The following is a 115,343-nucleotide window of genomic DNA, read 5'->3' on the forward strand; positions in this document are numbered from 1 at the left end:
CCTTCGCGCGACAGCGCGTAGAGCGTCGAGCCGACCCGGCCGCCGTTCTCGATCAGGTCGCGCTCGCTGCAGCTGCCCGCGATCGCGACCGCCAGCGAATGCAAATGGCTGCGGCGATAGCAGAACAGCGCCAGCTTCGCGCGTGCGTCAGGGGAAACACTCTCAACCAACCTCGGCAGGCCACTCTCGCTGGCGCGATACATCTCGCCAAGGAGCTCGTCGCGAACCGGGCAGAAATCGCTTTCAAAGGCGTCGCGGCTTGAAAACATTGCAGTTCTCCCTCGTGTGGGGAAGATGCAGCGCAATTCTCTAACGGAAGGTTAACCACCCCTGACGGTAGTCACCCGGGGTTCCTTGCGCCCTCCCCGCGAATCGGAGGCGGCGAGAATTGCCACTTGCCGTCATTCCGGGGCTCGCGAAGCGAGAACCCGGAATCTCGAGATCCCGGGTTCGGTCCTGCGGACCGCCCCGGAATGACCGGTGCAAGCAATCAGTTCGCCGCCATGAAGATGGAGAGGCCGAAGCCGGTCAGGTGATGGAGCGCCTGGTCGACGCCGATCAGGGTCCAGAACCAGGGGTGCGCAAGGTCGACCCCGAAATTGGCGGAGACGAACCCCTTGGCGCGGTCGATCGTGATGTGGATCACGAAATCGATGAAGGCCACGAACCAGAATTTCGGCGCGACGATCAGGATCAGCGGCAGCGCAACCGCAAGGTGAATCAGGCAATGCACCAGGAGCGGCAGGGCCCAGCCGTGCTTCTGGTCCTTGCCATGCGCCATCCAGGCGGTCTGCAGGACGAAATCAGCGATGATGTGCTTGAACGTGAGCAACAACATCCAGCCAATGAGCGCCTCAACCGGAACCGCCGATGACATGGGTGGAAACGACAAAGCTGACGCCCTCATTGAGGTGACAAGAAAAGATTGGAGCGTTCAGCGCAACTTCTTCTCGGACCGGTCAAATCGCCGGGACCTCTGATTTATGACACCTCCCGCACCGGAATGCAGCCGGGGGGAACCGGAAAATCGCCAACTGTGGCTAACTGGTGATAGGATGACCAATCGCCGCGTCGGCGTGGAGTAAGGTTACCTCCGGCTCGAAATTTGCATTCCGGTACCGGCAAGCTATCATTGACGATAGAGAATATCGTTCTTTTTTCAGGCGTTTAAGAATTGCAGGGGCGCACGCAGCGATCGGATCCGCGAGCCGCCCGCGACCCAGAATAAGGCCAGAGTGCTGCCATGAGTACTGAAGGCCCGACCACATCGTCGGTCGAACCGCCGCCCCGGCGCCCCAAGGTGATCAAGACCAATCAGCAGCAGGTCCTGCTGTACGTCGTGCTGACCCTGCTGCTGTCGCTTGCCACCGTCTGGGCCGGCCGCGCGCTGGTGCACAATTCGGAGACGCTGACCTTTGCCGTCGGCGCACCCAACAGCGACGAGGCGCTGTTCGCGGCCAAGCTCGCCGCACTCCTGAAGAACAACGCCTCGCGCTTCCGCATCAAGATCGTCAACAACCCTGACAATGCCAAGGCGCTTGCCCAGTTCGACCGCAAGCAGGCCGACCTCGCCGTGCTGCGCACCGACGCCAAGGTCCCGCTGCGGGCGCGCACGCTCGCGATCCTCGAGCACGACCTCGTGCTCCTGCTTGGACCCGGCAACAAGAAGATCAAGTCGCTTGCCGAGCTGAAGAAGAAGAAGGTCGCAGTCCTCGCCGAGAACGAGTCCTCGCTTGCCTTCGTCCGCCGCATCCTCGACATCCCCGACGGTCCGGACGCCGCCAGGATACAGATGGCGCCGCAGGGCGCAACACTCGACAAGCTGCTTGCGCCGGGAAACGGCTTCGGTGCGGTGATCGCCATCGTCCACGCCTCGAAAGCGGTGCGGGACAAGGCCTATGAGCAGGTCGCCAAACGCGGCGGCTTCACGCTCAACGCAATCGACGAGACCAAGGCGCTGGCACGCAAATTCCCCGGCATTGCCGACGAGACGCTGACGGCAGGGACGCTGTCGGTCTCGCCTGAAATTCCCGACGACGATCTCGAAACGATCGGGCTGGAATGGCTGCTGGTCGCGCAATCCAGGATGTCGGCGGCCACGGCGGGCGAACTCGCGCGCACCGTCTACGAGAACAAGTCGGCCCTCGGGCTCGACAGCGGCTTCGCCAGCAGGATCGAGCCGGCCTCGGTCGAGAAGGACGCCTATGTGATGGCGCATCAGGGCGCGGCCGATTACATCAACGACGACACCAAGTCGTTCATGGATAAATACAGCGACCTGATGTATCTCGGCGCCGCGGCGCTCAGCGTCATCGGATCGATCTTCGCCGCCATCTACGCCAAGATCACCCGGATCGCACCGGAGAAGGCCAGCGAGCTCTCCACCGCCATCCTCGACATCGGCGAGCGCATCGAGCACGCCCACTCCCTGGATCAGCTCGAATGTCTCCAGGACGAGCTGGAAGGCATCCTGCGCGGCGCGGTCATCGGCCTCCGGGACGGCACGATCAGTACCGACGGGCTCGACACCTTCAAGCTCGGCTACGAATTCGTCCGCGACGAGATCGGCATGCGTCGCGACTACCTGAAGCGCCATGCCGGCGAGATCGACGAGACCGCCCAGGATGCCGGCCCTCCCCAGCACGACGACAGCAACGTTGTGGTGGTCAAGACCGCGCAGAGCGCTTGACCCGCCCACCTGGCACTCTCGGGGCAGGCCGGGCGGACGTCTTCCGGGAGGATCAACCGCCGGAACTCGGGAACCCTCCCCATCCGCAACCATTGGTTTCCGGATACAACCGGAGAACGCGCCATGCGTACACTCCTCATGATCTTCCTCGTGGGAATGCTGGCAGCGGTTGGCTATTTCGCTTATTCCGCGATGGCGGTCGAAGGCGAGCCGATCCCGACGGAAGGCTATGTGGCTCTCGCGCTGGGGGCGGGATTTTCCGTCGTCGTGGGCATCGGCCTGATGGTCCTGCTGTTCTTCAGCAGCCGCCGCGGCTACGACGAGCCGCCGCATTTCAGGTAGCGGCGGGACCGGCTGCCGCCCCCCGCCTTCGTCTTCCCATTTGCCGCGGCCCGCGCCCGTCGTTGACGGCCTCGGCCCGGGCAGGCACTTTGACACCGAGGTCCCAGCCGGGACCGCAAAAGCCAAGACTGCTGAAGCGAAGACCGCTAAAGCCAAGACCGCTAAAGCCAAGACCGAGCCACCTTCCCGCATGTTCAAGCCGCTGATCTCCGCTCTGGCCCAGTTCGTGGCCGCCACGGCCGGCCGCAACATGACCAAGGCGGCCTATGTTGCGGTCGGCGTCGGCCTGCTCAGCATGGTGCTGCTGACGGTTGGCCCGGCCTATGAGACGGCGCCCCGCTGGGTCGATGCCCTGCTCTGGGCCTGCCTCGCCTATTTCGTGTTCGAATGGGTCGTCCGGCTGCGCCACATGAGGCGAACCGAGCGCCTTGCGCTCTACATGTCCTCCTCCGCCGGCATCGTCGATGCGATCGGAGCGCTGGCCGTGCCGGTCGCGCTGGTTCTCGGCGTCGAGCTTCGGACGGCCTGGCTGCTCAGCGTGCTCTGGGTGCTGAAGGTGGTGCCGGGCATTCCGGGCCTGCGCCAGCTCCGCCGTGTCCTGGTGCTGGAATCGGGGCCGCTGGTCAGCGTGCTCGTGATCTTCCTGATGGTGGTCTTCCTCGCCTCCGTCGCCGAATATTTCCTGGAGCGGGACGTGCAGCCTCAGACCTTCGGCAGCGTGCCGGCGGCGCTGTGGTGGGCGGTGGTGACCTTGACGACGACCGGCTATGGCGACGTCGTGCCGGTGACGCCTCTGGGGCGCATGGTGGCGGCGCTGGTGATGATCTCCGGCCTCGGCGTGTTCGGCCTCTGGACCGGTATCCTGGCAACCGGCTTTGCCGCGGAGACCCGGCGCGACAATTTCCTCAAGACCTGGGAATCCGTCAGCAAGGTGCCGTTCTTCGCGGCGCTTGGACCGGCGGCCATCGCCGACGTCACCCATATGCTGCGGACCATGGAGCTGCCGGCGCGCACCATGATCATCCGCAAGGGCACGCAGGGCGACTGCATGTATTTCATCGCTGCCGGCGCGGTCGAGGTCGACCTGCCCGGCAAGAAGGTTCAGCTCGGCGAAGGCGCCTTCTTCGGCGAGATGGCGCTGCTCGGCAACAACATGCGCGGCGCCAACGTCTCGACCACGAAGGTGTCGCGGCTCCTGGTGCTCGATCTCGTCGATTTCCGCGTGCTGATGGCGCGGCATCCCGACCTCGCCGAGACCATCGACGCCGAGGCGAAACGGCGCACGCTCGAAAACAGGTAAAGGGAGACAAGAATGTCGGATATAGCCGACGCAGCCTCTGGCCCCGTGCTCGAACGCGACGGCGCGCGGGCCACCATCCGCCTCAATCGTCCCAAGCATCTCAACCGGCTCCAGGCCGAAGATCTAGGCGAACTCGTCGAACTGTTCGACCGGATCGAGGCTGATCCCGCGATCCGCGTGCTGGTGCTGACCGGGACCGGGCGTGCCTTCTCGGCGGGCTATGATCTGAATTCGGTCGCCGAGCGCGCGGTGAGCGCAAGCGAGCAGCAGAGCGCGGGCTCGGCCTTCGAAGCGGTCGTCAACCGGCTGGAGGATCTCGGCGTGCCGACCATCTGCCGGCTCAATGGCGGCGTCTATGGCGGCTCGACCGACCTCGCGCTCGCTTGCGATTTCCGCATCGGCGTCGACACCGCCGAGATGTTCATGCCGGCGGCGCGGCTCGGGCTGCACTATTACCGGAGCGGCATCAAACGCTACGTGACGCGGCTCGGCGTCGACAATGCGAAAAGGCTGTTTTTGACCGCGCAAAAGATCAGCGCGCCGGAGATGCTGCGGATCGGCTATCTCACCGCCATGGTGGCGGTGGAATTCCTCGACGAGGAGGTCGACAAGCTTGCCGGCGTCCTCGCCGGCAACGCGCCACAGGCGATGCGCGGCATGAAGCGCGCCATCAACGAATTCGCCCGCGGCGAATTGGATGAACAAGCCGCCGACCAGCGCCACCGCGACAGCATGCGCGGCGACGAGATCAAGGAAGGCATCAAGGCGTTCGCGGAAAAGCGGCCGCCAAAATTCTGATCACGCCCGCTTCGACCGCATCGCGCGCACCTGCGTGAGCTTGGGATCGCGGACGAGCGCCTGGTAGCGTTTGCTGTCGACGGCGTAAATCGCGATCCGGCCCTCACTGTCGGCATGAACGCCCCAGCCAAAACGCTTGCCCAGGCTCGATGCCCTCATGCACGCCTGCCCCCGGGAGAAGAACGCTTCACGAGCCGCACGCTTCTCCGTCTTCGTCGCCTTCACATCGAGCTCGCGTCCGGGCGCAGACGTCGCGAAGATCACGTCGTCGGACGTGTGTTTGTAGGGTGCCTTGGCGATCATCTCGTATTGCAGGGACGCCACCGTCGGCTTTCCCGCGCGCAGCGGCGGCTCCTCGCCAGTATGCGCCGGACAGTCTTCAGCGACCCGGATGAAGGTGTTGAAGCAGTTGGTCGTGTGAATTGTCATCTGCAACCCTGGATCATTCAACCGCCAGCAGCCGCAGCATGCTGCGCCGCCATCTCGTCATCCGCCGCATTGATCCGCTGGAACGCAGGCCGTGACGTCATCCGCTCGGCATAGCGGACGAAGACGTCCTTTTTCGGCACGATGCCGAACATCATCGTCCAGCTGAACGCGACGCCCCATAGCACGTCTGCTGCTGTCATGCGCTCGCCGAGCAGATACGGCCCCTTCGACAATTGCGCCTCGAGCGCACCCAGCATGGTGTCGTAATCGGCATAGGGCGATTGCGTGATCGGTGCCGGCTCGCGCTGCATGAACTTGTCGATTAAAGCCGGCTCGAACGATGCGCCGTAATAGGCGATCCAGCGCAGATAGGGGCCGCGCAGCGGATCGCCCAGCGCGGGCGTCAATCCCGCCTGCGGAAACAGGTCGCCGAGATAAATGGTGATGGCGACCTGCTCGGTCACCAGCGCATCGCCGTGGCGGATCGCCGGCACCTTGCCGAGCGGGTTGATCGCGAGATAGGCGCCCTGCCGCTGCTCGCCCGCCTTCATGTTGAGGACATGGAGATCGTAGGGCGCCCCCAACTCCTCCAGCAGCACCCGCGTGCCGGTGGCGCGGCTTTGCGGCGAGTAATACAGCGTGATGCGGTTCGGATCGGTCATGGCAGGTCTCCTCGGGCGCCGTCTGGCGATGCGCGCCTTGTAGCGGACCATACCTGACATCCTGTGTCAGGTATGGTTTAAGGGGTCATGCGCGCGAGCCGGATGCTGTCGATCCTCACCACCCTCCAGGCCAGGGGGCAAGTCACCGCGCCCGAGCTCGCGCAAGCCTGCGAGGTGTCGGTGCGCACGATCTATCGCGACATCGACGCGCTCGCGGCATCGGGCGTCCCTGTTTATGCCGACCGCGGCGCGGAGGGCGGCTACCGCCTGCTCGACGGCTATCGCGTGCGGCTGAACGGCCTGTCGCAGAACGAGGCGGAAGCGCTGTTCCTGACCGGTTTGCCGGGGCCGGCGGCAGCACTCGGGCTGGATGCGGCGATGATCGCCGCGCAGAACAAGCTGATGGCGGCACTGCCCGCCAATCTGCGCGCGGACGCCGGGCGGATGCAGGAGCGTTTTCACCTGGACGCTCCCGGCTGGTTCGGCGAGGCGGAAGAACCAAAGCACCTGCGCACGATTGCCGGTGCGGCCCTGCGCGGGACGCTGATCAAGATCCGCTACCAGAGCTGGCGCGCCGAAAAGCAGCGCCGCGTGGCGCCGCTCGGGCTCGTGCTGAAGGGCGGCGGCTGGTATCTCGCAGGGCAGGTCGACGGCAGCGTGCGCACCTATCGTGTCGCGCGCGTGCTCGATTGCACGGCGCTCGACGAGCGCTTCGATCGTCCCGCCGATTTCGATCTCGCCGCCTATTGGCAGGCCGCCACGCTGCGCCTCGAGGCCGAGATGCATCCGAATGTCGCGATCGTGCGGCTGTCGCCGTTCGGCGTGAAACTGCTCGACGCGCTGAGCCAGCCTTACGTCCGGGCGCGCACTCAGATCGAGGACGCCGCCGACGCGGACGGCTGGCGCGTTGCCAGGGTGCCGACCGGCAAGACGTCATGGCACGCCGCGGCCGAATTGCTCCGGCTCGGTCCGGAGGCCGAGGTGCTGGAGCCCGCCGATCTCCGCGAAAAGATGGCCGAGCTGACGCAGGCCATGGCCGCGCGCTATCGCGCGGCGCGGAAAGCATGACGGCGGCGCGACTCGCCGCAGTCGACGAAACAATCCTGAAACACGATTCTCCCCTCGCCCCGTGAACGCATTCGCGTTTCGACCCGACCGAGATGCAGGGACACAACAACGGCCTCGCGCCAACTGGAGAATGAAGATGTTTCGTAAGCTTGCACTCGGTCTGATCGCTGCCGGCTCGCTCGGTGTTGCCGCTCTCGCCCCCACCGCCGCTTCGGCCCACGGTTTCCACCATCACTGGGGTCCCGGCTGGGGCTTTGGCGGAATCTACGTCAACACCGGCGTCAACAACTGCTACCAGGAGCGCGTCGTCCAGACCCGCCACGGCCTGCGCGTCCGCGTCGTGAATGTCTGCGCCTACGGAATCTACTGATATCTCGCGCCGTCGACAAAGCCCCGATCGCTCCGCGATCGGGGTTTTGCATTTGCCTAGCCGGCCTGCCGCTGCCGGCGAAACCAGGCCCAGGTCTCGCGCGTCGTCGCGATATAGCCGCGGCCGCGATAGACGATCTCGCCGTCGACGATCTCGTTCAGCTTCGGCAGCGCGTGGAAGGGTATCGAGGGATAGGCGTGATGCTCGACGTGGTAGGGCATGTTCCACGCGAACCATTTGACGAGCGCGCCGGTGTAGGTGGTGCGCGTGTTCTGGAAGGCGCTGCGGGTGCGGTCGCAGCCGGTGTGCTCGGCATAGAGATAGGGCCGCAGGAAGAACTGCCCGATGACAAGCGGCACGATCCAGACCCAGAGCAGCAGCGCCGAGGAGAACCACAGCGAGAGCGCGAGCAGGAGCGCATAGAGCGCAGCATAGGCGCGCGCCTCACGCACGATGGTGGCGCGCTTGTTTTCGGGAATCCAGGGCACCGTGACCTTGCCGGTCACGGCGTGGCCGAGCATCAGCCAGAGGCGGCCGGCGACCTGGAGCAGGCCGCTATAAGCGAGCGCCAGCTGCGTATCGGATTTCGGCTTCACGCCGACGATCAGCTCCGGGTCCTTCTCAGGATCCTGGGTGTAGCGGTGATGGTCCCAGTGAAACAGGCAGTAATATTCGTAAGGTTGTCCGATGATGAAGCCCGAAGGATAGCCGACCGCAAGGTTGAGGCCACGGCTCCTGAACGCGGTCTTGTGCGCGGTCTCGTGCAACGCCATGAACAGGAAGGCGACGAAATAGCCCTGCACCGCCATCAGCGGCAGGGCCCATAACACGCCCCAGGCCGAAGAGACCTTCCAGACCAGCGCGCCGACCAGCACGACCAGGCCGTAATGGCTGAGGCTTTTCGCGGCCCCCCTGAGATTGGAGCGCACCGACAATTCACGCAGCATCGCCGGCGTGAGCGGCTTCAGGCGGTGGCCCGGCTCTGAAACGGTTGCGTCAGTCATGATCGGATGCCTGTCTTACTTGCTGAGGAGCTGTGCGATCTCGGCCTTGATGAAGGCCTGGTCGGGTGGATTGTTGACGGGATTTCCGGCGCGATGGCCGTGCAGCGACGGGATCGGATGCAGCACCGCCGACTTTGCGTTGACCAGCCGACCGAGTTCGTCCTCGTTGTCGCGGACGTCGAAATAGCGATCGGTGGCGCCCGGCATCAGCAGCATGTGCGCCTTGATCGCGGCGAGCGCCCGATCGAGATCGCCGCCGAATGCGGCGCAGCGGCTGATATCGCCGCTCTGCCAGATTCCGATCTGCGCCAGCAGGTCGTTGGCATCGCGCCGCGCGAACGTCGCGTCCCACCCACGGACGAGATAGTCCTCAAGCGAGCTGAAACCGGCATCGCGCCAGAGCTCGTTGCGATAGAAGCCGTGCGACATCGCCCAGCCGGCATAGACGCGCCCCATCGCGCGGTAGCCGACGGTGGGCTTCTCGACGAAACGGCCGTTACGGAAGGCGGGATCGCCGGTCAGCGCGGCCTTCACGCTTTCGAGGAAAACACGATTATAGGGCGCGCAGCGCGCACTGCCGCAGACCACCGCGGCGCGCTCGACCATCTCGGGATGGCGGGCGGCCCAGTGATAGGCCTGCATGCCGCCCATCGACCAGCCATAAACCAGCGCGAGCTTCGAGATGCCGAAGCGCCCGGTGAGAAGGCGGTGCTGGACCGCGATGGCGTCGTGGTAGGTCGGCTCAGGGAACGGGCCAGCCGTGTTCGAGGGCGAGGACGACAGGCCGTTGCCGAACAGATTCGGGATGACGATGAAGTAGCGTTCGGGATCGAGCACGCCGCCGGCCCCGATCAGCCATTCGGTGTCGTAATGCTGCGCGCTGAACGAGGTCGGGTAGAGGATGACGTTGTCTTTGGCCGGGCTCAGCGCGCCGTACGTCTTGTAGGCGAGCGTCATCGAGGGGAAGATGGCCCCGGACTGGAGCGTGACGTCGCCGGCCTCGAAGGTCTCATAGTCGCGCTGCGCCGTCATGCGTTCAACTCCGCTCACGCGGTCGCAGAACGCGCCGCTGAAATGGCGATGCATCGATCATGCCGGGCCGCTCACGCATCATTGCGTCACGATTAATAACTGTACGAATAGTACATATATTAGCAGGTGGCAAGATGTATCTGGCCGGTTCGCTGGCTCAAGCGATGGCCGCCAGATAGCGCGCGACCGACGCCGCGAATGCGGCCTTGGCCCCCGCGGCGATGTTGCGCCCCCACCAGGCGCCGTAGATGCGATCGAAGGCGAGCGGCTCGACCGCGGCCGCGATCCGCCGCACCGCAGCGGCATTGAGCGGCATGTAGTTCGGATAGGAATACATGAAGCTGACGAAGCGGCGGTCCATCGTCACCTGCGCGATGTCGCCGGTGAGCAGCGCGCCCCTGCCGTCCGCGCCCTGCCGCCAGTGCAGCATGGTGGCGCCGGCGAAATGGCCGCCGCTGCGCAGCAGCACCACGTCGTCGGAGATGCGATGGCTGTCGCCGGTCCAGTGCACGATCGAGGCATGCGGCCGCGTCACCCATTGGCGGTCATCCGCGTGCAGATAGACCGGGATGCCGCCGAAAGCCTCGCTCCAGTCGGCGAGCGCGCCATAATAATGCGGATGTGAGATCGCGATTGCCTGCAGTCCACCGAGCGAGCGGACCTGCGCGATCGCCTCCGGCGTTGCCAGCGGCACGCAGTCCCACATCACGCAGCCGTCTGCGAGCGGCACGAGCAAGGCGCGCTGGCCGATGGCGAAGCTCGGCTCGAGTGCAAGACCGGTCAGGCCGAGATCGTCGCGACAGATCATGCGATGGCTTTCCGCCAACGCCTCGCGGGTGAGGAAGGTCTGCCCTTTCCAGTTCACGAATTGCCGTTCGTCCTCGCAGATCGGACAGGACGCAGGAGGTCTTTCGCTGGCCGGGAATTGCGCGCCGCAGGTTTCGCAGGTCCAGAGGGACATGGCTCGTGATCCAGGATGTGACGCTTCAAATATGGACAGGCGCGCGTCGACGGCAAGAGCGCTGCAAGCGGGAAAGGCGAACGACGCCTCACGTCCCGAAATTCTTCTGGATCGCCTTGTCGAGCGTCTCGCCGCCGACGAAGCGCTGGCGCAGCTCGCGCTTGAGCAGCTTGCCGCTCGGATTCTTCGGCAGGCTATCGACGAAGATGACCCGCTTGGGCACCTTGAAATGCGCCATCTGGCCGGCGCAGTGCTTGATGACGGATTCTTCGTCGAGCGTCTCGCCGCTCTTGACCACGACGATCGCGGTGACCGCCTCGATCCAGCGCGGATCGGGCAGCCCGACGACGGCAACCTCCGACACCGCCGGGATACGATACACCATCTCCTCGACCTCGCGGCTCGCGACGTTCTCGCCGCCGGTCTTGATCATGTCCTTGACGCGGTCGACCACGGTGATGTGACCCTCGCCATCGACGGTAGCGAGATCGCCGGAGTGAAACCAGCCGCCGGAGAACGCGGCCGCCGTCTTGGCGGGATCGTTGTAATAGCCGGACAACAGGTGCGGCGAGCGGTGCACGATCTCGCCGACCTCGCCGACCTTGACGTCCTCCATCGCCGTATTGACCACGCGCGTCTCGACGTTCAGCACCGGCTTGCCGGCCGAGCCGGCCTTGCGCAGCTGGTCCTCGGGCCGCAGCACGGTCGCGAGCGGCGCGATCTCGGTCTGGCCGTAGAAGTTCCAGAATTTAACGGCGGGCAGACGGCGCTGAAGCTCGAGCAAGACTTCCACCGGCATGATCGAGGCGCCGTAATAGCCCTTCTGCAAGGTCGACAGGTCGGTCTTGTCGAAATTGGGCGAGCGCAACATCGCGATCCAGATCGTTGGCGGCGCGAAGAACGACGTGATCCTGTGCGCCTGGATCAGCGCCAGGATGTTGTCGGCGGTCGGCTTGCCCGTAATCACGCCGGAGGCGCCGAGATAGACTTGCGGGCCAAGGAACACGTCGAGCTGGGCGCAATGATAGAGCGGCAGCGCGTGCAGGAATTTATCGTCCACACTCATGCCGCCGTCGATGATGCAGCTGACATACTGCCACATCACGGCTTCATGGGTCAGCATCGCCCCCTTGGGCAGCGACTCCGTACCGCTGGTGTAGACGATCTGCGCGAGGTCGCGGCTGTCGACGGACGCCTCCAGGAACGAGCCGTCGGCATGAAGCAGATCGTCGAAGGTGGTGAGGCCGGCGGGCGCGGTGGCGGGATCCTCGCCCGGGAGCCAGATCATCTTCTCGACCGCAGAGTCCTTCGCACTTGCCGCGCGCGCGGGCTCGACGAAATCAGGCCCGGTCGCAAGCAGCTTTGCGCCGGAGCTCTTCAGGATGAAATTGATCTCATCCGGATTGAGCATGAAGTTGATCGGCACCAGCACCGCGCCGATCCGCGCCACTGCGAAGCGGAGCGCGGCAAAGGCATGGGAGTTGCGCGAGAGCACGGCGAGACGATCGCCCTTCTTGATGCCGAGGCCGAGCAGGCCGCGGCCGAGCCGGTTGCAGATCGCGTCCATCTCGGCGAACGTCCAGCTCACGCCGCCGCAGCTTATCGCGAGCTTACCCGGATCGCGGCCCGCCGAACGGCGCAGGAGATCGCCGATGGAATGCTCGCGCGCTTTCGAGATGGTGGCTGCGGTGTCGCTGGACATTTCCATTCCCCAAGATTTGCAATTTGCGCGAAGCGTAGTCGGCGCTGTCGACTGCGTCAAATTGCCTGCGCGCCGGCGTCATGACGCAAGAATTGCCCCTTCGCCGGGGCAATCTAATCTGGCGCACCAACTACAAGGATCGGGGGAAATGTCATGTATCGGATCGCACGCGCCGCCCTTGCGGCCGGGCTGTTGTCTGCGCTTTTCATCAATCCGTCGCCCGCCCAGCAGACCCCGCTCAAGATCGGCGTGCTCTCCGACTTCTCCTCGGTCTATTCCGACATCGGCGGTATGGGGAACGTCGAGGCCACCAGGATGGCCATCGAGGATTTTGGCGGGCAGATGTTCGGCAAGCCGATCGACATGGTCTCGGCCGACGTGCTCAACAAGCCCGACGTCGCCTCCACCATCGCCCGCAAATGGTGGGAGACCGAGGGCGTCGACATGATCATCGACCTGCCGACCTCGGCCACCGCGCTCGCCGTGATGGAGCTGTCGAAGCAGTACGAGAAGATCATGATCGTGACGGATGCGGCGAGCTCCGACATCACCGGAAAATCCTGCTCGCCCTACACCGCGCACTGGACCTACGACACCTATGCCAACGCCCACACCGTCGGCAGCGCCATCGTCAAGAACGGCGGCGACACCTGGTTCTTCCTCACCGCCGACTACGTGTTCGGCCATTCGGTCGAGCGCGACACCGGCGACGTGGTGAAGACCGCCGGCGGCAAGGTGCTCGGCAGCGTCAAGCATCCGCTCAACACCGCCGACTTCTCGTCCTTCCTGCTCCAGGCCCAGGCCTCCAAGGCCAAGATCATCGGGCTTGCCAATGGCGGCGGCGACACTATCAACGCGATCAAGCAGGCCGGCGAGTTCGGCATCGTCGCCGGCGGCCAGAACCTGGCGGCGATCGTGATGTTCATCTCCGACGTGCACAGCCTGGGGCTGAAGCTCGCGCAGGGGCTGATCATCACCGAGGCCTATTACTGGGACCTCAACGACAAGACCCGTGCCTTCGGCAAGCGCTTTCTGGAGCGCGTCAAGCGGATGCCGACGATGAACCAGGCCGCGACCTACAGCGCGACGCTGCATTACCTCAAGGCCGTGCAGGCCGCCGGCACCAGGGACACCAAGACCGTGATGGCCAAGATGCGCGAGCTGCCGGTAAGGGATGCCTTCACCGACAACGGCACACTGCGCGAGGACGGCCGCATGGTCCACAGCATGTACCTGTTCCAAGTGAAGAAGCCCGAGGAATCCAGGGGTCCGTGGGACTATTACAAGCTGCTCGCCGAAGTCCCGGCCGACCAGGCCTTCCGGCCGCTGAAGGACGGCGGCTGCCCGCTGCTGAAGTAGCGCTTTGCGCGCATCGGGGACCTGCCTTCCGTCGCGGGGCAGGTCCACGGCATTGCATTGCACGGAAAAAACGAGCGAGCGCTCTCTCAGAAATTCTGGTCCGCCCCCTTTCCCGACGGCCACTCTCTGCGCTAGGAATGACGACAAGGGTGTAAAGCCCACGCCTGGATCAACAACAACGCCAAAAGACCCGGGAAGAAATTTGGGGAGGCAGCGTGAATCTCGCGCGCCGACGACCTTGGACGAACGCGTTCTCGACGGAAGCGCTGTGCACGCGCATTCTGGAACGTCACCGCGACTCAATCCGCGTCCAGAAGCCACGTCTTGCCGTCGCAAATCTCGCGCGTATCATCGGCGCAACCCTCACCCTCTCCAACAAGCAGGGCTTTCACGCCACGACGCTGCGCCAGCTCGCGGAGGCCTCCGGCCTCAGCATGGGCGGCCTCTATACGTATATCGACAGCAAGCCCAGGCTCCTGTCGATGATCCTCGGCGAGGTCGCGGCAACGGCGACCGAGGTTCTGACGGCGCCTCCCGACGACGTCAGGAATGACGCCCACAGGCACCTCGACTGGATCATCGCGACCCATATCCGCATGAGCGAGGCGATGCAGCCCTGGTTCGTCTTCGCCTTCATGGAGGCGAAGTCCTTTCCGCCGGCGGAACGTCAGCGCGCGATCGACATGGAAGCCATGACCGAGAAGATCATCGCCGACGTCCTCAGGCAGGGCGTCGCCAGCGGCGCCTTCACGATCGACCATGTCAGGCTCACGGCGTCGTTGATCAAGCCGCTGCTGCAGGACTGGTACGTCAAGCGCGCCAAGTACCGCAAACGGGGCACGTCGATCGACGGATACATCGATGGCGTCGGCAACTTCGTGAGCGCCGCCTTGTCGAGTGGCACCCGCGCCAACGGACGCTCGTCCGCCAGGGCACGCTCGCGGCCAAAGCAGATGGCGCACCCATAGTCCGCAGGAAGGGCCAGGCGATGAAGCGTTTCCGGTTCAATCAGCAAGAGATCGTCTTCGCCGTCTTCGCGCTGCTGTTCCTGGTATTCTCGATCTTCCTGCGCGGCTTTCTCACCCCGGAGAACATGCTGACGCTGCTCCAGAACGTCTCCGTGCTCGGCATCCTCGGCCTTGCCATGGCGATCGTCGTGATCGGACGCGGCATCGACATCTCGCTGATCGCCGCGCTCGCCGTGCCGCCGGGGCTGGTCTTGCAGATGGTGCAGAACGGCCACTCGCTGCCGGCCTCGCTCCTGACCGCCGTGCTGCTGACGATCGCCTTCGGACTCGTCAATGGCTGGCTGATCGCCTACGCCGAGGTTCCCTCGTTGTTCGCGACGCTCGCGACCGGCTTGCTCCTCGCCGGTCTCGGGCAGGCCGCATTGTTCCAGCTCGACGTCGTGCAGTGGAGCCCCGGCATGGACGGCTTCGAGCGGCTCGGACAGGGCACGATCCTCGGCATCCCGACGTCGATCATCATGTTCGCGATCGCCTGCATCGTGGTGGCTTTCCTGCTGCGCCAGACGCGCTGGGGCGCCTATATCTATGCGATCGGCGACAACCCTTTCGCCGCGCGCGTCACCGGCATTCCCTCCCGCCCGATCATCGTCCTGCAATATGTGATCGCCGCCCTGATCGGCTGCTTCGCCGGCCTCGTGTTGGCTGCATCCGTCAACTCGATGCCGACCCGCATCTTCAACTCCACGCTCATCTACGACGTCATTCTGGTCGTCGTGCTCGGCGGCATCGGGCTATCGGGCGGCCGCGGCGGCGTCCTGAACGTCGTGATCGGCACGCTCCTGATCGGCACGATGCTCAACGGCATGACCATCATGGACATCTCCTACGCCGGGCAGAATCTCATCAAGGGCGTGGTTCTGCTGCTCGCCGTCATCACCGATTCCTTCCTCAATCCGCGCAACGAGGAGACGGCGCAGCAGGGCGACATCTGACCGACCCAACGAGATAACGACAACCACAACCAAGGAGGAAGCAATGAAGCATCTCGGCAGCCCGACAAGGGCCATCGTTGCAGCACTGGGCCTTGCGGCCATGACCGCACCGGCTTTGGCCCAGCAGGGCCTGGACGAGCCGTTCCAGAAGCCGTTCAAGGAAGCGCTGGCCGGCAAGACCGTGGCCTATGTTCCGGTCGCGATGAACTTCGACCTCACCGAGGGCTGGTATGCCGGCCTGAAGAAGGAGCTCGAGCCGCTCGGCGTCAAGTTCGTGATCCGCGACGCCAACTGGAACACCAATGCCGGCGCGCAGGCCGTTACCTCGCTGATCTCGGAGAAGCCGGCGGTGATGGTGGTCCATAATCCGGACGTGCAGACCTATGCCAAATTGCTCCAGCGCGCCGAGAACGAAGGCATCTACGTCATCCAGATCAACATGGGCTCTGCCTATCGGAGCTCCGCCTTCGTCGGCGCCAACTGGGTCGAGATCGGCGAACGCCAGACCGAAGGCGTGGTCAAGGCCTGCGAGGGCAAATCGAACAAGATCGCGATCATCCAGGGCGCGCTGTCGGCGGCCGCCAGCGCCTATACGCTCAAAGGCGTCGAGAACGTGCTCGTCAAGCATCCCGAGATCAAGGTGGTGTCGAGCCAGGCCGCCGATTGGGACGCCGCCAAGGCCAAGGCGATCACGCAAACGGTGCTGAAGCAGAACCCCGATCTCTGCGGCATCGTCGGCTTCTGGGACGGCATGGATATCGGCACGGCGGCGGCCGTGAAGGAAGCCGGGCTCACCGGCAAGGTATTCCTGGCCACCTCGGGCGGCGGCGAACGCAAGGGCGCGTGCGAACTGGTGAAGTCGGGCGCGTTCGATCTCAACATGAGCTACGACGTGCCGACCCAGGCGGCACAGATGGCAGGCACGATCAAATGGCTGCTGTCGTCGGGCGTCAAGCCCGGCTCCGTCAAGGGCTCGGAATACACCACGCTGATTCCGATCACCAAGGAGAACGCCGACAGCCAGACCGCCTGCTGGAATCTCAGCGACCTCAAGAAATAGTTCGACGCTGACGCTCGAGGTCCCCTGGGCCGTTGCGGTCTCGGGGGCCTCGCTCCCAACATCTTCCATGCCCCGCCGGAATGCCGATGCGCGACACCCTGACAAGCCTGCGTTACCGCTACTGGCCCGATCATCTGCTCGGCGAAATCCTGTCCAAGCGATGGACCGAGACGGCCATCCCGGTCATCCTGCTGCTGATCGTCGGCCTCGCGCTCAGCCGGTCCATCGACAATTTCCTGTCGCCGGCGAGCCTTGCCGACACCGCGCGCCAGGCCGGAGAGATCGGCTTCATCGCGCTCGGGCTGGCGCTGGTCGTCATCGTCGGCGGCATCGATCTGTCCGTCGGTTCGATCTTCGCACTGACGGATTTCTGCGCGCTCTATCTGCTCGACGTGCTGGGCTGGCCGGTCCCGGCGGTGGTGGCCGCCACGCTGCTCTGCGGTGCGCTGCTCGGCGCCGTCAACGGCGTCCTGATCGGTTATCTGCGGCTGCGCGCCTTCATCACCACGCTGATCACCCTGATCATCTACCGCTCGGCCTACGACCTCCTGATCCAGCGCTACTCCAACGCCATCGCTTCGGCCTTCCCAGACATCCCGTCCTGGGACTTCATCGGCGGCGGCAGCATCTTCGGCATCCCGACCGTAGCGCTGGTCTATATCGTCATCGCCATCTTCGGCCATATCTTCATGACGCGGCTGCGGCCGGGCTGGCATATCACCGCGATCGGCGGCTCGCGCCGCTCGGCGTACAATTCCGGCATTCCCGTCCGTCGCACGATCGCGCTCTGCTACGTCGCAAGCGGCGTGCTGACCAGCATCGGCGCGCTGTTCTTCGCCTCCCGGCTCGGCACCGTCGGCGGCGACATCGGCGTCGGCCTCGAGGTGATCGTGCTGACCGCGACGGTGCTGGGCGGCATCACGCTCGGCGGCGGCAAGGGCTCGGTCGCCAAATCCGCGGTCGGGGTCCTGATCGTGCTCCTGATCACCAATGGTCTCACGACCATGAACGCGCGCGGCGGCGTCAACCGGATGGCGCTCGCCGGCATCCTGCTCGTCGCCGCGATGGTCGACATCCGCTGGCAGAAGAATCGGACGCGCATCATCAGCAAGGTCTACGTCGCCCCGACCTACCACGCGCTGCCGCCGCCTCCCCCGACCGAGATCGGGCAGGGCGGCCCGTTCGAGCAGAACGACAAGCTGCGCGACGTCGAATTGATCGGCCTTGGCCGCATCGAGGCGCCGGAGGACGTCATCCTCGATCGCCACGACAACCTCTATGCGGGCTCGCGCCACGGCGACATCGTCCGCTTCCTCGCGCCCGACTATCAGAAGATGGAAGTATTCGCCCATATCGGCGGCCAGCCGCTCGGCATGGCCTTCGATCGCGAGGACAATCTCTACATCTGCATCGGCGGCATGGGGCTCTATCGCATCAAGCCCGATGGCACCGTGGAAAAGGCGACCGACGAGACCAACCGCAGCATGCGTTCAGTCAACGACGACAGCCGCCTTCGGCTCGCCGACGACCTCGACATCACCGACGACGGCCTCATCTTCTTCTCCGAGGCGACCGTGCGCTACGAGATGGACGAGTGGCCGATCGATGGCCTCGAGGCGCGGGGCAACGGCCGCATCATCTGTTACGACACCAGGACCGGCGCGACACGGACGGAATTGCGCGGCCTCAAATTTCCCAACGGCATCTGCGTGGCCAGCGACGGCCAGTCGATCCTGTTCGCCGAGACCTTTGGCTGCTCGATCAAGCGCTATTGGTTCGCAGGACCGAAGAAGGGCGCGGTCGAGGTGGTGATGGACAACCTCCCCGGCTACCCCGACAACATCAACCTCGCCTCCGACGGCAATTACTGGCTGGCGCTGGTCGGCATGCGCAGCCCTTCGCTCGACCTCGCCTGGAAGATGCCCGGCTTTCGGCGTCGCATGGCCAAGCGTGTGCCGGTCGACGAGTGGCTGTTCCCCAACATCAACACGGGCTGCGTGGTCAAGTTCAACGAGCAGGGCAAGATCCTCGAATCGTTCTGGGACCTGCGCGGTGAAAACCATCCGATGATCACCTCGATGCGCGAGCATCGCGGCTACCTCTATCTCGGCGGCATCGCCAACAACCGGATCGGCCGCTACAAGCTCGACAACGCCGATCCCGACTTCGTCCAGTATGACAAGCGGTGGGGGAAGCTGTCGTGATCGCAGCCGTCAGGGAATTCGCCAACCGCTTTCTCGGGCGCGGCGAAGCCACCATCACGGTGCCGTCCTTCGACGGTGCCTTGAAGCCCAACCAGAAGCTGGAAGCCGCCGACACCTTGCTGACGTGCCAGGCGCCGGAGGACCTCGCCACCGATGGCCGCAACCTCTTCATTGCGGACGGTCCGCGACTGATGTGCCTGAATGGCGGCTCGCCCTCGGAGATCCGCACCTTCGATCGGCCGATCTCGGCGTTGTGTGTCCTTCCCGAAGGCGGCCTTGCCGTGGCGCTCGGGGGACGCGAGGTGCGTCTCTATGCAAGCCCTTCGGCCGAACAGCCAAGCGTGACGTTCACCGACGCCGCCTTCAATGCCGTCAACGCGCTCGCGCCAGCGGGCGACAACACGCTGATTGCGACGGACGGCTCGGCGACATGCGGCGTCGACGACTGGGCGCGCGACCTGATGGAGCTCAACCGGAGCGGCCGCGTGTTCAGGCTGGATCCCGGCAGCAAATCCGTGACGGCGCTGGCCCAGGGGCTCGGCCATGCCTTCGGCGCCTGCGCGCATGGCAACGGCGTGCTGGTCAGCGAGAGCTGGCGCCACCGCCTCGTTCTGGTGACGCCGGGCGCATCGCCCCGGATCGTGCTCGCCCACCTGCCCGTCTATCCGTCGCGACTGACAAGAGCCGCGGGCGGCGGCTACTGGCTCACCGCCTTCACCGCGCGCACCCAGCTCATCGAGTTCGTGCTGCGTGAGCCGGCCTATCGCCGCCGCATGATGACGGAGATCGATCCGGCGTATTGGGTTGCCCCGCGCCTGCGCTCAGGCCTCTCGTTCAAGGAGCCGATGCAGGGCGCGCACATCAAGACCATGGGCGTCATCAAGCCGTGGGCGCCGCCGCGATCCTACGGACTCGTCATCCGTCTCAACCCCGATGGCCAGCCGCTCTATTCGCTGCACAGCCGGGTTGACGGCGTCAATCACGGAATCGTTGCGGCCATCGAGATGGGCGACGACCTCGTCCTGATCGCCAAGGGACCTGGCCGTGTCCTGCGACTGCCGCTGGCCGGCCTTGCCGAGGAGTTTTGCCAATGAGCGACATCATGCTCTCGCTGCGCAAGGCGACAAAACTCTACGCCGGCGTTCCCGCCATCGACGGGGTCGACTTCGACCTGCGCCGCGGCGAGATCCACGCGCTGGTCGGCGAGAACGGTGCCGGCAAGTCGACGCTCACCAAGGTCATGGCCGGCGTGGTGACGCTGACCTCGGGCGCCATGACGGTCGACGGCGCGGACGTCGCACCGAGGACGCCGCTGGAGGCACGCAATCTCGGCATCGCCATGGTGTTCCAGGAGAACAGCCTGGTGCCGACCATGACGGTGGCGCAGAATTTATTCCTCGGGCAGGAGAAGTTTTATAACCGCTTGCGCGGAATCTACATCGCCGCGCAGCAGTTTCTGCAATCGCTCAATTTCGACGTCACGCCGACCGCCACGGTCAGCGGTCTCGGCGCGGCCAAGAAGCAGATGGTTGAGATCGCGCGCGCGGTTCTGCACCGCGCCAAGGTCATCATCTTCGACGAGCCGACCGCGTCGCTGACGCCGGAGGAGAAGAAATACTTCTTCGACCTCGTCCGCGACCTCAGGAAGCGCGGGGTCTCGATCGTCTTCATCTCACATGCCCTGGAAGAGGCCCTGCTGCTCGCCGACCGCATCACGGTCCTGCGCGACGGCAAGCATGTCGTGACCGACGACGCCGCCAGGTTCGACCGCGCCGCGATCGTACAGGCCATGGTCGGCCGCGACCTGTCGAACACGCTCTACGGCGCACGCAAGCGCGGCGTGCGGCCGGCCGGCGCGCGCGTGCTCACGGTGCAGAATTTGAAGATGGCGCCGATGGTGAAGAACAATTCGCTGTCGGTGTTCGCAGGGCAGATCACCGGCGTATTCGGCCTCGTCGGGGCCGGCCGCACCGAGACGTTCAAGATCGTCTCCGGCGTGCTGAAGCGCGACTTCTTCCACGGCGGCGAGATCCTGCTGCACGACAAGCCGGTGCGCTACCGGGTGCCGGCACCGGCGGTCAAGGCCGGCATCGCCTATGTCACCGAGGATCGCAAGGTCGAGGGCTTCTTCGAGACGTCCTCGATCGCGCGCAACATCTATCTCGGGCTTCTGTCGAAGTTTCCCAAGGGCCGCATGATGCTGTCGCGGCGGGAAACCGCGACCATCGGCAAGACCTGGATCGAGAAGCTCGGGGTTCGCGCCATCGGCGACCACGGCAAGGTGGTCGAGCTGTCCGGCGGCAATCAGCAGAAGGTCGTGATCGCCAAATCGCTGGTGCAGGAGCCCGACCTGATCATCTTCGACGAGCCGACCCGCGGCGTCGACGTCGGCGCCATCGTCGAGATCCACGAGCTGATCAACCAGCTGGCCGACGAGGGCAAGGCCGTCGTGGTCATCTCGTCCTATTTGCCCGAGATCATGGCGCTGTCCGACCGCATCCTGGTCTCACGCCAGGGCAAGGTCGTGGAGGAATTCTCCGCGCTGGACGCGACCGAGGAAAAGATCATGTACGCGGCGATCCACTAGGCGCCGCCAGAGCGCTCGGGGCCAGCCGACTGCCTGAACCTTGGGCAGAGGCAACGGTCGCGCAATCTGATCTGCATCAAGTTGCGCTGCAAAAATCGCGGCAATGTTGGACCGGCTTCGGCTGCGCGGCTTCCACCTCGGAGATATCCGTAGCGGCCGGCCATTCGTGTCTCAACATGTGGGCGCCGCGGCGCGGTGTTATGAACAGATGAACTTCACTCCGGGCCGCGTCATCGCCGCGATCGCCATCCTGCTTGCAGGCGGCGGCTATTACTACTGGCAGCACCGCGATTCCAACACGCTGCCGGCGGGCTTTGCCCGCGGCAACGGCCGCATCGAAGCGGTTGAGATCGACATCGCCACCAAGACGCCGGGCCGGATCCGCGAAATCCTGGTCAACGAAGGTGATTTCGTGAACGCCGGCCAGGTTCTGGCGCGGATGGACACCGAGCAATTGCAGGCGCAGCGCCGCCAGGCCGAAGCGCAGCTCCAGCGCGCATCCGTCAATGTCGAGACCGCGAAGAGCCTGGTGAACCAGCGCGAGGCCGAACGCAGGGCTGCGGAGGCCGTGGTCGACCAGCGCATCGCCCAGCTCGACACCACCAGCCGCAAGCTCGATCGTTCCGAGCAATTGATCAGGACGAATGCGGTGTCGCAGCAGGTGCTGGACGACGACCGCTCGGCCAACGCCACGGCGAAGGCGGCACTTGCCGCCGCCCAGGCCCAGGTCGCGGCCTCAGAGGCGGCGATCAGCTCCGCCCGCGCCATGGTGATCGATGCCGGCGCCTCGGTCGACGCCGCCAAGGCCGCGATCGAAAGCATCAACGCCGACCTCAACGACAGTGTGCTGAAGGCGCCGCGCGAAGGCCGCGTCCAGTATCGCGTGTCGCAGCCGGGCGAGGTGCTCGCGGCCGGCGGCCGCGTCCTCAACATGGTCGATCTCGGCGACGTCTACATGACATTCTTCCTGCCGACCGCGGATGCCGGCCGCGTCGCGATCGGCTCCGAGGTCCGCCTCGTGCTCGACGCCATCCCGCAATACGTGATCCCGGCCAAGGCCACCTTCGTCGCCGACGTCGCGCAATTCACGCCCAAGACCGTCGAGACCGAGGAGGAACGCCAGAAGCTGATGTTCCGCATCAAGGCGCATATCGCGCCCGAGCTGCTGCGCCAGCACATCGAACATGTGAAGACCGGCCTGCCCGGCATGGCCTATGTGCAGCTCGATCCGGCCGCGCAATGGCCCGACAATCTCAAGATCAAAGTGACCCGATGAGCGCGACTGCCGCAGCCGACGCACCGGCCGGGCCCGGCAGCGTGGTGCATCTCGAAGGCGTAGGCCTGAGCTACGGCAAGACCCGCGCGCTGGATGGCATTACCCTCGACCTGCCGTCCGGCTGCATGATCGGATTGATCGGACCCGACGGCGTCGGCAAATCCAGCCTGCTCGCGCTGATCGCCGGCGCTCGCGAGATCCAAGAGGGACGCATCCATGTGCTTGGCGGCGACATGGCGAGCTCGCGCCATCGCCGTACGGTCTGCCCTGATATCGCCTATATGCCGCAGGGGCTGGGCAAGAATCTGTATCCAACGTTGTCGGTGTTCGAGAACATCGACTTCTTCGGCCGCTTGTTCGGACACGACAAGGCGGAACGAAGCAGACGGATCGCTGGCCTTTTGCGCGACACCGGGCTCACCCCCTTCGCCGACCGCCCGGCCGCAAAGCTCTCCGGCGGCATGAAGCAGAAGGTGGGCCTGTGCTGCGCCCTGATCCACGATCCCGAGTTGCTGATCCTGGACGAGCCGACCACCGGCGTCGATCCCTTGTCGCGGCGCCAGTTCTGGGAGCTGATCGCCTCGATCCGGAGCAGCCGGCCCGGCATGAGCGTGATCGTCTCAACCGCCTATATGGAGGAGGCCGCGCAGTTCGACTTCCTGATCGCGATGAACGCCGGCCGCGTGCTGGCGACGGGAACGCCTGCCGCGCTCAAGCGTCAGACCGGCGCCGACACGCTCGACGACGCCTTCATCCGTCTCTTGCCGGAGGCCGATCGCGGCAATCACACCGGCGTCGTCATCCCGCCGCGCAGCGCGGACCATGACGAGATCGCGATCGAGGCGGACCACCTGACCCGGCGCTTCAATGACTTCGTCGCTGTCGACGATGTCAGCTTCCGCATCAGGAAGGGCGAGATCTTCGGCTTCCTCGGTTCGAACGGATGCGGGAAGACGACGACCATGAAGATGCTCACCGGCCTGTTGCCCGTGAGCGAGGGCAATGCGCGACTGTTCGGCAATGCGATCGATGCCGGCGATATGTCCGTGCGCCGCCGCATCGGCTACATGTCGCAGGGCTTCTCGCTCTATTCGGAGCTGACGGTCGCCCAGAATCTCGATCTGCATGCGCGGCTGTTCGGGCTGTCGGCGGAGACCATCGCCGCGCGCATCCAAGAGATGATCACCCGGTTCGATCTTGCGGAGGTGTCCGACGCGCTGCCGCTCGGCCTGCGGCAGCGGCTGTCGCTGGCGGTCGCCATGATCCATGCGCCGGACATCCTCATTCTCGACGAGCCGACCTCCGGCGTCGATCCCGTCGCCCGCGACCGCTTCTGGCAGATTCTCGCCGAGCTCTCGCGCAAGGACAACGTCACCATCTTCGTCTCGACCCATTTCATGAACGAGGCCGAGCGCTGCGACCGGATCTCGCTGATGCACGCGGGCAAGGTGCTGACGTCGGACACGCCTGCCGCGATCGTGGCCGCGCGCGGCACCGCCACGCTGGAGCAGGCCTTCATCGCCTGCCTCGAAGAGGCGATCGCTGACACGGCGGATGCAGCCGGCCCGCCTGCGGCCGCATCGCCCGCGCCGGCTGCGACCGCTACGCCGCCGCGCAAGCGCAGCAGCGCGACGTTCAATCCGATCCGCATGCTGGCCTATTCCCGGCGCGAGGCGCTCGAGCTGCGCCGCGACCCGATCCGCGCGACGCTCGCGATCCTCGGCAGCGTGCTGCTGCTGTTCGTGCTCGGCTACGGCATCAGCATGGACGTCGAGAACCTGACCTTCGCCGTGCTCGACCGCGACGACAGCGCCATCAGCCGCGACTACAGCCTGCAGATCGCGGGGTCGCGCTACTTCACCGAAAAGCCTCCGATCACGGATTACGCCGATCTCGACCGCCGGATGCGCGCCGGCGAGATTGGCCTCGCCATCGAGCTGCCGCCCGGCTTCGGCCGCGACGTCAGCCGCGGTCGCCATGTCGAGATCGGCGCCTGGGTCGACGGCGCCAACCCCACCCGCGCCGAGACGCTGCGCTCCTACGCCCAGGCGATCCACGCCACCTGGCTCGCGCAGAAGGGCCGCGAGCTCTATGGCGAGGCGGCGATCGCCGGCTCCTACAGGCTCGAGCTCCGCTACCGCTACAATCCCGACGTCAGAAGCGTCGTCGCCATGGCGCCCGGAATCATTCCGCTGCTCCTGATCATGATTCCGGCGGTGCTCGCCGCGCTCGCGGTGGTGCGAGAGAAAGAGCTCGGCTCGATCGTCAATTTCTACGTGACGCCGGTGACGCGGCTGGAATTCCTGCTCGGCACGCAACTGCCCTATGTCGTGCTCGCATTCGGCAACTTCCTGCTCCTCGTCGGCTTCGCGCTCGCCGTCTTCGGCGTGCCCTTCACCGGCAGCTTTCCGACCTATGCGCTCGCCGCCCTGCTCTATGTCACCGCCACGACCGGCATGGGGCTGGTGATCTCGGCCTTCATGAACAGCCAGATCGCGGCGCTGTTCGGCACGGTGCTGATCACGCTGATCCCGGCCATCCAGTATTCCGGGCTGATCGATCCGGTTTCATCGCTCCAGGGACTGGGCGCACTGGTCGGGCGGCTCTATCCCACCACCTATTTCGTCACGATCTCGCGCGGCACCTTCTCCAAGGGCCTCGGTTTCGAGACTCTCCACAACGATCTCCTGGCGCTCGCCGTCATGATCCCGGTGCTGGTGGCAGCCGGCACAATGCTGCTGAAGAAACAGGCCCGCTGACCATGCGCATCGACAACGTGCTTCAGCTCGGCATCAAGGAATTGCGCGGCCTCGTGCGCGACCCGATGCTGCTCGTGCTCATCGTCTACTCCTTCACGCTGGCGGTCTATGCAGGTGCCAAGGCACTGCCGGAAACATTGAACCGCGCCGCGATCGCCATCGTCGACGAAGACCATTCGCCGATATCGACCCGCATCGAGATGGCGTTCACGCCACCCTACTTTTCCGAGCCGCGCCTGATCTCGCAATACGAGATGGACCGGCGGATGGACGCGGGTCTCGACACCTTCGCGCTCGACATCCCACCGGACTTCCAGCGCGACCTGCTGGCGCGGAGATCGCCCGCGATACAGCTCAACGTCGATGCGACGCGGATCTCGCAGGCCTTCAACGGCGGCGGCTATGTCGAGCAGATCGTCAGCGCGGAGATCGCGGAATTTCTGGCGCACACGCGCAATGCACAGGCCGCACCGATCGAGCTGGCGCTGCGGGCGCGGTTCAACCCGGAACTGAAGAAGTCCTGGTTCGGCGCCATCGACCACGTGATCACCTCGATTACCATGCTCTCGATCATCCTGACCGGCGCAGCGCTGATCCGCGAGCGCGAGCACGGCACGATCGAGCACCTGCTGGTGATGCCGGTCACGCCATTGGAAATCATGGTGAGCAAGATCTGGTCGATGGGAGCGGTGGTGCTGATCGCCTCCGCCTTGTCGATCATCTTCGTGGTCAAGGGGTGGCTGGCGGTTACCATCGATGGCTCGGTGGCGCTGTTCCTCGTCGGCGCGGCGCTTCAGCTCTTCGCCACCACCAGCATGGGCATCTTCCTCGCCACCGTCGCCGGGTCGATGCCGCAGTTCGGGCTGCTGCTGATCATGATCCTGCTGCCGCTGCAGACCCTGTCGGGCAGCATGACGCCGCGGGAGAGCATGCCGCAATTCGTCCAGGACATCATGCTGGCGGCGCCCAACACGCATTTCGTGATGCTCGCGCAGGCGATCCTGTTCCGCGGCGCGGGCCTGGAGGCCGTCTGGCCGCAGCTCGTCGCGCTCACGCTGATCGGCGTCGTCTTCTTCCTGATCGCGCAGCGCCGGTTTCGCGCGTTTCTGGCCTAGGCACGACGCGCGGCCCGAGCGTATTGCCCGGCCTCAAAGCTTGTGCCCCTTCTGCCGCAGCGCCTCGATCAGGCGCTGCTTCAGCTCGTCGGCCGCCTTCTGACCGACGTCCTGGCCGATCTGCATGCTCGCCTGCGCCAGCGCATCCGACTTCTCCAGGAATTTTCGTCCCACGGGCTGGGCGTAGAACGCCTCGATCTGGCGCAGCTCATCGACGGTGAAGCTGGCGGCGTAGAGAGCCGCGATCTGATCGATCATCGAGGCGACGAACGGAGCATAGATCTCGGCGCCGGGCGCCGTCAGCGCATCATAGTCGCGCTCGATCTCCGGCCTGTCCTGGGCGACCACCGGCCTGAGCTTAAGCAGGAGCTGCGGCAGCAGCGTACGATACTGGTCCGCAATCTTCAGCGTGACGACGAGCTTGCGCGCTGCATTCATCGCCTCCGGCGGCGGCGCCTGCGCCGACGCGCCGCAGACCAGGAACAGGAGCGTGCCGGCGATCGTCAACAAACGTCTGGACATGAACCTCTCCGTGAGAAGGCGAGCTGGCGCCACGATGCTTTCAACGGCTCGCGGGCGCCCCGGCCGCGGCCGGAGCGCTTTCGGGCTCGGAATCCTCGACCTCCGTCACCTTCACGAACAGGCTGGGCACGCGTTCGGCACGATCGAGCAGCCAGGCGGCGCCGATCATGATGACGATGCCGACGACGGAGACGGCGAGCTGCTCCCAGACGCCCTTGGTGTATTGCGTCAGGATCCAGTGCGCGGAGAACGACAGGAACACCCCGAGGCAGAAGATCGGCAGCGAATGCTGGCCGCAGAGGATGACCGGGCGCAGCCAGGGTGTGTGCAGCGACCGCCATTTGCGCGAGATGAAATGGGTGACCCAGATCGCCAGCGCCAGGAAATGCGTGAAGCGCAGCATGTCGAGATCGGTCTTGTCGATCGGGTAGATCGCCTTGATCATCCATTTCGGGATCAGGGCCTCGAGCGCGGGAACGTGCCAGGTCATCACGATCAGGAGCGCGAAGGCGAGCCAGGCCGCAGCTAACGTCATCGCCGCCTTCGACCACACCCATGTCGCGATCTTCCCGATCTGGCCGATGCCGCACCAGGCCGCGAACACGAACATCAGCTGCCAGCAGAACGGGTTGAAGTACCATTTCGTGCCGGGCGGATAGGAGGCGACGTTCCAGTCGAACCAGCGCGACAGCACATAGAGCACCACGGAGGCGGCGAGGGTCAGGTTCGGCCGCCGCACCAGGCACCAGACGATGAAGGGCGAGGCGAACACCAGCGCGATGTAGAGCGGCAGCACGTCGAGATTGACCGGCTTGTATTTCAGGACGATCGCCTGCCCGATCAATTCGTCCGGATGCGACAGGAAGTTGAACACGTTGAACTCGTGCTCGTACATCGGATTGTCGAAGCGGCGCGCGGTGCGCGCGATCTGCGCCGTGAACAGCAGGAACAACATGATGTGGGCGACGTACATCTCGGCCGCGCGACGCCACAGCCGCTTGAGCGCGGCGAGAAACCAGCCGCCCGCGATGATCGGCCCGTAGATCCAGCCGACCAGATAGCCGGAGATGAAGACGAAGAACTCGGCGGCGTCGCTGAAGCCGTAATTGCGCAGCGTCAGCCAGGCCACGACGTCGTGCGGGATGTGGTCGAGGAAGATCATCCACAGGCCGATGCCGCGGAAGAGGTCGAGCCGCAGGTCGCGCTCGACCGGCGCCAACAGTGCTGACTGGTCCCGTGTGATCATGGCCCCGCCTCTTCCGGTGGGCGTCGCGCCGTGGCGGCGCCGACAAAATGCAATGCTAAAAAACGCGAATCAAAAGATCACCTGGCCCTGCGGCTAGCTTCCCGCCAACGGTAGCCGACCCAGGTGCCCGCGCAAGGGACTTCGTCATCACGGGCGGCGGGGACCACCGCCGGGCCGCGCCGAACCGGCGGCCATCCCACTAGAACATCGAAAACAACCCCATGCACAGTAGAAGTGACACGATAAGCCATTGTGATTACTACAAAATAAAAACGATATGTCGGGCAAGAAGGTCCCCCGGCGGTACGATCGCACGGCAGGCGGATTGAGAGGCAGGGGTCAGGCGAGCTCGTCGCCCCGGGCGAGCATCCCGGTCAGCATCGCCTCGGCCTTCTGCTTCAGCGGCAGCGCGCCGCTGTCGGAGGCGATCGCGATCGCCGCGCGCAGGGCGGCAAGGATCGCGGCCTTGTTCTCCTCGCTGGAGGGCGGCGTCACCACGGCTTCGCCGAACAGGGCTTCGGCCTCGAGGCCGGCAAACCCCTGCTGCCGCGCGGTGTTGCGCGCCTCGCGCAGCATGTTCTGCGCGGCCTGGACGTCGCCGAGCCGGCGGGTTGCCAGCGCCAGGTAGATCGAGCTGCGCAGCACCGCCGAGGTATAGCCGACCGCCTTCGCCTCCTCGCGCGCCTCGCCGAGCATGCCGCGCGCCCGATCGAACAGACCCTGCTCGAGATAGGCGATGCCGAGGTGGCAGGCGAGCACCGGCACGAACAGCCGAATGCCATGCTTCTGCGCGAGGACGAAACCCTCTTCGAGGATGGCGGCGGCCGCCGCCGGATCGTTGCGGCCGAGCTTCAGCCACCCGCCGCTATAGGCCGCCGCGACGCGGTCATAGGGACGGCCCGTCTCCTCCGCGATCGCCGCGGCCTGCTGCTGGAGCTGCTCGGCGACATCGAGCTCGCCCATCACGGTGTGGGTGAAGCTTTTCATCATGCAGCAGAGGAGGAGCGTGTATTTTGGGGGCGTACCGAAGGGCGCGCTTGCCTCCGGTCCCATGAGATTAGCGCGGCCTCGCGCCAACGTCTGCTCCGCTTCGCGATATCGACCGGCGAGAAAATAGGCCTGTCCCAGATTGTATTGTGCAAGGTTGCGCCAACCCGGGTTGCCTGACTTCTCGGCGAGGCCAACGACCTCCCGGCCGAGCGCAACCGCTTCAGTTGGCGTTCCGTAGAAATTCTGTCCACCCGCCATGACGGTCATGGCGGCGACCTTTCTTCCGATGTCGTCAATTCCACTGGCCCGGCGTTCGGCCTCTTTTCCGAGATCGATCCACTCGGCAACCTGACCGGACCAGATGAATGCCATTCGCGCCTCCATCCGGAGGTCAATTGCATCTGCCTCCCGCGAAGGAGTCATCGGTGTTTTGTCGAGCGAACTCATCGCGATCCCGAAATAGTCGACCGCATCGGCATATGCCGAGCGCACAAGACATTTCCGCGCGGCCCCCCTCCCGTACCCGAACGCTTTCAGCCAATCCTTCGCGCGCATTGCGTGGTAGCAAAGCGTGTCAGGACCGTCGCTCCATGTCTCGTCGCTTTCGAAGGCCGCAAGAATTCGCGCATGTATATTTTCGCGCACCTTTTCGACCATCGACTCGTAGGTCACTTGGCGGACCATCTCGTGCTGGAACTCGATCGAGTCCTCAAGTTCACTATCGATCCTCACGAGGAGCTCGGCTCGGTCGAGCGCTCCAAGGCAATCCTGGAAGACGTCTTCGGGCAGCGCCGCGACGTTCCGCAGCATCATCACGCTTGAGCGCGGCCCCAGCGCCGCCGCTATTTGGAGAACCGAGCGCTCCTGCCTTGAAATGCGATCGAGCCGCGCCGCAATCACGCCCTGAATGCTGGTGGGGATGCCGAGCTCATCAATGGGTCGAACGAGCGCAAGGTCACCCCACTGACCGCGAAGCGTGCCACTATCTTTCAGTCCACGGCAGACTTCCTCGAGAAACAGGGGAACGTTGGCCGTATGAGAGATGATACGGTTCTTCAAATCGGTGTTCGTCGCCGACGGTCCGAGCATATCGGCCAACATGGCCAATCCCGAATCGTCATCCAGGGGGCGCATTGCAATCACTTCCGCGTGGCAGCGCGCGATCCACTCAGGCATGCCGTTCGGCCTGCTCGTGAGAAAAACCATCAGGTTGGGGCTCTGCAACGACGCGATTGCAGCAACAACCGCATCGCTGGCTCGGTCGATCCAGTGCAGGTCCTCGATGAGAAGAACGGTGCGCTGCTGGAAGGCCAAGCCTTGAACGATGGCGCAACTTGCATCGGAAATGGCACGCGCGCGCGCGTAAGGCTCCAACTCGCTCCAGCGAGGATCCTCGACCGGAATATCCAATATGGAATCGATCGCGAGTTGATGGATTGCCTGCAACTCCTGTCGGATGTCGACCAGACTATCCGAATCTCTGGCGGTAACTTCGGAGATCGAAAGTATAATGCGCTTGAGCGCGCTGAACGGCACGCCCTGAAGGTTCGGGCTGCACTCGGCGTCGATCAACCGCCAGCCATCGGCCTTGAGCTCCTGGGCGAACTCATGTGCGAGCCGCGATTTTCCGATGCCTGCATCGCCGATCAGAAGGACCGTCTGCCGGCTTGCACTGGACCTCTCCGCGGCACGTCCCAACAGGGCCCGCTCGGTCGTTCGATCGACAAACCGCGAAACGCTCCGCGCACGTCGCACCCGCCAGCTTGAAAGGTCGCTCGCTCCGACGACACGGTAGACCGGCAGCGGCTCGTTGAAGCCGCGCAGCACCTTGAGGCCCAGGGATTCGAATCGGACATGTCCATCCGCGAGTTTCTGGCAGGCTTCCGACACGTAGATCTGATTGGCCTCGGCCGCTGCCTCCAGCCGCGCGGCAAGATGCTGAGCGGCGCCTCCGATCTCGTAGACCTTGGAAAACTCGCTTGCGACCATATAGGCGACGACGTGCCCCGAATGGAGGCCGACCCGAACCTGAAGTCCGGGATCGCCAAGACGGCCAACGCGCCGAACTAGCTCGATGGCCGCATGGCAGGCCAGCGGCGCATGGTTGTCGTCGGCGATCGGGGCACCAAAGACAGCCGCCAAGCCGTCCCCCAACTCCTTGCTGACGATGCCGCCAAACTGGCGTACCGCGCCCCTCATGGCCGCCAGCGCAGGCTCCAGGCGCGAGACGGCCTCCTCCGGCTCCAGTTCGGCAACAAGCCCTGTGGAGTCGATGACGTCGGCTCGGAGAATTGTCACAAACCGCCGCTCGCTGTCGGGATCAGCACGCCGACGTACCGCCGCCCCACACTTGGAGCACCAGCTATCGTCGGGATCAATCGCCGACTGACACGCGAAGCAATGCATTCCTGCGCCTTCAAGGATCGCGGCGTCGCTGTCGTCCAGCGCCCGCGAGCAACTCGTGGTAAGAATACCTATCAAGAACCGCTTAGCAAATCGGACTTGCCCATCGCCGTTTAGCGGGGCGCGGTGCGGTTGGCGATCTGGACGAAACACAGTCCTGAGTGGTAGCGTACGCAAATCCCAGCAAAGATGGGGCATATATCGGCGAGGCCAGGTTGGCAAAACCAACCGGCGTCGTGGAGCTGTATGTATTTTCGCAAAGCCAAGGACATATTGAGGGAAAAGACGATGGGGTCGAGAACTTACACCGGGGCTTCATTCAAAGATTTGATGAACGACAATTATTTCCCTCTGGAAAACATGCAGAGGAGCGTGGACATCCTCAAGGCGTCGCCGGACATCCATCTGCCGACCCTGGAGTACGGCCAGTACCACCTGATCCTGACGCCGGCGGACAAATGGCCGGACGGGAGTGCGGCGTACTGGCACAAGGAGAAGGGCCGGGCTCGCGTCGACCTCACCACGCAGCTGAATACGGTCCCGCTGTCCAAGGACGAGCCCGGCGTGATCCCGCTGACGCGATGCGCGCTGCTCGATGCCTGCGTGCGGAAATGCTTCAATTCCGAGCCGCCGATCCCGATGAAGACGAATATCATCACCCACGCGGCGAGCGACGCCTATGCCGACCGGCACGAAATCCGGCTGGAGTGGGAGTACGACAATGGTGAGGACCAGGCGCCGACGTTGCTCCACCTGACGATGGTCTGTCCGTACCGACCCTGATTCCGAGCGGGAGCAGCGCGGAGGCTTCCGCACCAATCGAAGGTGGTCCGTCGTCGCCACAGCATACGTTGCACGACGGACCAATCATGCCCCGCCCGCTCGGCCCGAAGGCCGCGGCGCACTGTCTCGCTGCCGCCCCGTCATGGGCCTGTCGCACGAAAATGATCCGCTCCAGCTGTGCGCGTGTGAGTCGCCTGCTTGAGGCAACCGTCGCGTCCGTTGACAGGAGCGGCCGATGCCGGTGGGACTGCTGGAGGTCGAAGGCACGATCGAGGTCAGCCAGTTCTGGCCGGAGGGGAGGTCTGACGCCGACACCACCAAGGTCGTGGTGAACGTCGCGCCCGATGCGATCCGCTTCCGCAAGAACGACACCTCGCCGTTCCAGCCGACCCATGTCTTCGACAACGCCAAGGTCAAGGGCCGGACCAACACGGCACCGATCAAGAACGGCAAGCTGACCGTGCGCCTTCAGGGCATCGACGCGCCGGAGCTGCATTACCAGCCGTCGCCGCTGTCGCCCGCCGAGAAGAAGGGCCTGACGGATGCCAAGCGGCAGGCCTATCACGAGGTCACGCACCCCTACCGGCAATTCCTCGGCGCGACGTCGAGCAAGGCGCTGCATGACTTCCTCAGCCGTGCCGGCGGGGCGACGCTGGCCTGCCGGGTGTTCACCCGTGTCGATGCGCCGAACGAGGTGTTCGACACCTATGGACGGCTCGTCGGCGACATCGAGGTGACGGTCGCGAAGCAGACGGTCGACATCAACCACTGGCTGGTCGAGCAGGGCTTTGCCTATCCGACGTTCTACTCCTCGATGAACGACGACGAGATCAAGGCCTTCCTCGTGCTCGCCAAGGCCGCGCGGACGAAGAAGCTGCCGGTCTGGAAGCATCTCGCCAAAACCGTTCCGGCCTTCGACTTCGACCTGCGCGAGCCCAAGAAGAACGAGACCGACGTGCTCGCGACCGACAAGGGCCCGGTGATCCTGCCAAAACTCTACCGCCGCCAGACCAACTGGTCGGCGCGCAAGAAGGCGAAGGTGACCAGCCAGACCTTCCAGAAATTCCTGGGTGAAGGATCAGGCGGCAAGCCGGACACCTGCTACGAGATCGACGACTTCCTGACCAACGGCGTTCACTCGGCGACGCCGCGGAATTTCGCCGAGTTCGTCGAGGGCGGGAAGGTGATCAAGTTTCAGCCGGAAGGGCTGGTGTTCGGCGAGGCGCCGTCGATGCTGGTGGGGGCGGACAACAAGCCCATCCTCCATTTCTGACGCTTGTCTGTCGCCAAACAAAAATGGCCCGCGTCGCGCGGGCCATTTTCTCATCCAAAGCTGCGAAGTCCGAACTTGGCCTTCAGCGACGTCGGACCGCCAGAGCACCTGCTCGTTAGCGAAGGCCGCCGGTGACGTGAAGTGTCTCGCCGGTGACGTAGGACGCGTCGTCCGATGCGAAGAAGGCCACCGCGGCAGCGATCTCCTCGACCTTGCCGATGCGGCCAAGCGGGGTGGTGGATTCGATCCAGGTGCGCATGTCGCCCTCGTGCAGGCCGGCCGACACGACGCCTTCGGTGGCGATCATGCCTGGATTGACAGCGTTGACGCGAATCTTGCGCGGCGCGAGCTCCTTCGACAGCACGGAGGAGATCGCATCCACCGAGGCTTTGGTCGCAGTGTAGACGGCGGTGTTCGCCGGCGCGATGGTCGATACCCCGGAGCTGATGTTGATGATGCTTCCGCCATTGGCGTTGAAGTGCTTCGCCGCTTCACCCGAGACCAGCAGCAGGCCAAGCACGTTGAGGTCGAAATGCTTGTGGAAATGCTCGGGCGTGATGGCCTCGAGCGGGGCGAACTCGTAGACGCCCGCGTTGTTGACGAGGATGTCGATCGCACCGAACGCCTTCACGGTCTCCGCGACGACGCTCTTCACGTCCTTGGCGTCGGCCAAGTTGCCATGGACCGCGACGGCTTTGCCCCCCTTGGCGATGATGGCGGCGACCACGCGGTCGGCGGCCTGCTTGCTGGAGCTGTAATTGACGGCAACCGCCGCACCCTCAGCCGCAAGCCGGGCGGAGATTTCGGCACCAATGCCTTTGGATGCGCCGGTCACGAGCGCAACTTTGCCTTCGAGTCTCTTGGTCATCGCATGTCTTCCGTTGTTCGGCGGGATGCCGATATTCAATAGTTCAATACTAGTGAACTATTGAATGAGTTCAAGGGGCATGCTATATTTTGGGCATGGTGCAGTTCGTTCACCCATCGCGGGACGAGATTACGCTGGCCGGAGTGCTCGGAGCCCTCGCGGATCCCATGCGGCTGCGGATCGTCAAAAGCCTGGTCGCGCAGAACGCTTGCATGTCGTGTACCGAGGCGGCGCCTTGCCCTGACATGGCGAAATCGACCCTGTCGAACCATTTTCGCATTCTGCGGGAGGCCGGCCTGATCCGGACGTCAAAGCAAGGTGTCCAGCACCGCAATGTCGTGCGCGAAGAGGACATCAATGCGCGATTTCCAAAACTGTTGAAAATGATCCTGAGCTTTCCGGACTGAGTGTCGCCACTACCAGGCATAGCGGATGATACCCTTGCCGGCGTAGCTGCTTGTGACGTTCGAAAATTCGCCCTCGAAGGTAGCGCCGAACGAGACGCCGCCGCGCCATTTCACCTCGGCCGAGGCCGTGACGAGCGCGGAGTCGCGCGCCTGCGCCGCGCCGTTGACCACGAATGATGCGCCCGGGAGCGCCTGGAAGGTGGACGCGATAGCGCGATCGGGATCGAAGTCGTGCGCCCAGGCGGCGCGGCCGCGCAAGACCAGGACGGCATCGCTCAGCGCAAACGACCTATCCGCGCGCAGACCGAGCTCGCTGCGCGTGTCGGTGACGCTCCGCGAACCGTAACTCAGGGCGAAGGCATTGCTGCCCGAGAGCATCTGTTCGGCATAGGCCGGCAGATCGAAGACGGTCGACTGGCCGGCGGCGTAAGGCGTGAGCCCCATCCACGGCGTCACGAAGCGATAGCCGGCCTCGACGCGGCCGGAATAGGCGTTGGCGTTGAAGCGGGCTCGCAACTGATCGCTGCCGGCGATGGTGACGGTGCGGGTGGTGGTAATGCCCTGCCAGCCATACGCCAGCGCGGCGGAGACGTAGGCCGCGCCGACGCCGTGGCGAAGGAAGGCGCCGGCCTGAAACAAATCCGACCGGCCGCTGCCGCCGTTGGCGACGCCAAAGCTCGTGCCGCCGCCGGCCAGCGCGAAGCCGGCGACGGTGTCGGGTGAAAAGCGATAATCGGCGCCGACCGCCGTGCCGGCGATGCGACTGGTCGCCGTGTTCGATCCCGTCGTGGCATTGCCGTCGGTGGTCTGCGAACCGCCATAGCCCGCGGCCCATACGCCCCAGCGTTGCATTACGATGTCGGACGCCGCCGGGGCCTTGCGGGAGAGCGCGGCATAGGCGTCGCGCTCCGCGGCGGAACGTCCGCGACCGGTGGAGGCGTAGGCACGGGAGCCATCCTCGTCGGCGAATTGCGACGCACCGGCCGGCGACGATCCGACATCGCCCCGGCCGGCCAGGAACGGATCGGTGAGGACGCCGATGAACTGCGTCATCGCGTCGAACGTGGTCTGCTGCGACCCGGTCGCGGTTTCGCCGGAGGCCTGCGTCAGGCCCGCTTGCGACAGCGTGCCGTACACGGCGGGAATGCCGCCGGTGAGGTTGAAGAAAGTCGACAACGCATTTCCGACATTCTGCTGATTGACGTTGAGCCCGCCGGAAATGGAAAAGTTCAGCGCCAGATCGAGATAGGCATTGTTGGCATCATAGCTCAGGCTGGTGTGAAAGGTGGCCGGCAGGTTGGTATCGACCAGCGCGCCGAACGTGCCGGTCACCCCGCCGCCGGCATTGACGATCGTGTATTGCTTCGCCACGTAGCTGCCGGCCGCGAACACGGCACTGACGGTGGCCCCGCCCAGGGTCGCGGTGCCGGTCACGTTGACGCGATCGGCATTGGCGGGCGAGACCTCGACCACGTAAGTCGACGGCGCCGTGAAGACGAGATTGCCGTTCACGGTCAGGAGGCCGATCGAATTGCCCGGCGCCAGCACGCCGCCATTGATCGTAGTGTTGCCGACCGTGCCGTTGCCGCCGAGCGTGCCGCCGCTGTTGACGGTGGTCAGCGACGCCGAGGCGAGCGAGCCGTTGACGGAGAGAATGCCGGCATCGACGCTGACCGCGCCTGTGAATGAACTCGATCCCGTCAGCGTCCAATTGCTGCTGCCGGCCTTCACGAAGCTGCCGAAGCCGCGGTACTGGGCGGAGTCGCCGAGCGTCGACAGGTCGAACGAGCTGTTGGCGGCTCCGCCCAGCCGGAGCGTGTCGGCGGAGCTGAAGGCCATGACGTTGCCGGTGACGGTCGACCCGGCCTGAAGCTCCAGACTGTTGACGCCGCCGGTGAATGTGATGGCGTTGGCACGGGCCCCCGTGCCGGCATTTCCGAGCCCGCCGCTGATGATCCCCGCATTCTGCACGACGAGGCCGGCGCCGCTGATTCCCGCGCCGCCGGCGACGGGCGGAAAAAAGGTCGGATACCTGGGATCACCTTGGGGGCCACCGGTGCCTCCCGAAATCATGCCGGTATTGATGACGATGCCCCCGGCCGCGAGAACAAGACCATCGCCGCCGCCGCCGCCGCTTCCAGAACCGATTGCGCTTCCGCCGCCAGAACCGCCGCTTCCTCCCGTGATCGAACCGGCATTGGTCACGGTTGCAGTGGTGCCGACGACGACACCCTTTCCACCTCCACCGGCGCCGCCATTGCCATCGGCGGAAGTTGTGCCTGCATCGCCGCCCGAACCACCCCTGATGAAGACGCCGGCATTGACCTGCAGATCGCCGCCGGACAGGTACAAGCCATCGCCGCCGCCACCGCCCCCGCCGGCCGACCCGTTGTAGGGGCCAAGACCGCCTGCTCCGCCATTTCCGCCGGTCAGGTTGACCACCGCGGTGTAGTTGCCGCTGACGGTCGCGGCCCGGCCACCACCCCCGCCGCCGCCCCCGGCGTTGACGCCCGCCTGGCGTCCACCGCCGCCTCCGCTGCCGCTGCCGCCGCCACCGCCGCCTGAATAACCCGCGCCCCCGGTTCCTCCGCCTGGCGCAACGCTGTTTCCGGCTGCCCCCCCGTACGGACCGCTTCCCGCAGTGTTCGGGCCACCGCCGCTTGCGCCGTTCCCCGCTGCATTCCCGTCGCCCGCCAGACCACCGGCGCCGCCGGCTCCGGGGACACTGTCGGAGTAGGCGCCGCCAGTGCCGCCGTTGCCGCCGACCAGCTGCGCATGCGCCGGCATCATTTGCGCCGCAAGGCCGACAAGAACACCGACGCTCGCAAGCAGAGCCCTGCGCAGCAGCCATCCAAGGCCGGCGCATCGCGAAGGCGCCGTCGTGCGCGGACCGGAGCGATGCCGGTCGCGCGACGGGTCGATCTCATCGGGAGAAAGCGGCAAGGACCTGTTGTTCATCATCATCTGCGACATCAAGGAGGAGGCCGCCCGCGATCAGTGCAGGCCGGCGGCGCGAAGATCCGTAACAGGTCGCCCGCCGCCGTGATGTGCCGTGTGTCTCACGCGCGGATTCCGACGGACGGTGATGCAGAGACGGCACAGTCGCGCGAACCGTCGATGCTCGCCTCAACGGGAAGCAGAAAGAATTGCCGACAGTCGGCAGAAATGGTCCGGCGGTTGATCGGGCCTGCGGCCTCGCGAGCGACGAAGCGTCGGACTTGTCTCGATCCATCAATCAACAATCGCAGCGCGCAGGATTGGTACGGATCGTGCAATTACTCGTCGTGCAGACGAACGAGGATCGGACAATGAATATCTCGGGCGCGAATGCCTACGCGTATTTGCAAGACGCTTCATCGGCAAAGCGAGCGAATGCCGGCACGACGTCATCCGCCGGCAGTGCGCCGGTCTCATCGAGCGGCTCCGGTCAGGCCAGCGACGGAAGCGTCCAGACCACCGAACGACTGGCGTCGATCTGACGGTCTGATCGTCCGCCGATCCGGATCAGCCGTCGTAGCCTTTCGGACGATTGAAGCGCCCATGGCAAAACAAAAATGGCAAAACAAAAATGGCCCGCGCGATGCGGGCCATTTTCGTATCGGAACCGGTGAAGTCCGAATTTGGTTGCGGGGATAGGATTTGAACCTATGACCTTCAGGTTATGAGTACGATGATTGCTCATTCCAGCCTGTTCCCCACGTGTCCTCACGTGTCATAAGCTGTTGTTTTTACACTATTTATTTGACTTTTCGATTTCGGTGGTGTCCTGTCATTTCCGCTACGGTGGCGACACGGTGGCGACACGAAGAACAAACCGACACCGCATTTCCCCACTGGTATGCCAATCAAGCTTTCCAAACGCACTGTTGACGCCATCGCTGCTGGTCCCCTCCCCGCCATTCAATACGACCTGGAATTGCGAGGGTTCGGGGTTCGTATCGGCGCGAGCGGCTCGCTCAGTTGGTTCATAGAATATCGGCCGGGTGCCGGTGGTCGGCGCGTCGCGAAGAGGCGGTTCTACTTTGGATCGCGCGAGTTCACGCCGGAGCAAGCGCGCCAGACCGCGAAGGAGCTGCTTGCCAACGTGGCGTTGGGCGGCGATCCAATGAAGGATAGGCTCCACGAGCGCCAATCACTCACATTCAGCGAATTCGCCGAACGGTACTTGTCCGAGGAAGCCGAACCGAAGTTGAAGCCTGGCACGGTCGCGAACTACCGCATTGCCGTTCGCCGACATGCCAACCCCGAAATTGGCAAGTTGAAGCTCCACAAGATTTCCAACGCCGATCTCGCGCGGCTGCACACCAAGATCGGCAAGACTAGCACGGTGAATGCAAACCGGACCCTGGAATGCGTTTCGTCGATTTTTCGCTATGCGGTCACCTGTAACATCGTTCCGGTCGGCCACAATCCGACCAAGGGAATTCGAGCCTTCCGGGAGAATCGGCGCGAACGGTTCCTGAACTCCGACGAACTCGCCCGCCTTGGCAGCGCAATCCGGGAAGCCGAGACGGTCGGCATTCCCTACCAGATCGACGAGACAAAGCCGACTTCCAAACACGCACCGAAACCCGAAAATCGGCGAACCAAGATCGACCCGTATACAGCAGCAGCGCTACGCCTGTTGATCCTGACCGGCGCTCGCCTTCGCGAGATTCTTCACCTTAAGTGGGATTACGTGGACTTTGAACGCGGATTGCTGCTGTTGCCAGACTCCAAAACAGGACGAAAAGCTATTGTGCTCAATGTGCCCGCCCTTGCAGTTTTGTCCAGCCTCGACCGCAAGGGCCAATACGTCATCTTTTCCGAACAGGAAGATAAGCCACGCGCCGACCTAAACAGGCCGTGGCGAACAATCTCTGCACGAGCGAAACTGCAAGGTGTTCGGCTCCACGATCTGCGGCACACTCACGCGAGCGTCGGTGCCGGTGCCGGTCTTGGGCTGCCCATCATCGGCAAACTGCTTGGGCATACACAGGCGAGCACGACGCAACGCTACGCTCATCTTGATTCTGATCCTCTGCAGAAGGCATCGAACAAGATTGCCGCCAGTATCTCCGCTGCTATGGGTGACGACGTTGGGCATGTTGCGCAGTCGAGAAACGTTGCGCCAACTCAATCGTCGGCAATAAGAAAGCCTTACTGATATGGCCAGACTGAAAGGTGACGGTGCACGCCTGCCCCTGAAGAAGATTCATAGGTACGTGGTTCGCGATAGAGAGGACGCGTGGCGCGAAGTGGAGATGGCAGCAGGCATCAAATTGACCTCGGAGTCTCGGGAAAGGATTCATCTTGCCACAACTCTCTATTCAAACATCGGCCCGATCTACTCTCCCAAGCGGTCCGTATTGGCGAAGGATGCCAAACTGGCGATTGACTCGTGGTTAGCCGCGACCGAGCGGCTAATTGAGGCACTCACCCCTCCTGGTGCCGATTTAGGGGATTTTATGCCGCCTATTGACGAGAAGCTGTTTTCGCGAATGTCGAAGCTGACCTCAATCGGGCAAGTTGCGCTTGTTGGCTTGACCGCAGCGGCAGTGAGTCAGAAGGCTCTCGATTCCTTGGGTCAGGAGAAGCGAAACGGGCGTATCGAACAGGACCAATGGGTCGCCTGGGTATGCTTAGTGACAAAGGAACTGAGGGCAGCGGGACTTAAAATAGCTGGCAAGAGCCTCGACAAATCCAACGGTGAATCGCCCTATATCAGGGTCATGCTGATCCTTCAGTCTTGGCTTCCTGGCGAATGTCGTCATTGCGGTTCATACGAATCGATGCGAACGCGGGCTCAGGCCGCTCTCAGGAAATTCGGTAGTCTACGCGAAACAACATTATTCCAGATCATTGCTGGCTGGGGCACTCAACTGCTTCCGAGTTATCCTGGCAACCTAAGGCAGGCTTCCGAAGAGACGCTCGCAAGTTTTGATGATTTCGCCCAAGGGATTCTTGATCAAGCGAAATCGCGGGTTTCAAAAAGTCGCGCGCCAGGCTGAGGCTTTCAAACGGACCATCTTAGGGTGCCTCCGCAACTAAGGAAGCTCCGGGAACGAGAATCCAAGATTTGAGCCTTAACTGCTCCCGCTAACCTTCAGTCATCGCATCTATGTGTCGTCTCGCTTCCGGGCTGGTCCGGAAGTTTCCGCGAGACAACCATGTCACAGGCAAAAGCACCTAACGAACCCGCGTACTTCAGGCCGCGTCTAGCGGCCGACTATCTCAACACTTCTACATCCACTCTCGCAAAGCGGCGCCTTTACGGCGGTGGCCCCAAGTTCTCCCGCATAGGGAGAGCGATTCGGTACGCCAAGGCGGACCTCGACGAGTTCATGGCGCTCAGCGCGGTCTCATCCACCACCGAGGGGTCGGCTCAGATTAAGCAGGCGAACGAGAAAACGCTGCGCTTGCGGCAGAACGTCTGCGTCGAGGAATCAAGCTGACGTGGGGTCAACTGATCACTGCCGCAGGGAAACCCAGACCTTCTTGCGCAGGCGGTCACCTGAACCCTCCCCCATTCCAGGTCGTAAGCCAATCGCGACCGTGCATCTCAACATCAAAACGAGCCTATCATGAAAAAGCGATCAACAGACATCTTGGATCTTGTTCATCAGTTTGTAGAACAAGACCTACCCGTTCTGCCCCTTCTTGCCGAACAGAAGCGCCCGGCGATCAAACTCGGCGTACATGGCGCGACGACGAACAAGAAGGAGCTCAAGCGGCACTTTCGAAACAATCCTCGGGCCAACTACGGGGTCAGCACCGGCGGAACATCGAACATCTTTGTGCTCGATATCGATGGGCGCGCCGGGAAGCGCTCTATGTCGAAGTTGATTTCCGAGCATGGCAAGCTGCCAAGGACGGTTACGGTTCTGACGGGAAGCGGCGAACACCGCTATTTTAGAGGCAACGGAACTCCGATTAAGAACTCGGCTGGAAAGCTAGGCGAAGGTCTCGATATTAGAGGCGACGGTGGCTACGTCGTAGGCCCCGGTAGTGTTCACCCCTCCGGTAGAGTTTACGCCTTCAAGAAAGGGCGGGCACTAGATGACGTGGCAATCGCGAAAGCCCCGTCCTGGCTTCTCTCTCTGGTTACCTCAGATCGCCCGCAACCGGCCGCCAGGATGCAGCTTGAAGTCCCAACCAATAATTCGCGCCGGTTGGCCGCATACCTGATCGCAGCGCAAGACCGTGAGTTGGAGCGCCTCTCAAGGGCACCTAATCACCGGCGGAATCACTGCTTAAATCGGAGTGCCTTCAAGCTTGGGCAGCTACTCCCCTATGGAATTCTTGATGAAGGCGGCTGCACGCGCAAGCTTTCCGAGGTTGCTAGGAGCATCGGTCTCGAAGAATCAGAGATCATTCCTACGATCCGCAGCGGTCTGACTGCTGGGAGCCGAAACCCTCGCCCCCTGCATTTTCTAAAAAGCCAGATCGACAATCCTGCCGTTACCAAAAACGAGTCGCAAACCTCGGACCTGACAATCGAGCTTTCTAAGCTTCGTGAAAATGACACGGACAATGCACAGCGTTTCGCATCGCGCTGGGCTGACCGCATTCTCTATACTCCCGGAAAGGGGTGGCTTGTTTTTGACGGCAAGCGTTGGAAGCCTGACGGCCTTCTGGAATGCATGGAGTTCGCGAAAAGCACAGCCCGCCTGATCGCTGACGAGGCGCAACACTTGCCGGATGATCAAGCAAAAGCCACTCGAAGGAAGTTCGCCGATAGCTCTCTTTCAAAGGGCTCGTTGGAGCGGATGATCGACCTCGCGAAGAGCTTAGTGATGGTAGACGATAGCAGGCTTGATGCAAACCCGTGGCTGCTGAATACCACAACCGGGACTATTGACCTTCGAACCGGAGATTGTGACGATCACGACCCTCGCGACCTCCTAACCAAATTAATACCTGTCGCCGCCGACCCAACGGCTAAGTGCCCCCAGTTCAGAAAGTTTCTGAACCGCATAACCGGCGGGGATCGTGCCTTGATGAGATATATCAAGAAGTGCGCCGGCTATACTTTGACGGGGTCCACGCAGGAGCAGGTCTTCTTCTTTTGCTACGGCAAGAGCGGCAGCAACGGGAAGTCCACCCTCGTCAATCTGTTGCGGGACATGCTGGGCGACTACTCACGTCACACACCAACGGAGACATTGCTTACTAAGCAGTATGACAACAACATACCTGCCGATCTGGCGCGGTTAGCTGGAGTTCGCATGGTCACAGCCATTGAAGCAAACTTTGACCGCCACCTGGATGAGGCCAAGCTAAAAAGCATGACCGGCGGTGAACCGATTGCGGCTCGGTTTATGCGGCAGGACTATTTTGAGTTCACTCCTGCCTTCAAACTGTGGCTCGTGGCGAATGATATGCCGCGCGTGCGCGGCACCGACACAGCGTTCTGGCGGCGGGTACGGGTCATCCCATTCGATATTCAAATCCCCGAGTCGGAAAAGGATCCCGAACTTCCGGCGAAGCTACGAGACGAATTTCCCGGCATCCTAGCCTGGGCAGTGCGTGGCTGTAAGGCATGGCAAGCCGAAGGTTTGGCCGAACCTCAGACAGTGAAGCAAGCTTCAGGGCGATGGCTAGAAGCAGCCGATCATCTCAAAAGGTTTGTGGCAGAGTGCTTAATTGTTGATCCTGAGAACAGGCTGGCTTCGTCCTCGCTGCTCAACCGGTACAGCAACTGGTGTAGCAAGAATGGAGAACAACCGCTGACGGTTCAAAAGCTAAATGCTTCATTACGCGAAGCTCACAACTTCACCCACAAACAGTCAAAACATGGAAGTGAATGGGTCGGCCTGAAGCTCCGGCTGTAGGAGCGAGCCATGGTGGCAGAGGTGGCAGGCCAAATAATAATGAATTCAAGGCAATGTTCTCTCAGATGTTTATACAGATGCCTGCCACCTCTGCCACCATGGCTGGCATAGCCTCGATGCATCTGAGTTCTTAGGCCAAGGCCGCCGACATGCCCCAGCTAAACACTGGCCAGGAGCCGTTGGCTCCGTCCTCAACGGTGAAATGAAGATCCTTCAGGCGCTTTGCTTCCAGCATCCTCAGCATGTCCGAAAACTGCCCGCGCGTAACGACAAGCGAAAGGTGGAGAGAAGGAAGGTGCTCGGTCTTGAACAGGTGGCCCGCATCCGGGAATTCCGTTTTCATGGGAGTCGGCGTCATGATCATTATGACGCCGGGCCAGGTGAAGCGCGCCTCAGGCATCGTGAAGGCTGCGGGCACTATCACGTAAGTGAACTCGACGGACTGCCTCGGTGGGCCGGGCTGAACGACCTGTCCAAAGTTGACCGTGCAGCCTCCAAGAATTTCACCGCGCCAGTTGCCCGGCTTCACATCGGGCAGTTTGAATGAGGGCTTTTTCTTTGCTTCGCGCGACACCATGCTTCTCCTCCAGTCAAGCTCTTCCGGGGAGAAGACACTTACGCCAAACCGGACAATCGGAGGTGACAAGAAATTGACCGATACCGGCGAAGGCGGAACGTCTAAACGTCGCAACAAGAGGCGTCAGCTAGTTCGACCGGATTTGCTTTCCTAACAACGCTTCCAAACACCGCTGTAATGCGCGCTGAGACGTTCTTGCTCAAAGAAGATCACGTCGGCTCAGAGACCAGCAGAAACTGCTATACCAGTGATCTGCCCCATTAAGGTCCTCCACGGCGCAAAACGGGAACCGTAATGGCTAAGGTATAGCTCGCACGCGGGGGCGCAGAACCCACATCGGGCGCCCCCTTAGAAAATTGTTTTGGGTGCCCACCAAACGCAACTTGGCTGATCATGGGCCGCAGGGCACTCTAATCATGGTACTATCAGCCGTGGTCAGGCAAGTGGGGGCTAAATGTTCGACAATGCCAATTGGGCGAACATCATCGAGGCCATCTGAGGTGTGATGATGGACCCTAATGCTCCATCCGAGACAGCGCTCCCATTGAGCCTGACCCGCGACCAGTTGGTGCGGCTCAAGCTCGAAGTCACGGGCCATGCAGTATACGCTTCTCGCATCAGCCTCGTCCTCGCGCTGAGACTTGTCGGTCATCCGGCCGATACATCGGCGGTCCTACACGAAATCGGTTCGCTTGAGGGTTTGCGGCCTGCAACGCGGGCTAAACCTCCGCAACAATTCAAGCACGCTCCCTTGGCTCCACTTTGGCACAAGCACTTCTTCAGCCCACGCCACCTTTTGCGAAATATTGGTGAGAGATGGAATTTAGCGCGAGGAGCGGGCAACCGTGACCTGGATGTCGCTCTCTCAGAGATCGCTGCCCAACATGGCGATGACCCGGCGAAATGGCCGAGCGTGCTGGTGCATCGGCTCAACGTTGGCGGACTAGAGGAACGCGCACATGCACAGAGGCTCACGGGAGATTGGATTATTTTCGCCAAACGCGATGGCGAGAATTACTACCTTGACCTAGCCACGCATGAGGAAGCCGAAGGACCCGCCAACTCGGAGCGCTTGATGCAAAAACTTCAGGCCGGGTGTCAGTCTGAATTTCCGTTCCTGTTTTAGCGCGCCCGCACCTCTCCAGCATTCCAGCCTGGGCGAAAGCTAACGATAAAGGTGAAACATACGAGACACGGACGATCTCGAAATCGCCTGCAAATAATTGCGGACGAGCGCCCCAACGGTGAATGGCTCAAGCTAGAGCATGCAAACGTAGCAGCACTCAAACGTCGAAAGTATCAATAGCGATGACAGAACCCGCTCTGAGATTCCTTACGCTCGGAATAGATTTGACGGACGAAGAGAAGTTGGCGCTCGAAAACGTCCATGAGATATTGGATCGACTTACAAAACGTCGTAAGCGCCAACTACCAGTTTCGAGCGGCCTGGAAGCAATGTTGCGGGAAGTGATTTTGTATCGAGTAGTCTCAATGACTGGCGGAACCATTGTAAATTGGAACACCGGGAATGTGCTTTGTAGCTTTTTATCCGCACGAGGCTTGTTCGAAACTTTCGCGTTCCTGTGGGACTATGACCGCGCAATCGATCAAGCACGCGAAGCTGGAACATTGGCTGAATTTAGGAAGCTATCAGAAAACCGGCTGGCCGCGACAAGAGACCCGAAGAAATTAGATAAACATCCTGAATGGGAATCAACTAACATTCTCACGGCGATCAATCGCATGTCTGAAGAATACCCATGGGCAAAGAGTGCATATGACGTGATGTCCCATAAATGCCACCCAAACTCAGAGGGAATGATCGACACGTTTGTCAACGTTGACACCGAAAAACGCACCATCAGCTTCTCCGCACACAATGATAACGCCGAGCGAGCGTTCAGGATTATCTTAGGGGTAACCGCTCTAATCGACAACGTGGAAAAAATATTGGACCGGCTCGAACATTCGACGCAAACAATCACCAACGAACTTAAAGATCGACGCTTCCAAAAACTGTCGGCCAAATCAAAAAGAGAACGGGAACAATTCGAGCAGTTTTGTGAAGACGAAAGACAAGCCTTTCTAGGTGATGCACGCGGACAGTTTGCCATGGGAAGGGCGCTTTCAACAGGCGCGACAACGGTTCCAAAGGACCTACTACGCGCATATTTTTGGCTCAGCCTGGCTGCGGCGCGTGGTAGTAACGAGGCTGCAAGATGTCGCGACAAAATCGCGCCGAAGATGACTTCAGAACAGATCGATGAAGCGCAAGCGCTTGCGGCGTCGTGGAAGCCCATGACGACCGAAGAGTTCGAGAAGCACAATCAGGAGATCGTTGAGCACCTGCGAAAAAACATGGGGCCGGTTGTGGTTACCGAGGGCTCTTGCGAAGGTGACGACTAGCGGATTGTCGCGTTACGAACGGACGCCACGATGCAAATCTGCTGCTTTTTCGGCGGCCCTCTGATCGCACCGCACCCCGAATTCAAGTAGGCCACAAACCGAGTATTAGGCCGACAAAGCCGATGACTGCTGTCGCCGCCGTCCATTTCGCCGCTTTCCGATTCAATTCGTTGACCTTGTTCGACTGCTCATAGCGCGCAACATCCGACCAAGCTCGACGTATGTCAGGATCCACAGGTTCGGGACCGGCCGGAAGCCAAGGGACGTTCGTGGAGTCTCGCCATAGGAGTGCGGCGTTGAGCCCACAAATCAAAGCCATAACGCCAATCACTATGACAACGCATTTCATTCCTGACCATCGTCGTTCTTAGACGGAATTGAATTTCGGAAACACTTGTTTCAAACGCTCGATAGTGTGAGTCCACTTCGGTGTTTTCGGAGCACAGGCTGTATTTTGATTCCCAAACAAGCCGATCTCGTCTACCGCACTTGCGAGGGGAACGGTTTGTGCCCATTCGACCGGAACGAAGTATTCCATCTTGTCAGGATCAGTCATGTAGCGACGATGATATTCCGCGCCGCTCAACCCTTCGACCGCCAATTGCTCCTTGCCGTCGATCATGATCCTGAAGTCCGTAGCCGCTTCAGCCGGTCCTTTGACGCGACCAACGCCGACGAATCCATAACCGGGAGCCTTTACCCAAATTCGATCATTCGGCTTGAGCAAATTTAACGTGTTCGAATACCACGATCCGCCGCCTGCGCTGACAAATCCAAATTTCATCGCGTCGTCCCATGAACGATCCTTTCCTTGGCCGAACGATACATAGTACTCGCCATTCCAGGGCTCTTTTGCCGCCTTCGGCGAGGTGATAGCTGACGCGATTTGCGTTTCAATGGGGTCCAGCAGCCAAGCTCGGCTCAGGAGCTGTTCCGTTCCCGTGTCAAACAACTGGAAGCAAAGCACGTTGATGGAAATGCCGCGCTTATTCAAGTAGCCAACGATGCGTTCGGAGCCGCTATCAAGCGAAGAGGCAACGACGACGATTTGATGGCTTTCATTCAGCGTTGCCTCGTCAAGTTCGGATTCGAACCGTGATCGAAAGTCTTCCGCCAAGTCACGCCCTGGAGCATACCGCCCATAGATGCGCGCAATCTCTTCAGCGTCTAAGTCCTCAAGCCAAGTCGCGTAATCAATTGCTTGCGCGACCACCTCTCGCGGAGTCTTTCCTCGCTTGAGTTCGATCAGCACCAATGCGCCATCAGGCGCGACCGCAAGAAGATCGATACGGCCACCGAATCCAGTGTCTTCTTGACGCCCAATGATCATCCATTGGTCGGAAAGAATCTCAGGTGCTGAAACGATCATCTCCTCAAGAAGCTTTTCGGACGAAAGAGACGAAGACTCCAAGAGTCGGACCGGCGGTTTACCGACGCGCCAAATGCTATGCTTGATCGGCATGAGAAAGCTCTGTTAGAGACGGCGGATTTTGTTTGTCGGGTTGCTTATCCACCAACCTACTCATTTGCGCCAGTCTGGCCAACAGCCATCTTCCTCGTGGCGGCCTGTGCGACTTGTGCAGGTCCGGTCGAGCAGTCGCTGCCCGACATCTTTCCAGACGGCATGTGGTCCATAGAACCTGACTGCGTCCGCCTTCTGAATTTCGACGATGCGAAAGCATCGCGCGCATTCTACACGCAGCACATGGAGCGTAATTTCCGAGAGGCGACACTGCATGATCGGCAGCGGAGATCGTCCAGCGGCGCGTGGATCGGCCAGAACGGCATCCCATAATTCATCCGGCAACGAATCGCATGGTGCCGCGTCATCCGGCCTATCGATATCTCGCCGACGAGCAGCCTCCCGCGCCAGCTTGTCCATCTGCTTCGGGGACGGCATTCGCCAGCTTGCGGGTCGCTCATTCGTCATGATCACGCCAGATTGACAAGGGAACAAATAGAGAACACAATTGGCCGGTCAGGTCAAGCAGTTGGAGTCAGGCCATGGCTGAAGTCACCTATTACGTCGCGCTGCCGTTCGTGGCCGCCGATGACGGCGTCGCTGCTGGCGATCCTACGGAATGCTTCAATCCAAACGCTGCTGTGATGCGCGCTGAGGCGTTAGCTCGCAAAGAAGGTCACGTTGGCGCAGTCGCCTTTAGCCGCACCGGCGACCCTTCTACTGGCGATTTCAGCGATGCCAAGGTGATCAGGAAATTCGGCCACGTCCCCGATGATTTGAGTGCGCTATGACCCTTCAATTCATCTGCGCTGAGATTGAAAAGCTGCACCTGCAAATTCGTAGGCAACAGAACGATGTCTCCGCGCTTCAACGTTCCGGCATTGGTGCTGCGTCGGCGGAATTGTTGCTGGCGCAGATGCAAGCTTCTGTGGATGCGCTGTGCATAAAGCGAGACAATTTGGTTGGCGAACGGCGCATCGTGCCACTCTGCACGAACAACAGCAATTTGATTCACTGAAGTAACAATTGATCGAGGGGAGCTATCGTGGCGAACGAGGAAACCGGGTTCGGTACCATCAAATGCCCGGGGTGTGGCGAAGCGATTCCGATCAGCGAAGCCATTCATCATCAAATTGCCGAACGAACACGCCAGGAGTTTAAGGCCGAAACGTTAGAAGCAAAACGGCTGCTCGCCGCGAGAGAACGCGAACTGGATGAAAAGGCCGCCGCTTTCGATCAGACGATTTCTGACCGGCTTGCTGCGGAACGAGCTAGTATATCGAAAGAGATCGAAGCACAATTGAGGTCCGGACTTTCGACTGAGATTGCAGACCTTAAGAGGCAAGCAGATGAACGGAGTGAGCGGCTGGCGAAAGCACAAGCTGTCGAACTTGAACTCCGAACCGAGAAGCGAAACCTAGAGGAGCGGGAAAAGGCGCGCGATCTCGAAATGGCGAGAAATCTGGACGAAGAACGAGTCCGGCTTCAGCTAGAAATTTCGACACGGCTCGAAGAAGAACATGCGCGGCAAGTTGCGGAGAAAGATAAGCGGCTTTCAGATGCCATGAAGGCTAACGACGAGCTTCGGCGCAAACTGCAGCAGGGCTCGCAACAGCTTCAGGGAGAGGTGCTCGAACTTGCTCTAGAAGACTCGATTTCTCAAGCATTCCCGTCGGATCTGGCGCAGCCCGTACCCAAGGGTGTCAACGGCGCGGACATAATACAGCGTGTTCAGAATCCGAACGGTGATCTTGCTGGCTCCATCATTTGGGAATCAAAAAGGACGAAAGCCTGGAGTGATGGCTGGATACAAAAGATCAAGGAAGACCAGCGGCAGGCCAAAGCCGACATAGCCATACTGGTGAGCGACGCGCTGCCAAAGGATTGCAATCACTTCAAGCAGATTAGCGGAATTTGGGTAACCCATCCAAGGTGCGCGATTCACTTAGCGAGTGCACTGCGGCTTCTTCTAATCGAGGTCGCTTCGGCGAAACGCGCCGCAGTGGGAAAAAACCAAAAGATGGAGATCCTTTACGCCTACCTGTCGGGCATTGAATTTCGCCAAAGAGTTGAGGCCATCGTCGAAGCGTTCGTGACCATGCAGGAAGATTTGCAAGAAGAGCGTCGATCAACCGAGCGGCGGTGGGCAAAACGCGAAAAGACAATTCAGCGGGTTATTACCAACACTTCTGGCATGTATGGCGATCTTCAAGGATTAGTCGGGTCCTCGCTAACAACCATCCCGGCCCTCACGTCAGGGGATTAACGGCTCATCCTCGTGCTAGCTCAAGGTGTGGCAAGCGAACGCGCCGTTGGCAAATTTCGACGATCTCAACCCATGCGGCCAAGACGACTGCTGCACGGCCGATTGACCCCGGAGCAAAGAGCTTAGTAACCCCAAGCTTTCTCCAATTATCTCTTGCTTTCTCTTATTTTCGCTCATTTCTCTAGGAATCGCCCGGACCGACCCATATAGTCCCCCGAATGGCCGACGAAATCCTGACAATCCGTGAGATGGCCGAGCTTCTCAAGATCAATGAGAAGACTGCCTACAAGCTTGCCTCGGCAGGCAAGATTCCCGGTTTCAAGGTCGGCGGATCGTGGCGTTTTGAGCGGCAGGAAATTGCAAGATGGATTAAACGGAAGGTTGAGGAGCAGCAAGGGGGCAACGGGGAGTGATAACCGAGTACCACGCCAAGTTATTTGCTCATGAGCTGGGCAGGCGGCATTCCGTTGCCGATGCCGAGAAACTCGCTGGCGCTCTCATGGATGCGCAGGTTGATCTTAATCCCCATCAGGTTGAGGCGGCGCTGTTCGCTTTCAAGTCTCCACTGTCCAAGGGCGCGATCCTCGCCGACGAGGTTGGCCTCGGAAAGACCATTGAGGCCGGGCTCGTCCTTGCACAGAAATGGACCGAAGGCCGCCGCCGGATCCTTGTCATCACGCCTGCAAATCTTCGCAAGCAATGGGCGCAGGAGATCGCAGAGAAGTTCTTTCTCCCCACGGTCATCCTTGAGGCGCGCAATTACAACAAGATGGCCAAAGACGGCGTTCGCCGTCCCTTCGAGCAGAAGACCCTTGTCATCTGTTCGTTTCAGTTTGCCGCGCGCCATGCCGAAGAGCTTATGGTCGTCCCGTGGGATTTGGTGGTCATCGACGAAGCGCATCGGTTGCGCAACGTCTATCGTCCCGACAATCGCATTGGCAAGGCGTTGAAGGGCGCACTCGCCAATGCCCCCAAGGTGTTGCTCACGGCAACCCCGCTGCAAAATTCGCTGATGGAGCTCTACGGGCTTGTCAGCCTGATCGACGATTACACCTTCGGCGATGCCAAGAGCTTTCGCGCGCAATACGCACGCATAGCGAGCGACAACCTCTTTGATGAACTCAAAGGCCGCCTCAAGCCCGTGTGCCACCGCACACTGCGACGGCAAGTCCTGGAATATATTCGCTACACCAACCGCATCCCGATCACGCAGGAATTTGTGCCCACGGAGGCAGAGCAAAAGCTCTACGACATGGTGTCGAACTATCTCCGTCGGCCCTCGTTGCAAGCCCTGCCGTCAAGCCAGCGCTCGCTGATGACCCTCATTATGCGGAAGCTTCTGGCCTCTTCGACCTTCGCTATTGCCGGGGCGCTAGATTCTCTGGCGCGCAAGCTGGAACGTCAGATTCGGAACGACAAGAATCTTCGCCAGAAGCTCGAAGAAGAAATCGCCGAGGATTATGAGGAATACGAGGACGTTGCCGACGAGTGGGGAGAAGAAGGCGAAGAGCCGGAGCTTCTGACCGCGGACGACATCGCCAATATCGAAAACGAGATCGCCGACCTCCACGCGTTCCGTGACCTTGCGGTCTCAATTTCGGAGAACGCGAAGGGGCAAGCCCTTCTAAGCGCCCTTCGCGCAGGGTTTGCCAAGGCGCTTGAGCTGGGCGCGGCCGAGAAAACCATCATCTTCACCGAGTCTCGGCGCACCCAGGAATATCTTGTCCGGCTGCTTTGTGCGAACGGCTACGACGGCAAGCTTGTCCTCTTCAACGGCTCAAACTCCGATGCGCAGTCCAAGGCGATCTATCACGCATGGGTGGAGCGCCATAAGGGAACCGACCGCGTCACCGGCTCGCGCACCGCCGACATGCGGGCGGCGCTGGTCGATTACTTCCGCGAAAACGCCTCGATCATGATCGCGACCGAGGCCGCCGCCGAGGGCATCAACCTTCAATTCTGTTCTATGGTTGTCAATTACGACTTGCCATGGAATCCCCAGCGCATCGAACAGCGCATCGGGCGCTGCCATCGCTACGGCCAACGCTACGACGTAGTGGTGGTCAACTTTCTCAATAAGAACAACGCGGCCGACCAGCGCGTGTATGAATTGCTTGCCGAGAAGTTCAAGCTTTTCTCCGGCGTGTTCGGCGCAAGCGACGAAGTGCTTGGCGCTATCGAATCCGGCGTCGAGTTCGAAAAGCGCATTGTCTCGATTTACCAGAATTGCCGCTCGACCGAAGACATCGAAAGCGAATTTGAGCGCTTGCGCACGGAAATGGAATCGAACATCAGCATCACGATGGAGGACACGCGCCGCAAGTTGCTTGAAAACTTCGACGCCGAGGTGCATGACCGTCTCAAGATCAACATGAGCCAGAGCAAAGACTATCTCGACCGCTATGCGCGGATGCTTTGGGCCGTGACGAAGCATGAGCTTGGCGAGCAGGCGAAGTTCGACGATGACTATTTCACCTTTACTCTCAAAGGCGCGCCCGCCGGGATCAATGTCGCGCCGGGCAGCTACTTCATGTCCCGTCACGGCATCGACGGGCACCGCTACCGGCTCGGGCATCCGCTGGCGCAGCATCTTCTGTCCGTAGCTGCATCGCGCAAGCTCAATGGCGCATCCCTCGTGTTCGACTACACGGCCTGGCCGCAGACCGCCGTCGCTATCGAGCGCTTTGTCGGTAAGTCCGGCACGCTGGTCGCACACAAGCTTTCTGTGCGCGGGGCCGACGACCAGGATCATATCATCCTGGCGGCCATGACGGACGACGGCGGACGGCTCGACCCGAAGGCAGCCATGCGTCTGTTCGAGCTTCCCGCCCGCACTAACGGCGCGTCAGTATTGAGCTTGCCCGATCCGGTCAAGCACACCGTCGAGGAGGAGCGCAAGACCATCCTGGACGGGCTAGCCGCGCGGCAGTCCGCCTGGTTCGACGAGGAAATGGAAAAGCTCGACAACTGGGCGGAGGACAAGCGCGCCGGACTTAAGGCGGATTTGAAAGAGCTGGACGAGCAAATCAAGGCGCTCAAGAAGGAAATCCGCCAGATTGGCAATTTGCCCGACAAGCTCACGTTACAGAAGCAGGCCCGCGCGCTGGAAACCAAGCGTGACGAAGCATGGCGCGCCTACGATGCTGCAGCGAAGGAGATCGAAGTCCAGAAGGATGGTTTTCTGGATCAGGTGGAAGAGCGCCTCGGGCAGAACGAGTCCGATGAAGAGCTTTTCGCCATCAGGTTTGAGATTGTCTGAGGGGGCGCGGAAAGGAAATGTCTAGTTCTATCGTTACAACAGGCATAACTGGCAACACCTACAAAGCTCTGTTCAGAAAGCAGATGCTAAAAGCGAAGCCATCTGTCGTCGGTATGGCGGTCGCGTATGTATCCGCATCTGGGTTCAATCTCGTAAAGGACATCCTTGATGAGAGCGGCGTCGGTGAAGTTCGCCTTGTTGCAGATACAAAAGACGGTGTAACGCATCCAAAAGCATTGGAGGGAGCGACGGAGAGCGGTTGGAAAGTTAGGGTAGTTGATACGCTCGCTGGCACCTTCCATCCCAAATTGTACGTTGGCGCTGATAGCTTCCACGATACGAAGGGCGTGTCCGGACTTTCGCTTGCCATTGCGGGTTCGCCCAACCTCAGCCACGGAGCATTCTTGAAAAACGGAGAGTGCGCTTTTTGGAGCATAGCGCCTCATACGCGCGATTCTGCGGCTCAAGCTTGGCTCGATTGCTGGAATGTTGGAGCCCCACTCACAAACAGCAAGTTGAAGGATTACGAAAAGTACTTCGCGCTCCGCAATCGCTACCGCAAACCGGAAGACCTTGTGCTTCTGGGCGTCGCTGACACTGTTGCAAAGTCAACCGCGGCAGGCTCTCCTCCGAAAGGAGCGGCACCTCCTAAGGCGGCGCAAAAAGCGATCTCCGAAACGGCGGCATCTGTTGCGTGGGCCGGATTACAGTCATTCACTGGCGAGTATAATTTGCAGGTCGAATTCCCAAAGGAAGCAGGGCTCGTGCTTCGGAGAGTGTTTGGTACGCCGTCCAAAGATGGCTCCATTGATATTCGATGCGCGGATGGTGCCGTTCGCACCTTCAAATACAAGTTCTACGACCACAATGGGATGTTCCGGCTGAATGTTCCGAATTCGGTGCCATTGGTCGAGTGGGCGCGGGAAAACAAGGCAGGCATCGCTTGCGTCGAGCACAATGAGAGCCTTGGGGTTCTCACGTTCGAGATTTTGCCACCCGGACAATCACTCATGGACGTTGTGGATCGCTCCCTGGCTCTTGAAACGTGGGGACGCACACCCACAAGATTGTATGGCTGGTACTGATGACTACTGACAACAAGAACAAAGCGCCCGAAGGCGAATCTACAAGTTCAAGCGCCGTATTGTCGGTTCCTCGTAAGTTTGATTTGACTTCAGCCGATGTGGCCGATGCCAAGCGAGCCGTCTTGCGGAATTTTATTGCGCAAACAATCCCGGAATGTCTGGCCGACGGGAAGATCGATTTTGAGCAGCTAAAGCGCGTGCTCGGCGAATCGGTGGAAGCAGGACAAGAACGCTTCGGTTTGGTGTGGCCGGGAAAAGCTGGCTGCATGAAAATCATACAGCAGCCGAGCATTGCGACTCTCAAGCCAAAACGCGTTGAGTCGATTGATTTCGACACTACGGGAAATGTTTTTATCGAAGGGGATAACCTGGAAGTTTTGAAGCTCTTGCAGAAGGCGTATTTTGGTAAGGTCAAGATGATCTATATCGATCCGCCGTATAACACGGGGCAGGAATTCATCTACCCAGACAAATACGCCGAAACGTTGGAAACCTATCTGGCCTATACGGGTCAAGCCAATGCGGAGGGGCGGCGGTTTTCGACAAACACGGATACTGTCGGACGTTACCATTCCAACTGGCTGAACATGATGTTCCCCCGGCTCTACTTGGCGCGCAATCTTCTGCGCGACGACGGCACTATATTTATTTCGATAGACGATCATGAGCTGAGCCGTCTTCGGGAGTTGTGCGATCAGATTTTTGGAGAGGAAAATTTCAAAGCCGATATTGCGTGGCAGAAGCGCTATACGCGCAGCAACAACACTGTCGATTTTACTACCGTCGTAGAGCACATCCTTGTCTATGCGAAGTCGGAAGCGTTTGCAGTCAATCTTCTGCCACGCACCGAAGAAGCGGATGCGCGATACTCGAACCCCGACAACGATCCACGTGGCGTTTGGAAGGGGGCGTCATTCCTCAATCCAGCTTCGCCTCAAGATCGGCCCAACCTATGTTACCCGCTTCGGAACCCGAACACAGGCAACGTCGCCTATCCAACGACGAATGCGTGGAGACGCTCCAAAGAAGCGTTTGAGGAGCTTGATGCCGATAAGCGGCTCTACTGGGGTCCAGAAGGCAAACTGCCTGTGCCATCAATCAAGATGTTCCTGTCCGAAGCACGCGGACTCACTCCCATAAATTTTTGGGCCCATGACTACGCTGGGCATACGGACGAGGGCACAAGGGATTTGGAGTCTTTAATTCCCGGCAAGGTGTTCAACAACCCGAAGCCTGTCCAGCTAATTCGCAGAGCCATCGACCATGCCTGCAATGGCCCCGGCGACATCGTTCTGGATTTCTTTGCAGGATCTTGTGCTGCCGCGCAGGCGGTAATCGAGGCTAATGCAGAAGATGGCGGCAGCCGCAAATTCATCATGGTACAGTTGCCGGAGCATGTTGATGACTCTTCCAATGCCGCCAAGGCGGGATTCAAGACGATTGCAGAGATCGGCAAGGAGCGAACCCGTCGCGTCATAAAAAAAGTACGAGCGGCATCCGAGGGAAAGCTCGATTTGGAGAAAAAAGCTGGCATCGACTTGGGATTCAAGGTGCTGAGTCTCGACCGCTCGAACTTCAAAACGTGGGACGCAAGTGCCGACGATTTTAGTGAAGATGGAACCCAACTGGAGATGCACGTTGACCATCTTTCACAGGCGAGCACCGCCGAGGATATTCTGTACGAGCTACTTCTCAAAGCGGGTTTCCCGCTGACCACCAAGGTGAAGGCGATCAAACTTGCGGGCAAGGAAGTGTTCTCCATTGAGGATGGCGCGATGCTCATTTGCCTTGAGAAGGAGATCACGCCGGAGCTGATTGACATGCTGGCCGAGGCTAATCCGTTGCAGGTCATTTGTCTGGACGAGGGATTCAAGGGCAATGACCAACTCAAGGCGAACGCGGTTCAGACCTTCCGGGCGCGCGCCGAGGCCGAGGAATCTGAAATCGTCTTCAAGACGGTTTGAGGAGGCGCGACGTGAAGCTCAAATTCGATCCTTCCCTTCAATACCAGCAGGATGCGATCAACGCCGTCGTCGGCGTGTTCGACGGCCAGCCCTTCGTGCAGACAGAGGCGATGGCGTTTCAGTCTATCCAGATAGGCGGGCTGTTCCAGACCGAGCTTGGCATGGGTAACCGGCTCACTCTTCCGGACGATGAAATCCTGGAGAATATCCACCGGATTCAGGAAGCGAACGGCATCGAGAAAGTCGCTGCGCTGGCGGGACGCGAGTTCTCCGTCGAAATGGAAACGGGCACCGGCAAGACGTATGTGTACCTGCGCAGTATTTTCGAGCTGAACAAGACCTACGGCTTCAAGAAATTCATCATCGTCGTGCCAAGCGTCGCCATCCGCGAGGGCGTGCTCAAGAGCGTAGACATGATGAAGGAGCATTTCCAGACGCTCTACGACAAAGCGCCGTTCGATCACTTCGTTTACGATAGCAAACGCCTTGGCAAGGTGCGGCAGTTCGCCTCTAGCAACCAAATCCAGATCATGGTCATCAACATCCAGTCTTTCCAGAAGGATGTTGCCGACAAGGACTTATCGGAAATGACCGAGGACGAGCTGAAGAAGCTCAACGTCATCAACCGAGAGAACGACCGCATGTCCGGGCGGCGGCCTATCGAGTTCATTCAGGCTGCCAACCCCATCGTCATCATCGACGAGCCGCAAAGTGTCGATACGACCGAAAAATCCCGAAAGGCCATCGGCAATCTCAATCCGATGGTGACGCTGCGCTACAGCGCAACGCACAAGAACCCGTACAACCTCGTTTACAAGCTCGATCCCATCAGGGCTTACGACTTGCGCCTTGTGAAGCGGATCGAAGTCGCATCCGTGCGCTCGGATGAGAACTTCAACGACGCCTATGTGAAGCTGATCGCCACGGACAACACCAACGGCATCCGCGCCCGCGTCGAGATTCACAAGGATGGCAGGTCAGGGCCGAAGGCGACAAAGATATGGGTCAAGCAGGGCGACGATCTCTTCGTGAAGTCCGACGAGCGTGAGGCTTACCGCAATGGCTACATGGTGCAGAACATCGACTCCACGCCCGGGTCGGAATATGTCGAGTTCAATCAGGGCCGGTTTCTTGAACTGGGCCAGGAAACCGGGGGCCTGGCCTCCGACATCATGAAGGCGCAGGTCTATGAAACCGTCGAGCAGCACCTCAAGAAAGAGAAGGCGCTCAAGGGCAAGGGCATCAAGGTGCTCTCGCTCTTCTTCATCGACCGCGTTGCCAATTACCGCGTCTATAATGAGGACGGCACCACAAGCCTTGGCAAGATCGGACAGTGGTTAGAGGAGGCTTATAAGGAGCTGACCGCCAAGCCGGTCTATAAGGGTTTGATCCCGTTCGATGTTGCTGAGGTTCACAACGGCTATTTCTCGCAGGACAAGCAGGGACACGCGAAGGACACGCGCGGCAACACCGCCGACGATGAGGACACCTACAACCTTATTATGCGGGACAAGGAGCGGCTGCTCGATCCCAATGTCGCGCTGCGCTTCATTTTCTCGCACTCTGCGTTGCGGGAAGGATGGGACAACCCGAACGTTTTCCAGATTTGCACGCTCAATGAAACCCAATCCGCCGACAAGAAGCGGCAGGAAATAGGGCGCGGGCTACGCCTGCCCGTCAACGAAACGGGAGAGCGGGTGCACGATGAAACCGTCAACCGCCTGACCGTTATCGCGAACGAATCCTATGAGGAATTCGCTCGCACGCTTCAGACCGAGTTCGAGGAGGATTTCGGCATCCGCTTCGGCAAGGTCGAGAAGATCGCGTTTGCCAAGCTCGTGCGCCGAGCGGAAGACGGGACCGAAACCGAGATCGGGCAGGATGAATCGGCGAAGATATGGTCCGCGCTTGTTTCCGGTGGCTATCTCAACCCCGCTGGTGACATTCTCGACAAGTTCGATCCCAAGAACCCGCATTTCGAGTTGAAGGTGCCGGAAGGCTACGAGGACCTCCGAGCCGCTATCACGGACGAGGTCAACCGGAAGGTCTTCAAGAATCGAATCGTCGATGCTCGCGACCGGCGCGAGCTGAAATTCCGCAAGGAAGTCCAACTGAGCGAGGACTTCCAAAGGCTTTGGGAGAAGATCAAGCCCCGCACGCGCTATCGCGTGACCTTTGCGACCGAGGACCTGATCGGCCGCGCCCTTGCCCGCATCAAGCAGATCGCGCCGATCAAGGCCCCGCGCGTCTCAACGACCGTGGTCGAAGTCGATATCACCGACGCAGGCGTCTCGGCCGACAAGCAGATCGCAACGCGCGTTCGGGACGCCGAGCCAGTCAAGGTACTGCCCGACATTCTCGCCTTCCTGCAAAAGGAGACGGAGCTAACTCGGCACACTCTCGCCGAGATATTGAAGCGTTCGGGACGCCTCGCCGAGTTCAAGGTCAATCCCCAGGCGTTCATGGCGGCGGTCGCCAAGGAAATCTCCCGCGCACTGCATGATCTGATGCTGGAGGGCATCAAGTACGAGAAGGTTGCGGGGGCTTATTGGGAGCAGAGCCGCATCGAACAGGACGCCGAGGAAGGGATCATCCGATATCTCAGCAACCTCTATGAGGTGCAGAACCGCGAAAAATCCCTGTTCGACGCCATCGAATATGAATCCGAGGTCGAGAAGGAGTTTGCCCGCGACCTCGACCACAACGAAGCGGTGAAGCTTTTCGTCAAGCTCCCCTCATGGTTCAAGATAGACACGCCAATCGGCTCGTACAACCCCGATTGGGCCTTCGTCACCGAGCGCGAGGAAAAGCTCTATTTCGTGCGGGAAACCAAGAGCACGCTGGATTCGGAAGAGCGCCGCACGAAAGAGAACCAGAAAATCGCCTGCGGTCGCAGGCACTTCGAAACCATCGGGGTTGACTTCGATGTTGTGACATCGCTGAGGGAGGTGTCGATATGACGGCAGGGGGCTTTGCGTTCGACGCGTCGAAATCGTTTGACGGCAACTTTGATGTATTTCTAGCGGAACTGGAGTCCATCGATAAGGGCCTGGCCACCATTCTTCGCGCCAATGCCGACCTTCTGGCGGAAGTCGTCCATAACGGAGAACGTGATTCCAATGCCCGTGTCACGTTCAACGCCGAGATAGCAAAGGCGCTTGATGGCCTTGTCGCGCCCGCCACCAGCGACGCGTGAGGCATCCATGGCGCGCTATTTTCTGACGAGGCTCAAGATTGAGGGCTTTCGCGGCGTCAACAACGAATCCGACCCTCTCGACCTGCGTTTCCAGCCCGGATGCGTCAATTCGGTATTCGCCGTCAACGGCATCGGGAAAAGCTCGATCTTCGATGCATTATCTTACGCCATCTTCGGAACGATCCCGAAGCTGGACACGCTGCAGGCGCAGGAGCGACCGGAAGACTATTACACCAATCGGTTCCACTCCCAGCAGGCCGCCATTCTGGACCTGGAGTTTTTGCCCGATGACGGCGGCGCTGTCGTCACCGTCTGCGTAAAACGCGATGCCGCCGGAAGGCGCGCTCTTACCAGCTCCAGCGGTCACGCCGACCCCGAAGGTTTTTTGCGAACGCTGCGGGAAGCGTTTGCACTTCTGGACTATCGTAACTTCGCGCGGTTCATTGAGGATTCGCCTCTGGAGCGGGGCCGCACCTTCTCCGCGCTTCTCGGACTGTCCGAATATTCCGACCGGCGGCAGGCATTTCAGGCGGTATCCGACTCTCGGGCACTGAATACCGATCTTGAGGTCAAGGTCCTCACCACGAGCAAAATCGCCGCGCAGCAAGAAGCGCAACGCGCCCTCGCCACCGCGCGCACCAGCTATGAGAAAGTCACGGGCGCGACCTTGCAGGACATTGCCAAGCTTGATGACTATGCCGACCATGTCGTCCGCGCGCTTGGCGATGTTGAACTTCTCAAGTCACATTTTTCGGGCAAGACGCTTGCCGACATCGACTTCGAGGCGATCAAGGAAGTCATCAAGAGCACCGAGGGCGGCGAGAAGCGCCGGGAGCTTGAACAGGCTGTACAGGCCATCGCTTCGCTGGAATCTCTGACAACTCACGACCTAGCTAAAGCGCAGGGCGACAAGGCACAGATAGAGTCGCTTGTCGATGCCCGCGACACCTTGCTTGCCAAGACGCGTGGCGACCTTTTCAAGCGCCTGTACGACTCTGCTCACGCTGTCATAGACAAGGGCGCATGGTCACACGATGACAAATGCCCCCTTTGCGAACAGGGCTTTGGCGGGTCGATCAGCGCGCATATTGGTACTCAACTTACCCAATATGCAGAAGCCGCATCCAAGTCCGCCGAGATCAAGGAAGCCTGGCAGGCATCGACATGGAAGGGATTGCTCGCCGCCTATGAATCCGCTGCCGCGTTGAAGGTGGATCAAGCCGCGCGGCGACTTGCCATCTTCGAGGGCAAGTTCTCCTCCGGTGAAATTGCTAAGGACGATCTCGCCGCCGCCATCACATGGACGGAGAAGCTTGTTGCCGATTGTGGAACGGCACTCCAAACGCTTAGGGACAAGAAGGCCGGACTTGAAAAGGAATTGCCCGCGTCGCTTGTCCAGCTAACCGAACAAGTCGAGTACGGGCGGCAATTCAAGGAAGCGTTGGAACGTTACCGCGAGAAGCAAAAGGAAGAAGCGGCGATACAGACGCGCCTTGATGTCCGGGAGCGGTGGCGAAAGTTTATCACGACGGCAACAGCGCGATTCTCAGACGCCGAAGCCGCGCTATCCAAAGCGAAAATTGCCGACATCGACACCGAGTATAAGGAGATGTTCCGCGGCATCATGAACGTTGCAGACGTTGTTCCGCAGTTGCAGCGCGCCGATGGCCGCGAGGACCTTCACGTTCAGCTTAGTGATTTTCACGGCCAGCACAGGCTTTCAGCCAGAGCGTTGTTATCGGAGAGCTATCGCAATGCGCTGGCAATCTCCGTTTTCCTTGCCGCAGCCGCCAAGCATTCTGGTGTGCCGCGTTTCGTTGTCCTGGACGATGTAACGTCCAGCTTCGATGCGGGACACCAATATTTTCTGATGGAGTTGATACGGACTAAACTTCAGCAGCCTAACAATCCCAATGGGCTACAGTTTATCATCCTTAGCCATGACGGCCTGCTAGAGAAATATTTCGACAGACTCGGCGGAACCGCCGACTGGCACCACAACAAGCTTCAGGGATCGCCGCCCATGGGGGCTATCCTCAGCCAAACCCAGGGGGCCGACCGGCTAAGGAACACGATCAGCACGTTGCTTTCCGCCGGGCAAATATCCCAGGCGGAACCCCTTATCCGTCAGTACCTCGAATTCAAGCTGCAACAAATCATCAGGAGGGTGGACATCCCAGTCCCTATCGATTTTGCGATCAAGGACACCAACCGGATGGTGAGCAACTGCCTCGATGCGATCACTTCGGCGGTCGAGCTGCATAAGAAGGCCAGATCCCTCGTTCTTGACGAAAAGCAGGTCAGCGACCTCGGCACCGCGCATGTCCCGGCCATCGTCGGGAATTGGGTAAGCCACTACGAAACCGGGAGCGGCAGCAGCTTATCGGCCCCTGTGCTTTCAGGAGTTATCTCGTCGATTGACGCACTTGCGGAATGCTTCCGGTATGACGACTCATCCGGCGGCACGGCTGTACGCAAGTGGTATAGATCCCTTGCCAATCGATAACGTGCCATAGGCCAACTCGCAGACACAATGTTTGACCACTGGCGATTTTGCCTGCCGACGCTCGCGCCCGCCCGTCACCCCGTTGCCCTGGATGCAGCGTTCCGGCAGATGCTCAGGGGATCGATCTGATTCGCGACTTTGGTTCTCTAGGCTAACTTAAATCTTGCTCGCCCATCAGAATCGAAGACAAATTCACATTTAGAAAGACTCGATTTTTCAATAAGATGTGCCCCGTTTTGCTTAGCACCCTACATTATTCGAAGCGGAATGACGCCGGTGCTTGCGCTCGCGCTATAATTGTATCGGTTTCGACAATGTTGGGGGGTGGCGAGTGCAGCCCACATACTTTGCGTCATTTTTGCTCGGCAGTAGTGCCGCCGCAGAGCGACTGATTATTGGTGATGCGCTTGAGGAAGTTTCCCAGTGGATTTTCTCGAATCCTTATCGGCAACTAGCCCGACCAGCAGGTTGGCCTAACAATGTTTCGGAGCCGATAAAATATCCAAACGGTGAGCGGGTGCAACTCCTTACATTGCAGGATGAGGCAACGCTCCAAACGGCCGCCGTTAGGTTTGAGCACCCGGACCAACAGGGACGCTTTTGGCGGACCGACTGCATACTCACGAATGTCAACGTGCCCGAGCCTGGCGTTAGGTTTGCAGTCACTGTTGCTGCCGGTAGTCTTGGAGATGGCCTTTTTCCGGTCAGCCCACCAAGCAGCCGACCACGCATCGTTAGAGCTTTGATCGATAAATTTGGAGGTCGCGAGCACTATCCACTTCAGACAACATTCGTCCAAATCGGATCTGAAGAAGCGGAGCGCTTCGCGAGCTTCTTATTGGATCCCGAACGGACGCTTCCGCTTGTTTTCATCAGCCGCCGAAATAGAGACGAGGCAATGCTCTGCGATCCTTCTGAACTCGCGGACAAACTTGTTGGCATTGCATATGTTGGCGCGGCCAACAGCGCTCAACTGAGCTGGAAGTTGGCGGATCACATCGACAATCGACTCAATGCCTATGATGCTACGGTCCGCGTATACTGGCCGAGAATGACCCAGGCCGATCCGCCGTATCGCCATCGATGGTGGACGCAGCAACAATTGTTCGCGATGCAGGCAACCGGTCGCTCGTTCGCGAACGAACTGCTTCGGTTGATCGCGACAGCCTCAGTAACGCGACGCATCTCTGGATTGGTCAGGTGGGAGGACATCGAGCGCGAATTGACCAAAAGAACGATTCAGCAACTCCAACATGCTGGTACACTTTCCTCTACCGTGTCGGAGGAATGGCTGCGTCAATACGAACTCGATCTTTCCGCTCTAGGCGCAGCGCGCCAGGAGCTCGCTGAAGCAACTGATCGTCTTCTCGAAAGGGAAGAGGAAGTTCGGCAATGGAAGCAAATGTATTTGCAACTGTTGCGCACCGCTCCTGCAGAATCGGGAGAGCCTCTTTCTGATAGCGAGGCTCTCATAGAAGATGCCGACAGTGCTATCGAGACGGCGAGCAGAGACTTCAAGGAGCAACTTGTCATCTTGAATGGCCGAGTCGAAAAGGACGCGTCGCAGTTCGAAGAGCCGGAACTACTATATGCAGCGTTAAAATGGTTGGCCACCACTTATCGGAAGGCAAAAATTGGAGCCACACGTTGCGCCGACCTCGACAAATCGTGTCGTGAGACCTGCCAGTTTCGGTACAACGCTCATCAGTCCGAGATCACTATGGGAATGTTCGCCTCAGACTATGAAGTCAGATATGGAAATTCAAAGACACCCATAAAGCTCAAAGAACATATTGGGTTTGGAACAAGCACTGAACCGCGCCACACCATTCGCATCGCATTCTTCTTTGACGAAGACAAGAAGAAGGTGATTGTTGGATACATCGGACAACACCAAGCAACCCGCAAGTCCAACTAGCCAAAAACAATTGTCGCCGGAGCGCCCTCCGACTCGACTTCCTACCTCATCGCCCGGGCGAAAATTTGACCTGGTCAGAGGTCTCAATGCCGCGGACCGCCGATTCCGGCTTTGTCCGCACTCGACACCTTTTCACCAACAATGAGCGACTGGGTATTATGACTTCATTCAGAATGCAGGAAAGAGACCTCGACCTCTTCATCCTCGAAGAGCTTCATAGCGATAACGGATTCGATGGCTGGTTTGGGGAAAGAATCGGGCTCAAGGGTTTCCGGTGCCGAGGAGCCGAACATTCGGTTTCTGCAAAATCCAACGCGAAGTGGGGCGAAACCGACGTGCTCGCGTTATACTCGGATAATGTCGATACCGTTGCTGTCCTTATTGAAGATAAGATTGCCGCCGATTTTACAGAACGCCAGGCAAAGCGTTATCACGAACGGGGCGCTGACATTGTCCGTAGCGGCATGGCGCAACGCTACTTGACCGTTCTTGTCGCTCCATCAGTCTACACAACGGGGGTGCCCAAAGACGACCCTTGGGATAAAACGCTTATTATGGAGGAACTACGCGATTGGTTCGCGAAAGATAGCACGGCACACGCAGGTTGGCGTACTTCTGCACTTTCTGAGTGTCTTGTACGTGTCGCGAAGAGCAAAAGCGTGGGGAATGCGGAAGTGCGCCGCTTCTCAGAAGCTTTCGCATCCTTTCTACAACAGCAAACCAACTTGCCGTTCAGCCACAAGATCACTGGAGATAAATGGGGATTCATCATCAACGCTCCAGACATCCCGCAAAATGTCCAGTTGGCATGGAAAAATGGTAAGTCTCGTGTTGATTTGACCTTTTCCGGACCTCATGTTGGCAAGGCGCACCATGTCCCGGCTCTGCCCGGTATCAGCCGACGCCTTGCTGACGGCGTGTCTCTCAAGAGCGACATATTTGGCGTCGAAGTACCAATGGTGGACATGTCCGCAGATTTCGAAGGTCAGATGGAAGTGATTGCCGAAGTGATGGCGGCTGTGCGTCTACTTTTGCCACTCGTGCCGCAAGTGTTGGCAGCACCTCATGATCTACGAAACGCTGTAGATTTATATTAGGTTGGGACGCTTTATCCCCAGTCGGGAGTGAGCGGCACTCAAATGCCGGTCAAAGGGCTGTGCAGCAAGGTTTTTGCGCCGAGACCATCATTCCGTCGATCATGTACTTGCCGCTACCATTTATCGTGGTAACAACCGGCTTCATGATCAACAGGAGCGATTGACTTGAAGAAAGCTAGAGCCGCAAGGAAGACCGTCAAGCGTCGCGAATGGACAAAAGCCGATCTAAGAGAACTCAAGGACCATTCAAAGGCGCGAACGCCCGTCGTCAAAATATCAAAGCTCACTAAGCGCTCGGTCGGAGCCCTCCGCCAGAAAGCGTTGCACCTGGGCATAGGACTGGGCCACCGGCGATAGCTCCTGACCCACCGCGCAGCATGATGCATCGCCCCCGGGCGGACATCAGGATGATATATGCCCTAAAAGTCCAATAGTCTCGGTCTTGGGCAAGTTCGCCCTGTGGCTGGAGGAGTCGGTCTCTCGCGGGATCCCGGATCATTTTGTCAACCCTTCGACTCCGTGACCGATCCTCTGACAGCATTGCGCACGCGGAAAATGGGAGTTTCGGTCACTTGCACAACCCATAACCCCTGTTAGGCTAGTAACCTCAACCTGGGGGCGCAAAGTGCCATATTCAGCCGAGATAAGCCGAGATAATCCTACTTGCATCTTGTTCGTGATCGATCAGTCAGGATCGATGGACGAAAAAATGGCGACTGGCAGGTCAAAAGCCGAATTTGTCGCCGACGTACTCAACAAGACAATCTACACGCTCATCACGAACTGCACAAAGGCTGATGGCGTTCGCAACTATTTCGATGTCGGTGTGATCGGCTATGGGGGCAACGGTGTCGGCCAAGGATTGGGCGGAGCGTTGTCGGGCAACATCATTCACCCCATTACCGATCTTGAAAAGTCCCCGTTACGCATCGAGGACCGCACGCGGTTAGACGACGACGGGGCCGGTGGAATTCTAGAACGCAGGATAAAGTTTCCGGTATGGTTCGACCCGACAAGCTCGGGTGGAACGCCGATGGTGGCGGGGTTAACAAAAGCCGCAGAGGCGCTTGTCGCGTGGTGTGACTCTCACCCCCACAACTATCCACCAACGGTCCTGCACGTCACGGATGGCGCGTCCACCGACGGTGACCCCGAGCATGTGGCCAGCGCAATCCGTCAGCTTTCGACTGGTGACGGTGAATGCCTGTTGTTCAATATCCACGTCTCAACACTCGTCGGCGAAGCAACTCAATTTCCCAGTTCAGATGTAACACTAGCCGATAACTACGCCAAATTACTTTTCCGAATGTCGAGTGTGCTTCCCTCCCACGTCGCAAAGATCGCCGCCGATAAGGGATACCGCATGGGTGAAAGCGCCCGAGGTTTCATGTTCAATGCCGATCCGAAGGATATTGCCAATTTCTTCGATATCGGTACTCGCCCAAGACTTACCGCCGACAGGTAGTTCAGGTGCCTGACGAACCTCAGACGTTCCGCGTATTGCGGGCGTTCACAGTATCCAAGCGAGAGGATACTGCGAATGAGGATCGCTTTTTCCATTCAGATGACAAGCGGATTTGCGCTGTTAGCGACGGCGCCTCTGTCTCATTCGACTCAGGACCTTGGGCACAAATTCTTTGTCGTCGTTTTGTTGAGAGTTTAACCCTGGATAGGGAATGGCTGGAGGCGGCCACATACGAGTACCAAGCAAGGTATGATCGCGATTCAATGTCGTGGTCTCATCAAGCGGCATTTGATCAAGGAAGCTTTGCAACGCTGTTGGGCGTTGCTTGTTCGTCGGACGGGAAAGGCGCGCGCGTCTTTTCCGTCGGCGATAGCTTGTTAGCTTTCATTGATAATGGCGAACTGCTTCGCACCATACCCTATGTATCCCCGGCAGAGTTCGAGAAATCACCGATATTGATTTCAAGTAATCGGGCAGAGAATCGTCTGCTAGATCAGGAAGCATTATCGGCGGCCTGGGTGGATCTAACCATCGCGTCGCACAATGTACCGTTTTTGATGTTGATGACAGATGCGCTTGGGCTGTGGCTGCTAGAGCAACCCGACCGGCTGCGTGTCTCGACGCTGCTTGAACTCACCGACAATGATTCATTTTGCCAGTTAGTTGAGGTCGAGCGCGCTGCAGGGCGACTTAAACGGGATGATACGACGCTTATAGTGATTGGGTATGGCCGTGAGTTACCCGCAGATAGTTGATTATAACGACGCGGTTCAAGACCCGCGGACATTTAGTGACCCGGAGCTTAAAGCAGGCCAGGTCGCTACAACCCCTTTAGGCTTGCCGCTTGCTCTCTCGGGTGGCTTCGCTCTCACCTACACCGTTCAATCCGGTCAAAAGAAATTGGCCGTTCGATGCTTCCACAGAGAGGTTCCAGATGCGCAAAATCGATACGCACGGGTATCCAGCAAGCTTCGATCTCTCGGCAGCAACTATTTTGTTAACTTTGATTTTCAGCCGCAGGGTATTCGTATTCGAGGGCGCAGCTACCCAATCGTAAAAATGGATTGGGCCGAAGGAAAGACTCTCAGTGCGTACCTGGATCAAACCGTATCAAACGGCACGGCGGTAGCGAACCTTCGCAGTCGCTTTGCGTCGCTGGCTGAGTATCTTGAACTTAGTCAGATCGCGCACGGTGATATTCAGAATGAAAATGTCATTGTCCACAACGGTGCTCTTCGGCTGATTGACTATGACGGCATGTATGTCGCAGGACTCCCGGAGGGGCGCGGGACCGAAGTTGGACATAAGCATTTTCAACATCCAGGCCGTACAATTAGACTGTTCGGTCCAAAGATGGACCGCTTCTCTTTTATCGTCGTCGATTTGAGTCTTGAGGCATTGCAGGCCGACCCCGCGCTGCACAAGCGGTTCCGAGAGGGTGGGAACGCGATCATTTTCAACGCCAATGACTTTGCCGATCCGTCCTCATCTGAGATTTTCAGAATTCTGAACGGCATGCCTGCTGTCAGAGAGAGCGCGATGAGGCTGGCGGCCATTTGCATATCGCCTATTTCAGACGTTCCCATGTTATCTGATTTCAGGGCGGGCCGAAATGTGCCCACGCCCACTGTGCGACCAGTGGCTGTATCGACAAAACCGACCCAGCCCAAAGCCTATATAGGGGCATTTCCCGTTTTGGACGGCAGGGATTTTCAGGCGGTCATGAGACGCGTCGGCGACAAGGTTGAACTGATCGGCCAAATTGTCTCCGTTAAAGAGGGCCTCGGCAGGCGCGGTAGAGGTCGAGGACTACCGTATGTTTTCATCAATTTTGGGCCCTGGAATCAGGAGAGCGTCAAGATAACGATTTGGTCTGAAGGGCTGGGCAATATCAGCACACGCCCATCAGCATCGTGGGCGGGCAAGTGGATCAGCGTAACAGGTCTGATTGATCCGCCCTACGAGGGGAAGCACTACGGCAGGCCCTATAAGAACGTTGGCATTGCTGTCGTCGCAGACAACCAAATCGTTTCGATAACCGAGCAGGAAGCTAAATTTCGTCTGGGACGGGGCGCCCCAGCGCGCAGCCCCTCCGAACCGCGTAGTTACCAAGGATCGAATGCGGACATTCTCAGGGGAATTCGATCCGGTTCGACAGACGTTCCAAAAGAAGTTCCAAGGCCGCCCCGGTCGCCCCCGACCTCGCCCTCGCAGCCGATTGTCCGAACCCGCAACGAGCAGATTCTCCGCGATTTGCAGCCCGCGTCTGCGACGCCCTCACCGCGAACGCCGCCCGCCTATCAGGCCCCCCCTCCCGCTCCATCAGAAAATGGATGGCTCTCTAAGATAGGGATCGGGATATTGATATTTCTTGTTATTGGGCTGCTCAAAGCGCTCGCGACACACCACTGAAAACTGATTGCTTCGCACGGCCGGAGGCATAGGGAGCGAATCGACGTGGGTGAGCTTGCAGGTTCTCGATCAAGGAAAAAACGGGGGCACCTTTTCATTCGCAGTACCGGAGTGCGCTCTAGCTCGATAAATTTTCATCATTATGTTCGCAGTCGAAGATGAGCCACCCGAGACGGCGATGGCGAGCGACCTCTAAGTCAGCTTTTCTTAGAGGTTCGCCGACGAGTTGGCATGCGACCCAGCAGAGGACTGCCTAACAGGTTGCAATAGTCGTCTACATATCCAGTCGCCCGCAACAGGGCTTCTATGTGTGGCGCCGCCATGTTCTTGGTGTAGCGATCTCTGCCGTGGACAAGCCGATTCCTTGCGTTGAACGCCTCGCGTACAGATGACCAATTGCGGACGACGACGGCCAAAGGATTGAAATTGCTTCCAGCAACAATCTCCGATCTCCAAAGCTCCTTGTAGGCGTCCAATGAGTACTAGCTCGCCATCAAAAGACGAAGTTCTGAATTGGGCCTCTTTGATAGAAATAAAACGGCTCGGCAAACGGTCCACTCGAAATTCACCGCTGCGAGCAACAAGGAGATACCAGGGTCCGTCATTAAGAATCGCCGGACCTTAGATTCGCGGTGTTCCTCTGAATCGTTGGCCAAGAACATCGGCTACCCTCCGCCTGTCGCATTCTGCATAGATATCAAAATATCGGCCAGTCTTAACCAGCTACTCATTTCAGGACGGCGCTTCCGAAAAATACAGACTCTTGAGCTTGCCAGAACCATAGCGAGGTTTATCAAACCAGACCTCTACGTTCTTTAAGCGGCCACTCTTCAGATCAGTCTGGAGGGCCCAAAACACATCTGATGGGAGATATGCGGAGAAAAGTCGTGTGTCTCGGCTGAGCCTCACGTAGAGCAGCAATGGCCGCCCCAGAGTGCAGCTATTGTCGCTGGCTCGATAGGTGCGCGAGCACATCAAGGAGCAAGTTATTCCCTGTCCGACATGAAGGGGCATTTCGGGTGTGGTGGTGACGATATCAGCTTGGAAATCAATTATAGCTTCATCGCCGCTCGCCTCGTTATCCCGTGTCGAAATGTAGTAGCTCGACGAGACGCATGGCTTTATCTGAGCGCATAAGTGATATTCTTCGTCGCGTGACCTTTTCTTTCCCATTTTTGCCTCTCACGTACAGCGTGCAGCGGGGATGGGTTAGCCGCCTCCTGGCGGGCTCTTGGCGGCTGGTGAAGAAGTCCTTCATGATAATTAGCTCGCTACTTGTAGCAGTCGTTAGGTTGTTTACAGTCTGTTCCATTCCTCGAATCGTGATGGGCAGCAATGGCACGAAAACCAAGGAACTTTCAGCCAGCCACGACGCCACACCTAACCTATATGTCGGCCCTTCAAGTCATCGCTGACCAATCGCAACTCGCCATGGCGCGGTTGATGCCGCACCTCGGCGAACGCGGGCGCATCGCCGAGGAAATCATCAAGAACGTCCTCGGACGGACTCTTCCCAAAAGGTTCTCCATAGGCACGGGTGTCGTTATTTCCGCACATGGTGAAGTGAGTCGGCAAACTGACATTGTTATCTACGACAATTTCTACAACTCCCCGTTGCTATCCGAGTTCGGTTCCGGACTATTTCCAGCAGAGATTGTTTTCGCCACCATCGAAGTGAAGTCAGTGCTGACGAAGGATGAGCTGCAAAGTTCGATGGACGCCATTATGCAAATGCGTAAGGTTGGCTCTCAGAAGAAATACATTGTGCCTGCAACCGTTTTTGAGCCCGGTAAGCCTGCGCGAACCGTGATGACGAAACAGACAGAGACGACGCCGCCACGTAATTACATCGTCGCGTTCTCGCAAAAGGGCCTTGGCCCGACCTATCAGAACTTCTGTGACAAGCTGCGGAAATGTTTGGACGATGGTAACTCCCATGTGCACGGTGTCTGCATTCTGAAGGAGAACTGGTTTGCAGGGCGGCGCGCCTTCAAGGTGCCCGCCGAACTCTTCGGGCGAGAGGGGGACGGGTTGCTGAACCTATACAGCCACATACTCAAAGCCCAACAGAACTTCGCGGTGCATGCGATGGACTTGGATGCGTACATGCCGAAGGAATGGAGCTCAGACTAATATTGGGCGTAACCGGTATGAGCCCCCGCGGCCACCGACCCGGGGCGGGAAGACTTCAACTGTAACCTGCGGTCGGGTATCTCGATTTCGAATTCAGTAAGCGAAGTCGCCAGATATAACACGTCATCGATAATGTGCTGACGAAGGCTACAACACATCGGGTCTAGGCGAGTGAATTGCAGTGCCTGGGCCTGCGTTGCCAGACTGATGGGTCCATTCATGGCCTCAAGGTGCGGCACGCTTTGTCCGCGCGCCTCCGGGGAGGGGAAGGTCAAACGCGGATATCGCTAAGGCGCTTTTCGCTTGCGGTATTCTTCGATTTGGTGAGGCAGATTGTACATCACCGTCATCAAGAAGCTCAAGAATTCTACTACGTCCGTTGCGTCCTTTTCAGTCGTCCCCTTAGTACCAGGCTGCGGGTGGGTGCCCTCGTTCGCCAGAACCCTCACTTCATGCGCCCACTCTTTCATGATCGGCGAAATCAGCCCTTGGGCTGCAAGATCGTCAATCTCTTCCTTCAGGTTCTTGCCTTTCGCATTGTGTGAGCGGGCGACAAGCTGGATAGCAGAGCGAGCCATAAGTGCAGCGGCTGTCCAGTTCTTCCCCTCAATGCTCCTTCGTGTTTCCACCCAATAGTTGCCCACGTCCTCAGGCCAATGGTCCGGATGGCTTGTCGTGTTCCGATGCCACGGCAGAACGTGGTATTGGTGAATACCCCTCCCACCCATGCTCATCGCGGCGGCTGACCAGAACGCAAACATCAGGTTGCCACAGTGGCCACATTTGAGGGTGTCATAGTTGAGCACCTTGCGGCCGGTGCCCGGCTTCTGTCGTTCCAGATGGGCTACCGTCTCGAAGCTCCCTCGCTCGCCGCAGAATGCGCATGTGATTTGATATGTCGCGAGTCTGTCTCCCGCCGTCCCTGCCCACTCACCAAGGTCCCACCAACTCAATCTGGCCTCCGATTTTTTCGCAACGACTCTGGCTCACGCATACCCTAAGCCTTTCCAAATTGATCCGTAGCTGTGAAAGGCCCGCGGCTCCGTTCTGCCCGCATTGCGCAAACGCCGCTTGGTGGCGCGGCGAAACAGTCAAGATATGTCACTGCTAGCCTTTTTTCTTGGCCACAGCCCAAGAAAGACTAAGAGAGCACCGATGCCGCCAGTAATCGCTGCGACGGTCTTCCACGCCGGATCGATTTCGGCGAGATAAGTCTTCGTTCTGTCCCACAGCGTTACGGTGATCGGGATTTCCACCCGCTTCGTCAAGACGTTCACCACGGCATCAGGAATGGTCTTGTTCTTGCTCTTCAGTTGCAAGTGGGCAAATACCTCAAGGGTCAAGACCACCCTCCCCGTTCGCTCCGGCTTGACATCCCATATCCATTTGGCGGCGCTCAAGCGCGTCACTGGCTGCCGCTCTTGTTTATCGCTGCGAGGCGTAACCTCTGCGTCGCCCTTGGGAGCGCTTAGTCTCGCAGACATCTGATCGGCACCACGAAGCTCAAGCTTCTGAGGGTCGCCGGGGAATGATGCGATCAGATCGTCGCCGCTTCCGCGCTTGTCACCTTCGATGATGAATATAATCTCAGTGCTGCGGTCGAAAGGAATTGTCTTAGGCCAATTGAACTGTGCAGAGAACTGCTCCAGCTTTCCATACAGAGCGTCGAGGGGATTACGGTCGCCACCCTGATCCCTCCACTCAGGCGGGATCGAAGCATCTTGTGCTCGCACGTGCCACTCTATTTCACGTGGGCTGCGTCGGTTGGACAGTGGAGCCATATAAGTCAGGATTACCGCCGTCTCCAAGACGGCGATCACCGCAATCCCAACAATGGCGCGGCGCTTCGTGTGTATGGGCCAAGGCAAAAGCAAGCGACAAGCTCCGTGGAGACAGGCCGACTTCAACCTACGCTAGTGTTCGTTCTATTGCCCGTCAAGGACAAGTCGGACATTGGACTCCTTGCCATGTGAGATGGCCTAGGCTTCTTGGCGTGCTAGCGGGCATATCCGCTACCCAACAAGACTCCCAGTCGCCGAACGCCCCGACCCTAATTTTGAGCCCCGTGATTCAGCGCCGCAAGCTGATGCCATTAGCGAGCTCTTCGGCTTCGAATGCGCGCTCAACTCGCTACCATTACACTACTACGTTCACAGTTCTGGTGGTGCTCCGGATCGCAAGTCCCAGAAGATGCCGTTGACGACACGAGGGTCGTCCACCCGAGGAGCGCCGCGCGGCCCGATTGCAGCATCGGCTTGATGGCAGTAGCAAAGCCGGTTACAGGCACATTAAAGAGGCTTGCCGGGCACTATTATTATTTTCCGATCACTTGTCCCTCTGCACTACCACACTTGAGGATAGGCTGTCAGCCGAGCACTGAAACGAAAGGCCGCTGTATTGCAAATCGATATCATCGCCGCTCTTCACCAACGCCCGCTTGAGGCAGCGAACCGCCCCCTCTCGAAAATCCTCGGCCGCTCCGCCCAGTGCAATTGCTGCGGCGCGCCCGAAGTAGTCGAAGAAGCTTGCGCTCGGGTACTTATTTTCGACATCGGCAAAGAAGTTCACACTCTTGGCGTTCAGGCAACCGATTGATGAGTACTTCACGGCGGGGTGAAGAGCGAATACAGCGACAGAGCTGCGGCGACCTATGTTGACGCCCGGCACACGTGCGGCGAGTTCTCCGGCGACAGCGTCGCACTGATCCGCCTTCGCTTCGTATGTCGATGCGACGCAAAACCAAGCAGTACTAACAATTGCGACTAAGGTTCTTCGCATCAATTAGCCTTCCGCCTTAACGTATTCGCGCCACTGACCCCGGCCTTCACCCTGGGAAAACAACCTCATCTCTGTTCTCTCGGGTGTATCTTCGACGACGCGGGCCAACTCAATCACTGCGTCACAGAAGCGTCTGTAGACTTCAGAATCGTTTCTGCTCGAAACGTACCGCACCTGCTGTTGACCTCTGGCGACCTTCACTAAAGCGGGCGGCCCGACCAGCAAATTTATTGACCTCGCGGTCCATTGATCCATGATCACGCCCCGGGGCTTTCCGGGTGGCGGAAGAAAGAACAGCAACTTCGTATAGTACGCCGGTCCGCAGCCAGGCATCTTCCTCGCGCGAGTAAGATCGAAGTAGTGTGCGTAAGCTTGAAAGTGATCTAGTTCGCCCCGTCGAACCCTGTCGCAGATGAGTAACCATTCCGACGAGCTGAAAAACAGCCGCGCGTGATCTCGCCGCATGCCGCCCCACGCGAATATCGCAGCACATGCATCAATAGTCGCAACTGTCCGACTAGCTGCAAGGGCAAACAGATGTTCGCGGGTATGACGACCAGACGCCGGGATTTGCTCGCGCGTCAGCCGTAGATCGTGACCGATTGAACGGCTCCATTCGACTACGCTGTGTCCTTCCCACATGCCAACCGTGCTTCGTCTGAACTTCTCCAAATGAGCTGCGTGAAACAACATAACGGCTTAGCTCACGCTCACCGGACCTGAAGCTTCACAAAGCCTTGTAGCCCAGGCTCGTTCTTCCTGATTGAACTGACATCAAGAACGCAGACACCATCGCATTTAAGATCGAAAAATACGTTCGCCTTCACTTGCTGAGCCCCTTCGCCCTCTCGCCCCGCCTGGTGCGGAGATCCGCGCGGACGCATGATGGCGGGCGCGCCGCTGTTTCGCAAGACTTTGGAGCGCACCTCTTTGGGCAGGTGAGCAAGCGCTCTGGCTCAATCTGAGCCGCCGCGTGAGGAGGGCCGCGATCTCCACGACTCTCATATCGACCAAGCAATCAGGTCTGCTTCTGTCGGCCTGACAGATTCGGTAAGCTTATCATAGTTTTCTTATCGGAACGCGACTAAGCCGTTCTGGGCTCGGTGATCGACAAAGCAATCTTCAATTAAAGTCTTCGACCAACTGCCGAGTTTTCCGCGTTGGCTCTCTGTAACTCACGAGCTTCACATCGAGCTCAAAACGCGACATCGTCGTCAGTGCTCGCCGGATGGCCGCGTCAATCCAGTCTTCCTCGTTGCCAAAGGCTCCCCCGCCAAGATGCGTGAGCAAAACCACGTTCGACGTGCCCCGCTGCTTGTTCAGGACAGCAGCCAAGAGAGTGGCTTCATAGGCCGCCTCCAGAACGAGCGACGCGAAGGGCTTCCAGTGCGCCGACGGAACGCGGCTGTAGGCTATCGGGAGCGCCGAGCAAAACACCTGCGAAACGCGCGGGCGGTGCGCTGCTTCAACGTCGGTAACCTCCACATCGCTATGTACGCCGACGCGTAGCCTGCCGCGCAGCGTATCGAGCTGATCCAGCTTCATCGCTCTCAGGTGCTCCGCAATCGCATGAAGTCCGACACGGGTGCACAGGGCGTAACCGTTGGTCATCTGCCACAAAGCCTCGACCGGCCTATTCAGGTCCCCGGCCAGAGCTTCACCAACGTCGGCCAGTCCGTCGAGCTGGCGCGTTGCTGTCTGTCCGTAACTGTCCCCAACTGGAGCGAAGTAGTTCCTGTAGATCGTCGCCGCTCCAGCCGCAATTGCGCACGCGGGGCCTTGGGTGGGGTCACTTTGATAGCGGGTGACTCCATCTTCAGGTGTCACCTCCGGACCAGTCATCTCCAGCAGGTTGAATTGGGAGGCGACTTGAAACAAGGCACCAGCGTTCGAGGGCAATCGATGCATTTGTCGTACATCGCCGCGAACCACTTCCAGTCTCAGTCGTCCTTCCGGACAACTGAGGGAGGCTGACCGCTCACGCAGCGCCTGTAACGACACCAGTTCGAGCTCGCCGATGCCATAGCTTTGCCCGTTTACGAGGGATTGGAGCTCACCTCCCTCCACCTTGATCTTGGCACGCGTGTCAGCGTAGTTGCTCTCGCGAAACCCCGTCAATCGCTCGAACCAGTCCATTCCGCCCTCGCCCGCAATATGTCATTCGCCAGCTCGAAAGCGCCGGGGTCGCCCTTGGCGATGGTCCTTACGCCTGCCTTTTTCAGCTCCAGCCGCTTGTTCTTGATCCGGCCTTTCTTCTCGTCCTCGCCGAAATCGTAGATCAGGAGATAAACGTTGGGGTGGATCGACAGCTCGAGATTCCCCTCAGCAACCTGCCTGACGAGGTCATCGACCCGCCTGGCAGGGCTTTGGCCGCTGATTTCCAGCACGTTCTTGCAGACGCGGAGATAGGCATCGACCAGACTTCGCTGGTTCTCCTCGGCTTGAATGAACTGCTCGTACTTCTTGATCTGACCGATCACAGCCGTGGCATGCAGAGGAGACGCGGGGGCCTTTGCTCCCTTGGGAGGCTTTTCCCGGTCCCACAACTCACGATTATCCGCGCATTTCGCCTCGCAGAAGACCAGCTCGGCTTCGCCCGGTTTCCCCGGCACCAACACGGCGATATCCATCCGCGGAGCAGATAGATCGCCGTTCTCTCCAGCCTTGGTGAAGGCAATTTCGAGATCAACGACCTTCGGCTCTTTCTTGGCGATCTTGTGCACGCCGCTCTTTTCGGCCCCGGCAAATCGCGCAGCCGTCTTGATCAGTTGCGGCAAGGTGAGCTTGGACGCATACTCGGTGTTGACGATGGTCTTTGGGTCGAGATCGAACGCCTTTCCATCGAACGACACATACGGATCCTTTTTCTCGAGATCCGGCTTCACCAGATATTTGTAGTGGATGGCAAGGCGCGGCTGGCTGCTATCGCTGCCGCCTTTTCCGAAGGCAATCTTGAAGACGCTCTGACCTTTGACATAGGCGTTCAAATATCCGTTCCGGACTGCAAGCAACAGGTCCTTGCTCTCCAGAACCTCCTTCCACCAATTGTCAGCCGAGCTCTCCGCGAGCCCCTTCAAGCCTGCAATTTGCGGACCGGAAAGACCGCGCTTGAGGAAGTTCAGTTCAGACGTCAATCCATTCGCCATCGTTTGCCAATTCCACGTTGCTAAAGAGATCCGGAAACCGAAGCCGTTCAAACGTATGGATCGGGATCAGGCGCTTCGCTGCCACGGCGGCGGCAAGGCGCTTCAGGTCGGATGGACCGGCGTGTCCCGAGGTATGTATCGTTTCGAACGGCATGCCGCGGCGTTCGCAATCGGCCCTCAAGGCCGCCCCCGCATGGCCTTCGGCCAGATAGCCGTCCCATTGCGACCAGAACACCCTTGCGCCCGCAAGCGCATTGGCCTGCGCGAGATCGGACATCATCCAGCCCCGAAAGAGCATGACCGAGTGCGGGGCGCTCCCGGCGAGTTGCCCGGGCCAAATTCGAAAGCCGCGATAACCATCGACCAGCGCGGCAATCCCCTTGGCCTTCAATTGAACGCGCTGTCTTTGCGGGATGTAGACTGCGAGATTCGACCAGCCCGGCGCGGGCTGGGGAATGCTGTCCCGCCCCGTGGCCTTCAGCACCTCGGCGGCGTAGGCATCGATTATGAGGCTGCGGCCCGTTCGCTTCGCCGCGCGATAGATCGTAACCACCCGGTCGATGTTCTGGGCCGAGCAGGCGACCAGGGCGATTCCTTCGGTCTGCTCGAAGCGCGTGACGAACGTCTCCTCGAGGTCCTCCTCGGACGGAAACGTCTCGTCGTCAGACAAACGGCCGAGGCTCGATCCTTCCATCAGCATGAGGTCGATGTTGCGAGGCGGATCGCTGATCAGCGCGTCGAACAGCTTGCGTTTCCGGCCGTGAGCGCGGAGATCCCCGGAATAGAATATGCGCTTGCCGCAGGACGTGATTTCCATGGCGTAGGCATCAAAGCCCGAATGATCCACGAGGCGCGGCGTGACGGTGAAAGGGCCAATCTGAATTGGCTTGCGATGCTCAAGGTAGTGACTTGCATTCAAGGCGACGGCGTCGGGGACGAAATCGGCGGCCGCCCGGATGATGCTCTCAGTCGCCTTCCCCATGATCAGCGGAACCGCGGGGTTGACCTTCGGCACCAGGCCCCAATGGTCCCGATGACCATGAGACAAGACGATACCCATAAGGCTGGCGCTGACCGTGGAAAGCCCATCGACGTGGGGCAGCGGCGTGGAAGCAAGATCGCTGGCGTTCAACGGAAGACCGAGATCGAGCAGGATTCGGGCTCCCTCGCTCTCCAGCTCGATACAGGTGCCACCAATCTCCCGCGTCCCCCGATGGATTCGCAATCTCACTACGCGACCTCGTCCCCAGTCATTCCAATCCACCTATATTCAATCGAGGCCCCGAGAAATTTACACATTATGGAACATTTGCAAAAAATATTTGCCTAGCGAAGCAGCGCTCCTGATGTCAACTAGATTGGTTGCAATGGGAGGTCAATATGAACGAACGCATGACCTTCGCGATTGGAGACATCCACGGATGCTTGGAGGAGCTCAGGTCTCTGCTCGACGCCTGCCGAAAGAGCGCGGGCGACATCGAGCACGATTTCCTCTTCCTAGGCGACTATGTCGATAGAGGGCCTGCCTCCGACGAAGTGATTACCTGTCTGATGCGAGAACAGGCCAGCGCGCCGTCACGATTTCGCTGCCTCCTGGGTAATCACGACCATATGCTTTGCCTCGCCGCGGATCGGAGCCGCTCCGATGCCGACCTCATTCAGTGGTGGGCGAACGGTGGCGAAGAGACGCTGGATGCTTACGGCATAGACGACCCCTCCGATCTCCCGGCTGAGCACCTCGCGTGGATGAGAGCGCTGCCTCTTCAAGTTCGCGACGAGCACAGGTTGTTCGTTCATGCCGGAGTAAGACCCGGCGTTCCCTTGGAGGCCCAGTCCAAGGATGACATGTTGTGGATACGTGAGCCGTTCCTGTCCTCAAGTCTGTGGCACGGTGCTCTCGTGGTGCACGGCCATACGCCAACGGCAACGCGTGCTCCCGATGTTCAAGCCAATCGCGTCAACCTCGATACGGGAGCCTGCTTCGGGGGACCTCTCACAGCAGCGGCTTTTAGTTCGGTCCAGTCAGGCCCGCTGTTCTTTGTCAACAGCGACGGCTTGAAGTTTGAGCTGCGATCCGAGCCCACAAGAATGCGAAGCCCCAAAAGCCAGGTGCGCTGAAAAGGTCTCGCACTCGATACACTTCTCACCATATGGCTAAAGTTTTCGATCTGATCTGCTCCGGCAAATCGTACTTGCGCGGCCATGCATTGTAGGTAGAATCGGTGTTAGATTCATAAGTGACGTTTTATGCCAGGCAAGCAGGCAAAAATCTTAGCTGCTCACCAGATCGACAACCTCCTACTCTATGCCGAAACGACTCGGTATCCGCTTCGGGACCGCGCTATCGTCTTACTCTCTGTGAAGGCCGGTCTGCGAGCCGCTGAGATTGCAAATCTCACGTGGGATATGGTTCTCGACCCGAATGGTACCGTTGGCACAACTTTGGAGTTGAGAGACTGCGCTGCGAAGAAGGGGCATGGCCGAATAATCCCTCTCCATGCCGATCTTCGAGAGGCACTCTCGGCGCTTCAAGGGACATTCGACCCTTCACGGCCCGTCGTGCTTTCGGAGCGGGGCAGCAAGATGAAAGCGCGCAGCATCGTCATCTGGTTTAGTCGCGCATATCGCGCCGTCAATCTTGATGGCTGCTCCTCACATTCAGGTCGTCGAACATTCATCACGCGCGCGGCTAGGCTTGTTCACAAAGCCGGTGGCTCTTTGCGCGATGTCCAGTTGCTCGCTGGTCATCGCTCGATCCAGACCACGCAGGGGTACATCGATGGCGACAGCGACGCACAGCGGGCTTTAATTTGCCTGATCTAGGCCCCGGCTCGGCTAATCTATATCGGTCCCGAAAGGTGGCGACAGAGCTGGCTGCTCCGTGTACCGACCTTCTTGAACCACACAAGCACGCCGACGCTTTGATCCGCGCTGTCTGTACATTCGCTGGATCACTATCGTTGCTCGATGAGATCGACGAAGAGTTTCGTCACGCGGGCCTGGATCAAGCCGTCGCGTTGGGCAATACGCCGCCCATCTTCGATTGGCTCCTAACGGCGTTCAGCTTTCAGGGCATCTCCGACCAGGTTGCCCGTAACTACATGGAGAAGCATGGGACCGCGTCCTGGTCCAAAATGGAGGCAAGCCTCCGAAATTCGCCCTCCTGCCCAAAGCTCCAAACCTTCCCGGACTACGGGGGCTGCCGGTACGACAAGGGGAGCTTCACCTGTGCCGAGCCCGATCATATCGATGCCTGTCCAGTACCTCGTCCACACCTCCGGAACGGGCGGCTTAATCAGACCGCCTACAGCCTCTTTCTATTCGTCCGGGACATCGCTGGGGGCGATCTCATTGGCTGGATCGATAGCCAATTGGAAGCCACCACAGGGTTGTCTGACGCCGATCTGGAGGCTGCCAGACAGGAAACCCTGATCGGCCCGCTCCGAGAGGTTTTCGGTGTGGCCGACAAGGTCCTGACCAATGCACTGTCCTGGCTGATGATAGGCGCGCGCAACCACAGGCCCGTTTGGTTCGAGACCGGAAAGGCCATGCTGGTCATTGATACGCTGGTCCACAATTTCTTGCACAGGACCGGCATTTTGGAAAAATGCGGTATTCCCCATCGGTACGGCCCGGCATGCTACGCGGAAGGCGGCTGTGCCGAAATCATCCGACGTGCCGCGGAGCGGATTGATGCTCGCTCCTTTAATCCGAGCTTTCCAGAGTTTTTCCCGCGTTTTGTCCAGCACGCCATCTGGCGATATTGCGCCGCGGACGGCCTCGACCTGTGCAACGGCAACCGAATTGACGACCGCGAGGCGTGCCAAATCAGCTACTGCTACCTGTTTCGAATCTGCCGTCGAAAACCGCTAAAATCGATGTAATTTCATATATTTACTGTATTTACAGGTACTTGTTCTCGACCACTTATTAGCATATACTGTGCGAGCAAGGTCGATTCACGACTTAGCTGATTTTAGACTTGGAGATACTTCCGGGTTTACCTGAATTACCCTGAGCACTTCTTGGACTAAAATCACCATTCAATCGCGGATTGAGGGAGCCTGTCGGCTCCCTTCTGCATTTCTGGGAGCTAGTAGATGGGCAAGAAAACTGGGAAGGCCGCACCGGCAAAGGTTGATCAGGTCTACGTCCTAGGACTCGACGCCAATGGCAAGCCGCGCGGCGCTCGTTTCGCCGAGCTAAAGGACAGCATCGTGTCGGCGGCCATGGACATGAAGTGCCGCGTACTGATCGACCAGCCGGAAGCAGTGTCAGCGTTGGGTATGAAGCTGCCGGTGGGACGGGTCTACGGCGGCGGCAAGGTCGTAAAGCTGTTCGTCCCGAACATCAGGCGTGAACTCTACGACAAGATACTGGAAGCGGCGGGTCCGCTTGCTGACGGAGACCCTGCCGCGGAACAACAAAATGCTCCGGAGCAGGCTTCCAAGAACACTCAGATGAAGAGCGAAACGGACGCTGCGACGGAAGAAGTAAGATGCATCTCCCCGGTAACGTCCGGCCTACCTCGCAGTTGGGAGGAGATCGGCGTCGGCCACATGGTCTTGGCTCACGAGTCGCCTGATGATGGCTGGTGGGAGGCGGTGGTAGTCCAGCGGAACCAAGAGATTCTGACCTTGCGATATCGCGACGCACCCAAGCTCCCGAAGTTCATCAGGCACATCAACACGGTCGCGTTGGTCAACCCTGGCCCCGCCTGATTCTACCCGCCCTCGATTCCAAATAGGCTCGGACTGCGGCCCGGGCCACCCCCCTACCCACGCGCCGGACAGATTCCGGCATTCCCCAACATCACCGGAGAAAGCAACCATGTCGGTTGAACGGATTCGTGCGCTTAATGATCAGCTTCGAACGACTCTCACGGGCGGCAAGGCGTTCATGACGCCTGGCATTGCCGCGCTCGGACCAGAGACCGTTCAGCGTCTCCTGACGGCTATAGGGATTTTCGACGACTTCTGTATAGCCAACGATCCGCACAGCGAGCACGATTTCGGCGTGTTCGAATTTGAGGGCTCGTCCATTATCTTCAAGATCGAGTACTTCGATGCGAATTTCGAGTTCGGTTCACCCGACCCGGCCGATCCCACCGTCACCCGGCGAGTGATCACGCTCATGCTGGCCGAAGAATATTAAGCGACTGCTGGGCCGACCAACGTAACACCACTAGTCAGAAAGAAGCTTCGTCAAAGGCACGGAAAGCGCTTCAGCGATGCGGGCCATCACCAACAGGCTGGGGTTGCGTTTGCCTCGCTCGATCCCGCCCATATAGGTCAAGTCGATCTCGGCTTCGAACGCCAACTTCTCCTGTGTCATCCGTCGTTGCTGACGGATCCTCCGAACATTCCTCCCCAACACCGCGCGCCAATCCTGCATTGCGGGATCGAGCACCATCGGGCATATAGTCTCTAGGGATTATAGTCCCTATTCGTATCAACCTGTGCGGGCGCGCCAACGAAACATCGAAAGGATCGAATAATGTCCAGCGCCGAAAGCTCCACCAACAAAGTTTCCTTCAGCGTGTTTCAACCCCGTTATTTTTCGCTCTGTCTTTGCTCCTTGTCTTCGCCGGTACTTCCGTGTCGATCTTTGCGGCCATGATCGTGTGCGTTATCGCAGGTGTGGAGAATTCCGACTTGCAGGCCCGCATAGCTCTGGCCGCTCTGCTCATCGGTTTCGTTGGATCAATCTATCTGCTCATCAGGGCTAGACGCTCTCCGCCCTCGCAACAGCAGCAAGCGTGGGCAACCGCGAGCGCTCCCTCGCCTTTGCCGATTGTCTACGCGGTGCAAGACGACAAACGCGGAAGCGAGGAGCCCGCTGAGGTTGACAGGTACGAGGAGACATCAGAACCAGATAATGAAGATACTGAAGACGATGTCGATCAGATTCCCATGGTGTCAAATCGAATAGTCGATTGGTTAAAGGTCTGCACCACTCCGGTCTTGATCGCCTTCAATGCCTCAATCGTCTTTGTCGGTCTCGCTGGGACGCTCTCGCCAACGTTTGGAATGATAGGATTTGTTGTCGTACCGATAGCTTTTGTTTCTGCTTTAACGTCCCACCTCATGGGCACCCACTTTAACGTCTCCGGTGATCGGCTCTCTTATCCTTATTTTGCGTGGCGGCTAGGATTGCCGTTGTCCAGCATTCACGATGCCAACGCCCAGACCATTAACAAGCGCGGCGTCGATGTTTTGGCGAGCCTGGGCGAAAAGAATCCAAAATACAAAACCGTGCACCACTACCAAGTGAATCTGTCGGGAGAATTTGGTGCACGGCGCTTGATGTTCCGCTCCAAATTCAAGCGCGATCAATTTCTGAGCATTTTGCGAACGATCCGACCTGACGTGCGGATCACGCGATGGTCTTGATAGCGAGAATGCAAATGCGCTTATTTCTTACCATACTTCTTGTTCTGTCTTTCAACGCGGCACAGGCCGACCCCACCGAGGTCAAGATCAAGTGGAAGGGCGACTACGCTCACAATTCGAGCAAGCACTGGTCGAAGGACAACCCCTACGACAGCGGCTTCTCAAAGAACTTCAAGAACGGCACACCGCAGGAGTTCGGCGACGTGCAAAAGGACGGCGAGTTAAATGCCTTTATCTACTCGCCGAAGGATGCGAAGGGGCCGGTGCCGTTCGTGGTCGTTATGCATGGCTGCGACGGCATGGTCACTTCGGAGAAGGAGTGGACGGCACACGTCGCGGACGTGCTCAACAAGGAAGGCATCGGTGCGCTGGTGCTCGATAGCTACACCACACGTTACGTGGATGAAAGCTGCGGTCTGCCTGACCAGCACTGGGGCCGTCGGCGCGCTGACGACGCCTACTCCGCGCTTGACTATCTGATCGAGAAGAAGCTCGCGAGCGAAGTCTACGTCATGGGCTACAGCAACGGCGGCTTGGCGAGCCTCATGGCTATGACCAAGAAGGAAGCCGACCATCCGCACCACTTTGCAGCAGGCTTTCCGATTGCGCCGAACTGCTACAGCGTGATCACGAAATACGGCGACTACTACGCTCCGATGATCGTCTTTGTCGGCGATCAGGACAACGCGAACCCGCCAGCTCCGTGCCACGAGATGATGAAGAAGAAACGCGCGACACCGATCCAGTTGATCGAGTACCAAGGTGCCAACCATGGGTTCTTGCTCAACCAGCCGTCAAAGATCGGCGCGCATGGCTGGGCTTTGACCTACAATCCGGTAGCGGAGAAGGACATGATGCAGACTATCATCTCCGCGATCAAGACGAAGAAGTTTGCCAAAGGCGTTGAATCCAGATGACCACGAATACGCGCACAGTGGCGACACGGAGAACGGAGGTTCTTGGATTGGTCATGCGACTGACCAGGCAGAACGTGGATGCGATTGCACCGGGAAGCCACCTGCATTCAACCGGACTTTCGCATGCATTGTCCGGACTAGGCTCAACGCGCCAGATTAAGTAGCCGAAGTACGACGATGCGCTGGCATATCAGCGATTACGACCTGCTGCGTGCTCGCGTCCCAGAAGTAATAGATACGTAGGCATCGCCTAGGGTCGCGTGTGTTGCCGCCATTCTTGATATGCCAATCGGCAATGTGTGTTTGACCTTGCCATGACACTCTAAATTCATCAGCTCCGCATGGAGCATTTTTCACTCCAGCTTCTATAACGTAGTCTTTGAGCGTACCCTCTCCTCCTTCGAGGCGACGGTCGCGATATTCGTTTCCCAACCACAGCAAGCAGCGTGCGGCTAGCTCTAGGTGGTCGAACTCTGGATTTCTAACACCGCTACGCGCTTGAGGTGCGAGCACCACTCGACCTATTAGCTGTTGGTCGCACCAATCCCCAAATTCGCTCCATGCAGAAGGCAGCTTAATATCGGCGTCTGGTATCTGACCACGTTTCTTAATTTGGTCCAGGAGCTGCTGAATTCGGAAAGTTGCAGCACTGAGTTGCGCTTCGGCGGACTTCGCCCGCTCTTCGGCCTGCTTATGCTCGTCGAGGAGAAAAGCTTCAGAATCGCCTAAGCTCCTTAAATTCTCTTCGAGAACTTTTATTCGAGCAGTGGCCGCTTCAAGTTTTTGAGTATCGCTAGCTCCTTCTTGCTCCAATCGAGCTTGACTGAGTTGAAGCGATGCGTTGCGAATGGCCGTAAATGCTAGCACGTCCGTCCCGAGGCGGGTGCGACGAATACTTTCAGCCGCAGCGAATGATTTCATCCATCGCACGCATTGGCGGGCGCTCTCTACGGTCGAAATCTGCTCACGTAACACAAGTCGGTGGGAGTATGGACTTGCATCATCGGAAAACCCTGCGAGATAGGCGCGCACCGCTCCTCCGAATACCGACCGCTGCCTCCCAAACCGACTAGTCAATGCCCACGTATGAGCTGCTGGGACTATGACAATCTGACCGATTCCCAAAACAGCGCGAGCAAGAGTTGTGGCGTCTAGGATCGGTACATTCGGGTCCTCGGCGTCCTCGGGAACGGTCATGACGAAAACAGGCAGATTCCGAGAGGGGTCTATAAGAAGCTCAACAAGACGTTCGGCGTCAGCTTCCGACTCTATCAACCAGGGTTCTGCGGAGAGGTCTATCGGCCCACGCGATAGAATGCACTTCTCAGCGACTTGCTGAACAAATCCGGGTGTGTGTGGTTCAATGGCAAGGTTGTCTTCAGAAGTACTTGCCAATAATCGCGCACTAAATTGGCAAGGCTTGTCCGCAGCTAGACCGACGACGACCTCCGTCGTCCAAGAACGCCCTGGCACCGTCTTGTCGGGGTCGTCCGCGCGTATTGCCCAGATGTCTGTCTCGTTGTTTTCAATACGAACGACAGCACTGTTACGTCCCCCCGATAGGTAATCGAACTCTTCAAATTCCCAGGCATGATTGGGGAGACGGCCACCACTCCGCTTTTGAGCCCAGAATAGAACTTCGCGGCGTGCTGCTGCTGCTGCTTTTGCTTTGTCCTTACCATGGACAACGGCGGCAATGCGCAGGACTTCGTGCTCGCGGACGACAGACGGCATCCTTGCCGCAATAGGTTTCAATACGTCCCAAGGCGACGATAGGTTCACGTGACCACCCCCTGCACACTCCAGCGCAGGAAGGATATCAACAGTTGTGCCTTCTGGGCGAGGACGCGTTTGGCGGTTGCAGCGGGTCGAACACAAAGCAATGCGTGGCGACACGGTGGCGACACGGCCCCAAAACAAGAAAGCCGCCCCGGAGGGCGGCTTTCTAAAAACCTCATAAAATCAGAGGCTTGTCTTGGTTGCGGGGATAGGATTTGAACCTATGACCTTCAGGTTATGAGCCTGACGAGCTACCGGGCTGCTCCACCCCGCGTTAAACCGTTGCGCGCCTTCGTTAAAATGCCGGGGACGGGGGATGAGGGCCGGCGCTGTTCGCGTGGCTTGCTTCTTCCGTCCCAAAGGCTTCCTTGGAAGGCAACCCCGGGGCAAAGCCCGTCGGGTGCGGGGGGTATGTACCAACCCGGGCTGCCTTTGGAAAGGGCTGCGAGGACGTTTTTTTCGACTTTATGACAGGTGGATGGACCGGATTCCGGCCCGCCAGCCGCGCCCTTGCCAGAAGTTCCGCAAAGGGCCAGCTTGCCGCAACAAAACCAGGGGCGAAACGCCAGTTTAGGGAGCAACGCCATGGACCATATCCGGGACCAGATCTTGGACCGATCTTTGGACCGATCCCCGGCGAGCGCCCCGCTGCGGGCCCTCGACGACGCCTTCCACGCCATGGTCGCGCGGTCGCGGGCGGAGCCGGCCGCTGACCTGGCCGAGCGGCTCGACCGGCTGGCGCGGCTGCGCGCCGTCGTCGCCGACAATGAAGAGCGCTTCCGCCAGGCGATCTCGGCCGATTTCGGCCACCGCTCGGCGGTCGAGACCACCATCGCCGAGACCATGATGGTCTACAGCGAGATACGCCATGCGACAAAACACCTGAAGAGCTGGATGGCGCCGCAGCGAATCGCCACCGCGCTGCAATTCCTGCCGGCGCGCAACCGGCTGATCCCGCAGCCGCTCGGCGTCGTCGGCATCATCGCCCCCTGGAATTATCCGCTCCAGCTGACGCTGGCGCCCGCGATCGGCGCGATTGCCGCCGGCAACCTGGTCATGATCAAGCCGAGCGAGCTCGTCCCGCATTTCGCAGGCCTGCTGAAAGAGACGGTTGCCGCAAGGTTCGACGCGACCGAGCTGCTCGTCACCGGCGTCGAGGACGAGATCGCCAAGGCCTTTGCGTCGCTCCCCTTCGATCATCTGGTGTTCACCGGCTCGACCCGGGTCGGACGGCTGGTCGCGGAGGCCGCGGGGCGCAATCTGACGCCTGTGACGCTCGAACTCGGCGGCAAGTCGCCTGCTATCATCGACGCCTCCGCCGATCTCGATGAGGCGGCCGAGCGCATCGCCTACGGCAAGCTGCTCAATGCCGGGCAGACCTGCATCGCGCCGGACTACGTGCTGGTGCCGGAGCGCTCGCTGCAGGCCTTCGCCGAGAAGCTGCGCGCGCAGATGCGGCGCATGTTCGGCACCGATCCCGCGAACAAGGACTACACCTCCGTCATCTCCGACCGGCACTACGCGCGGCTCGAAGGTCTCGTCGCGGATGCCGTAGAGCGCGGCGCAAAAATCCTGCAACCGGCAAGGGCCGACGATCCCAACTGGAAGGCGCACCGCAAATTCCCGCCGACGCTGATCCTTGGCGCCACCGAAGACATGGCGGTGATGCAGGAGGAGATATTTGGGCCGGTGCTGCCGGTGCTGGGCTATCGCGAGCCGGCCGATGCCATCGCCTTCGTCAACCGCCGCGACCGGCCGCTTGCGCTCTACTGGTTCGGCAAGGACCGCGACGCGCGCGACGCGGTGCTGTCGCGCACCGTCTCCGGCGGCGTCACCGTCAACGACTGCCTGTTCCACTTCGCGCAGGTGAACCAGCCGATGGGCGGCGTCGGCGCATCCGGCACCGGCGCCTATCACGGCGAATGGGGTTTTCGCACGTTCAGCAAGCTGAAGCCGGTGTTCTACCGCTCGAAATTCAACCGCCTCGCCGATCTCTACCCGCCCTATGGCGGCAAGATCGCGCGGCTGGAGAAGATGATGCGGTTCATGTCGTAGGGGCAGTCGTTCCGGGGCGCGAAGCGAACCCGGAACCTCGAGATTCCGGGGTCGCGCTACGCGCGCCCCGGAATGACGATAAGGGGAGAAACAACATTGACTGACACATTCGATTTTGTCGTCGTGGGCGCGGGCTCCGGCGGCTGCGCGGTTGCGGGGCGGCTGTCGGAGGATGCGGCGACATCAGTGGCGCTGCTCGATGCGGGCGGGCGGAACGACAGTTGGCGGATCACCACGCCATTCGGGCTCGCTTTGCCATACCGCGCGGCCAACTGGGCGTTCGACACTGTGCCGCAGAAGGGATTGAACGGCCGCATCGGCTATCAACCGCGCGGCAAGGGCCTCGGCGGTTCCTCGGCGATCAACGCGATGGTCTATATCCGCGGCAACAAATGGGACTACGACCACTGGGCCGCGCTCGGCAATGCCGGCTGGTCGTATGCGGATGTGCTGCCCTACTTCAGGCGCTCGGAGAACAACGCCGATTTCGACGGCGAATATCATGGCAAGGGCGGCCCGCTGCATGTCAACAAGCTGCGCTCGGACAATCCGATCCATGACGTCTTCCATCAGGCTGCGCGCGAGGCGCAGTTTCGCATCCGCGAGGACTTCAATGCCGACGACCATGAAGGGCTCGGCAGCTACCAGGTGACGCAGCACGGTGGCGAGCGCTGGAGCGCGGCGCGCGCCTATGTGGATCCCCACATGGGCAAGCGGGCGAATCTGCGCGTCGAGACGCAAGCGCATGCCACGCGCATCCTGTTCGAAGGTAGGCGCGCAGTGGGCGTCGAGTACCGGCAGGACAAGGAGCTGAAGCAGCTCCGCGCCCGCCGCGAGGTGATCCTCGCCTCCGGCGCCTTCCAGTCGCCGCAGTTGCTGATGCTGTCGGGCGTCGGCGACAGCGATGCGCTTGCCGCGCACGGCATCGGCGTCGTGCATCATTTGCCGGGCGTCGGGCGCAATCTGCAGGACCATCCGGATTTCGTGTTCGTCTACGCCTCCGACTATCCGCACTTCGTTCACGCGTCACTCGGCCGGCTGCCATCCCTGCTGCGCGCGATCCAGCGGTACCGCCGCGAGCGACGCGGCCTGATGACCACCAATTTCGCCGAGTGTGGCGGCTTCCTGAAGACGCAGGCCCACCTCAACGTGCCGGACATTCAACTGCACTTCATCATCGCGATGCTCGACGACCACGGCCGCAAGAAGCACAAGGAAGCGGGCTTCTCGTGCCATGTCTGCCTGCTCAGACCGAAGAGCCGCGGCAGCGTCTGGCTGAAGAGCGCCGATCCGCTCGCCGCCCCCATGATCGATCCGAATTTTTTGGGCGAGGCGGAGGATCTCGAGACGATGGTCGCAGGCTTCAAGACCACGCGACGGCTGATGGAGACGCCTGCGATGCGCGCGTTGCAGAAGAAGGACATGTTCACGTCCGATGTGAAGACGGACGACGACATCCGCGCCATCCTGCGCAATCGCGTCGACACCGTCTATCACCCCGTCGGCACCTGCAAGATGGGCACGGATGCGATGGCCGTGGTCGATCCGCAATTGAAGGTGCACGGCGTCGAGGCCTTGCGCGTCGTCGATGCCTCGATCATGCCGACGCTGATCGGCGGCAACACCAACGCGCCGACGATCATGATCGGGGAGAAGGCGGCGGATATGATCAGGGCGGAAGTGCGGGCGAATTAGCGACGCTGTCGCGTCACTCTCCACTGTCGTCCCGGCCTAGTGCGCAATTGCGCATGGGGGCCGGGACGACGGAAGCAATCAATTCAACAAGAACCCGCCGTCCACCGTCACCACGCTCCCCGTCATGTAGCGCGAGGCCTTCGAGGCCAGCAGTAGGATCGCGCCGTCGAGATCGGACTCGGCGCCGACGCGGCGCTGGGGGATGCGTTTTGCCAGGCGCTCGCCTGCCGGCGTCGACCAGAAGGCGTGGTTCATCTCGGTGTCGATATAGCCGGGCGCCAGCGCGTTGATGCGGATGTTCTGCCCCGCAAGCTCCAGCGCCATCGCTTTCGTCGCCTGGATAATGCCGGCCTTGGAGATCGCGTAGGGCGACACCGCCTTCAGCACGCCGGTGCCGAGCACCGAGGCGATGTTGACGATGTTGCCTTCCTGCTTGCGCGCGATCATGCGCCGCGCGACTTCCGTCGCGAGGAAATAGGCGCCCTTGAGATTGGCGCCGATCACCGCGTCCCAATCGGCCTCGGTCTGCTCGGTCGCCAGCTTCTCGATGGCGATGCCGGCATTGTTGATCAGCACCGTGACGGGACCGAGCGCGGCTTCCGTGGCATCGACGGCCTTCGCGATCGAGGCGATGTCGGTGACGTCGAGCGCGACGGCGGCGGCGCGGCCGCCGTTGCCGCGGATCTCCTGTTCCAGATTCTTCAACTTGTCCGTTTGCCGTGCCGCGAGCGCGACGGCCGCGCCATGCGCCGCCAGCAGCCGGGCAAACTGCCGCCCCAGCCCCTGGCTCGCGCCGGTGACGAGGATGGTTTCTTTACTGACGTCGAATAGGCCTGACATGACGATTTCCTTGGGCGTAACCCTTGAGCTTCCGGAGCCAAAAATACAGACGATTTTAGCGGTCTGAAACCAGAATGATCGGTTCGGCGTTCATTCGTTCCACCGAGGCAGGGCTCTGCTCATGAACAGTTTCGATCTCGCGGTCTATGCGGCGCTCGCCATCGCCATCGGCTTCGGATTCAGGACCGGCCTGCTGCGCAGCGCCATGACCATCCTCGCCTATCTGCTCGCCGCGCCCATCGCGGTCGCGCTGATGCCGCTGATCGTGCCGCAGATCGCAAGCAATCCGAACGCGCCGCTGCTCCAGAACTGGATCTGGTTCTTCGGCATTTTTCTCGTCGTCGGCATGTTGTTCGGACATATCGGCCGCCTCGCGGTGAACGACACGGTCCGTGAGGCCGGGATCGGCGACCGCCTTGGCGGCGCCACGCTCGGCGCCATCAGGGTCGGCCTCGTCGCCACCACGCTGGTGCTGGTGTTCGACCAGATCGTGCCGGCCAACCGCCAGCCGCCCTTCCTGGCCGGCTCGCATCTGCGGCCGCTGTTCTCGGCGGCCGGGCAGATGGGCTTCAAGTCGCTGCCGCCGGAAGCCGCTGCCGCGATCGACCGCCTCAAGCAGGAGCGGCACATCTGATCAGGCGCATTTGCATCGCCGCGCGGAGGCGCATGCATTTTGGTGCGAGCCCGTCCCTTATCAGCGGCACCACGATTGGCTAGAGTGCCGCCCGTCCAAAACCTGCCTGACATTACGGGAGTGAAACAGTGGATCTTGGGATCAAAGGTCGCCGCGCCATCGTCTGCGCATCCAGCAAGGGCCTCGGCCGCGCCTGCGCCATCTCGCTGGCCGAAGCCGGCGTTGACGTCACGCTGACCGCGCGCGGCGCCGAGGCCCTGAAGAAGACCGCCGACGACATCCGCAAACTCTATCCGGCCGTCGCGGTCACCGAGATCGTCGGCGACATCACCACGCCGGCGGGCCGCGAGGCCGTGCTGAAGGCCTGCCCGGAGCCGGATATCCTGATCAACAATGCCGGCGGCCCGCCGCCCGGCGATTTCCGCAACTGGACCCGCGACGACTGGATCAAGGCGATCGACGCCAACATGCTGACCCCGATCGAGCTGATCAAGGCGACCGTGGACGGCATGATGGCGCGCAAGTTCGGCCGCATCGTCAACATCACCTCGGCCGCGGTGAAGGCGCCGATCGACATCCTCGGCCTCTCCAACGGCGCGCGCGCCGGCCTCACCGGCTTCATCGCCGGCCTGTCGCGCAAGACCGTGATCAACAACGTCACCATCAACGGCCTCCTGCCGGGCCCGTTCGAGACCGACCGCCTGACCGGCACCGCCAAGGCCGAGGCCGACAAGCGCGGCACAACGCCGGAGCAGATCCTGGCCGAGCGCGCCAAGCTCAACCCGGCGGGCCGCTTCGGCCAGCCGGACGAGTTCGGCTATGCCTGCGCTTTTCTCTGCGGCGCCAAGGCCGGCTTCATCACCGGGCAGAACATCCTGCTCGACGGTGGCGCGTTCCCGGGCACGCTGTGAGCCATCGCGCCTGAGACGGCGCAATCCACGAAAGACCATCATGCCCGGGCTTGCCCGGGCATGATGATGTGGAGGCGTCAGAGCCCAATCATTTCCGGCTCACTGCGAGCCCGGCTACTCATCGCCGTTTCGTCGGCTCATCCTCGTCCCGTTCGCTGGGACCGGAGGAATCGGCAGTGAGGCGCTCATCGGTCCAGTCGATGCCGAGCTCGTCGAGACCGTCGGCCAACAGATCGCCCAGCATCGGCTCGCCCAGCAGATATTGCACAGCTTCACGCCGGGGCGCCTTGTATTCGGCGCGGGCCTCGGCGGCGCGGGCGCGCAGATCGTCCCACTCGTCGACGGAGCCGTCGCCGCGGCCAATCCACATCAGCGTCACGAGGTCGAGCTGCTCGTCCTCGTTCAGCGCCCCGATGAAGCCGGTCAACTCGCTTGCGACCGGATCGGACGCCGTGTCCTCCAGAACGTCGATCCCGTCATCGTCGGAGGGGTTCGAGCCCGAGTCCGGATCGGATGCTGCTTCCTTGACGTCGAATTCGCGGGCCTTCTCGATGATGAAAGCGACCTTCTCGGCGGAAATTGCAAGCTCTGGCATCGTCTTCCCCTCTCGCTCTTCTCTGGTTTTTCCTGGGTTCCAGCGATAACGCGGCGCGCCACCAGATGATCCATTGCGCTCCATGGCGGAAAACCGCATGTTTCGGCGCCAAAGCGTTCTCTCTCGTCATTCCGGGGCGCGACGTCGTCGCGAACCCGGAATCTCACGCAACGATCTCGAGATTCCGGGTTCGATGCTTGCGCATCGCCCCGGAATGACGGCGAGGCGCAAAGCAAGAACATGGTGATGCGCCGGATGTCGTGGAAGGTGGGCAAGGTCAAGATCACGAAACTCGTCGAGATGGAGACAGTCGGCTCGACCCGCTTCATCCTGCCGGCCGCGACCAACGATGAAATCCGGAAGCTGCCCTGGCTGATCCCGCATTTCGCCACCGAAGAGGGCCGACTGAAAATGTCGATCCACTCGCTGGTGGTCGAGACGCCGACGCGCCGCATCGTGGTCGACACCGGTCTCGGCAACGACAAGCAGGGCCGCGGCATCCCCGTCTGGAACAACCGCAGCACGCCGTTTCTGGAGACCATGGCGGCGGCGGGCTTTCCCCCTGACAGCATCGACACCGTGCTGTGCACACATCTTCATGTCGACCATGTCGGCTGGAATACGAAACTGGTCGACGGCAAATGGGTGCCGACCTTCCCGAAGGCGCGCTACCTGTTCGGCGAGACCGAATACGAGTATTGGCGCGATTATACGGCCGAGCCGGACAAGGTCGCGGTGTTCAACGATTCCGTGAAGCCGGTCGTCGATGCCGGCCGGGTCGAGCTGATCCCAGGCGATCACCGGCTCTGCGAGGAGATCAGCGTGATCCCGACCCCCGGCCACAGCCCCGGTCACATGAGCGTCCTGATCGAGTCCGGCGGTGAACAGGGGCTGCTCACCGGCGACGTCGCCCATCATCCCTGCCAGATGTCGCATCTCGACTGGTGCTCGGTCATCGATACCGATCCCGCCCAATCGGCGGCAACGCGGCACAAGGTGTTCTCGCGCTTTGCCGACACCCCGACGCTGGTGATCGGCGGGCATTACTCGGCCGGACACATCAGGCGGGATGGGGACGCGTTCAGGTTCGTGGCGCTGGGATGAGACGCAATCGTAGGGTGGGCACAGCGCGGCGTGTCCACCCTCCCGGGCAAGGAAAAGAATTGGTGGGCACGGCGCTCCGCACCTTTGCCCACCCTACAAAGGAGGGGCTGCAATGCGCCCCGTTTTGAGCGGTTGAATTTCCCGCCGCCCTGTTCCATGAAGCTATTTAACCGATCGGTCCATCTCCAGGGAGAAACGAGAATGAAGCTTGTTCGTTACGGCGAAAAGGGTGCGGAAAAGCCCGGCCTGATCGACAAATCCGGCCAGTTGCGCGACCTGTCGGCGCATGTGAAGGACCTGACCGGCGAGGCCTATTCGCCGGAAAGCCTGAAGAAGCTCGCCGCGCTCGACCCCGCCTCGCTGCCCGCCGTTTCCGGCAAGCCGCGGTTCGGCGCGCCCGTCACCGGCATCTCGAAATTCGTCGCCATCGGCCTCAACTACAGCGACCACGCCAAGGAAACGGGAGCCGCGATCCCGACCGAGCCGATCATCTTCATGAAGGCGAACACCTCGCTGTCCGGCCCGAACGACGCGGTCGAGAAGCCGCGCGGCTCGACCAAGCTCGACTGGGAGGTCGAGATCGCCGCCATCATCGGCACCCGCGCCAAGTACGTCTCCGAAGCCGACGCGCTGAACTACGTCGCCGGCTATTGCGTCTGCAACGACGTCTCCGAGCGCAACTTCCAGACCGAGCGCCTCGGCCAGTGGACCAAGGGCAAGTCGCACGACACCTTCGGCCCGGTCGGCCCGTGGCTCGCCACCAAGGACGAGATCAAGGACGTGCAGAACCTGTCGATGTGGCTCGACGTCAACGGCCAGCGCCGCCAGACCGGCTCGACCAAGACCATGATCTTCTCCATGGCCAAGTGCATCTCCTATGTCTCGCAGTTCATGACGCTGCTGCCGGGCGACATCATCACCACGGGCACCCCGCCCGGCGTCGGCCTCGGCATGAAGCCGCCGACCTTCCTCAATGTCGGCGACGTCGTGACGCTGGGCATCGAGGGTCTCGGCGAGCAGCGGCAGGAGATCGTGGCAGCGTAAGCGGCAATCACCTCCTTCGTCATTCCGGGATGGCGCGAGAGCGCCAGACCCGGAATCTCGAGATTCCGGGTTCGATGCTTCGCATCGCCCCGGAATGACAACAAGGATCCAAAATGAAGCTCACCTTCTCCGCCGCCTCGCCCTTCGCCCGCAAGGTGCGCATCGCCGCGATCGAGCTTGGGCTGATCGACAAGATCGAGTTCACGCCGGCAACCGTCGCCCCGGGGCAAGCCAATGAGGACTATTCGCGCATCACGCCGCTGAAGAAGCTGCCGGTGCTGATCACCAATGACGGCGACGTCATCCTCGATTCCTACGTCATCGTCGAATATCTCAACGAGATGGCCGGCGGCAGCCTGATCCCGGATTACGGTCCGCGGCGCTGGAAGGCCAAGACCAATCACTCCCTGATCAACGGCATGCTCGATTCCATGCTGCTGTGCCGCTACGAGAGAATGGTGCGGCCGCAGGGCCTGCAATGGCAGGCGTGGTCGGACGACCACTGGAACCGGGCCTGGACCGGCATGGCGCGCTTCGAGAACATGCCCGATGTCCTCAACGGCCCGTTCGACATCTCGCAGATCGGCCTGACTTGCGTGCTCGGCTATGCCGACTTCCGCTTCGCCGATTGCGGCTGGCGCAAGGCCTATCCGAAGCTCGACGCCTTCCACCAGAAGATGCTGGAGCGGCCTTCCGTGAAGATCTCGGTGCCGCCGGCGGCGTAACCCGCTAGGAGTGTCCATGAGCCTGAAATACTCGGTCGGCGATCTCACCATCCATCGCGTCATCGAGCAGGAAACCTCGTTCGTCCCGGCGCTGGAGATGCTGCCGGGACTGACACCCGAGGTGCTGGCCGAGAACCGGGCGTGGATGCGGCAGGCCAAGGCACTCGACGACAACGACGTGCTGCTCTTGTGCTTCCAGTCCTATGTGGTGAAGACGCCGCACCACACCATTTTGATCGACAGCTGCATCGGCAATGACAAGCCGCGCCCCAATCGGCCGAAATGGAACATGAAGACCGACGACACGTACTTGGGTGCACTTGGCGCCGCCGGATTCTCGCCTGGCGACATCGACTTCGTGATGTGCACGCATCTGCACGTCGACCACGTCGGCTGGAACACACGGCTCGAAAACGGCCGCTGGGTGCCGACCTTCCCCAAGGCGCGCTACGTCTTCGCCAGGCAGGAGTTCGACCATTGGTCGGCTCAGAACGCGAAGACGGAGATCCCGCCTTTCGTGGACAGCGTGCTGCCGGTGGTCGAGGCCAAGCGCCACGAGCTCGTCGGCAACGACCACCAGATCGGCGATCACGTCCGGATCCTGCCGACACCCGGCCACACGCCGGGCCATATCGCAATCACGGTGGGCCGCGGCAAGGACGACGCGGTGTTCTCCGGCGATCTCATGCATTCGCCGCTGCAGACGCTCTATCCGGAGCTGTCGATCAAGTTCGACGTCGACCCGGCGAAGGCGGCTACGACGCGCCGCAGCTTCCTGGAGCGCTATTGCGACACCGAAACGCTGTGCTGCACGGCGCACTTCCCTTCGCCGTCGGTGGGCAAGATCCGGCGCAAGGGCAACGCGTTCGTGTGTGCGGCGGTTTAGCGAGATGCCGTAGGGTGGGCAAAGGCGAGCGCTTCGCGCGCCGTGCCCACCACTCCTTATGGTGGGCACGCTCCGCTTTTCCCACCCTACGATTCCACCCGTGTGGAGAAAGCAATGACAGCACTCCCCGACATCCCCCTGCCCGCCGGAATCCGCTCGCGTTATGTCGACGGCATCAACGGCTTGCGCATGCATGTGCTGGAGGCCGGCTTCGAGTCAAAGGGCCGCTGCTGCATCCTGTTGCTGCACGGCTTTCCCGAGCTGGCCTTCTCCTGGCGCAAGGTGATGCCGGCGCTCGCCGCCGCCGGTTATCACGTGATCGCCCCCGACCAGCGCGGCTACGGGCGCACCACGGGATGGACTGCCGACTACGATGGCGATCTCGCGCCGTTCTCGCTCCTCAACCTTGTGCGCGATGCGCTCTCCCTGGTGTCGGCCTTCGGCTACAAGCAGGTCGATCTCGCCGGGCATGATTTCGGCAGCCCAGTCGCGGCATGGTGTGCGCTGATCCGGCCCGACGTGTTTCGTTCGGTGACGCTGATGAGCGCGCCATTCGGCGGAGCGCCGCCGCTGCCATTCAACACAGTTGACCGTCCCGCAAAGCCTGCGGTCGAAGACCCCGTTCATCGCGAGCTTGCCGCGCTGCCGCGTCCGCGCAAGCACTATCAATGGTACTACGCGACACGCGAAGCCAACGCGGACATGCAGCACGCGCCGCAGGGCGTGCACGATTTCCTGCGCGCCTATTATCATCACAAGAGCGCGGACTGGACCGACAACAAACCCTATCCGCTCAAGGCGTGGTCGGCTGACGAGCTGGCAAAGCTGCCAACCTATTACGTGATGGACGCCGGCGAGACCATGGCCGAGACGGTCGCGAAGGAGATGCCCTCGCCCGCCGCGATCGCCGCGAACCAATGGCTGCCGGACAGCGACCTCGCCTACTACAGCGCCGAATACGGCCGCACCGGATTTCAGGGCGGGCTGCAATGGTATCGCTACGGTACGTCGGGCATGCTCAACGACGAGATGCAGCTGTTCTCCGGCCGCAGCATCGACGTGCCCTCCTGCTTCATCTCCGGCAGGCAGGATTGGGGCACCTATCAGCGCCCTGGCGTGTTCGAGGCGATGCAGAAAAGCGCGTGCACCAAGATGCTCGGCTGCCATCTCGTCGACGGCGCCGGCCATTGGGTGCAGCAGGAGCAGCCGGCCGAGGTGAGCCGGTTGCTGCTCGACTTCCTGGCCAAGACTTCCTGACTAAGTCCCGCGCCGGCTGATTTGACCCAGGAACCACGGCGGCTTATATAATTTAGAATCATTCTAAACTAGTGGGACAGGGCCGTCGTGAAGAATTTTGCCGATCTGACCGAGCGCGAGGTGCTTGCGGTCGCGATCTCCTCCGAGGAGGAGGACAGCCGCATCTACATGACCTTCGCCGAAGATCTGAGAGAGCGTTACCCGGACTCAGCCAAGATCTTCGAACAGATGGCCGAGGAAGAGCGCGGACATCGCCACATGCTGCTGGAGACGTACGAGCAGCGGTTCGGTCCGCACCTGCCTCCCATCCGCCGCGAGGACGTCAAGGGCTTCCTGCGTCGCCGCCCGGTCTGGCTCACCAAGAACCTGTCGCTCGACACCATCCGCAGGGAAGTCGAGACCATGGAACTGCAGGCCGAGCGCTTTTACGTGAAGGCCGCCGAACAGGCGCAGGATGTCGGCGTGCGCCGTTTGCTCGGCGATCTCGCCGAAGCCGAGAAAGGCCACGAAGAGATGGCCGCAAAGCTCTCGGACCAGATCCTGAGCCCGGATGTGCGCGCGGAGGAAGATCGCACCAACCGCCGCATGTTCGTGCTGCAATATGTGCAGCCGGGCCTTGCCGGCCTGATGGACGGATCGGTCTCGACGCTGGCACCGCTGTTTGCCGCCGCGTTCGCCACCCACCAGAACTGGCAGACGTTTCTTGTCGGCCTCGCCGCCTCGATCGGCGCCGGCATCAGCATGGGATTTGCGGAAGCGCTGTCCGACGACGGATCGCTCACGGGGCGCGGCTCGCCATGGCTGCGCGGTCTCACCTGCGGCTTGATGACGACGCTCGGCGGGCTCGGCCACACCGCGCCCTATCTGGTGCCCGACAGCTGGGCCAACGCGTTCTGGATCGCGACGGCGATCGCCGGAGTCGTCGTGTTCTTCGAGCTATGGGCAATCGCCTTCATCCGCTCGCGCTACATGGACACGCCGTTCCTCCAGGCCGTTTTCCAGATCGTGCTCGGCGGCGCCATCGTGCTGGCGGTGGGGATATTGATCGGAGCGGCGTAGTAGCCGCAATCTCGGTGTCATCGCCCGCGAAAGCGGGCGATGACACCGACTTTTTGGCACTGCCCGACGAGCCTCATCCACATATCAATCGCGATCAAACAGCGGTTGCAGCGTTCGGCTAAACTGCTCATCATCCGCAGACAACCAGAGCGGGAGAAGCGCCGTGGCCAAATCGGAATGGAGTTTCAAGAGCGCAGTCGAGCTGTCGGCCGCATTGAGCGCGAAGAAGGTCTCGGCGGTCGAGCTCACGCGGGACGCGATTGGCCGTATCGAGCGTCACGACGGCAAGATCAACGCGATCTGCGTGCGGGATTTCGATCGGGCGCTCGGCGCCGCGCGCGAGGCGGACGCTGCATTGGTCCGCGGCGAGCGCAAGCCGCTGCTCGGCCTGCCCCTGACGATCAAGGAATCCTTTAACATCGCCGGCCTGCCGACGACCTGGGGCTTCGTCCCGCAGAAGGATTTCAAGCCTGTCGAAGACGCGCTGCCGGTCGCACGCATCAAGCAGGCCGGCGGTGTGATCCTCGGCAAGACCAACGTGCCGGTCGGTCTCAGCGACTGGCAGAGCTACAACGACATCTACGGCACCACGAACAACCCCTATGATCTCGGCCGCACGCCGGGTGGATCATCCGGGGGATCTTCGGCAGCCCTCGCCGCAGGCTATTGCGCGCTCGCCACCGGCTCCGACATCGGCGGCTCCCTGCGTGTGCCGGCATTTCATTGCGGCATCTTCGCTCACAAGCCGACCATCAATCTCTGCGCAGCGCGCGGCGAGACTCCGCCGCCGTTTCCGGCCATTCCGCGCGAAGGCGACCTCGCCGTCATCGGTCCGATGGCGCGCACCGCTGCGGATCTCTCCTTGCTGCTCGACGTCATGGCCGGACCGGATCCGCTCGATGCCGGCGTCGCCTACAGACTCGATCTGCCTGTTGCGCGGCATCAGTCGCTGCGCGATTTTCGCGTCCTGGTGATCGAGAGCCATCCGCTGCTGCCGACTGACCGGGACGTGCGCGGCGCGATCGACAAGCTCGCCACCGACCTCACGAAGGCCGGCGTGACGGTCGCGCGCGAGAGCGCGCTGCTTCCGGACTTCGCGGAGACGTCGCGGCTTTACATGCGCATGCTGCTGGGCTTCCTCGGCGCGTTCTTCCTGCCCGACGAGCTGGCGGATTCGCAGGCTCGGGCGATGCAACTGTCGCCGGAGGACCGAAGCCTCGAAGCGGAGCGGCTGCGCGGCACGATTGCAAGCCACCGCGCCTGGGTGCTCGACGCAGGTAGCCGCGCCGGCCTGCGGGCGCAATGGCGCGCGCTGTTCAAGAGCTTCGACGCGGTGATCTGCCCGATCATGCCGACGCCGGCCTTTCCGCACGATCATTCGCCCGAGCAGAGCCTGCGACGCATCAGCATCGACGGCAAGGATTATCCTTATTCCGACCAGCTCGCCTGGCCGGGCGTCGCAACGCTTCCGGGCCTGCCTGCGACGTCCGTTCCGCTCGGCCTGTCGAAAGACGGCCTGCCCGTCGGCGTCCAGATCGTCGGCCCCTTCCTCGAGGACCGCACGCCGTTGAGGCTCGCCGAACTGATCGAGCGCGAGTTCGGCGGCTTCACACCGCCGCCATTGTTCGATGATTAGTCCTGTCGTCAACGACCACAAGGGAGAGAACGTCATGAGCCAGGACATGGAGGAGCTCACCGCGCTCAACCGCGACTACGTCGCCTCCGTGCAGAACTGCGACGTCAAGCGGTTCGACCAGATCCTGGCGCCGGAGTTTTACTGCTCCAATCCCGACAAGACGCTAGTCGACCGCGCCGCCTTCCTGGAGCAGACGGCACGGCCGATCGCGATCCGGAATCTCAGGGAGCACGACGTCATCATCCGCATCATGGGCGACTTCGCCATCATCCACGCGGGGACAAGCTACACCACGGGAGACGGCCAGCAGGCGACGGGCCGCTACACCGATTGCTGGGCGAAGAAGAACGGCAGATGGCTCGCGGTGTCGGCGCACGTGTCGCGGTGAGGCGGGCAAACCATCCTCACACTCCGCTGTCATGCCCCGGCTTGACCGGGGCATCCAGTACTCCGCGGCGACAGTTGGCTCACACAACTCCCGCTGCGGAGTACTGGATCGCCCGCCTTCGCGGGCGATGACACCATCAATGTGGATCAACTATCAAATACGATCACGCTCCGCAGCGTCTTGCCGGCCTTCATGTTGGCAAAGCCCTCGTTGATCTCAGACAGCTTCAGCTTGGCGGAGATCCAGTCCTCCAGGTGCAGCCGCCCTCGCAGATAGAAGTCGACCAGGCGCGGCATGTCGACGCGGAAATGGTTGGAGCCCATGGACGAGCCCTGGATCTTGCGTTCGCGCAGGAAGTCGAAACCGTGCAGCTCGATCTTCTGGCCGAACGGGATCATGCCGACGATGGTGGCGGTGCCGCCGGAGGCGAGCATGGCGAAGGCCTGCTCCGCGGTCTCCTTGCGGCCGAGCACCTCGAAGGAGTGATGCACGCCGCCATTGGTGAGATCGCGCACCTGCTTCACCACGTCGCCGTCGGCGGGGTTGATGATGTCGGTGGCACCCAGCTTGGTCGCGAGCTGGAGTTTTGCGGGATTGGTGTCGATGGCAATGATGCGGCCGGCGCCGGCGATCTGCGCGCCGTTGATCGCGGCCATGCCGACGCCGCCGCAGCCGATCACCGCGACTGTTTCGCCCGCCGTCACCTTCGCCGTATTCACCACTGCACCATAACCGGTGATGACGCCGCAGCCGATCAGCGCGGCGAGATCGAGCGGCATCTCCTTCCTGATTTTGACGATCGCGTTCTCGTGCACCAGCATCTGCTCGGCGAAGGACGAGAGGTTGAGGAACTGGTGCAGCTTTTCGGAGCGAGACCATTGCATGCGGTCGGAGACGCCCGGCAGCAGCTTCACCGTGGTGTCGGTGCAGAGCACCGTGCGGCCCGTGGTGCAATTGTCGCAGGTGCCGCAGAACACGGACAGGCAGGTGACGACGTGATCGCCCGGCTTCACATAGGTGACGTCGGAGCCGACCTGCTCGACCACGCCGGCGGATTCATGCCCGAGCACCGCGGGCAGCGGATGCGGATACAGCCCTTCCATGAAGTGCAGGTCGGAGTGGCAGAGGCCGGCGACCGATGTGCGGATCAGGACCTCGCGCGGGCCGGGCTTCGGCAGGCTGACGTCCTCGATGACCAGAGGCTTGTTGACTTCATAGAGGACGGCGGCCTTCATCGAGCACTCCCTGTCGCTTTTTTTGCTTTGAACGCGGGCGCAGCCTACGCTGCCAGAACCAGTTCGCCAACCTCGCTCATGCCGGCATCGCGCTCGCCGAGCAGCAGCGCGGCGATCTTCGCTTGCGTGGCATTTTCCGTCAGCCGGAACGGATCGCTTGGCGAGACCCGGTGATCGATCACGAGCCGCGACAGCAGCAACCGGCGCGCATCGCCGCGCATGGCGTGGATGCGATGCGCCTCCCAGGCGAGCGCGACGGCGCTGGCGACATGATAGAGCAGGCTCGTCGCGCGGCGCGCGTCGGCCTCGTTCTCGGCCTTGCCCGCAACCTCGCGCGCGAAGCCGACCGCGCGATCGGTGAGCGTGTGCAAACGGTCGCGCCAGGCCTGCGGCACCGAGGCGCTGTCATCGAGCCGGGCGTGCAGATCCGCGGCCAGCGCGGATTCCGCGCCATGGCGACCGACCGCGCGCCTCAGCGCATCGATCGCGACGATATTGCCGGTGCCTTCCCAGACCGAGCCGAGATGGGCGTCGCGCAGCAGCCGTGCGGTGGCGAATTCCTCGATATAGCCGATGCCGCCGCGCATCTCGAGCGCATCGCCGCAGACTTTTCGTGCATCGCGCGTGGCGCGGAATTTCAATGTCGGGGTGAGGATGCGCAGCAGCGCCGCCGCGTCCTGGCTGCCGGCCTCGGCGCGGTCGAGCGCGTCCGCCGTGAGGAAGCTCATCGACAGCGCCTGCTCGACCGGCAGCATGATCTTCAGCATCTGCCGCCGGCCGAGCGGCAGGTCGATGATGCGGCTGCCGAACACCACGCGGTTCTTCGCGACCGTCATGGCGTCATGGTAGGCGCGGCGCATCAGCGCGGTGGATTTCACGCCGTTGGAGAGCCGCGACGAGTTCACCATCTCGGCCATCTGCACGAAGCCGCGGTCGAGCTTGCCAACCGCGTAGGCGATCGCGCCTTCGAGCTTGATCTCGCCCGAGGCCATCGAGCGCGTGCCGAGCTTGTCCTTCAGACGCACGATCCGGTAGTGGTTCTGCGACCCGTCGTCGAGGAAGCGCGGCATCAGGAACAGGCCGACGCCGCGGGTGCCGGGGCCGGCGCCTTCGGGGCGCGCCAGCAGCATCACGACTTTCGCATCGGCGTTCGAGCAGAACCATTTTTCGCCGTACAGGCGCCAATGATCGCCCTCCTGCACGGCGCGCGTCGTGAGCGTGCCGACGTCGGAGCCGCCCTCCTTCTCGGTCATGAACTGGCCGCCCTGGGTCAGCTTGGTCATGTCGGTCTGGGTGAGACCATCGAGATATTTTGCCTTCAGCGCCTCGCTGCCGAAATTCGCCAGGAGTTTGGCGCAGCCGTCCGTGACGTTGATCGGGCAGCCCATGCCGAATTCGGTCTGGTTGAACAGGAAGGTGAAGGCGTGCTTGGCCACCACAGGATATTTGTCCGGCCAGCCCATGATGCCCTTGCGGATCGACAGCGCGTGGATGCCGAACTCGCCGAACGCCGCCTTCTCCAGCTCGCGATAGGCCGGGTGGTATTCGATCCACTGCACGTCGCGGCCGAACTTGTCGCGCTGGTGCAGCACCGGCGTGTGGCGGTCGGCCAGCCGCGCACATTCGTCGAGGGTGCCGCCGGCGAGCTCGCCGAGGCGATCGAGATGCGGCTCGATGTGACGGAACAGCGTCTCCGGCAGATGGATGCGCAAGAGATCCGTCAGCGCCTGATCGGCGCGGTAGAAATTCATGCCTGACGTATCGGGCGCCAGCAGGCCGGATGGTGCGGCCGCGGCATTTTTCGGCTGCGCTGTGACCGGCTTGTGCATGATCGTCCTCTTCGTTTCCGCCCGACGGCAATTCTTAGCGCTTGCCGCTTTGGATGATGTCGATCATGCTCCAGCCGCGGATGCGGATAAAGCCGCAAATTGTCAGGGAGGCATGATCGCCGTGAAGGAGCAATTCGCTCTGCGGAATTATGACCGACCGGGCCTGCACCCCGGCTGGTTGTCCGGGTGGCGGATGCATAGATCAGCGGCTTCCCGTCTCTGAGAGATCACGCCATGGAACATCCGAAATACAAGATCGCGCTCATCGTCGGCGCCGGCGAAGGCTTGAGCGCCTCGCTGGCGCGGCTGCTGTCCACACAAGGCATTCGCGTGGCGCTTGCCGCGCGGAAGATCGAGAAGCTGGGCGCGCTCTGCACCGAGACCGGCGCCAAAGCCTATGCCTGCAACGCCACCGAGCCGGATGAGGTCGAGCGCCTGTTCGGCCTCGTCGAGCGCGAGATCGGCACGCCCGACCTCGTCGTCTACAATGCCAGCGGCCGCACGCGCGGGCCGTTCGTCGATCTCGTTCCGGCCGATGTCGCGCAGGCGATCGCGATCAGCGCCTATGGCGGCTTCCTGGTGGCGCAGCAGGCGGCCAAGCGCATGCTGCCGAACAAGCACGGCGCGATCCTGTTCACCGGCGCCTCGGCCAGCGTCAAGGGCTATGCGCAATCCGCTTCCTTCGCGATGGGCAAGTTCGCGCTGCGCGGGCTCGCCCAGAGCCTGGCGCGCGAGCTGTCGCCGCAAGGCATCCATGTCGCGCATTTCGTGATCGACGGCGGCATCAGGAGCGCGGCGCGGACGGAAACAGCCGACAATCCGGATTCCATGCTCGATCCCGACGCGATCGCACAGAGCTACTGGAACGTGCTGCAGCAGCCGCGCAGCGCCTGGAGCTGGGAGCTGGAGCTGCGGCCGTGGGTGGAGAAGTTTTGAGGCGCGACTGCCGTAGGGTGGGCAAAGGCGCGTTGGCGCCGTGCCCACCATCAATGACGATAAAGCAAATGGTGGGCACGCTTCGCTTTGCCCACCCTACAAGGGCGGGAATCATGACCACGGACACCACCGTCGATACCGGCACCAGCGAACTCCTCTGCGTCATCCGCGACCGCGTCGCGGTGATCACGCTGAACCGGCCGGAGGCGCGCAATTCGCTGTCGGACACGCTGACGCCGGCGCTGCGGACGATGATCCGCACCTGCGGCGAGAGCCCCGATGTCGGCGCGCTGCTGATCACCGGCGCGGGCGAAGCGTTCTGCGCCGGCGGCAACGTCAAGGGCATGGGCGCGCATCGCGATCCGAAGAAGCTGGAGATGTCGCTGGAAGATCGGGTCGCCGATCTCCAGGAGCGGCAGCGGCTGCTCACCGGCGCGCTGGTCTCGGTGCGCAAGCCGACGATCGCCGCGCTCCCCGGTCCCGCGGTCGGCGCAGGGCTTGCGATCGCCATGGCCTGCGACATCCGCATCGCCGCGCAATCCGCCTTCGTCGCCACCGGCTATGCCCGCATCGCACTCAGTGGCGATTACGGCATCGCCTGGCTGCTCACCCGCCTCGTCGGCACCGCCCGGGCGCGCGAGCTGATGTTCACCGGCGACAGGGTCGATGCCGCGCGTTGTGAGGCCATCGGCCTCGTCAACCGCGTCGTGCCTGACGACAAGCTACAAGCCGAAGCCTTCGCGCTGGCAAAGTCGCTCGCCGAAGGCCCGCGCCTCGCGCTGCGCTACATGAAGGACAATCTCGACGAAGCCATCCAGTTCGATTTCGAGACCGCCCGCGACCACGAGGCCGAACGACTGATCCGCCTCACCGCGACCGCCGATCACAAGGAAGCGGTGCAGGCCTTCATCGAGAAGCGCAAGGCGGTGTTCACGGGGAAGTAACAGGCCCTTCACAGTCAGGAATCGAACCTGGATGGTGCAACGAGCCGTCATTCCGGGGCGATGCGCAGCATCGAGCCCGGAATCCATTGGGCCGCGAGACACGCGGTGAAATGGATTTCGGGTTCGCGCTACGCGCCCCGGAATGACGGCTTGGGAATATCTACGCGACGACGACTGCTTAAGGCAAAAAAATGCCCGGCTCAGGTTGACCCGGGCCGGGCTTGCAGTGGTGTCAGGCCGAGGCTGAGGGGCTGTCGGCCTGACGGGAAAGGGCGGCGAGACGCCAGCTCGCGCAGGGAATGTCCTTCGGTGCGACCGCGATCTCCTTGTCGAAGCGCACCAGCTTCCAGTCATCGGGGTGATTGACGAAGACGAAGCCGGACTTGCGCGCAAGCGAGATCATGGTCTCGTTGGAGCGCAGCGTATCGCCGAACATGTGCTCGGCGCCGAGCGCGGCGGCGCGGCACTCAAGATTTTTCATGAGCGCAGTGGCGATGCCGTGGCCCTGCCAGCGATCGTCGACCGACAGGCCGAACTCGAGCGTCGCGGTTTCCGCATGCAGCGCGTAGCGCGCCTCGGCGACGATGGTCTCGAAGCCGTCGACCATCTTGGTCGCGACGACGGTGAAGCGCTCGCGCTCGCCGACCTGGAGGAAGTCGTGCAGCAGGCCCTTCGGCAATTCGCTGATCGCGCCGAAGAAACGGTTGTAGCGGGAGCGGGTCGAGAGCGAGCGGAAATAGTGCTGAAGCTCCTCGGTGTCGCGCGGCTCGACGAAGCGAACGTTGATCGCCTCGCCCTGCCGGGTGCGCAGGGCGTCCGAATATTGCTTCAGATCTTCCAGGCGAAGAGTGCTCATGACACATGCCCTGAGAAAGAGGGACCGCCGGCGCCCCTGTAATCAGGCGGCGCCGGCCTGGCGGCCAATCAGGCCCGCCAGAAGGGTTTGTCGGCCTCATAGGCGATGTCGGACCAGGACAGGCCGACGTCGTGGAGGTCGCGGGCCGTCCAATTGGTCAGCTCGCGGCGAGTCCGGTAGCGCTCGTGCCAGACATGAAGCGTCTCGCCGATCTGCTGGATCAGGCCGGGCGCATGATGATTTGTCATCGAATTCTGGGTCAAGGTAGACATTTTCAGCTCCTGGAGCTAAGTTGAGCGCTAATATCTGCGCTCGATCGCACTGCGACAAACGACAATTTGTACCTCTTCGCATGAAATAAAGTCATGCATTCTGCTGCCAGATGACTGCCAGATTGCCCTCCCTGAACGGATTGCGGGCGTTCGAGGCCGCCGCGCGCCATCTCAGCTTCACGCTGGCGGCGAGCGAGCTGAACGTGACGCAGACCGCGATCAGCCATCAGATCCGGCGATTGGAGGAGGAGCTCGGCATCCGCCTGTTCATCCGGCAGAACCGCGCGCTGGCGCTGACGCCGGAAGCGCGCGACTATCTGCCGGGCGTCCGCGCCGCCTTCAACGACCTCCGCCTCGCCACCGACCGCCTGCTGCGCAGGGACGACGACAAGGTGCTGACGCTCTCGACGCTGGCCTCGCTTGCCGCAAAATGGCTGCTGCCGCGGCTGACGGATTTCCAGGAGCAGCATCCCGGCATCGACGTCCGCATCACCACGTCGACCAGCCTCGTCGACTTCCAGCGCGACGATGTCGATGCCGCAATCCGCTACGGCCGCGGCCAGTGGCCGGGCCTGCGTGCCGACTGGCTGATGGCGGACGAGCTGTTTCCGGTGTGCAGTCCGTCACTGCTGCGCGGTGACAAGCCGCTGCAGCGTCCGGAGGATCTGCGAAATCATCCGCTGCTGCACACCTCCAACGCCAACAGCGACGACTGGCGGCTGTGGCTGACGGCGGCAGGCCTGCCGGCCGATATCGCCAAGCAGCCCGGCATCACCTTCGACATGATCTTCATGACCATCCAGGCCGCGATCGACGGCATCGGCGTGGCGATGGGGCGGACGTCCTACGTTCAGGACGACATCGCCAAGGGCCGGCTCGTCGTCCCCTTCAAGATCGCGCTGCCGGCCGATGCCGGTTTCTACCTGGTCGCGCCGGAGGGCCGCCGCGAGGCGCCAAAGCTCGCCGCGTTCCGTCAATGGATCGTCGCTGCAACGCAAAATAAAGCCTGAAAAATCATCAGCTTCCTCTGGAAAACCGATTGACTCGCCGCGCCCTGCGCGGGAAGGGGTAGGACAGATTGTCGCAGCAGCACAACCTGTCGCCTGCCGAGAAGTGAGTTCCGGTCCGGCCACACTTGAAGGGGAGTAACGTCATGGCTGGACCAGCCGCCTCAACCAATCCGCCCGAGATCAAGTCGCGCATCGGCGCGATCCTGCGCGCCACATCCGGCAATTTCCTCGAGCAGTTCGACTTCTTCCTGTTCGGCTTCTATGCCGCCGCCATCGGCAAGGCGTTCTTCCCCTCCACCAACGAGACGGCCTCGCTGCTCAACACCTTCGGCGTGTTCTGGCTCGGCGCCCTGATGCGGCCCGTCGGTGCGATCGTGCTCGGGGCCTACATCGACCGCATCGGCCGCCGCCAGGGCCTGATCGTCACGCTCGGCATCATGGCCATCGGCACCGTCGTGATCGCGTTCTGCCCGAGCTACGCGACCATCGGCATCGCAGCGCCCGTCATCGTGCTGATCGGCCGCCTGCTGCAGGGCTTCTCCGCCGGCGTCGAGCTCGGCGGCGTGTCGGTCTATCTCGCCGAGATCTCGACACCCGGCAACCGCGGCTTCTACACCTCGTTCCAGTCGTCGAGCCAGCAGGTCGCGATCTTCGTGGCCTCGATCCTCGGCTATCTTCTCTCCGAGGTGATGCCGGCCGACACGGTGGCCGCCTGGGGTTGGCGCATTCCCTTCTTCGTCGGCTGCCTGATCATTCCCCTGATCTTCTTCCTGCGGCGCACGCTCGAGGAAACGCCGGCCTTCCTCGCCATGAAGAAGCATCCGACGGCGAGCGAGGTGTTCGCCTCCGCGCTCGCCAACTGGCGCATTGTCATCCTCGGCATGATGATCGCGATCCTGACCACGACGACGTTCTACTTCGTCACCGTGTACACGCCGACGTTCGGCAAGACCGTGCTGAAGCTGTCGACGCAGGACGCGCTGCTCGTGACGCTGCTGGTCGCCGTAACGAACTTCTTCTGGAATCCGGTCGGCGGCGCGCTGTCCGACCGCATCGGCCGCAAGCCGGTGCTGATCACCATCGCCTGCCTGTCGCTCGTCACCGCCTACCCCGCGCTGCACTGGCTGGTGGCGGCGCCGACCTTCGGCAAGCTGCTCGCGGTCGAGATGATGTTCTCGTTCTATTTCGGCGTCTACAGCGGCACCATGCTCGGCGCCCTCGTCGAGATCGTGCCGGCGCATGTCCGCACCACCTGCTTCTCGCTCGCCTTCGCGCTCGCAGCCGCGCTGTTCGGCACCTTCACGCCGTTCGCCTCGACCTGGCTGATCGAGCGGACCGGCGACAAGGCCTCGCCCGGCTTCTGGCTGATGTTCGCCGCCCTGCTCGGCATCATCGCGGCCTCGACCGTGTATCGCGGCGGCGGCAAGGCGGTGCCGACATATGATGCGGTGGCGGAGCCGGTTGCGGGGCGTTGACGGTCATTCCGGGGCGCCTCGAAGAGGCGAGCCCGGAATCCATTTCTCCCAGCATTCCAGACGCACGATGGATTCCGGGTTCAGCCCTGCGGGCTGTCCCGGAATGACAGTGGGGCTACAGCTCCACCACCACGTAGTCGCTCTCGACCTTCACCGGGATCGTCTCGGCGACATACGGCCCCTTCACGACGCTCACGCCCGGCTCGACATGGGCCGGATAGGCTTTCACGCGGAAGCGGCGGGGGTCGCAATAGGACTGGCCGGTGCGGATGTCGAACTCCCAGCCGTGCCAGGGACAGCGGATGATCTCGCCAAGCCTGGTGTATTCGATCTCGCCGGGGTCGCTCGATTGCGCGAGCCCGATCAGCGGCCCCTCGCACAGCGCCGCGCCCTGATGCGGGCAGCGGTTCATCAGGCCGAAATATTCGCCCTTGATGTTGAAGACCGCGATCGGCCGTCCCTCGATCTCCAGGAATTTTCGCGTGCCGGGTGGCAACTCATCGACCGGCGCAATCACGTGACGCGCCATCAATTGATTCCGTACAGCTTGCGCGCATTGCCGAGATAAAACGCCTCGCGGTTGGTATCGCTGACGCCCGCCGGCAAGACGCGCGACGGTTCGTCGTAGTCCCAGTGCGGATAATCGGTCGCGAACAGCAGGCGGTCCCAGCCGATCCACTTGATGACGTCGAACAGATCCTCGCGCCGCTCCGGATCCTCCATCGGCTGCGTCGTCCACCACACCTGCTCGCGGATATATTCCGACGGCGGACGCTTCACATGCGGCACTTCGCTCCTGAGCCGCTGCCAGGCCTTGTCCAATCGCCACGCAAGCGACGGCGCCCAGCCGAAGCCGGCCTCGATCATCACCATCTTGAGCTTCGGGAAGCGTTCGAACACGCCTTCAAGCACGAGGCTGGCCAGCGTCGATTGCTGGCACTGCGAATGTCCCACCATCTCCTCGATGTAATAGGAAGGCCAGCCCGACGGCGTGATCGGGTTGCCGCCGAAGCCGAAGGCGTGGACGCCGACGGGAAGGCCAGCCTCTTCCGCGGCCTGATAGATCGGCCAGTAGCGGCGCTGGCCGAGCGGCTCGACGTTGCGGCTGAGCAGCAGCACCTGAACGAAATTCTTGTCGCCGGCGCGCTCGCGGATTTCGGCGGCCGCCGACAGCCCGTCCTCATTGCCGACGACGATGGACGCTTTCAGCCGTTTGTCCTTGCTGGTCCATTTGTCGATCTGCCAGTCGTTGATCGCCGAGCACAAAGCGGCCGAGAGCTCGTGATTGCGGATGCCCTGCCCGGCATTGAGCGGATTGAGCACGCCCAGCTGCACATTGTTGGGGTCGAGCAGCTGCTTCTGCATGAAGGAGAGCGAGGAGCCCTGCGGCCCGCCTTCCGGCGGATAGGCGTCGCGGCGCGAGGCGTTGGGCCGGGCCTTCGGATAGGGCGGGCCTTCCATCATGCCCTGATAGGCGTGCACGCCGTAGACTTCGAGATGATGCTGCCAGCGTTTGGCGAGATAGGGATAGAGCTCGGTGCGGGTCGCGCGGGCCGGATGGATGTCACAATCCGCGATCGCGGTCTTGGTCGTCAGGGGGGAAGCGGCTTCAGTGCTCTCGCGGAATTGAATATTCATCGCCTTGCCTCCTTTTGCAGCGGCTAAGTCAGGCGGGGATAGGTCGCATGCGGATTGTCGATCATGATCTTGCGCACGAGATCGGGGGTGAGGCCCTGGGGGAGCGCGTCCTGGCCGTCGAACTGCCAGTGTGGATAGTCCGTGGAGAATAGGACCAATTCATCCGACTGCATATGATCAAACAGGCGAATTAATGTCTCGGGTTCCGGCGGCGCATCAAATGGCTGTAACGAGAAGCGGATGTTGCTGCGCACAAGTTCCAGCGGCGCGCGATCGACCCAGGGCGTCTCCATCCGCACCCCGCGCCAGAATTTGTGAAGCCGCCAGAGAAAGGGGGAGATCCAGGACACGCCGGACTCCAGCATCACCATTTTCAGCCGCGGATATTTGGCGAACACGCCCTCGACGATCACGCTGGTGAGCTGGGTCTGGAACGCCTGGGCCTGACCGACATAATCCTCGATGTGATAGGAACCCCAGCCCACCGCGGTCGGCGGATTGTGATAGGCGGAACCGGCATGAATGCCGACCGCGAGGTCCAGCCGCTCCGCGGCCTCGTAGATCGGCCACAGCGCGCGCTTGCCGAGCGGCACGTCGCCCATCACCAGCATCAACACCTGTACGAAACGGCGGTCGTGCGCGCAGCGTTCGATCTCGGCGACGGCCTTCTCGACGCTTTGCGTGGGGATCACGATCGAGCCGCGCAGCCGCTTGTCACGATCGAGCCATTCCTTCACCAGCCAGTCGTTCAGCGCACGGCAGAAGGCGGCCTGCATGTCCTCGGAACACACCATCTGCACGGCGTAGAGCGGATTGCAGATGGCATGGCTGACCTGAAAAGGATCGAGCACATGGCGCTGCATGTCTTCCAGGCTCGCGCCCGGCTTGCCGCTCTCGGGACGCCAATCGGGGCGCGCCACGATCGGCGAGTTCTGCGGGTAGGATTGCGAAACGAGGTCCATCATGCCGCGCGTCGTCACCTGATCGCGCCAATAGTCGTTCAGGTACGGCAGCAGGCTGGTCAGATGCGGCACGGCCGGATGCACGTCGCAATCCACCCCGCCGGCGATCAGGGACGCCATCACGTCTCCTTCACGTTTCCTCGTCACGTCTTCTCGCGGTCGGCTTGGCCGCTCCGCCTTGTGTGCGCCATTCAAGCAGGCCTGACCGTCGCCCGCAACTCGGCCAAGGCAGCCAGCTTATGCTAGGAAGGCTGAGCTCGGTTGCGAGGGAATGAGAGGTCAAAGGGATGAAAGAGCTCGTCGGCATTGCTGAACAGGTTGCGGCGAAACTGATCGCGCGCAAACAGACCATTGCGGTCGCGGAATCCTCGACCGGCGGCCTGATTTCGGCCGGCCTGCTCGCGGTGCCCGGTGCATCCGCCTATTTCCTCGGTGGCGCGGTGGTCTACACCCGCGATGCCAGGCGCGTGATGATAGATATTTCGGACGAAGGAATGAAGGGCTTCCGCTCCTCGTCGGAGCCATATGCAAAGCTGTTGGCCGAGCAGATGCGCAGCCGCTTCAATTGCGACTGGGGCCTGTCCGAAACCGGCGCAGCCGGCCCCACCGGCAACCGCTACGGCGACGCCGCCGGCCATAGCTGCATGGCGGTCGCGGGGCCGGCGGCGGAAGTGATCACGCTGGAGACGGGCGGCAATGACCGGCTTGCGAATATGCAAGTGTTTGCGACGACGGCGCTGAAGCTGCTGCTGAGGAAGCTATCGGAATAGCCGCATCGTCGTTTGCGGACGAGAGAGCGGCGCCGTCTTACATCTCGTGTCGTCCAGGCGAAAGCCAGGACCCATAACCCCAAATGGAAATTGTTGCGGTCGGCGGGGCCGCAGCTTCTTCCAACAACATTCGATGGTGGTAATGGGTCCTGGCCTTCGCCAGGACGACGTTGGGGAGGCACGGTGCCTACCGCCCTAAATGCCGCATGAAGATCCGCACCACATACCCCTTGAACCGCGGCGCTTCGTCGTAAAGGTCCGATGCGATCCGTTCGATGGTCTCGCGCAGGGACAGGAATTGCGCCTGCCGCGCGCTGCTCTCGGTGCCCTGCATGCCTGCAAGTTCGTCCATCGCGGCGTCGGAGATCTGGCAGTGCACGACCTCGCCATCGTTCAGCATGGTGAAGCGAAAGGCCAGACGTTCGAGGTCGTGGCCGATAATCCTGTCGCGCGTCAGCGGCATCCAATTGTCCCGTTCGCGCCCCCGAACGGGACAATGCTGAAAATCTGACGCGTTGTCACCACCTGCGCCAGAGTGCATGGCCGTCATACGACGCTCTTCAACAGCGCGCTCCCGTCAGTCGGCCACGCTCCGGCGTCAGTAGACGAGCGCCGTACCGGACGGCTTGTCCAGTGCCGCGGCCAGCGATCTGTACTCATCGCAATCCGTCCCGCAGATGGATGCGATCCGGCCGAGGTGATAGAGCGCCTGCTCGCGGTTGCCCCGCTCGAGCTGCCACAGTCCGTAATATTGCCACGTCAGCACGTGGTTCGGATCTGCCCGCAAGGCGCGCTCGTACCAGACCTGCGACTGCTCGTAGTCGCCGAGCTTGCGGTAGGAGTAGCCGATGAGGTTGGCGACGTTCGGATGGTCGTCATGGCCGAGCGACTTCAACTGCGCGATCGCGGTCGCATAGTCGTTACGCTCGTAGATGGTGTCATAGGCCACGCGGTAACCGGCAGCGAAAGCGGGATCCCCTATGCTGGACTGGTTGCCTTGCTTCTTGCCCTTCTGGGTCGCCTTGGTGCCCGGCCGCTTCGGATAGGTTGGCTGCGGCTTCTGATCCGAATAGGCGCCGGCGTAGGGATCGGTAGAACTGATGCTGCCGCCGCCTCCACCGCCGCCGCCCCCGCCCGCGGCGAGCGCCGGCGAACTCAACAGGGCTGCAGCAAATGTGCCGAGTGTGACGAGCCTGATCATCCCAGTGAACATCTCCGTCTCCTGTCCTGCTTCAAGCGGCCCCGGACGAATTGATAACCCTGCCTCGGCAGCGATATTCCAGGTGCTGTGTTCACGGAGACGTCAGCGTTCGTACGACAGTTCTGTTGTCCTTTACTGGAATGCCACTTCGGCAAAGCTTCTCAGCTTTCGAGAATGCAGGCGCTCCGACTCCTGCTGCTTGAGCCGCTCCAGCGCCTTCAGGCCGATCTCGAGATGCTGGCCGACGCGGCGGCGGTAGAATTCGCTGGCCATGCCCGCGAGCTTGATCTCGCCGTGCAGCGGCTTGTCGGACACGCAGAGCAGCGTGCCGTAGGGGACGCGGAAGCGATAGCCGTTGGCGGCGATCGCGGCCGATTCCATGTCGAGTGCGACCGCGCGCGATTGCGACAGGCGGCGGATCATCTCAGGGCCTGAGATCTCCCAGTTGCGGTTGTCGACGCTCGCGACCGTGCCGGTGCGCATCAGGCGCTTGAGCTCGAAGCCTTCGAGGCCCGTGACGTCCTCGACCGCCTCCTCGAGCGCGACCTGCATCTCGGCGAGCGCCGGGATCGGCACCCAGAGCGGCAGCTCGCGGTCGAGCACATGGTCCTCGCGCACGTAACCATGGGCGAGGACATAGTCGCCG

Annotated in this window: 102 protein-coding genes, 1 tRNA gene and 1 pseudogene (2 of these 104 cut by a window edge); 66 read left to right on the forward strand and 38 right to left on the reverse strand. The window is 61.0% G+C overall.

The genetic code is table 11. The annotated features are described in order from the left end of the window. Both ACE10W_RS36925 and ACE10W_RS36930 read right to left on the reverse strand, forming a co-directional pair. Positions 1 to 269: the 5' portion of a hypothetical protein gene (locus tag ACE10W_RS36925; protein ID WP_028173785.1), read on the reverse strand. 130 nt of this gene lie to the left of the window's left edge; the window shows 269 of its 399 coding nt (coding positions 1-269); its start codon is at positions 267 to 269; its stop codon lies beyond the left edge, outside the window. Positions 270 to 490: 221 nt separating this feature from the next. Beyond that, on the reverse strand, positions 491 to 838 hold the full coding sequence (locus ACE10W_RS36930) for a DUF3307 domain-containing protein (RefSeq protein WP_049832502.1): 348 nt from the start codon (positions 836 to 838) through the stop codon (positions 491 to 493). Between the two features lie 405 nt (positions 839 to 1,243). Here ACE10W_RS36930 and ACE10W_RS36935 point away from each other — a divergent pair, with 405 nt between their 5' ends. The 4 genes from ACE10W_RS36935 to ACE10W_RS36950 all read left to right on the forward strand — a co-directional run bounded on the left by ACE10W_RS36935 (position 1,244) and on the right by ACE10W_RS36950 (position 5,129). Further along, positions 1,244 to 2,689 carry a TAXI family TRAP transporter solute-binding subunit gene (locus ACE10W_RS36935; protein WP_304548880.1) on the forward strand — a complete coding sequence of 482 codons (1,446 nt, stop codon included), beginning with the start codon at positions 1,244 to 1,246 and terminating at the stop codon, positions 2,687 to 2,689. A gap of 123 nt (positions 2,690 to 2,812) precedes the next feature. Continuing rightward, the gene (locus tag ACE10W_RS36940) at positions 2,813 to 3,031 is read left to right on the forward strand and encodes a hypothetical protein (protein WP_028173782.1); all 219 of its coding nucleotides are present in this window, start codon (positions 2,813 to 2,815) and stop codon (positions 3,029 to 3,031) included. A gap of 190 nt (positions 3,032 to 3,221) precedes the next feature. Further along, on the forward strand, positions 3,222 to 4,331 hold the full coding sequence (locus ACE10W_RS36945) for a cyclic nucleotide-gated ion channel (protein WP_011090580.1): 1,110 nt from the start codon (positions 3,222 to 3,224) through the stop codon (positions 4,329 to 4,331). A 12-nt stretch (positions 4,332 to 4,343) separates the two neighbouring features. After that, positions 4,344 to 5,129, forward strand: coding sequence for an enoyl-CoA hydratase/isomerase family protein (locus ACE10W_RS36950; RefSeq protein ID WP_060908891.1), 786 nt, complete (start codon positions 4,344 to 4,346; stop codon positions 5,127 to 5,129). Here ACE10W_RS36950 and ACE10W_RS36955 read toward each other — a convergent pair whose 3' ends face one another. Both ACE10W_RS36955 and ACE10W_RS36960 read right to left on the reverse strand, forming a co-directional pair. Then, positions 5,130 to 5,558: a DUF6157 family protein gene (locus ACE10W_RS36955; RefSeq protein WP_011090582.1), complete on the reverse strand. Its 429-nt coding sequence runs from the start codon at positions 5,556 to 5,558 to the stop codon at positions 5,130 to 5,132. A 17-nt stretch (positions 5,559 to 5,575) separates the two neighbouring features. Continuing rightward, complete coding sequence (locus tag ACE10W_RS36960; protein ID WP_304548882.1) at positions 5,576 to 6,220, reverse strand: glutathione S-transferase family protein; 645 nt, start codon at positions 6,218 to 6,220, stop codon at positions 5,576 to 5,578. A gap of 87 nt (positions 6,221 to 6,307) precedes the next feature. Between ACE10W_RS36960 and ACE10W_RS36965 the strand changes: the two genes are divergently transcribed. Then, positions 6,308 to 7,288, forward strand: coding sequence for a YafY family protein (locus tag ACE10W_RS36965; RefSeq protein WP_028173778.1), 981 nt, complete (start codon positions 6,308 to 6,310; stop codon positions 7,286 to 7,288). A 136-nt stretch (positions 7,289 to 7,424) separates the two neighbouring features. Further along, the gene (locus ACE10W_RS36970) at positions 7,425 to 7,658 is read left to right on the forward strand and encodes a hypothetical protein (protein ID WP_027543365.1); all 234 of its coding nucleotides are present in this window, start codon (positions 7,425 to 7,427) and stop codon (positions 7,656 to 7,658) included. Between the two features lie 56 nt (positions 7,659 to 7,714). Here ACE10W_RS36970 and ACE10W_RS36975 read toward each other — a convergent pair whose 3' ends face one another. The 4 genes from ACE10W_RS36975 to ACE10W_RS36990 form a co-directional block, all read right to left on the reverse strand. Beyond that, positions 7,715 to 8,662: a fatty acid desaturase gene (locus ACE10W_RS36975; protein ID WP_304548886.1), complete on the reverse strand. Its 948-nt coding sequence runs from the start codon at positions 8,660 to 8,662 to the stop codon at positions 7,715 to 7,717. A gap of 15 nt (positions 8,663 to 8,677) precedes the next feature. After that, positions 8,678 to 9,694 carry an alpha/beta fold hydrolase gene (locus tag ACE10W_RS36980; protein WP_304548888.1) on the reverse strand — a complete coding sequence of 339 codons (1,017 nt, stop codon included), beginning with the start codon at positions 9,692 to 9,694 and terminating at the stop codon, positions 8,678 to 8,680. Between the two features lie 157 nt (positions 9,695 to 9,851). Beyond that, complete coding sequence (locus tag ACE10W_RS36985) at positions 9,852 to 10,655, reverse strand: MBL fold metallo-hydrolase (protein ID WP_304548890.1); 804 nt, start codon at positions 10,653 to 10,655, stop codon at positions 9,852 to 9,854. 88 nt (positions 10,656 to 10,743) lie between these two features. Continuing rightward, entirely contained in the window at positions 10,744 to 12,357 is a 1,614-nt protein-coding gene (locus ACE10W_RS36990) for an acyl-CoA synthetase (protein WP_304548892.1), read from the reverse strand. A gap of 153 nt (positions 12,358 to 12,510) precedes the next feature. Here ACE10W_RS36990 and ACE10W_RS36995 point away from each other — a divergent pair, with 153 nt between their 5' ends. The 10 genes from ACE10W_RS36995 (at position 12,511) to ACE10W_RS37040 (ending at position 26,677) form a co-directional block, all read left to right on the forward strand. Further along, on the forward strand, positions 12,511 to 13,716 hold the full coding sequence (locus tag ACE10W_RS36995; protein WP_304548894.1) for an ABC transporter substrate-binding protein: 1,206 nt from the start codon (positions 12,511 to 12,513) through the stop codon (positions 13,714 to 13,716). A 215-nt stretch (positions 13,717 to 13,931) separates the two neighbouring features. Continuing rightward, complete coding sequence (locus ACE10W_RS37000; protein ID WP_011090590.1) at positions 13,932 to 14,684, forward strand: TetR/AcrR family transcriptional regulator; 753 nt, start codon at positions 13,932 to 13,934, stop codon at positions 14,682 to 14,684. A 20-nt stretch (positions 14,685 to 14,704) separates the two neighbouring features. Then, positions 14,705 to 15,676: an ABC transporter permease gene (locus ACE10W_RS37005; RefSeq protein WP_011090591.1), complete on the forward strand. Its 972-nt coding sequence runs from the start codon at positions 14,705 to 14,707 to the stop codon at positions 15,674 to 15,676. Positions 15,677 to 15,719: 43 nt separating this feature from the next. Further along, entirely contained in the window at positions 15,720 to 16,736 is a 1,017-nt protein-coding gene (locus ACE10W_RS37010) for a sugar ABC transporter substrate-binding protein (protein WP_304548898.1), read from the forward strand. An 80-nt stretch (positions 16,737 to 16,816) separates the two neighbouring features. Further along, positions 16,817 to 18,940, forward strand: coding sequence for an SMP-30/gluconolactonase/LRE family protein (locus ACE10W_RS37015; protein WP_028173769.1), 2,124 nt, complete (start codon positions 16,817 to 16,819; stop codon positions 18,938 to 18,940). After that, complete coding sequence (locus ACE10W_RS37020; RefSeq protein WP_028173768.1) at positions 18,937 to 20,034, forward strand: hypothetical protein; 1,098 nt, start codon at positions 18,937 to 18,939, stop codon at positions 20,032 to 20,034. Before ACE10W_RS37015 ends, ACE10W_RS37020 begins: the two co-directional genes overlap by 4 nt. Next, entirely contained in the window at positions 20,031 to 21,527 is a 1,497-nt protein-coding gene (locus tag ACE10W_RS37025) for a sugar ABC transporter ATP-binding protein (protein ID WP_304548901.1), read from the forward strand. The genes ACE10W_RS37020 and ACE10W_RS37025 overlap by 4 nt, the downstream gene beginning before the upstream one ends. Before the next feature lie 208 nt (positions 21,528 to 21,735). Then, positions 21,736 to 22,803 (forward strand): HlyD family secretion protein, encoded by a 1,068-nt coding sequence (locus tag ACE10W_RS37030; RefSeq protein ID WP_304548903.1) that lies wholly within the window; start codon positions 21,736 to 21,738, stop codon positions 22,801 to 22,803. After that, positions 22,800 to 25,562, forward strand: coding sequence for a ribosome-associated ATPase/putative transporter RbbA (gene rbbA, locus ACE10W_RS37035; protein WP_304548905.1), 2,763 nt, complete (start codon positions 22,800 to 22,802; stop codon positions 25,560 to 25,562). The genes ACE10W_RS37030 and rbbA overlap by 4 nt, the downstream gene beginning before the upstream one ends. 2 nt (positions 25,563 to 25,564) lie before the next feature. Then, positions 25,565 to 26,677 (forward strand): ABC transporter permease, encoded by a 1,113-nt coding sequence (locus tag ACE10W_RS37040; RefSeq protein ID WP_011090598.1) that lies wholly within the window; start codon positions 25,565 to 25,567, stop codon positions 26,675 to 26,677. Between the two features lie 33 nt (positions 26,678 to 26,710). Here ACE10W_RS37040 and ACE10W_RS37045 read toward each other — a convergent pair whose 3' ends face one another. From ACE10W_RS37045 to ACE10W_RS37055, 3 genes are all read right to left on the reverse strand, one after another. Further along, on the reverse strand, positions 26,711 to 27,199 hold the full coding sequence (locus ACE10W_RS37045) for a DUF2059 domain-containing protein (protein ID WP_304548907.1): 489 nt from the start codon (positions 27,197 to 27,199) through the stop codon (positions 26,711 to 26,713). 40 nt (positions 27,200 to 27,239) lie between these two features. Beyond that, positions 27,240 to 28,445, reverse strand: a complete 1,206-nt coding sequence (locus ACE10W_RS37050) for an OpgC domain-containing protein (protein WP_304548908.1) — start codon at positions 28,443 to 28,445, stop codon at positions 27,240 to 27,242. Between the two features lie 339 nt (positions 28,446 to 28,784). Continuing rightward, positions 28,785 to 31,841, reverse strand: a complete 3,057-nt coding sequence (locus tag ACE10W_RS37055; protein WP_304553923.1) for an AAA family ATPase — start codon at positions 31,839 to 31,841, stop codon at positions 28,785 to 28,787. Positions 31,842 to 32,126: 285 nt separating this feature from the next. Here ACE10W_RS37055 and ACE10W_RS37060 point away from each other — a divergent pair, with 285 nt between their 5' ends. Then, positions 32,127 to 32,621 carry a hypothetical protein gene (locus ACE10W_RS37060; protein WP_028173761.1) on the forward strand — a complete coding sequence of 165 codons (495 nt, stop codon included), beginning with the start codon at positions 32,127 to 32,129 and terminating at the stop codon, positions 32,619 to 32,621. A 235-nt stretch (positions 32,622 to 32,856) separates the two neighbouring features. After that, complete coding sequence (locus ACE10W_RS37065; protein WP_304548910.1) at positions 32,857 to 33,894, forward strand: thermonuclease family protein; 1,038 nt, start codon at positions 32,857 to 32,859, stop codon at positions 33,892 to 33,894. Positions 33,895 to 34,009: 115 nt separating this feature from the next. Here ACE10W_RS37065 and ACE10W_RS37070 read toward each other — a convergent pair whose 3' ends face one another. Continuing rightward, positions 34,010 to 34,762 (reverse strand): SDR family NAD(P)-dependent oxidoreductase, encoded by a 753-nt coding sequence (locus tag ACE10W_RS37070; RefSeq protein WP_271552666.1) that lies wholly within the window; start codon positions 34,760 to 34,762, stop codon positions 34,010 to 34,012. A gap of 95 nt (positions 34,763 to 34,857) precedes the next feature. On the opposite strand from ACE10W_RS37070, the gene ACE10W_RS37075 reads away from it, so the two are divergent. Next, a complete protein-coding gene (locus ACE10W_RS37075; protein WP_028173758.1) occupies positions 34,858 to 35,169 on the forward strand; it encodes a helix-turn-helix transcriptional regulator in 312 nt (103 codons plus the stop codon). Between the two features lie 9 nt (positions 35,170 to 35,178). Here the strand turns inward: ACE10W_RS37075 and ACE10W_RS37080 are convergent, their stop codons facing one another. After that, complete coding sequence (locus ACE10W_RS37080) at positions 35,179 to 38,127, reverse strand: autotransporter domain-containing protein (RefSeq protein ID WP_304548913.1); 2,949 nt, start codon at positions 38,125 to 38,127, stop codon at positions 35,179 to 35,181. 188 nt (positions 38,128 to 38,315) lie between these two features. Here ACE10W_RS37080 and ACE10W_RS37085 point away from each other — a divergent pair, with 188 nt between their 5' ends. From ACE10W_RS37085 to ACE10W_RS37105, 5 genes are all read left to right on the forward strand, one after another. Next, entirely contained in the window at positions 38,316 to 38,648 is a 333-nt protein-coding gene (locus tag ACE10W_RS37085; protein ID WP_304548915.1) for a hypothetical protein, read from the forward strand. Positions 38,649 to 39,007: 359 nt separating this feature from the next. Further along, positions 39,008 to 40,315 (forward strand): tyrosine-type recombinase/integrase, encoded by a 1,308-nt coding sequence (locus ACE10W_RS37090; RefSeq protein WP_375762445.1) that lies wholly within the window; start codon positions 39,008 to 39,010, stop codon positions 40,313 to 40,315. Position 40,316: 1 nt separating this feature from the next. After that, entirely contained in the window at positions 40,317 to 41,159 is an 843-nt protein-coding gene (locus tag ACE10W_RS37095; protein WP_375762446.1) for a hypothetical protein, read from the forward strand. A 159-nt stretch (positions 41,160 to 41,318) separates the two neighbouring features. Further along, a complete protein-coding gene (locus tag ACE10W_RS37100) occupies positions 41,319 to 41,603 on the forward strand; it encodes a helix-turn-helix transcriptional regulator (RefSeq protein ID WP_375762447.1) in 285 nt (94 codons plus the stop codon). Positions 41,604 to 41,732: 129 nt separating this feature from the next. After that, the gene (locus ACE10W_RS37105; RefSeq protein WP_375762448.1) at positions 41,733 to 43,982 is read left to right on the forward strand and encodes a phage/plasmid primase, P4 family; all 2,250 of its coding nucleotides are present in this window, start codon (positions 41,733 to 41,735) and stop codon (positions 43,980 to 43,982) included. Positions 43,983 to 44,112: 130 nt separating this feature from the next. On the opposite strand, the gene ACE10W_RS37110 is transcribed toward ACE10W_RS37105, so the two are convergent. After that, a complete protein-coding gene (locus ACE10W_RS37110) occupies positions 44,113 to 44,559 on the reverse strand; it encodes a hypothetical protein (RefSeq protein ID WP_375762449.1) in 447 nt (148 codons plus the stop codon). Positions 44,560 to 45,103: 544 nt separating this feature from the next. Between ACE10W_RS37110 and ACE10W_RS37115 the strand changes: the two genes are divergently transcribed. Both ACE10W_RS37115 and ACE10W_RS37120 read left to right on the forward strand, forming a co-directional pair. Further along, positions 45,104 to 45,685 (forward strand): hypothetical protein, encoded by a 582-nt coding sequence (locus tag ACE10W_RS37115; protein WP_375762450.1) that lies wholly within the window; start codon positions 45,104 to 45,106, stop codon positions 45,683 to 45,685. 224 nt (positions 45,686 to 45,909) lie between these two features. Beyond that, the gene (locus ACE10W_RS37120; RefSeq protein WP_375762451.1) at positions 45,910 to 46,965 is read left to right on the forward strand and encodes a hypothetical protein; all 1,056 of its coding nucleotides are present in this window, start codon (positions 45,910 to 45,912) and stop codon (positions 46,963 to 46,965) included. 367 nt (positions 46,966 to 47,332) lie between these two features. Here the strand turns inward: ACE10W_RS37120 and ACE10W_RS37125 are convergent, their stop codons facing one another. After that, positions 47,333 to 48,427 carry a hypothetical protein gene (locus ACE10W_RS37125; protein WP_375762452.1) on the reverse strand — a complete coding sequence of 365 codons (1,095 nt, stop codon included), beginning with the start codon at positions 48,425 to 48,427 and terminating at the stop codon, positions 47,333 to 47,335. A gap of 542 nt (positions 48,428 to 48,969) precedes the next feature. Between ACE10W_RS37125 and ACE10W_RS37130 the strand changes: the two genes are divergently transcribed. The 16 genes from ACE10W_RS37130 (at position 48,970) to ACE10W_RS37205 (ending at position 71,728) form a co-directional block, all read left to right on the forward strand. Next, positions 48,970 to 49,218 carry a hypothetical protein gene (locus ACE10W_RS37130; protein ID WP_375762453.1) on the forward strand — a complete coding sequence of 83 codons (249 nt, stop codon included), beginning with the start codon at positions 48,970 to 48,972 and terminating at the stop codon, positions 49,216 to 49,218. Further along, positions 49,215 to 49,445: a hypothetical protein gene (locus ACE10W_RS37135; RefSeq protein WP_375762454.1), complete on the forward strand. Its 231-nt coding sequence runs from the start codon at positions 49,215 to 49,217 to the stop codon at positions 49,443 to 49,445. Before ACE10W_RS37130 ends, ACE10W_RS37135 begins: the two co-directional genes overlap by 4 nt. 27 nt (positions 49,446 to 49,472) lie before the next feature. Continuing rightward, a complete protein-coding gene (locus ACE10W_RS37140) occupies positions 49,473 to 50,693 on the forward strand; it encodes a DUF2130 domain-containing protein (protein ID WP_375762455.1) in 1,221 nt (406 codons plus the stop codon). Positions 50,694 to 50,911: 218 nt separating this feature from the next. Continuing rightward, positions 50,912 to 51,106 (forward strand): helix-turn-helix domain-containing protein, encoded by a 195-nt coding sequence (locus ACE10W_RS37145; protein ID WP_375762456.1) that lies wholly within the window; start codon positions 50,912 to 50,914, stop codon positions 51,104 to 51,106. Then, positions 51,103 to 53,952, forward strand: coding sequence for an SNF2-related protein (locus ACE10W_RS37150; RefSeq protein WP_375762457.1), 2,850 nt, complete (start codon positions 51,103 to 51,105; stop codon positions 53,950 to 53,952). Before ACE10W_RS37145 ends, ACE10W_RS37150 begins: the two co-directional genes overlap by 4 nt. A gap of 17 nt (positions 53,953 to 53,969) precedes the next feature. Beyond that, complete coding sequence (locus tag ACE10W_RS37155; RefSeq protein ID WP_375762458.1) at positions 53,970 to 55,037, forward strand: hypothetical protein; 1,068 nt, start codon at positions 53,970 to 53,972, stop codon at positions 55,035 to 55,037. Beyond that, on the forward strand, positions 55,037 to 57,001 hold the full coding sequence (locus tag ACE10W_RS37160; protein ID WP_375762459.1) for a site-specific DNA-methyltransferase: 1,965 nt from the start codon (positions 55,037 to 55,039) through the stop codon (positions 56,999 to 57,001). The genes ACE10W_RS37155 and ACE10W_RS37160 overlap by 1 nt, the downstream gene beginning before the upstream one ends. Positions 57,002 to 57,012: 11 nt before the next feature. Next, positions 57,013 to 59,961 carry a type III restriction-modification system endonuclease gene (locus tag ACE10W_RS37165; protein ID WP_375762460.1) on the forward strand — a complete coding sequence of 983 codons (2,949 nt, stop codon included), beginning with the start codon at positions 57,013 to 57,015 and terminating at the stop codon, positions 59,959 to 59,961. Next, on the forward strand, positions 59,958 to 60,197 hold the full coding sequence (locus tag ACE10W_RS37170) for a hypothetical protein (protein WP_375762461.1): 240 nt from the start codon (positions 59,958 to 59,960) through the stop codon (positions 60,195 to 60,197). The genes ACE10W_RS37165 and ACE10W_RS37170 overlap by 4 nt, the downstream gene beginning before the upstream one ends. A 7-nt stretch (positions 60,198 to 60,204) precedes the next feature. After that, on the forward strand, positions 60,205 to 62,703 hold the full coding sequence (locus ACE10W_RS37175; RefSeq protein ID WP_375762462.1) for an AAA family ATPase: 2,499 nt from the start codon (positions 60,205 to 60,207) through the stop codon (positions 62,701 to 62,703). Between the two features lie 331 nt (positions 62,704 to 63,034). Next, the gene (locus ACE10W_RS37180; protein ID WP_375762463.1) at positions 63,035 to 64,621 is read left to right on the forward strand and encodes a hypothetical protein; all 1,587 of its coding nucleotides are present in this window, start codon (positions 63,035 to 63,037) and stop codon (positions 64,619 to 64,621) included. An 86-nt stretch (positions 64,622 to 64,707) separates the two neighbouring features. Then, positions 64,708 to 65,718, forward strand: coding sequence for a hypothetical protein (locus tag ACE10W_RS37185; protein WP_375762464.1), 1,011 nt, complete (start codon positions 64,708 to 64,710; stop codon positions 65,716 to 65,718). Between the two features lie 676 nt (positions 65,719 to 66,394). Then, positions 66,395 to 67,183 (forward strand): VWA domain-containing protein, encoded by a 789-nt coding sequence (locus ACE10W_RS37190; RefSeq protein ID WP_375762787.1) that lies wholly within the window; start codon positions 66,395 to 66,397, stop codon positions 67,181 to 67,183. 5 nt (positions 67,184 to 67,188) lie between these two features. Further along, positions 67,189 to 67,938: a protein phosphatase 2C domain-containing protein gene (locus ACE10W_RS37195; protein ID WP_375762465.1), complete on the forward strand. Its 750-nt coding sequence runs from the start codon at positions 67,189 to 67,191 to the stop codon at positions 67,936 to 67,938. Then, positions 67,916 to 69,595: a serine/threonine protein kinase gene (locus ACE10W_RS37200; protein ID WP_375762466.1), complete on the forward strand. Its 1,680-nt coding sequence runs from the start codon at positions 67,916 to 67,918 to the stop codon at positions 69,593 to 69,595. Before ACE10W_RS37195 ends, ACE10W_RS37200 begins: the two co-directional genes overlap by 23 nt. Positions 69,596 to 71,026: 1,431 nt before the next feature. Continuing rightward, positions 71,027 to 71,728, forward strand: a complete 702-nt coding sequence (locus tag ACE10W_RS37205) for a DUF6602 domain-containing protein (protein ID WP_375762467.1) — start codon at positions 71,027 to 71,029, stop codon at positions 71,726 to 71,728. Positions 71,729 to 72,015: 287 nt separating this feature from the next. Here the strand turns inward: ACE10W_RS37205 and ACE10W_RS37210 are convergent, their stop codons facing one another. From ACE10W_RS37210 to ACE10W_RS37245, 8 genes and pseudogenes are all read right to left on the reverse strand, one after another. Then, complete coding sequence (locus tag ACE10W_RS37210) at positions 72,016 to 72,681, reverse strand: DUF4145 domain-containing protein (RefSeq protein ID WP_375762468.1); 666 nt, start codon at positions 72,679 to 72,681, stop codon at positions 72,016 to 72,018. Positions 72,682 to 72,819: 138 nt separating this feature from the next. Next, complete coding sequence (locus ACE10W_RS37215) at positions 72,820 to 73,602, reverse strand: hypothetical protein (protein WP_375762469.1); 783 nt, start codon at positions 73,600 to 73,602, stop codon at positions 72,820 to 72,822. Between the two features lie 288 nt (positions 73,603 to 73,890). Beyond that, positions 73,891 to 73,979 (reverse strand): annotated as a pseudogene (locus ACE10W_RS37220) (IS5/IS1182 family transposase); the annotation flags it as partial. A gap of 74 nt (positions 73,980 to 74,053) precedes the next feature. Further along, a complete protein-coding gene (locus ACE10W_RS37225) occupies positions 74,054 to 74,509 on the reverse strand; it encodes a hypothetical protein (RefSeq protein ID WP_375762470.1) in 456 nt (151 codons plus the stop codon). After that, the gene (locus tag ACE10W_RS37230; protein WP_375762471.1) at positions 74,510 to 75,199 is read right to left on the reverse strand and encodes a hypothetical protein; all 690 of its coding nucleotides are present in this window, start codon (positions 75,197 to 75,199) and stop codon (positions 74,510 to 74,512) included. Between the two features lie 429 nt (positions 75,200 to 75,628). Continuing rightward, on the reverse strand, positions 75,629 to 76,642 hold the full coding sequence (locus tag ACE10W_RS37235; RefSeq protein ID WP_375762472.1) for a hypothetical protein: 1,014 nt from the start codon (positions 76,640 to 76,642) through the stop codon (positions 75,629 to 75,631). Then, positions 76,621 to 77,640 carry a hypothetical protein gene (locus tag ACE10W_RS37240; RefSeq protein ID WP_375762473.1) on the reverse strand — a complete coding sequence of 340 codons (1,020 nt, stop codon included), beginning with the start codon at positions 77,638 to 77,640 and terminating at the stop codon, positions 76,621 to 76,623. Before ACE10W_RS37240 ends, ACE10W_RS37235 begins: the two co-directional genes overlap by 22 nt. Further along, positions 77,630 to 78,883 carry an MBL fold metallo-hydrolase gene (locus ACE10W_RS37245; protein WP_375762474.1) on the reverse strand — a complete coding sequence of 418 codons (1,254 nt, stop codon included), beginning with the start codon at positions 78,881 to 78,883 and terminating at the stop codon, positions 77,630 to 77,632. Before ACE10W_RS37245 ends, ACE10W_RS37240 begins: the two co-directional genes overlap by 11 nt. A 149-nt stretch (positions 78,884 to 79,032) precedes the next feature. Between ACE10W_RS37245 and ACE10W_RS37250 the strand changes: the two genes are divergently transcribed. The 5 genes from ACE10W_RS37250 (at position 79,033) to ACE10W_RS37270 (ending at position 82,806) form a co-directional block, all read left to right on the forward strand. Then, positions 79,033 to 79,770, forward strand: a complete 738-nt coding sequence (locus ACE10W_RS37250) for a metallophosphoesterase family protein (protein WP_375762475.1) — start codon at positions 79,033 to 79,035, stop codon at positions 79,768 to 79,770. 129 nt (positions 79,771 to 79,899) lie between these two features. Continuing rightward, positions 79,900 to 80,475 (forward strand): tyrosine-type recombinase/integrase, encoded by a 576-nt coding sequence (locus ACE10W_RS37255; RefSeq protein ID WP_375762476.1) that lies wholly within the window; start codon positions 79,900 to 79,902, stop codon positions 80,473 to 80,475. A 137-nt stretch (positions 80,476 to 80,612) separates the two neighbouring features. Beyond that, a complete protein-coding gene (locus tag ACE10W_RS37260) occupies positions 80,613 to 81,536 on the forward strand; it encodes a hypothetical protein (RefSeq protein ID WP_375762477.1) in 924 nt (307 codons plus the stop codon). Between the two features lie 216 nt (positions 81,537 to 81,752). Beyond that, the gene (locus tag ACE10W_RS37265) at positions 81,753 to 82,373 is read left to right on the forward strand and encodes a hypothetical protein (RefSeq protein WP_375762478.1); all 621 of its coding nucleotides are present in this window, start codon (positions 81,753 to 81,755) and stop codon (positions 82,371 to 82,373) included. A 109-nt stretch (positions 82,374 to 82,482) separates the two neighbouring features. Further along, positions 82,483 to 82,806, forward strand: a complete 324-nt coding sequence (locus tag ACE10W_RS37270) for a DUF3768 domain-containing protein (RefSeq protein ID WP_375762479.1) — start codon at positions 82,483 to 82,485, stop codon at positions 82,804 to 82,806. Positions 82,807 to 82,836: 30 nt separating this feature from the next. On the opposite strand, the gene ACE10W_RS37275 is transcribed toward ACE10W_RS37270, so the two are convergent. Next, entirely contained in the window at positions 82,837 to 83,064 is a 228-nt protein-coding gene (locus ACE10W_RS37275) for a helix-turn-helix domain-containing protein (RefSeq protein ID WP_375762480.1), read from the reverse strand. 185 nt (positions 83,065 to 83,249) lie between these two features. Between ACE10W_RS37275 and ACE10W_RS37280 the strand changes: the two genes are divergently transcribed. Together ACE10W_RS37280 and ACE10W_RS37285 are read left to right on the forward strand one after the other, a co-directional pair. Next, on the forward strand, positions 83,250 to 84,044 hold the full coding sequence (locus ACE10W_RS37280; protein WP_375762481.1) for a hypothetical protein: 795 nt from the start codon (positions 83,250 to 83,252) through the stop codon (positions 84,042 to 84,044). An 8-nt stretch (positions 84,045 to 84,052) separates the two neighbouring features. Beyond that, positions 84,053 to 84,961, forward strand: coding sequence for a dienelactone hydrolase family protein (locus tag ACE10W_RS37285; RefSeq protein WP_375762482.1), 909 nt, complete (start codon positions 84,053 to 84,055; stop codon positions 84,959 to 84,961). A gap of 156 nt (positions 84,962 to 85,117) precedes the next feature. Here the strand turns inward: ACE10W_RS37285 and ACE10W_RS37290 are convergent, their stop codons facing one another. Next, complete coding sequence (locus ACE10W_RS37290; RefSeq protein WP_375762483.1) at positions 85,118 to 86,743, reverse strand: hypothetical protein; 1,626 nt, start codon at positions 86,741 to 86,743, stop codon at positions 85,118 to 85,120. A 194-nt stretch (positions 86,744 to 86,937) separates the two neighbouring features. Further along, positions 86,938 to 87,014 (reverse strand) — tRNA-Met (locus ACE10W_RS37295). Between the two features lie 311 nt (positions 87,015 to 87,325). Here ACE10W_RS37295 and ACE10W_RS37300 point away from each other — a divergent pair. Further along, positions 87,326 to 88,795 (forward strand): coniferyl aldehyde dehydrogenase, encoded by a 1,470-nt coding sequence (locus ACE10W_RS37300; protein ID WP_304548917.1) that lies wholly within the window; start codon positions 87,326 to 87,328, stop codon positions 88,793 to 88,795. 96 nt (positions 88,796 to 88,891) lie between these two features. Then, positions 88,892 to 90,490 (forward strand): GMC family oxidoreductase, encoded by a 1,599-nt coding sequence (locus tag ACE10W_RS37305; protein ID WP_304548919.1) that lies wholly within the window; start codon positions 88,892 to 88,894, stop codon positions 90,488 to 90,490. 78 nt (positions 90,491 to 90,568) lie between these two features. Here the strand turns inward: ACE10W_RS37305 and ACE10W_RS37310 are convergent, their stop codons facing one another. Continuing rightward, positions 90,569 to 91,330 (reverse strand): SDR family oxidoreductase, encoded by a 762-nt coding sequence (locus ACE10W_RS37310; RefSeq protein WP_060908907.1) that lies wholly within the window; start codon positions 91,328 to 91,330, stop codon positions 90,569 to 90,571. 121 nt (positions 91,331 to 91,451) lie between these two features. On the opposite strand from ACE10W_RS37310, the gene ACE10W_RS37315 reads away from it, so the two are divergent. Together ACE10W_RS37315 and ACE10W_RS37320 are read left to right on the forward strand one after the other, a co-directional pair. Further along, positions 91,452 to 91,964, forward strand: a complete 513-nt coding sequence (locus ACE10W_RS37315) for a CvpA family protein (RefSeq protein ID WP_060908908.1) — start codon at positions 91,452 to 91,454, stop codon at positions 91,962 to 91,964. Between the two features lie 128 nt (positions 91,965 to 92,092). After that, positions 92,093 to 92,875, forward strand: coding sequence for an SDR family oxidoreductase (locus ACE10W_RS37320; protein ID WP_304548922.1), 783 nt, complete (start codon positions 92,093 to 92,095; stop codon positions 92,873 to 92,875). Positions 92,876 to 92,993: 118 nt separating this feature from the next. Here ACE10W_RS37320 and ACE10W_RS37325 read toward each other — a convergent pair whose 3' ends face one another. Continuing rightward, positions 92,994 to 93,470, reverse strand: a complete 477-nt coding sequence (locus ACE10W_RS37325; RefSeq protein ID WP_028173751.1) for a DUF3775 domain-containing protein — start codon at positions 93,468 to 93,470, stop codon at positions 92,994 to 92,996. Positions 93,471 to 93,725: 255 nt separating this feature from the next. Between ACE10W_RS37325 and ACE10W_RS37330 the strand changes: the two genes are divergently transcribed. The 8 genes from ACE10W_RS37330 (at position 93,726) to ACE10W_RS37365 (ending at position 101,569) form a co-directional block, all read left to right on the forward strand. Then, complete coding sequence (locus ACE10W_RS37330) at positions 93,726 to 94,574, forward strand: MBL fold metallo-hydrolase (protein WP_304548924.1); 849 nt, start codon at positions 93,726 to 93,728, stop codon at positions 94,572 to 94,574. A 201-nt stretch (positions 94,575 to 94,775) separates the two neighbouring features. Continuing rightward, positions 94,776 to 95,618 (forward strand): fumarylacetoacetate hydrolase family protein, encoded by an 843-nt coding sequence (locus ACE10W_RS37335; protein ID WP_011090615.1) that lies wholly within the window; start codon positions 94,776 to 94,778, stop codon positions 95,616 to 95,618. Positions 95,619 to 95,731: 113 nt separating this feature from the next. Continuing rightward, on the forward strand, positions 95,732 to 96,343 hold the full coding sequence (locus ACE10W_RS37340) for a glutathione S-transferase family protein (protein WP_304548927.1): 612 nt from the start codon (positions 95,732 to 95,734) through the stop codon (positions 96,341 to 96,343). Between the two features lie 16 nt (positions 96,344 to 96,359). After that, positions 96,360 to 97,229, forward strand: a complete 870-nt coding sequence (locus ACE10W_RS37345; RefSeq protein ID WP_161532371.1) for an MBL fold metallo-hydrolase — start codon at positions 96,360 to 96,362, stop codon at positions 97,227 to 97,229. Positions 97,230 to 97,343: 114 nt separating this feature from the next. After that, complete coding sequence (locus ACE10W_RS37350; RefSeq protein WP_304548930.1) at positions 97,344 to 98,486, forward strand: alpha/beta hydrolase; 1,143 nt, start codon at positions 97,344 to 97,346, stop codon at positions 98,484 to 98,486. A gap of 87 nt (positions 98,487 to 98,573) precedes the next feature. Beyond that, entirely contained in the window at positions 98,574 to 99,545 is a 972-nt protein-coding gene (gene mbfA, locus ACE10W_RS37355; protein WP_011090619.1) for an iron exporter MbfA, read from the forward strand. Positions 99,546 to 99,708: 163 nt separating this feature from the next. After that, positions 99,709 to 101,181: an amidase gene (locus ACE10W_RS37360; RefSeq protein WP_304548933.1), complete on the forward strand. Its 1,473-nt coding sequence runs from the start codon at positions 99,709 to 99,711 to the stop codon at positions 101,179 to 101,181. 34 nt (positions 101,182 to 101,215) lie between these two features. Then, positions 101,216 to 101,569: a nuclear transport factor 2 family protein gene (locus ACE10W_RS37365; protein ID WP_028173745.1), complete on the forward strand. Its 354-nt coding sequence runs from the start codon at positions 101,216 to 101,218 to the stop codon at positions 101,567 to 101,569. Positions 101,570 to 101,715: 146 nt separating this feature from the next. Here ACE10W_RS37365 and ACE10W_RS37370 read toward each other — a convergent pair whose 3' ends face one another. Then, positions 101,716 to 102,804 (reverse strand): Zn-dependent alcohol dehydrogenase, encoded by a 1,089-nt coding sequence (locus ACE10W_RS37370; protein WP_011090622.1) that lies wholly within the window; start codon positions 102,802 to 102,804, stop codon positions 101,716 to 101,718. Between the two features lie 44 nt (positions 102,805 to 102,848). Next, entirely contained in the window at positions 102,849 to 104,633 is a 1,785-nt protein-coding gene (locus tag ACE10W_RS37375) for an acyl-CoA dehydrogenase family protein (RefSeq protein WP_028173743.1), read from the reverse strand. A 234-nt stretch (positions 104,634 to 104,867) separates the two neighbouring features. On the opposite strand from ACE10W_RS37375, the gene ACE10W_RS37380 reads away from it, so the two are divergent. Both ACE10W_RS37380 and ACE10W_RS37385 read left to right on the forward strand, forming a co-directional pair. Then, positions 104,868 to 105,569: an SDR family oxidoreductase gene (locus ACE10W_RS37380; protein ID WP_304548938.1), complete on the forward strand. Its 702-nt coding sequence runs from the start codon at positions 104,868 to 104,870 to the stop codon at positions 105,567 to 105,569. A 113-nt stretch (positions 105,570 to 105,682) separates the two neighbouring features. Further along, a complete protein-coding gene (locus ACE10W_RS37385; protein WP_304548940.1) occupies positions 105,683 to 106,513 on the forward strand; it encodes an enoyl-CoA hydratase in 831 nt (276 codons plus the stop codon). Between the two features lie 232 nt (positions 106,514 to 106,745). Here ACE10W_RS37385 and ACE10W_RS37390 read toward each other — a convergent pair whose 3' ends face one another. Together ACE10W_RS37390 and ACE10W_RS37395 are read right to left on the reverse strand one after the other, a co-directional pair. Next, positions 106,746 to 107,369: a GNAT family N-acetyltransferase gene (locus ACE10W_RS37390; protein WP_304548942.1), complete on the reverse strand. Its 624-nt coding sequence runs from the start codon at positions 107,367 to 107,369 to the stop codon at positions 106,746 to 106,748. Positions 107,370 to 107,437: 68 nt separating this feature from the next. Further along, the gene (locus ACE10W_RS37395; protein WP_027543408.1) at positions 107,438 to 107,641 is read right to left on the reverse strand and encodes a DUF1127 domain-containing protein; all 204 of its coding nucleotides are present in this window, start codon (positions 107,639 to 107,641) and stop codon (positions 107,438 to 107,440) included. 110 nt (positions 107,642 to 107,751) lie between these two features. On the opposite strand from ACE10W_RS37395, the gene ACE10W_RS37400 reads away from it, so the two are divergent. Together ACE10W_RS37400 and ACE10W_RS37405 are read left to right on the forward strand one after the other, a co-directional pair. Next, complete coding sequence (locus tag ACE10W_RS37400; protein WP_011090628.1) at positions 107,752 to 108,651, forward strand: transcriptional regulator GcvA; 900 nt, start codon at positions 107,752 to 107,754, stop codon at positions 108,649 to 108,651. Between the two features lie 143 nt (positions 108,652 to 108,794). Beyond that, complete coding sequence (locus tag ACE10W_RS37405) at positions 108,795 to 110,126, forward strand: MFS transporter (RefSeq protein ID WP_304548947.1); 1,332 nt, start codon at positions 108,795 to 108,797, stop codon at positions 110,124 to 110,126. Between the two features lie 115 nt (positions 110,127 to 110,241). Here the strand turns inward: ACE10W_RS37405 and ACE10W_RS37410 are convergent, their stop codons facing one another. Genes ACE10W_RS37410 through ACE10W_RS37420 form a run of 3 tightly spaced genes read right to left on the reverse strand, consistent with a single transcriptional unit; the run spans position 110,242 to position 112,846 of the window. Then, positions 110,242 to 110,655, reverse strand: a complete 414-nt coding sequence (locus ACE10W_RS37410; protein WP_304548949.1) for a Rieske (2Fe-2S) protein — start codon at positions 110,653 to 110,655, stop codon at positions 110,242 to 110,244. Then, positions 110,655 to 111,764 (reverse strand): amidohydrolase family protein, encoded by a 1,110-nt coding sequence (locus tag ACE10W_RS37415; protein ID WP_304548950.1) that lies wholly within the window; start codon positions 111,762 to 111,764, stop codon positions 110,655 to 110,657. The genes ACE10W_RS37410 and ACE10W_RS37415 overlap by 1 nt, the downstream gene beginning before the upstream one ends. A gap of 23 nt (positions 111,765 to 111,787) precedes the next feature. Next, complete coding sequence (locus tag ACE10W_RS37420; RefSeq protein WP_304548952.1) at positions 111,788 to 112,846, reverse strand: amidohydrolase family protein; 1,059 nt, start codon at positions 112,844 to 112,846, stop codon at positions 111,788 to 111,790. A 167-nt stretch (positions 112,847 to 113,013) separates the two neighbouring features. Here ACE10W_RS37420 and ACE10W_RS37425 point away from each other — a divergent pair, with 167 nt between their 5' ends. Then, positions 113,014 to 113,496: a CinA family protein gene (locus tag ACE10W_RS37425; protein ID WP_304548954.1), complete on the forward strand. Its 483-nt coding sequence runs from the start codon at positions 113,014 to 113,016 to the stop codon at positions 113,494 to 113,496. A gap of 187 nt (positions 113,497 to 113,683) precedes the next feature. On the opposite strand, the gene ACE10W_RS37430 is transcribed toward ACE10W_RS37425, so the two are convergent. From ACE10W_RS37430 to ACE10W_RS37440, 3 genes are all read right to left on the reverse strand, one after another. After that, positions 113,684 to 113,959, reverse strand: a complete 276-nt coding sequence (locus ACE10W_RS37430; RefSeq protein WP_028173735.1) for a DUF1488 family protein — start codon at positions 113,957 to 113,959, stop codon at positions 113,684 to 113,686. Positions 113,960 to 114,094: 135 nt separating this feature from the next. After that, a complete protein-coding gene (locus ACE10W_RS37435) occupies positions 114,095 to 114,709 on the reverse strand; it encodes a M48 family metallopeptidase (RefSeq protein WP_161532378.1) in 615 nt (204 codons plus the stop codon). Positions 114,710 to 114,829: 120 nt separating this feature from the next. Then, positions 114,830 to 115,343, reverse strand: partial view of an AMP nucleosidase gene (locus tag ACE10W_RS37440; protein ID WP_161532379.1) — the 3' end only. The gene runs 956 nt beyond the window's last position; the window shows 514 of its 1,470 coding nt (coding positions 957-1,470); its start codon lies beyond the right edge, outside the window; its stop codon occupies positions 114,830 to 114,832.

Origin of the sequence: Bradyrhizobium sp. B025, from assembly GCF_042257955.1 — a bacterium.
Classification (GTDB): Bacteria; Pseudomonadota; Alphaproteobacteria; order Rhizobiales; family Xanthobacteraceae; genus Bradyrhizobium; species Bradyrhizobium diazoefficiens.

Bases quoted from the DNA above. Each gene is read 5' to 3' on its own strand.
- ACE10W_RS36985 (WP_304548890.1), bottom strand. From the start codon at position 10,655: ATGTCCCTCTGGACCTGCGAAACCTGCGGCGCGCAATTCCCGGCCAGC.
- ACE10W_RS37335 (WP_011090615.1), top strand. From the start codon at position 94,776: ATGAAGCTTGTTCGTTACGGCGAAAAGGGTGCGGAAAAGCCCGGCCTG.
- ACE10W_RS37415 (WP_304548950.1), bottom strand. From the start codon at position 111,764: ATGAATATTCAATTCCGCGAGAGCACTGAAGCCGCTTCCCCCCTGACG.
- ACE10W_RS36930 (WP_049832502.1), bottom strand. From the start codon at position 838: ATGTTGTTGCTCACGTTCAAGCACATCATCGCTGATTTCGTCCTGCAG.
- ACE10W_RS37390 (WP_304548942.1), bottom strand. From the start codon at position 107,369: ATGAGCACTCTTCGCCTGGAAGATCTGAAGCAATATTCGGACGCCCTG.
- ACE10W_RS37050 (WP_304548908.1), bottom strand. From the start codon at position 28,445: ATGATCACACGGGACCAGTCAGCACTGTTGGCGCCGGTCGAGCGCGAC.
- ACE10W_RS37040 (WP_011090598.1), top strand. From the start codon at position 25,565: ATGCGCATCGACAACGTGCTTCAGCTCGGCATCAAGGAATTGCGCGGC.
- ACE10W_RS37405 (WP_304548947.1), top strand. From the start codon at position 108,795: ATGGCTGGACCAGCCGCCTCAACCAATCCGCCCGAGATCAAGTCGCGC.
- ACE10W_RS37250 (WP_375762475.1), top strand. From the start codon at position 79,033: ATGAACGAACGCATGACCTTCGCGATTGGAGACATCCACGGATGCTTG.
- ACE10W_RS37070 (WP_271552666.1), bottom strand. From the start codon at position 34,762: ATGACCAAGAGACTCGAAGGCAAAGTTGCGCTCGTGACCGGCGCATCC.
- ACE10W_RS37285 (WP_375762482.1), top strand. From the start codon at position 84,053: ATGCAAATGCGCTTATTTCTTACCATACTTCTTGTTCTGTCTTTCAAC.
- ACE10W_RS36980 (WP_304548888.1), bottom strand. From the start codon at position 9,694: ATGACGGCGCAGCGCGACTATGAGACCTTCGAGGCCGGCGACGTCACG.
- ACE10W_RS37055 (WP_304553923.1), bottom strand. From the start codon at position 31,841: ATGCATTGCTTCGCGTGTCAGTCGGCGATTGATCCCGACGATAGCTGG.
- ACE10W_RS37275 (WP_375762480.1), bottom strand. From the start codon at position 83,064: ATGGTGCTCGATCCCGCAATGCAGGATTGGCGCGCGGTGTTGGGGAGG.
- ACE10W_RS37385 (WP_304548940.1), top strand. From the start codon at position 105,683: ATGACCACGGACACCACCGTCGATACCGGCACCAGCGAACTCCTCTGC.
- ACE10W_RS37080 (WP_304548913.1), bottom strand. From the start codon at position 38,127: ATGAACAACAGGTCCTTGCCGCTTTCTCCCGATGAGATCGACCCGTCG.
- ACE10W_RS37375 (WP_028173743.1), bottom strand. From the start codon at position 104,633: ATGCACAAGCCGGTCACAGCGCAGCCGAAAAATGCCGCGGCCGCACCA.
- ACE10W_RS37100 (WP_375762447.1), top strand. From the start codon at position 41,319: ATGTCACAGGCAAAAGCACCTAACGAACCCGCGTACTTCAGGCCGCGT.
- ACE10W_RS37370 (WP_011090622.1), bottom strand. From the start codon at position 102,804: ATGAAGGCCGCCGTCCTCTATGAAGTCAACAAGCCTCTGGTCATCGAG.
- ACE10W_RS37130 (WP_375762453.1), top strand. From the start codon at position 48,970: ATGGCTGAAGTCACCTATTACGTCGCGCTGCCGTTCGTGGCCGCCGAT.
- ACE10W_RS37105 (WP_375762448.1), top strand. From the start codon at position 41,733: ATGAAAAAGCGATCAACAGACATCTTGGATCTTGTTCATCAGTTTGTA.
- ACE10W_RS37235 (WP_375762472.1), bottom strand. From the start codon at position 76,642: ATGGACTGGTTCGAGCGATTGACGGGGTTTCGCGAGAGCAACTACGCT.
- ACE10W_RS37110 (WP_375762449.1), bottom strand. From the start codon at position 44,559: ATGGTGTCGCGCGAAGCAAAGAAAAAGCCCTCATTCAAACTGCCCGAT.
- ACE10W_RS37270 (WP_375762479.1), top strand. From the start codon at position 82,483: ATGTCGGTTGAACGGATTCGTGCGCTTAATGATCAGCTTCGAACGACT.
- ACE10W_RS37045 (WP_304548907.1), bottom strand. From the start codon at position 27,199: ATGTCCAGACGTTTGTTGACGATCGCCGGCACGCTCCTGTTCCTGGTC.
- ACE10W_RS37255 (WP_375762476.1), top strand. From the start codon at position 79,900: ATGCCAGGCAAGCAGGCAAAAATCTTAGCTGCTCACCAGATCGACAAC.
- ACE10W_RS37185 (WP_375762464.1), top strand. From the start codon at position 64,708: ATGCCGCGGACCGCCGATTCCGGCTTTGTCCGCACTCGACACCTTTTC.
- ACE10W_RS37155 (WP_375762458.1), top strand. From the start codon at position 53,970: ATGTCTAGTTCTATCGTTACAACAGGCATAACTGGCAACACCTACAAA.
- ACE10W_RS37005 (WP_011090591.1), top strand. From the start codon at position 14,705: ATGAAGCGTTTCCGGTTCAATCAGCAAGAGATCGTCTTCGCCGTCTTC.
- ACE10W_RS37265 (WP_375762478.1), top strand. From the start codon at position 81,753: ATGGGCAAGAAAACTGGGAAGGCCGCACCGGCAAAGGTTGATCAGGTC.
- ACE10W_RS37300 (WP_304548917.1), top strand. From the start codon at position 87,326: ATGGACCATATCCGGGACCAGATCTTGGACCGATCTTTGGACCGATCC.
- ACE10W_RS37310 (WP_060908907.1), bottom strand. From the start codon at position 91,330: ATGTCAGGCCTATTCGACGTCAGTAAAGAAACCATCCTCGTCACCGGC.
- ACE10W_RS37030 (WP_304548903.1), top strand. From the start codon at position 21,736: ATGAACTTCACTCCGGGCCGCGTCATCGCCGCGATCGCCATCCTGCTT.
- ACE10W_RS37135 (WP_375762454.1), top strand. From the start codon at position 49,215: ATGACCCTTCAATTCATCTGCGCTGAGATTGAAAAGCTGCACCTGCAA.
- ACE10W_RS36955 (WP_011090582.1), bottom strand. From the start codon at position 5,558: ATGACAATTCACACGACCAACTGCTTCAACACCTTCATCCGGGTCGCT.
- ACE10W_RS37065 (WP_304548910.1), top strand. From the start codon at position 32,857: ATGCCGGTGGGACTGCTGGAGGTCGAAGGCACGATCGAGGTCAGCCAG.
- ACE10W_RS37420 (WP_304548952.1), bottom strand. From the start codon at position 112,846: ATGGCGTCCCTGATCGCCGGCGGGGTGGATTGCGACGTGCATCCGGCC.
- rbbA (WP_304548905.1), top strand. From the start codon at position 22,800: ATGAGCGCGACTGCCGCAGCCGACGCACCGGCCGGGCCCGGCAGCGTG.
- ACE10W_RS37380 (WP_304548938.1), top strand. From the start codon at position 104,868: ATGGAACATCCGAAATACAAGATCGCGCTCATCGTCGGCGCCGGCGAA.
- ACE10W_RS37365 (WP_028173745.1), top strand. From the start codon at position 101,216: ATGAGCCAGGACATGGAGGAGCTCACCGCGCTCAACCGCGACTACGTC.
- ACE10W_RS37060 (WP_028173761.1), top strand. From the start codon at position 32,127: ATGGGGTCGAGAACTTACACCGGGGCTTCATTCAAAGATTTGATGAAC.
- ACE10W_RS37395 (WP_027543408.1), bottom strand. From the start codon at position 107,641: ATGTCTACCTTGACCCAGAATTCGATGACAAATCATCATGCGCCCGGC.
- ACE10W_RS36970 (WP_027543365.1), top strand. From the start codon at position 7,425: ATGTTTCGTAAGCTTGCACTCGGTCTGATCGCTGCCGGCTCGCTCGGT.
- ACE10W_RS37090 (WP_375762445.1), top strand. From the start codon at position 39,008: ATGCCAATCAAGCTTTCCAAACGCACTGTTGACGCCATCGCTGCTGGT.
- ACE10W_RS37435 (WP_161532378.1), bottom strand. From the start codon at position 114,709: ATGTTCACTGGGATGATCAGGCTCGTCACACTCGGCACATTTGCTGCA.
- ACE10W_RS37015 (WP_028173769.1), top strand. From the start codon at position 16,817: ATGCCGATGCGCGACACCCTGACAAGCCTGCGTTACCGCTACTGGCCC.
- ACE10W_RS36975 (WP_304548886.1), bottom strand. From the start codon at position 8,662: ATGACTGACGCAACCGTTTCAGAGCCGGGCCACCGCCTGAAGCCGCTC.
- ACE10W_RS36935 (WP_304548880.1), top strand. From the start codon at position 1,244: ATGAGTACTGAAGGCCCGACCACATCGTCGGTCGAACCGCCGCCCCGG.
- ACE10W_RS37145 (WP_375762456.1), top strand. From the start codon at position 50,912: ATGGCCGACGAAATCCTGACAATCCGTGAGATGGCCGAGCTTCTCAAG.
- ACE10W_RS37205 (WP_375762467.1), top strand. From the start codon at position 71,027: ATGGCGCGGTTGATGCCGCACCTCGGCGAACGCGGGCGCATCGCCGAG.
- ACE10W_RS37430 (WP_028173735.1), bottom strand. From the start codon at position 113,959: ATGCCGCTGACGCGCGACAGGATTATCGGCCACGACCTCGAACGTCTG.
- ACE10W_RS36940 (WP_028173782.1), top strand. From the start codon at position 2,813: ATGCGTACACTCCTCATGATCTTCCTCGTGGGAATGCTGGCAGCGGTT.
- ACE10W_RS37330 (WP_304548924.1), top strand. From the start codon at position 93,726: ATGTCGTGGAAGGTGGGCAAGGTCAAGATCACGAAACTCGTCGAGATG.
- ACE10W_RS37425 (WP_304548954.1), top strand. From the start codon at position 113,014: ATGAAAGAGCTCGTCGGCATTGCTGAACAGGTTGCGGCGAAACTGATC.
- ACE10W_RS36950 (WP_060908891.1), top strand. From the start codon at position 4,344: ATGTCGGATATAGCCGACGCAGCCTCTGGCCCCGTGCTCGAACGCGAC.
- ACE10W_RS37410 (WP_304548949.1), bottom strand. From the start codon at position 110,655: ATGGCGCGTCACGTGATTGCGCCGGTCGATGAGTTGCCACCCGGCACG.
- ACE10W_RS37400 (WP_011090628.1), top strand. From the start codon at position 107,752: ATGACTGCCAGATTGCCCTCCCTGAACGGATTGCGGGCGTTCGAGGCC.
- ACE10W_RS36945 (WP_011090580.1), top strand. From the start codon at position 3,222: ATGTTCAAGCCGCTGATCTCCGCTCTGGCCCAGTTCGTGGCCGCCACG.
- ACE10W_RS37025 (WP_304548901.1), top strand. From the start codon at position 20,031: ATGAGCGACATCATGCTCTCGCTGCGCAAGGCGACAAAACTCTACGCC.
- ACE10W_RS37160 (WP_375762459.1), top strand. From the start codon at position 55,037: ATGACTACTGACAACAAGAACAAAGCGCCCGAAGGCGAATCTACAAGT.
- ACE10W_RS36990 (WP_304548892.1), bottom strand. From the start codon at position 12,357: ATGTCCAGCGACACCGCAGCCACCATCTCGAAAGCGCGCGAGCATTCC.
- ACE10W_RS36995 (WP_304548894.1), top strand. From the start codon at position 12,511: ATGTATCGGATCGCACGCGCCGCCCTTGCGGCCGGGCTGTTGTCTGCG.
- ACE10W_RS37095 (WP_375762446.1), top strand. From the start codon at position 40,317: ATGGCCAGACTGAAAGGTGACGGTGCACGCCTGCCCCTGAAGAAGATT.
- ACE10W_RS37170 (WP_375762461.1), top strand. From the start codon at position 59,958: ATGACGGCAGGGGGCTTTGCGTTCGACGCGTCGAAATCGTTTGACGGC.
- ACE10W_RS37230 (WP_375762471.1), bottom strand. From the start codon at position 75,199: ATGTTGTTTCACGCAGCTCATTTGGAGAAGTTCAGACGAAGCACGGTT.
- ACE10W_RS37175 (WP_375762462.1), top strand. From the start codon at position 60,205: ATGGCGCGCTATTTTCTGACGAGGCTCAAGATTGAGGGCTTTCGCGGC.
- ACE10W_RS37315 (WP_060908908.1), top strand. From the start codon at position 91,452: ATGAACAGTTTCGATCTCGCGGTCTATGCGGCGCTCGCCATCGCCATC.
- ACE10W_RS37010 (WP_304548898.1), top strand. From the start codon at position 15,720: ATGAAGCATCTCGGCAGCCCGACAAGGGCCATCGTTGCAGCACTGGGC.
- ACE10W_RS36960 (WP_304548882.1), bottom strand. From the start codon at position 6,220: ATGACCGATCCGAACCGCATCACGCTGTATTACTCGCCGCAAAGCCGC.
- ACE10W_RS37125 (WP_375762452.1), bottom strand. From the start codon at position 48,427: ATGCCGATCAAGCATAGCATTTGGCGCGTCGGTAAACCGCCGGTCCGA.
- ACE10W_RS37325 (WP_028173751.1), bottom strand. From the start codon at position 93,470: ATGCCAGAGCTTGCAATTTCCGCCGAGAAGGTCGCTTTCATCATCGAG.
- ACE10W_RS37350 (WP_304548930.1), top strand. From the start codon at position 97,344: ATGACAGCACTCCCCGACATCCCCCTGCCCGCCGGAATCCGCTCGCGT.
- ACE10W_RS37345 (WP_161532371.1), top strand. From the start codon at position 96,360: ATGAGCCTGAAATACTCGGTCGGCGATCTCACCATCCATCGCGTCATC.
- ACE10W_RS37075 (WP_028173758.1), top strand. From the start codon at position 34,858: ATGGTGCAGTTCGTTCACCCATCGCGGGACGAGATTACGCTGGCCGGA.
- ACE10W_RS36965 (WP_028173778.1), top strand. From the start codon at position 6,308: ATGCGCGCGAGCCGGATGCTGTCGATCCTCACCACCCTCCAGGCCAGG.
- ACE10W_RS37340 (WP_304548927.1), top strand. From the start codon at position 95,732: ATGAAGCTCACCTTCTCCGCCGCCTCGCCCTTCGCCCGCAAGGTGCGC.